Source organism: Prevotella pectinovora (genome assembly GCF_041323955.1).
Taxonomy (GTDB): domain Bacteria; phylum Bacteroidota; class Bacteroidia; order Bacteroidales; family Bacteroidaceae; genus Prevotella; species Prevotella pectinovora.
In genome coordinates, this window is sequence record NZ_JBGLIV010000001.1 from 2191511 (window position 1) to 2306853 (window position 115343).

Genomic DNA, 115343 nt, shown 5'->3' on the forward strand with positions numbered 1-115343 from the left:
CGGTCTGCTCCTCAACGAAGAGACGCTTGCCGGGAACGAACTGCAGAACGTTGATGAGAGACTCACCGCTGTTGTTGTCAGCCACCTCGTCGTCCTTGCCGTTTACCTGAAGGATACGCATCTTCACGTCGTGCACGCCAAGAGCCAGATTAGCCTCCGGGTCAGTGAATGTAACGACTGCGTCCTTACCTGTAAGGATGCTTATCTTGCCGCTCTCGGCTGTCTTCTCCTCGCCACCGTCGATAGAGTAAGCCACGCTGAGCTTCGTGATCTTGGTATAGCACTGGTTCTTTACTGTAGCAGAGAGTGTTGCTGGCTCGCCGACTGTAGAAACTGTGCTGTTTGCAGATATCAGACAAGCGTCCAGTGGCACCTTTTCACCGCTGATACGAGCGTCGAGACAAAGCACTGGAGACTTTGTTTCGCCCTCTGCAGCATAGTTCTTCCATCCGTCGCCGAGGTCAGCCCAGCAACCGTTCTCGTTGTACACGTTAGAAACGGCAACGATAGGAGCTGTACCTGTCACTTCATAACCTACGTAGAAGCCCTCTTCTCCGCTGATCTGAAACTTTTCTGTTGTCTGCACGTCGTTAGTTCCGCTATATGCTGCGTCTGATGTACCTGTAACGTCATAAGAGTTGAGGTCTTTGGTGATAAACACCTTCAGAGTGGTGGATCTTGATGCGAGACCCACTCTCACCTTATTGATGTAGCATCCCTTGTAGCGGCTTGCCACTTCTGCCGGAATGTAGATAGCACACTTAGCTGATGTGTTCTCCGTGAGCACACCAGTCTGTGTGGTTGTGCCGTAGCCGAAGAAGCAATACTGATCGGCAAGCGCTACGGTAACTGACATGAGCACTGCCATGAGGATCAATGATAGTCTTTTCATTTTTAAGTTCTTATAGATTAAATATAGGATTAATTATTTCACTAACACTTTCTTTGTCATTGTATTTCCGTCTTTCACCACTCTCACCACATAGAGTCCGCTCTTGAGGTTGGCATTCTCCACCTGCTCGCCGTTCGCGGTATAAACGCTCAGAGCGCCGTCGGCGATGATACTGCCGTTGGCAACGGCGATGTTTGGCGATGCGGTGTCCTGTACATCGGCTATCGACGAGGTGCCGCCGGTGATCTGTGCCTCGCAGGCATTGATAATCTCGCCGCTGATAGAGTTGAAGAGCAGGGCGATGATATTGAGCTTGGTATTATCGGCGATGTTACCCGGCAATTCGAGCACCTTTCTATACTCCACCGGTTCGAAGGCAGTAACGCTTGACGGGAAACTTCCGTACACGCCGTTGTAGTCGTAGATGGCACGTGCCACATGGGTCGGCGGAACAGCAGTGGTATAGCTACCGTAGTTCTCCCATCCGTCCATGGAGCCGTGGCCGCCTCCGGCATAGTAGTTCTTCTGTTCGTATCCCTTGTCGCAGACATCATTCTCTGTCACGACGAATGCCCAACGGTAGTTGGCAAGCGACTGTGAGTTGACGAACTCTGCAGTAGCGACAGCCTCCACCTGGTTCTGTGTTCCGGGCACGATGCTGCCCTTCACCGTAACGTCCACGTCGCTCTTCAATCCAAGATAATTGATATATGTAATTGTTCCTGATGTAGATGTTGGAGAGTCTACGTTATAGTTGCGGTTGAGCTTGCTGACTGGGGTATAGGCGAAAGCGAACTCACTGTAAGAAGGGGCATAGAGTGATGTGAAAAAGTCACCATACACCTCTATACCGATGAAGTTGTCCGGATATTTCTCATACAGGCGTTTCATGGCGACACCTGCTCCGGGGCACCATCCGCAGTCGAGGGACGTATATGTCTCAAGCACATGACGGCGCACAGGTATCTTCTGCTTCACGTTCACTGTAGTGGTAACGGTATTGTTGCCAGCATAGGCATCGTCGGCAGTGCCGAATTTGGTCAGCGTGATGCTCACGGTGTGTGTGCCTACGCTTGTGAACGGGTCGAGTTCCACCTTGAAAGAGTTCTCCACGTTAGGTCCAACGTTTATCTTTGATATCTCCTCCGTCTTCTGCTCCACTCCATCAATGCTGATGAGGAGAGAATATTTCTTTGTGAAGTTGGGACTGAAAGAGATGTAGCGTCCAGTCAGCGTCAGTGTCTTGCCGAGTTCCACCTCTGCTCCCTCCTGCAGAGTGAGCAGCGCTGCGTCGTTAGGCAGTTCCTTTGAGTCGCCTGCAATCATTGCGCGGATATTCAGCGTCTTGTTCTGCGAAGCATAGTTCTGCCATGATCCGCCGATGTTCACCCAGCAGCCATCCTGGCTCTTCAGGTTGCAGCATCCCAGGGCATTTGCAGATCCGCTGTATGTATAGCCCACATAGAAGGCGTCACCGTCTATCGTATATGGGGCGTCGAATTCAATTTCATTGTCACCCTTGCCTACGTTTGATTTCGTGGCAGAGGCGAGGTTGGTTCCTCCGAGTGTTTTCGTGGCGAATACGGTCACGCTGCTTGCGTCGGCAGCAAGTCCTGCCATAACGCCTTTCAGAGTGAAACCTTTGTAGAGCTGTGCCACTTCGGCAGGAATGTAGATGGCACCGCCGGTAGATGAACTCATGCCGAACTCACCGTCGATGTCTGTTGTGCTATATCCCCATTTGATCACTCTTTCCACTGCAAGTGCTGATGTGGAGAAGAGCAAGAGAAAAATGAATATAAGTAAGTTTTTTCTCATTGTGAAAGTATTGTTAGTTATTACAAATAAAGGTAATGTCTTCTTGTGTCAATAAGCATAACTTGAGACGAGCAAGTTGACTGTGTCTGTACGTGTGTTTGGGGAATAAGCCCCAGGGAATTTTCACCCTGGAGCTTAGACTTGTATCTGTAGCTGACGGAAAACTGATTATCCGTCGCTTTTCGTTCTTCTGATCATCCACTCCGCCGGATTCTGCAATCACTTGCGGCGCGGATCATTCATCACGTGGTCGTTCATATTACTTCACTACAACCTTGACAGCAGACTGCTGCTTGCCGTCAGAAACTGTAACGATGTACATACCCTTAGGCAGGTTCTTGCCAGTGAAGCTACGGCCGGAGAGGTCGTGAACGCCAACCAGTGTGTTGCCGTTGATAGCCTCAACGTTGCCGTCGGTCACTGTTACCATAGAGTCTGGGGTGAGGACTACAGAACTGATGCCTGAAGACACCTGTACCTTAGACTCGCGGCTGTTGTAGAGCTGGTAAACCTTGTTTGTAGGATCGTAGTTGCTCAGGAATGAAACGACGCGCATGTTTGCGAGGTTCCATTTGGGATCAACGGCGATGCTGTACTCCTTGCTTGCAGAGTAGCTGCTGATGTCCACCTTGTCACCCCAAACGTCCTCGCTGAGCACGGCACGGATAACACCGTCCTGGATATACTCACCGCTTACGCCCTTCTGCTCTGTGCTCACGATACCATCCTCAACGAGCCATGTAGTGAGGCGGAGGTCTGTCTGACCAGGCATCACATTAGCCTGAGTGTTCAAGTTCACCTTGACGGTGATAGTGTTGTCAGCCTCGTTGTGCTTTGGACGGACGTTAAGCTCTGCGAACGAAGGAATCAGGTTCACGTTGCCGAGCATAGCTTCAAATGCCACATTGCTCTCTACAAAGTAAGCAGGACCTGGATCTTGCATGCCGAGGAACTTCATACGGTCGAAACAAGCTGCCGGGAAGAATGTTGAAGCACCGCCATAGAGAGAAACATATTTCTTCTCGAAGTCGGTAACGAACTGGTCTATGAAGCCACCTTTAGTCTTGACATGGTGCTTAACCCAGATAACGTTGCTCTGGTCTGCCAGGAACTCCTTGTATGACTCGTCCACAAATTCTGCTTCACTGTAGCCCTCTGATGTGAACTGCTCGAGGAGCACGTTACGACGAAGGATCTGACCGCCCTCGCGATATGCGAAGCTGCTTGAAGTCATATCGTTGTCGGCAACATCCGAATCGTCAACACCGTTCACCTTCTTTACAGTGAGCTTCACGTCGAGGTTACCCTCATGGTTGATCTTCACGCCTGGCACGTCGATAGTGGTGATCTCGTGACTCGGCACGTTGAGGTCGTTCAACACTACGTTGTCAGACTCCTTGCCGTTTACTGATACAGAGAACTCCATGCTCTTCACAGTCTCAGGACTGTAGTTGCGGATCTTAGCCTGATATGTGGCTGGTGAATTGCACTCCACGTAGTAGTCGTTGCCAGAAGAGATGCTGATGAGACCTACGTCACCGTCAGGGAACTTGTCGCCGGAAGCGATACCGCGGATGGCAGCGTTCATATAATATAGCTGTCCGTTCACAGCCGTAGGAAAACTGCTGTTGCTCTGCCAGTAGAAGTCGAGGGCGATGAACGAGTTGCCCTTCTCACCGGAATAACCCATCACGATAGGATCGTCGAAAGCGACGGCGTCGAGGTTCTCGCCTGGTGTAAGGGTGATATAATAACCGAGATAGAGATCCTGGTCTTTCTCGATGGTCACAGAGTTGTTGAACTTGAACTTGTTGTAACCGGAAGCGTAATCCTGTGTAGATACCGAAGTGAGGACATCTCCCTCGATTACCTTGTCAAGATCCTTACATACGAAAGCAGTGAGACCATTGCCACGCTTCACACCCTCTACTGCCTCGTCATTACCGGTTCTTGCACCGAGCACAACCTCTATAGAGTCGATCTTGCAGCCGACATACTTGTTGAGCAGGCTTGCCGGGAGGCGGATAGCCTGACACATGGTGTGAGACACTGGAGTGTCTTCCTCAACCTGTGATACAGGGATACAGTATTTGCCAATGCTCTTATATGTCTCACTCGGACCTAGACGCATACCTGCATCTTTCTTTGTTACTGTTGCCTTGGTGATAACAGCCTGTGGGGCTGGCATCAATGGAGTTCCTGTCATGCCAAACAAGTCCCCCTCAAAGAGGGGAAGACTTGCGATGGATAACAGAAACAACTTATTTCTGTTGTTTCTCATAATGATTATTTATTGATATTAAGTTTTACACTCTGTACATTGCCGTCTGCCGTGCGCACCTTGATGATGTACATACCAACTGGCAGACAACAAAAAGTAAAGTAAATATTTTTCACATTTTTAATAGTTATATAAATAAAAAAAAAGTTTCGTTGTTTTATCTCACAATATTTAGAATACTTGAATGGTCGATACCGCAGGAACTATTTCCACGGGAAAACCATCGAAAGCCGATAACCCTATAATGTCAATACAATGACTGAATTGGAAGCGTCTAAGGTTACGACAATCACAAGTGTTTTTATTGTTTGTTCATAATATTTCCGAAATAGCGTTGCAAAAATAGGAATTAATTTCAATACCTCAAATAGTTTGTAATGTTTTTTAACATTATATTACGGCAAATCAGACGATTAGAAATCACGCTAAATACTTTTTTAACCCAAATCGGTCGTTAGGGCTTGCCTGGATTTTGTTTTTTTAGAAGAGTGGATTTTGTTTGGCTTTTAATGAGTAATAGCGAGCTATTGCGAATTAAAAACAGGCAAAAGACACCTTATAAAAAGCAAAAGACTGCAAGCAGTTGTAAAATATGACATTAAACGGCCTAATGACCGATTTGGGTTTAATAGATATTGCTCAATGGAGAAGGCAAAACTGAAGGTTTCCTTAACACTAATCAAGAAATATACTATAAGGTAGGATATTAACACGTTGGCGGATTTAAACCCAAATCGGTTATTAGGGCTTGCTTGGATTTTGTTATTTTAGAAGAGTGGATTTTGTTTGGCTTTTAATGAGTAATAGCGAGCTATTGCGAATTAAAAACAAGCAAAAGACACCTTATAAAAACAAAAGACTGCAAGCAGTTATTAAAATTACACTTTAAACGTCCTAATGACCTCTAAGTTTGCAGAAGATTGCGACGAAGTCGCATAAACTCCAAAATAATCAAGGTAAAACTATGATTGCTAAAGACAGTTTCGTACCTTTGTTGTAAAAAGGTAGAATCGGTCTGTCGAAGAGGTAAACCAGCTAATGACCCAGCCGTAAAGCTATAAATCGTTTAGGTCCTCATCGACATAGTTGCAAAGACCAGATAGAAAGTTATCGGCTCTGAGCCTTGTTAGAGTGTTAGTCCATACAACTATTGACCAATTCTACACAATATAACTCGTACAAAGTTATGAAGAATTTATTTATCGGAGTTGATTTTTCGAAAGAAAAAGTTGATGTGGCTATCCTTTTTGCAGACGGACTGGCAGAAACCGCTGCTAGAGTGTTCAACGAGTTCAAGACAACCGTGTCTGGCTATAGGCAGTTGGTCAAGTGGGTTGAGCAGAATTCCTGCGGTATCGACTCGTCCTTGTGGCTCTTCTGTGGCGAGAACACGGGCGACTACAGCAAGGGACTGTGCAACTTCCTCTACGGTAAAGGCTACGACATGTGGCTTGAGAACGCAAAGAGCATCAAAGACGCATCTGGTCTTAGACGATTGAAGTCTGACCGTGCTGACGCCTCGATGATTGCAGAATACGCCATGAGGAATTACGATAAAGCCGTTATGTACGAGCCTCTTAGCGAGTCGCTTACACAACTGCGTGAGCTGTTCCTATACCGTCAGATGATCGTAAGACACAGATGCAGTTTCCAGGTGCGTAGAGGCGAAAAGCGACTCACTATGGAGAAGTCGCCAGTCAAGACAATGATTTCGCAGAGCGGACGGCACATCGTCTCTGAACTCAATAAGGAGATAGAGAAGATAGATAAGCGCATTGCCGATCTCATCAAGTCGGACGAGGAACTCACCGAGGTGTTCACCATCGTGACCTCGGTGCCTGGCATAGGAACGCAGAACGCTGTGTGCCTGATGGTGTACACCGACAACTTCCGGCGTTTCAACTACGACTCACGCAAGATTGCCTGCTATTACGGCCTAGCTCCATTTGGCAAAGATTCGGGAACCAGTGTGCATTCCGATCCGCATGTACATTATATGGCTAACCGCCAGATAAAGGCCATGCTGACGCAAGCGGCACTAGCTGCCGTCAACTTCAATCCCATTATGGCGAGGTACTACATGCGCCTCGTAGAACGAGGAAAGAAGAAGCAGGTTGCACTGAACAATGTCAAGAACAAACTTGTACATTTGGTCACAGCCATGGTCAGAAATCGCCAAACATTCACCCCTGAATATAAAATCTCAGCATAAATTGAAAATAATGGTCAAAACATTTGGATATTAACATAGAAAGCGATTTGGGTTAAATCAGTGCACACTTAATTCGAATGACCATTATATGATCTAATGACGGTTTTGGGCTAAAATTGGGCACGGTGCTTGCCCAACGGGGGTAACGTGCTTGCCCAACATGGGCAACGTGCTTGCCCCACTTGGGCAGATTTGCTGTCAGACAAATGCCCAACTAATTCATATTGCATACTCATATCCCTGTTTTCAGGATTCTGCCAACACAGACAATCTCTGTTGTCTAAATTCCTAACATCTGACAATTACTTTCATCTGACGATTGCTCACACCTGACAATTCTTTTCACCAGCAAACCATCCAGACAATTGGCTGACAATCTGACTTACCCTAAAAAAACTTGACACTTTTGGATGCCTAAAACAAAAGTGTATGAGAACAAAAGTAAAACGTGAAAGAGATCGTGTCCTAAATGAAGCGACAGGTCAGTATGAATGGGTATGGGTAGAATCCACTCGCTACATTCATGATGAAGAAGATCGAGTACTTGCTGCACTTGATTTCCTTAAAGGCGAGAATACGCCTGAGGAATTAGTTGAGAAACATCATATTTCCAACATTCAGGTGCTGTTTTCTTGGGTAGGTCGTTATCTTTCTGAAAATCGTTTAGTATCTTTGCAGGAGAACAACGATGACACTATGGCAAACAAAAGTAAAGACGAGCAGATCAGAGAATTGAAAGCAGAGCTCAAGAAAGCAAGAAAAGAGGCAGAACTAGAGAAACTACGTGCCCATGCCTACGACACAATGATTAACCTTGCAGAAGAAAGATTCAATATTCCAATAAGAAAAAAATCTGGCACCAAACAGTAAGTCTGCTCCGCGAAGAGTCTTCACCAGCATCGATGAATACCCTTTGCAGGCTGTTTGGTTATAGCAGACAGTCGTTCTACAACCGTGAAGATCCAGACAATGACTTTGTCGATAATGCCTTAGAAACCATGATAGTGGAGAAGGCCAGAGAATACCGTAAGGATAACCCTGGACTTGGTTGTGCCAAACTATACCTCATCGTCAAACGCTTGTTTGAATCCACTGATCGTATGCCTGGACGAGATGCGTTCATAGAATTGCTCCGTGCCAATGGATTGATGGTGCAGTTGAAAAGACGTCGTCACTACAAGACAACTGACTCCAGTCATCATTACCACAAATATGACAACTTGATAAAGGATGTGGTTCCCATGCGACCTAACGAAATATGGGTCAGTGACATAACGTACATAGAAACAACTGAGGGTGTGTGTTACTTGTCGCTTATCACGGATGCCTATTCTCATAAGATTGTGGGATGGGCAGTAGGACCGACCTTGGAAACCATATACCCATTGGAGGCACTGCGTATGGCACTGGCAACAATTGACGATGAAACAGCATCCCGTCTCATCCATCATTCTGATAGAGGAAGCCAGTACTGTAGTGCTGCATACGTTAAGGAGCTAAAGGCACATAATATAATGATAAGCATGACCCAAAGCGGTGATCCTCTCGAAAATGCCATTGCAGAACGCGCCAATGGCATCATCAAAACAGAATGGCTCTACAAGATGAGCATACCGTCAATAGAGAATTGTAAGGAAGAACTGACTCGTATCATACGTTTCTATAATACAGAACGTCCGCATATGAGCATTGGATACAAGACTCCCGAAACGGTACATACAGAAGTTGGAGAACAAAAAAGGTGTTGGTGCAATCCATGGAACAGACCTGCTGCCACAGGCAGCTGATAGGTTTTTCTTAGCCATACAGCATCTCCTAAAATAATGGGCGCTGCCCCGAAAGACAACGCCCATACCACTATTTCAGTGTGATGCAGAAACCTATTGCTGGCGAGTTGCTCCTCAGCAGAGCTCGCTTCCTCTTCGGCTTCTGACAGCAAAATTACGAAATATTTTTATTTCTTGCACTAATCAAAGGAATAATCATTAACTTTGCAATTGGAATGCGAGAAGGTAGTAAAGCAAATCAGTTTACTGATGAAATCTTGTAAAACAAATCAGTTCAACTAACAGAACTTGTAAAGTAAAACAGAGAACTGAATAAAAGTAGTAAACCTAATTAGTTAATCGCATCCAATTCTGTCAACTAATTTTAGGAATAGTCAATCGCCAGGTAGTCAACTGTCTATTTGTCAGAGCATTACAACAAAAAACCAGATAATCTGACAGTTTTTACCGATTTTAGGTTTTATGTCATTTTAGGTGAATTGGGGTGAGATTTCCACTGGCTAAGAATCATCAGATGCTTTTCAGAAAAAGGGAGTGCCACAAGCATTCGCAAATCCACGAAAATCCACAAATAAATCCAAAGAATACAGGTTTAACCCAAAACGGTCATTAGGCCGTTTATTGTATTTTATATTTACTGCTTGCAGTCTTTTGTTTTTTATAAGGCGTCTTTTGCTTGTTTTTAATTCGTAATAGCTCGCTATTACTCATTAAAAGCCAAACAAAATCCACTCTTCTAAAAGAACAAAATCCAGGCAAGCCCTAATGACCGATTTGGGTTTAAGAAAAAAAATCAGTGAAAAAGTCAAATCCGTGTTCTCCGTTAAATCCGTGTTTAATTTTTTGTCCATCGCCGAAGGCTGATGGACAAATTTATTATCACTGATATATTAGTTCAGTGTTGAAGTTGTGTCCCTGGCCTTCGGCAGGGCCACAAATCAAAAAATTAAACACTGATAACACCGAGGAGCACGGATTGGTCTTTCACGGATAATTTTTTGATTTTATTGGTTAATGATGCTTGGATTTTGGGAGGGATTAAGCCGGATTTGCGAGCACTATGGTGCTCCCACTTCAGATACCTTTATTACACCTACTATTGACTTCAGCCCCCACCTAGCCTCCCCCGTAGGGGGAGGGACAGATACTCTCGGTTGTCTGATATTAAATGGCTTACCCACAAACAAAAGTAACCTGCATCTCCCCTTCGGGGGAGAACGAGAGGGGGCTGATGTCTGTGGCTGAGTAATATGCCTCTACTGAAGGAAGGATAGGACAGATGAAAGGGTGGATGAAGTCGTTGTGTCCCCAGCCTACGGAATGGACAGAAACGGAAAAGACCTATCCTCACCCGAAGGAAAGGACAGGTCCGTATAGATTGTTTATTGTGTATCAAAAAACTAAATGTATGTCTGGTTCCATCTGCATGGTTACACCTACTATTGACTTCAGCCCCCACCTAGCCTCCCCCGTAGGGGAGGGACAGATACTCTCGGTTGTCTGATATTAAATGGCTTACCCACAAACTAGAGTAACCTGCATCTCCCCTTCGGGGGAGAACGAGAGGGGGCTGATGTCTGTGGCTGAGTAATATGCCTCTACTGAAGGAAGGATAGGACAGATGAAAGGGTGGATGAAGTCGTTGTGTCCCCAGCCTACGGCATGGACAGAAACGGAAAAGACCTATCCTCACCCGAAGGAAAGGACAGGTCCGTATAGATTGTATTGTTTATCAAAAGATTACTTCACAGTCACCTTTACGCTCTGTGTGCCATTGGCAGTGCGAGCCTTTACAACATACATACCTGCTGGGAGACTTGGAGCCACCTGAGATACGCCGTTGTAAGAACGGACAAGCTTACCGCTGAGGTCGAACACATCAGCCTGAGCACCACCGAGAACGAGCTTGCCAGTCTCAGCATTGTAGTAAACATTGCCGGCTGCGCCGTTGTTCACATCCTGGATGCCAGTGAGATTCTGCTTGAAGCCTACGAAGAGAGCTGCTGCAGAAGCCTCGCAGAATGTGTTCTTTGACTTAGGAGCCCAGAAGCGGAGTGATCTGTTGCGAGCACCACCCCAGTTGAATACTCTCCACAGTGCAGGGAACTCTGGATTTACAGAACCCTCCTGCTGAGCGCAGATAACGAGGCTCTTGGTTGGGTCATACTCGAATGGAGTGTCGAGCTTCAGTGAAAGCATGTTGTCATTGCCAGGATAGAGAGTAACAGGACCGTTGAAGACCTGTGTCATAGTAGACTCATCAAGCCACTGAGAAGCATCAGTGAACTCTGTGAGGTCGCTGTTTGCCATCCATACGGTGAATGTACCGATAGGAAGAGCATCATTAAAGCCGGTGCTGTCATACTCATAACCGATACGCTCGATAATGTTAGAGTCGCTTGGCTTCTCGGCGAAGTCTGACTTCAGATAGATAGACTGTGAACCGCTGACGCCGCCTACACAGCAAGTCGGAGTGTAAGTAGCATCCCACTCATCTTCGCCAGTAACTACCATAGACCATGGAGTAGCGTCGCCGAATGGGATAACATTTACCTTCTTAGCCTCAGAAGTGTTGTTGCCGTTGAACTCGTCCTTAGAGTAAACGACGCGGAATGAGAAGTTATAGTCACCCTCGCCCTGCGGTATGAACTCTACATTAACATCAGCTGTAGACTCAGCGCGAACGACAGGAGTCTCCTCTGTAGAACCAACAACAGTCTCTACGCCGTCGATGTTCTGGAGTACCTCAACCTTGTAAGAACCAGCCTCGACAATCTCGCTACCGTTGTTCTTGACGTTAGCCTTGCACTTGTTGTAGTTGCCGCTCACAGCGTCGCCACCGAAGATCTCGAGGTCGAGAGCCTTGATGTCGTTAGCAAACATAGGCTCAATCTCTACGCCATAGAAGTTGAATGTATCGTAATCTGTATTGTCTGATATACAGAAACCGAAGTAGTAAGTACCGTCCTCAGGAGCAGTGAACTTGTCCTCGTATGTCACGATCGGATTGATGTAACCAGAAGCGCTATACTCAGTCTCCTCACCGATCTTCTCTGTCATACCTTCGAGAGTAGGAGTTGTACCAACGTAGCGGCCGATTGTGTGACCAACTTCAGGCCAACCGTTGTTGAACTTAGAAGTGAAGAGGTATGTCCTACCCTTCTCCATACGGAATGCAGGAGATGCAGTCCAGTCCCCACCTACTCCAGCGTAAACGGTGAGCTGATATGTGTGGTTCCAATCTGCATAATTCCATACATTGCCATCGCCAGCCATCGGGTTCTCAAATGCTGTCCACTGTCCAGCCTCATCCTCAGTCTCTGTACCGAACTTCACTGGTGGAAGTGGTGGAATACCAGCCTCAACATCGTTGGAAACCACAGCGCCGCTCACACCTGCCGGTGTCTTGGCAACGATAGTGTATGAGTACTTGCCTCTAACGAGAGAAGCAACCTCCTCATCGGTGAATGTAGTAGCCGCGAGGTCAGAAGCAACTGTCTTCTCGCCCGGGTTACGAACGATGTCATACTTCAGAGAAGCAGGGTCAACGTAACCGTTGTTCTTTCCGTCAACCGGAGCATCCCATGTGAGCTTGACGTTCTCACCATCGAGAGCGGCAGTGAAGTTTGTCACAACGCCAGGGATATCAGCACCGGCAACGGCACGGATGCTGTCTGGCACACCCTTCTCACCGTCCACACGGCATGGCACGATATAATATGTGTTGATGCCAGTCTCCGGCTCAGTGTCTTTCCATGTCATCTCCTTACCGATGTTCTCTGCTGTAGCAGCAACGGTAGCGATAAGCTTGGAATTGTCAAAGAGCTCTTCTGAAGAATTCACGCCCTTGGTATAAGAAGCGTTCTTGCGATATATCTGCACATTGGCAAGTTCCTTCAGCTCGTCGCCAGCCCATGTTGTGGTAGGGTTCTTCCAAGCGAGCGTAATGTCGGTAGCACCCTGTGGGTTAGGTGTAGCTGTGAGGTCGGTAACGCGACCTGCTGCATCACGGTTGTCAGCCTTGAAGTAAGGGATATACATACCAACGATCATGTTGCCAGGAAAGAAAGACTGTGGATAGTCAACATACTTGCCGGTCTCAGGATTGAGTTTCACGAAACGGTCGTAGTTGCTTAAACCATCTGTAGATGCGATGAGGGAAGCGAGGTAGAGGTCGCCTGTCGTATAGTCGAACGAGAGAGAGCCGTAACCGTTTACGAGTACGTCCTTCTTGTCCATATCCTTGATACGCATTGGCTTGCCGTCTACCTTCTCGAACTCTGCATCGTATTTGTTGAGAAGCGTACCAGACCACTGGAAGCCTCCGTCCTCAGCATTAGTCCAATAAATAGCTACGGCATACATGTTGCCTTCGTAGTCGAAGCAGAAATCAAGAATCTGGTCTTGGAATCTTTTAACTTCACTCAGTTCACCAGTCTCCTTGTCTATAGTATAAAGGATAGAAACAGCATCTGTATACTCATCCTTCTGATATTTTGCCATTGCATAGACCAGGTCTTCTGAAGGATTGTAAGACATGTCCTGGATGACAGGGAAAGCCTGATCACCAGGTCTGTTATACCAAACTACGGTATATTTTCCCTCAACATTACGCAAATTCTTGATTGAGGTAGTCTCACCGGTTTCGACATCGAGGGACACGAAATCCTCGAAGCCGCGCCACTCCAAGTCAGGCATGTTGGAATTCATGCCAGCCGCACCATAGAATCCATAATACTTGTCGCCACCCCAGCAACCAAGGAAGAGACCATTCAGCTGCTCACCGATAGCATTTTCAAACTCTCTGATGCGGTTCAGCTTACCTGGGTTAGAGGTATTGAAATAAAGCCAGCTACGCATCTTTGACTCGTCCTCGATCTGTGTTGCGTAGATCTTGGTTCCGAGTGCCTTGTCGTCGATTCCCGAAGGAGCGTAAGACGGGGCTTCCACCTTAGCAGGCGACTTAGCCTTGGTACGCTCAAGTGTCGGGAATGTCTTGACCTTCTGCTGTCCGAATGCGGAGAAGGCCATAACCCCAGCAAAGAGGAAAGTAAGAAATGTTTTTTTCATTGTCTTAAAAGTTAATTGATTAAACATGTGTCATATTAAACGAAAACTCATTCGTGTATTTTGTTGTGTGCAGGTTGTAGTGTCATCACTTGCCTTCTTTACTTGTTTTTTCATTTACCGGTCACAGTGTCACTACTGAAATCCTGCGGAACGCAAGCTGATATGTCGGTCAGACTTGCAGTGTTGTGTCGTGGAACGTTCCTTTAAACCAGAACCGACGTTATGCCAGGACCAAGGATATAGGGTTTACTAATGTCGATTGCCCTGAAAAAAATGCAGATTGAGATATTAAAAGGAACCCTTGACCGCCAGAGGTCATTCGCCCGGCAGCCAAGGTTGATATAGTTCTGTTTATTTAACAGTCATTGTGATTCCGCCCTTAACAAGAGTCTTTGGAGCTACAGCACCCTTGGAAACTGTTGTAGTGGCAGAATACTGGCGTGCAGAAACACCTGCAACTACTGCCTTAGGCTTAGCCTCACCCTGGAGCCACTCAGCCTTTGAAGCATCTGGAGTGGTGAACTCGAACTTGCAGATTTCGCCCCACTCGCCCTTATTGTTCTGACCTACAGAGATGGCATAGTATCTTGTGCTTGCCTTAACGTTCCACAAGAAGCTGTCAACACCGGTGTGATTGGTGTAAGCTGTGGTCTGCTCTGGGAAGAGAACAATGTTGTTGTAGTAATCAGGGTCTTGGTCATATACATCAGCCTCAACAAGACCGTCACGATAGATGTTTGTCTGATCGTTAGGAGTGAAGATCACACGCTGTACATACTGTATTGTTTGATCCTCAGCTGTGTACTTGTAGAACTCTTCAGCTGGAACCTCAGCAGAAACCAAAGCGGCTCCGTCACCACCGGCACCAACAGTCTTAACCTTGACAATTATATAGTCACCGAGGTTACCGTTCATGTCGACAGGAACGATGGCAACCTCATACTCAGAGCCAGGCTCCTGGTTCTTCCATTCGATAGTCTCAACACCGCTATACTCAATCTGGCTCCATCCTTTGATCATATCGCCAACGTTAGCGAAGCCGAAGAATGAGCCCATTGTATTGAATGTACCGAGGATACCACCGCTTGCAACATCGAATGCACAAGCATAGTAGCCGTAGCAGTCTTCGTTAGGAGTGACGGTGATCTTGAAAGAAGTTGTAGTAACTTCAGACACCTCTGCAGTAACAGTAGGTTTGCCGGCGAGGGCAGCCTTAGGAGTCTTGAAAGTAACCTCAGACACACCGCAACCGATTCCATACTCATCGAAACCGAGAGTCATAAGAGTATACTCTGAATCATCAACGAATTTCTGGTCTGCTGAAGGGATTGTCACCTTGGCACCGTTAGAGAAATCATCATACATGACAGGTGTGCCATACTTGTCGATATAATTGGCCTTCTGAGCCTCTGTAGTCATGTTCTTTGCAACGTTTGTAGCAACGCAAGCGAGCTTGAAGCCCTTGCAGGCTGGGCTGTTCTTTACCTTGCACTGGATTTCAGCACCCTCGTCTGTCTTGGTGAAGCTGTCGAAAGTGATCTCAGCCACTACCTTACCTTCTACCTTACCGAAGAAGATACTGTCGATGCGCTCTGCGAGGTAGCCGGTCATCGCACCATTAACGTCTCTTACAAGCACACGGTTAGGGTTTGTCTGTGCGTTGCCTACCAATGCGAGCAGCGCGAATACTATTGTGAAGTATAGTTTTTTCATTATCTTTAATTATTAATGTTTTCCTTAATGTTGAACTGGTTATTAACTTGGCTTACTTGGCGAACTTGATAGACTTGCCGCCAGCCTTGAACACGTAGACACCCTTCGGCAGGCTCTCCACGCTGATACGCGAACCGTCGAGACGGGCACCGATCATCTGCTGACCATTGATGCTATACACAGCACCCTGCTGGCCGTTGGCACCGTCTGCCCATACATACTGTCCATCGAAATGTAGCATCATCTCGGACGCATTGCCATTCGTAACGGACTGGATGCCGTTTACAAGATCCTTGAACTTGATTGATTTCACGTCGCCGTAGTTGAGCTGCAGCGTTGAGCCATCCTGACTCAGCACGTTGAAGCCGTTCTCACCGAACGTGATCTTTCTAAAATTGGTAAGCTCAACTGCATTGTCGGCCTTTCCCTGGACGCCATAGAAGACGAGAGACTCCGCATTGTCGGCAAATGCCGAAGCGGAGGCAAACATAGCCAATGCCACCAAACATGATTTCTGTTTTTTCATAATATAATTAAATTTTTCGCAAATGTATGAATTTCTTTTTAAAAGTCAAAGAGTTTGGCGAATTATTAACATTTAAGATGCATAAAAAAAGACAAGGCTGATATATATACATATATTATGCCTTGCCTTTATCATATACTTGGTTGTATCGACATTCTTTAATCAAAGAGTCAGCATGTCAACCAACCTGTCTGTCAACTTGCATATCCGTCAACCGGCTTACAATGTCACCTTCACTGTCTTCACAGCGCCGTCCACCTTGACCTTCAGCAGATAAACGCCCTTCGACAGACCAGCCACGTTGAGTAATGAAGCGTTGCTTGCACCAGCCACCTGGCTACCAGCGAGGTTGAAGAGCTGAGCCTCATCGCAGATTACAGCGAAGTTGAGCACATTGCCGTTGCGTGTGATGCCAAGCTCATTGCCTGAAACAGTGATTATACCAGTCTCACCGATTCCCTCGTAAGAGAGGCTGATTACCGGTGTGTGCTCTGTACCGTAAACTTCTGCCAATGCTGACTGCTCTGACTTGCCGTTGCAGAATGCCGTGCGAGGATACTCGATCTGGAACTCATAGTCAGTGAGCCACTCCGGATGTTCGCTATTGCTTGTTATGACATTGCTGCCCAATGGACTAACGAAATCCATGCAGATGTTGCCGCCCTTATATTCATAAGGTGTAGGGAAGTTGATTACCAGATACTTGCCCTGGCCAACGCCGGATACTGTCAAGTCGCCGTCGTATACAGTAGTGAAGCCGTCGGTCTCAAACAGTGCCTTTGTTCCTGCATCGTTGAGCACGTGTGAACGTGATGTCTCCTTGAAAGAGATCTTGGCAGGGAAGGTAAAGCTTGAAGCGCTGTTGCCGTTGTAAGGGATACGCATGCCTGTGAACTTCACGCCCTTCTTCTGCAACTGCTTCTCGAGGAAGATAGCCTGACACTCAGCGTATGGGTCGAAGAGATAGAACGGTGTATGCCATCCCTGGTTGTTGGCGTTATTCAGGTTGATCCATCTTGCGTCGTTCTCTGAATGAACGGTCACTGCGATTGGTGTCTCAATAGTGTTGTCAGCCGGATATGTGTCAGTAGCGAGTTCTACTCGTGCTGTAACGTTGATCTTGCCTTCAGCGCTTGGATACCACTCTACAGGCACCTCTACAGTCTGATCCGGAGCCACTGCCACTCCCTTGCTCTCACCGATAACAACGTGTGTGTCGGCATCAAGAAGAACTACCTTGTAGTCGTTTACAACAGCAGAACCCTCGTTTCTAACTTCAACGGTGAATCTCTGCGGAACGTTGCAGTTCACCTCGTTAGAACCTGTGAGCAGCTGGGCGCTGAGGTCAGAAGTGCTGTATTCACGAACTGAAACGTCCTTCAGATACATGAATCCGTGGTCAGCATCGCTGTAAGCCTGGAAGCCGATGCGGGCTGAACCGCTCTCCTCTGGCTGGAAGTTGTCCTTGCCGTGGAAATAGATTCCCGATGCGGTGTGGAATTCTTCGCAATCATAGATAAGCTGCTGCTTGCCTGTGTTGACAGGCTCCTGGCAGAGCATCACTCTCATCTTTTCCCAGATTGGTTCCATGTTGTCAAACACCCAGTTGATGGTCCAGTATGTGTAGCGCACCTGGTATTCCTTGTTCTTGTCGAATGTGAAGGCCGGTGTATAGAGCCAGTCGTCAGCATCGTTGTTTGTTCGTCCGTAGGTAGTGGTATTTGTCTGGTCATCGAAATACCATGTGCCACCGTCTTCGTTCTTGTCTACAACGAGCCATCTTTCAAACTCCTCCTTGGTCTGGAGCGATGATGTGAACGGGATGTTGCCCTCAGGACCGAAGCTCAAGCTGTTTGATGTGGCTGCTGTTCCCTTGCCCTTTCTGTTTTCCGGAGTCACAACGTATGTATAGCCCTTTGTCTCAGACACGGCGTCGGTAACGCTTGTCGATGTAGTTCCGGATACGATGGTCACGTTGTCAGGCATTCTCACAACGTCGTATTTCAGAGACGCAGCGTCGAAATATCCTCCCTGCTGTCCTGCTGCCGGAGCCTGCCAAGAGATTGTGGCGTTGGCGCCGATTGCCGAAACGGTGACGTTCTGTGGTTCGCCCGGAAGGTCCTCGCCCACGAAAGCAGCATACTCTTTGTATACTCCGTCGCCTGAAGCGTTGTACGGCACCACCTTATATATATAGTATCCGTCAGCAGATGGTGTGTCTGTCCATGTGACAGCCTTGTTCTGTGATGACTCTGATATGGTCTGCACCAGTTCGCCGTTGCGGTACACCTTCACGCCTGAGAGGTCAGCGAGGTTGCCGTTGCGGTAGTTCAGGTTTGGTGTAGTGAAAGAGAGCGAAGCGCTGAGAGCGCCATTGGCATCGGCGGCAACGGTGAAGTTGCGCGGATAAGACGGTGTTGCGTCTGGCACATACTGATAAGGTATTGCCATGGCGAGGAGCTGCAGGTCGTTGCTCAGAGAGGTCTTGCTCTTTGCCTCACCGGTCTCTGCATCAAGCTCCACGAAAGATGCACCGCCGTCTTCTGTCTGTGCCAGCCACCACAGGCGGTGTGTGGTCTTGTCAAACTCCATGGACTGGCTGTAGTCGCCCATTCTCACTCCCGTATCCACACCGGTGTTTGTCATGGTGCAGGTCTTGGCGGCAGCGTTGATGCTCGAGATTTCAATCTTGTTGAGCATACTTCCTCTGGCGGTCATGCTCATGGCGTAGAGACATCCGTTGTCGGCAGCGAGGGTGAAGATCAGCGACGGTATGGTGGCCACGTGCTTCAGCTCAAGGGATGTACGGTCGATTTCATAAATGTAAGACGTCTGTGCGTCGGTGTCGTAGTTCAGACCGAAGATTCTGTCTGTCTTGGGGTCGTAGGTCATCTCGTCGAGGATGAGAGGTCTCCTGTCTGTAGGATTCTGTATCATCTTCTTTGCCACATACTCACCGGTGTTGATGTTCACCACGCTGATTGCCTTCGGCATGTTGATATTGTTGTAGAATGTGGTCTCGAAAGCGTAATACTCGTCGCCCACGTATGTTCCGGCGGTGAGGATAGGTGTAGATCCGGCGATGTAGCCATAGTCGCGAATCCACTCGAACTTTCCGGGATTGTCTGAAGTGAGCTTGATGAGTCCCATTCCCTTCATGTTCTTCTGGTAGCGCATCTGTCCGAAGATGTCTGCCTCGCCATCCTTTACATTATATATATAAGGGCGGTCGGCGTTTGCCTTCATGATGCTCTTAGCCCACTGTGGACGCAAGCCTTTTTCTACTTGATTCGGTATAAAATCGCCAGAGATATTGCCTACCTGGCGTGCCGGCACTGCGTTCTGTGCCATGGGGGCAGCCAAAATTGTAAGCATACACCCAAATGTCAATGAAAATCTTTTTAATGCAGACATAGTTTAAATATTAAAGGTAATTTTGATGCAAAGTTATATTTTTTTTCCAAATAGTTGTAATTAATTGAAAAACTTTTGTATTTTTGCAGCAAATTCATGGTGTTGGAGACGGCTATGGTTTTGTATCATCCGTTTATTGCATGTCTTGGCAGCATTCCAGAGTATAATTAATTAGCATAAAAGACAATAAACATTTGCGCTTAGGCGCAGGGAGCAACACGACGGTAAACTCATTCTCGGTCTCCACAATTTAAGAAAAACTTAAAACTTACGTGATGAAAAACTTTACCCAAAAAATGTTTTTTGCAGGTGTATGTGCGTTGATGTTCACCCCTGCAAGTGCACAGTTCCTGGCAAGAGAGAAGGCTTCACAGAACAAGGTGACAGCCCCGGTTTCACTTCAGTCTGAGGCTCCTGTCGTAAAGAAGGCTGCCGAAGGCAAGAAGCAGGGATTCAAGATGCAGCTTCTCTCTGTAAAGAAGGCTGACGGCACCAACCCTTACGCCAAGTACGGTGAATTCGAGGAGTTGCTCTATGAGGATTTCTCTAAGCTGACGACAGGTAGCGTCGGCAACCCTGATTTCAACACAAACCTGTATAAGGCATTTACACAGGTTGACGACTACGATGGACATAAATACGAAATTCCATGGTACAGCTTCAACCCTGACTATCTGAACACACAGGGTGTTTATGACGAGAAGCACGGTTCTGTAAGCCGTTGGGGTGTAAACAACGGTTTCCCTGCCGGCGGTGCCCTCTACATGTATCTGCAGGACGACGATGAGGATTGCGAATACTCACAGAGTCATGTGAATACCTGTCTCATCGACTGCTCTAAGTATCAGGGCGACGTTCTCCTCCAGTTCGACGCATTTACAGACAACGCCAAGAGCACAAACTTCATCTCTCAGGTAGAGGCTGCAGAGACAAACGGCATGGGTCCACAATGGAATGTATTGGGAAGCCTCACTCTTCCTGAAATCAACAGCGAGAGAAAGACTTACACAATCCTTTTCCGCGGCGCTGACAAGTCTACTATCTTCAACATCATAGGACAGCGTGGCGCTCTGGAGCGTGGCGGCGATATCTACGGAAACTCTTTCTATATCGACAACATCAAGGTTTCTGTATTGAAGCCATTCGTGAACGCTCCTGAGAACCTGAAGATGAAATACTACAAGGGAGACAACTTCAAGCTCGCTTGGGACAAGGTGGACGGCGCTGACAAGTATCTCGTAGACGTTTACACAAAGCAGGTTATCCAGAACGACATGGGCGGCACCCAGGAGACTATCGGCGACTACCTGCTGCAGGACGAGGAGACAACTGACAACTTCCTCCAGGTGAACAACGCAAAGAACGGCGAGGTTTACTACTACAGGGTTCGCGCAATGAAGGGCAACCATGTTTCTATGGAGTCTAACGAGGAGAAGCAGATCCTCGGCGTAGTAGCTCCTGCACTGGAACTCGTTGACAGCTATGCTGACTCTAAGTACACAGCAATGTGGAAGCCGGTTCCTGGAGCTGAGCGCTACAGCTATCAGGCATTCGCTGCAAACAAGATCACTGAGGACACAAAGTTGGCAGTTGTGGACACCAACTTCGAGGGCATGCCTTACAACCACGGATTCGAGTGGAAGGCGACAAGCTGGGGCGAGATAATAGAGCAGTATGACACTCCTAAGTATTCTACTACCGAGCCAGACCCAAGCGCACTAACAGGTACTTACACTTGTCTTGACAAGATGTCTGGATGGACGGCATACTGTTGGGCTCTCTATAAGGACGCCCTCGTAATCGACGGTTACCAGTCATACTTCAACGGCGAAAACGCTTCCCTGCAGTGTGCTCCAATTGACCTCTCTAAGGACAACGGCAAGTTCGACGTTACCATCACTCTGAAGGGTGAGTGCGCTCAAGGCTATGTAGATCAGGACAACAATCCTGTATATGCTCACGCTGGTTTGGCAACATTCGTATACGACCAGGAGCTTGACGACTACGTACAGGGTGAGACAAAGTTCATCGCGGATACAAACGACAAGGAGTGGAAGACCACTACTTGTAGCTTCTCTAACGGTTCAGAGGACATGATATTCGGTGTATTCGCTACATACGCTCCTTCTAACCTGTATATCCATGACATCAAGATTGAGCAGAACTACAAGGCTGGCGACACATTCATGAAGTCATTCGACTACTACTACCGCACAGAGGGTGTGGAAGTAGAGAAGAACGGCGAGAAGTATCTCTCACTGGAGATTCCATTGGTTGGCGAGACAGCCGGCAAGGATGTTTACCACCGCATGCAGTCTGTACGTCTCGGACAGGCAGCTAACCAGTTCACAAGTGCTACATTCTGCGAAAGCAAGTGGAGCAAACCTACACTCGTAGCTGAGAATGTGGTTACTGGTATCGAGAAGACTACTGAGGTAGGCAAGAAGTCTGCTACTGTATTCATGCAGGGCGACAACCTCGTTATCAACAACCCTGCCGGTGAGGAGGTTCACATCTTCGGCATGAACGGTGCTGAGCTGAACGCTGACAAGAGCGGCAACGCTTCTATCAAGATGGCTATGCCTGCTGACAACTCATTCATCGTTAAGGTTGGCAAGCAGTCTATCAAGATTGCTGTCATCAAGTAAGACTCGGATAAACTATAATCTGAAATAATCTCGAATGAGGGTGTGTCTATATGACATACCCTCATTTTTATATATTCCATTTAGAGTGATATCGGTTTTCATTTCTGACCGGAGGGCATCGATGAAGGATAATGGACATATTGTAGAACCGACGAAATCACTCTTCTAAAAAAAAACAAAAAACATGCAAGCGTTGACGACCGATTTAGGACAAATCATGCAGCAAGAACTTGGCGAAAGGCCCCATTTTGTCCCTAAAAAGTAAAAAAAGACACAAAAGTTTAATCAAGTCAAAAAATATTTGTAACTTTGCAACCCAAATGTATAAATAGTACATTTACACATTACTGATAAAACAGATGGAAAGCTTAGAGTCTTTGAAGATAGACCTGAAGAGTCTGGACACAGGCGCATTGAGCACCAGCTGCCACTTGGGAGACGAATTCTTTGAGGCGGCAGAGAGTGACGAGATAAAGAGCGGCGATGTGATGCTCTCTATTTCGGCACGCAAAAGTGTGTCAGGACTATACGAGATAGACTTCCATGCCGAGGGCACTGTGAAAGTGCCTTGCGACCTTTGTCTCGACGACATGGACCAGCCGATATGCACAGACAACAGGCTGCTGGCTAAGCTCGGAGAAGAATACTCAGACGAAGACGACATCGTGACGGTGGAAAAGGACGACGCAGTGCTCGACACCGCATGGTTCGTATATGAATCCATAGCCCTCGACATTCCCATCAAGCATGTGCATGCACCTGGAAAATGCAATCCTGCAATGATAAAGGCTCTCGAGGAGCACTCCGCAGCCCGAAGCTCGGAGGAGGAAAACGAAACGGCAGTGGATCCACGATGGAGTGAATTAGAAAAATTAAAATCAATAATTAAAGATTAAAGAAAAATGGCACATCCTAAAAGAAGACAGTCAAAGACTCGTACACTCAAGAGAAGAACTCATGATAAGGCAGTAGCTCCTACACTGGCAGTATGCCCTAACTGCGGCGCTTACTATGTATATCACACAGTATGCTCTACTTGCGGTTACTACAGAGGCAAGGTTGCTATCGTAAAGGAGACTGCAGAATAATACCGTCATGGAAAAGATAAACGCAGTAATCACAGGCATCGGAGGGTACGTTCCTGACTATGTGCTGAACAACCAGGAGTTGTCGAGAATGGTCGACACCAACGATGAATGGATTATGACGCGTGTCGGAATAAAAGAGCGCCGAATTCTCACCGAAGAGGGTATCGGCACCTCTTATATGGCACGCAAAGCGGCAAAACAGCTCCTGAAGAAAACGGGAGTTGACCCGGACACCATCGACGCAATTATCGTAGCCACAAGTACGGCGGACTACAAGTTCCCGTCTACAGCATCCATCGTGTTGGGCAAGCTCGGACTGAAGAACGCTTTCGCGTTCGACATGTGGTCGGCTTGTTGTGGATTCATTTATACGCTCGATACTGCCGCTTCAATGATCCAGAGCGGAAGATACAAAAAGATTATCGTTATCGGAGCCGACAAGATGTCGTCTGTGGTTGACTATACCGACCGCAGCACTTGTGCTCTCTTCGGTGACGGAGCAGCTGCAGTTCTCGTGGAGGGAACGACAGAAGACGTGGGTCTTAAAGACTCTTATTTCCGCAGCGACGGACATGGACTGCCATTCCTGCACCTGAAGGCTGGCGGTTCTGTATGCCCGGCTTCCCACTTCACAGTAGACCACCGTCTGCACTACCTCTATCAGGAGGGACGCACCGTGTTCCGCTATGCAGTGACAAGCATGAGCAACGACTGTGCACTCATCGCCGAGCGCAACGGACTGAACAAGGACAACATCCGTTTCGTGGTGCCTCACCAGGCTAACATCCGCATCATTGAGGCTGTGGCAAAGCGTCTGGAGCTTCCTATGGAGCAGGTGATGGTGAACATCGAGCATTTCGGAAACACCTCTGCCGCCACTATTCCATTGGCTCTCTGGGAGAACGAGAGCAAGCTGAAGAAGGGCGACAACCTTATCTTCACTGCCTTCGGAGCAGGCTTCGTTCACGGAGCTTCATACTACAAATGGGGCTACGACGGCAGCACCGTGGAGCAGGGATAACACACTCCTTGACTGAAACAAAAAATCTTTATATCAGATAAAGCGCATCTGCAATGACGGAAGTCATACAGATGCGTTTTTTTGTCAGAACGCCATTTTAGTGACGTAAACATAATAACTTACCACAAAAACAACGGAAAGGATGTCCGACAAAAGGCAATGAAAGGTCAAAATGGCGCATATTGAAAGGTAAATGTTTGGCGTACAACAATTTTTCAGTATATTTGCAAATAAAAAAGACAGATAAAATGCACAAAGCAGGATTCGTGAACATCGTGGGAAACCCGAATGTGGGAAAATCCACGCTAATGAACCAGTTGGTGGGCGAGCGCATCAGCATCGCCACATTCAAGGCGCAGACCACAAGACACAGGATAATGGGCATCGTGAACAGCGACGACGCACAGATAGTATTCTCCGACACCCCAGGAGTACTGAAACCGAACTACAAGTTGCAGGAGTCGATGCTCGCCTTCTCTGAATCGGCATTGACGGATGCCGACGTGCTGCTCTATGTCACCGACGTGGTGGAGAATCCGGAGAAGAACATGGAGTTTCTGGAAAAGGTGCAGAAGATGAGCATCCCCGTGATACTGCTCATCAACAAGATTGACCAAAGCGACCAGAAGACGCTCGGAACGCTCGTAACGAAATGGCACTCTCTGTTGCCCGACGCAGAGATACTGCCGCTCTCGGCAAAGAACAAGTTCGGAGTGGACATGCTGCTCAAACGCATAAAAGAGCTGCTGCCCGACTCCCCACCCTACTTCGACAAGGACCAGCTGACCGACAAGCCGGCGAGATTCTTCGTGAGCGAGATAATCAGAGAGAAGATCCTGCTCTACTACGACAAAGAGATTCCATACTCGGTGGAAGTATCGGTGCAGTCGTTCAAGGAGGACGAGAAGCGCATCAACATCCACGCTGTAGTCTATGTGGAACGCGACTCACAGAAAGGCATCATCATCGGACATCAAGGTGTGGCACTGAAGAAGCTGGGATCGGAAGCGCGCAAGTCGCTCGAACGGTTCTTCGGCAAGAAGATTTATCTGGAACTGTTCGTTAAGGTGGACAAAGACTGGCGCAGCTCTAAGAGGGAGCTGGACAGCTTCGGATATAATCCGGACTAAGCCGGAGAGACGGGGACAAACCTGAGGAAACAGGAACTCTGAGGAAAACGGGAGGTGAAACAGGACACTGACGGAGCAACATTCTGAACCGACAATCCGAAAGCATCCAATAATCCCGGAAAGAAAACAACAAAAAAGAAAAACGGAAAACAGAATATGGCAAATTTAGTAGCAATAGTAGGACGCCCCAACGTGGGTAAGTCAACGTTGTTCAACCGCCTCACGAAGACCCGCCAAGCCATCGTGAGCGACGTGGCAGGAACGACACGCGACCGTCAATACGGCAAATGCGACTGGAACGGAAAGGAGTTTTCAGTGGTGGACACCGGCGGATGGGTAGTGAAATCCGACGATATCTTCGAGGAGGAAATCCGCAAGCAGGTGCTCATCGCCACTGAGGAGGCTGACCTCATCCTCTTCCTCGTGGACATCACCACGGGAGTGACAGACTGGGACATGGACGTGGCGCAGATTCTACGCCGCACGAAGCTGCCGGTGATTCTCGTGGCAAACAAGACAGACAACAACGACCTGATATACAATGCGGCTGAGTTCTACAAGCTCGGACTCGGCGACCCGATGTGTATCAGCTCGGCTACGGGAAGCGGCACGGGAGACCTGCTCGACGACGTGGTGGCGAAACTGAAAGACAACAGCGGCGAACTGCTCGAAGAAGGCATACCACGCTTTGCCGTGGTGGGAAGACCGAACGCCGGAAAGAGCAGCATCATCAACGCATTCATCGGCGAAGACCGCAACATCGTGACGGAGATTGCCGGAACGACCCGCGACAGCATCTACACGAGATACGACAAGTTCGGATTCGACTTCTATCTCGTAGACACCGCCGGCATCCGCCGCAAGAACAAGGTGACCGAAGACCTGGAGTTCTACTCCGTGATGCGTTCCATCCGCGCCATCGAGCATTCTGACGTCTGCATCCTTATGATCGACGCAACGAGAGGCATCGAGGCACAGGACATGAACATCTTCCAGATCATTCAGAGGAACAACAAATCGCTCGTGGTAGTGGTGAACAAGTGGGACCTCGTGGAGAACAAGGACCAGAAGGTGATGGACACCTTCGAGAACGCCATCCGCAACCGCATGGCTCCATTCACTGACTTCCCTATCATCTTCGCCTCGGCACTGACGAAGCAGCGCATCTTCCGTGTGCTGGAGACTGCCAAGGAGGTGTACCTGAGCCGTAAGATAAAGATAGGCACATCAAAGCTCAACGAGATGATGCTGCCGCTGATAGAGGCTTATCCGCCACCATCAATAAAGGGAAAATACATAAAGATAAAATACTGCACGCAGCTGCCTAACACACAGATACCATCATTCGTGTTCTACGCCAACCTGCCTCAGTATATCAAGGAGCCTTACAAGAGATTCCTGGAGAACAAGATACGTTCGAACTGGAAACTCACGGGGTCTCCAATAAACATCTTCATACGTCAGAAGTAACGGATACGATGACAAACAGAATAACAGCAAAACTGCAGGCGTGTCTTATGGCATGCCTTGCAGCCTTGATTTTTACTTTGCCCGCGCCAGTGATGTCGGCGTGCTCGTCGTCGGAAGGCGGCAAGACGAAGGATATGGCTGCCGCAGAAGCTGCAAAGGAAATATACGACAGTCTGAGAAACGGCGGATATGAATATTTCACCGATATGACATACCGCAACGGGCGCATACCGGAAAACTACCGCAAGCAGCTCGTCATGAACTCCAAGATGTTCCTGTTTCAGATGCAGAAAGACCATGGAGGTATCCACGACATACAGATTGTCGACTGCCGCACTGACAGCGCCAGATCATCCGTCGACGCAAACGCCTTCCTGCTGCTCTGCTTCAACGACAGTACAAAAGAGGAAGTGGTGGTGCCGATGGTGAAGATTGGGGAGAAGTGGATGATGAGATGACAAATCAACAAAAAGAAGAAAATGCTAATACACAAATATCTAACGAGCTTCGGCAAATACCTCATCCTCATGGGACGCTCGTTCGCACGCCCTGAAAGGATGCGTATGTTCATGAAACAATACGTGAAGGAGATGTCCGGACTGGGAGTTGACTCCATCGGCATCGTGCTCCTCATCTCATTCTTCATAGGAGCCGTGATCTGCATACAGATGAAACTCAACATCCAGAGTCCTTGGATGCCACGCTGGGTGTCAGGATATACCACGAGAGAGATTCTGCTCCTGGAGTTCTCATCTTCAATCATGTGTCTTATCCTTGCCGGAAAGGTGGGGTCGAACATCGCCTCTGAGATCGGCACGATGAGAGTGACGCAGCAGATTGACGCACTGGAGATAATGGGAGTGAACTCTGCCAGCTATCTCATTCTGCCAAAGATGATGGGACTGATAACGATAATGCCGTTCCTCGTGATATTCTCGTCGGCAACGGGAATATTAGGCGCCTACGCCACAGCATACGTGGGACAGGTGCTCAGTCCTGACGACCTGACTGCCGGACTGCAACACAGCTTCAATCCATGGTTCATGTGGATGAGCATCATCAAGAGCCTCTTCTTCGCATTCATAATATCGAGCGTGTCGTCATACCACGGATATACCGTGGAAGGCGGTTCAGTGGAGGTGGGAAAGGCGAGCACCAACGCTGTGGTGACGAGCAGCGTACTGATACTCTGCTCCGACGTGTTCCTCACTCAGCTGCTGAGCTGATGGAACGGAGAGACGAGAACATACAGAGAGAAAGAGAGAACACAACATAAGGAGGGCGAAAGGTACTGATTTATGATAGAGATAAAGAACTTATGCAAGTCGTTTGGCGACAAGGTGGTGCTGAAAGACATCAGCACCGTGTTCGACAGCGGCAAGACGAACCTTATCATCGGACAGAGCGGCAGCGGCAAGACGGTGCTGATGAAGAACTTGGTGGGACTGCTCACGCCGACAAGCGGCGAGGTGCTCTACGACGGTCGCGACTTCGTGACGATGTCCAAGAAGGAGAAGGTGATGATGCGACGCGAAATGGGAATGATATTCCAGAGCGCCGCCCTCTTCGACTCGCTACCGGTGCTGGAGAACGTGATGTTCCCACTCGACATGTTTTCAAACATGAACTACCGCGAGCGTGTTCGCCGCGCACAGGAATGCCTCGACAGAGTGAACCTCGTGGATGCGGAGAAGAAATTCCCCGACGAGATTTCTGGTGGTATGCAGAAGCGTGTGGCGATTGCCAGAGCGATAGCGCTGAACCCTAAATACCTGTTCTGCGACGAGCCGAACTCCGGTCTCGACCCTAAGACATCGCTCGTTATCGACGACCTTCTACACGGCATCACTGAGGAATTTGACATCACCACAATAATAAACACCCACGACATGAACTCCGTGATGGGTATCGGCGAGAACATCATCTTCATATACCAAGGCGAGAAGGAATGGCAAGGCCAGAGCGCCGACATCATGGGCTCGACAAACAAAAAACTGACTGACTTCATCTTTGCCAGCGACCTGCTCAAGAAGATGAAGGAGAGCGAGATGAAGGAAATGAAGGAAAAGAAAAAGGGATAAGGCGAAAGATGCGAGGATAACCATAGCCTATAGAGAAGGACCATCTACAGCGCCGACAGGAAACCTGACCATCATATCAGAACAACAGGAAGACAAAGGGCAGACAAGCTCTATACACATAGCGCCGGAACACGTTTCAATCAGTGATTGACGTGTTCCGGCGCTTTATTGTAACAAGACTGGAACATAGTCGGCAGAAATAAATGTCAGCATAGATTTGGACAATAAAGAAAATAAGCATATACTTTGCAAAGTATATCGCAAGCGGTTTGCCCTCACGGGTGATTAAAAGGGAATCGGGTGGAAATCCCGGACAGTCCCGCTGCTGTGAGCCGCCCCTTATGAAAGGGTCGAACAATATGCCACTGGAAATTCATATAGCTCCAATCTGTTATTATGAAATGTCTAACGATTGTTGGAGGTTAACGGGAAGGCGTTCGATACCGGGCGGCAAGTCAGAAGACCTGCCATTGCGACACATGGCGTATAGTATCCATTATATATATGGTGGGAGAAAATGCCATTGCTGTCTCTCATGGGCTTCGAGGAAGGCGCACGAGGGAATCATGATGTTTGGGAAACAACAACATTTTCATTCATTAACTTTATAAACAAAATGCAAAAGAAGTACAGTTATCTAATGCTGGCACTCCTGTTGTCTATGTTATGGCTGCCAATGCAGCTGATGGCACAAGACGGCAACACAGTGCTGCAGCCGCAGTTCGGCAAGCAGACAGTGACAGTGGCAACGGATCAGGAACTCACGTACTACGACTACAAAGGCACAGGGTCGATCATGAGTTCCAATTCAAGCAACTCGCACTCCCTTCTCGTGTTCAAACCGGCAGAACAAGGGTATTCCATCATGATTACCTTCGAGTCGTTTGACGTGAGGACCCAGATGGGGTCATATCAGGGATATGCGAAGGTTTACGACGGTGAAGTGGACGACACGGGATTCACCTGGGCCACTAAAACAAACGAAGTGACAAAAGACACCAAGCTGCCCGAGGGCAACGTGATTGAAACTCTCGACGGCATCTACGACAGGAAGTCGTTCTACTCTACGACAACCGACGGAGCATTGTCGGTAGGATTCATATATCGCTACTCATTCAAAGCTGACGGATGGGTGGCAAAGGTGAAATGTGTGAAACTCGAAAACATGAGTGTTACTGACGCCGGATCGCAGTATGACAACGTGAAGAAGCCAGAGATGACTACAGACGTGAATATCGCCGGACTGTATGTCAACGCCAGCGGAGTGCTGAACGCTGACCACCTGACAGCCATCAAATTCAGAATGGCTGAGAACGAGAATGTGGTAGACCCTCTCTCTCTGAAACTGTTCGCCGGAAGCGCCGACTCATACAAGGGTGCTACCCCTATCGCTACTACGATAACGGAGGACAACGGCATATACACAATGACGCTCGACCATAAGCTGAGCGAAGGTAAGAATGAGTTTACCATCGTTGGCGACCTGAATACAGAGGCTTCCATCGGTGCGAAACTGAAACTGGAGGTTACCGGCGTAACCACTACAAACCAGCCCGACGGCGTTGCTACATTCACGGCAGCAGAGGCAGTAGGACTGGTGAACCCGGCTATTGTGACATTCCCAGCGGAATACAAGACAATCACGGTGACCGACACACCTCTCAACTTCTATGATGATGGAGGACCTACAGAAGAGGTAACCATCGGATTCAACGGTATGGTGACCTTCAAACCGGCTTCTCCCGACAAGAAGGTGATGATAAACTTCTCAAAGATGAATATCTTCGAGAGTTCTCTGCACGACGACGCGAAATCACAATACATCCTTATATATAACGGTTCGACGGACGATGAAGCCAATCTTATCAGAACCGTCAGAGAAACTGAGACTCCATTCGTACGTTCCAACTCGGAAGACGGAGCATTGACAATAAAGTTTGTGTCCGGCAGCGAACTGTCAAATACCCGTGACGGTTTCGAAGCTGAGGTTTCCCTGTTTATCCCACAGCCAATGACGACACAGGCGGTTGAGACGACACAAGCATCTGCAAAGACTCTGGCTGCCGGCGATACAGATCAGGAAATACTGAAACTGAACGTGAAGACAGAGAACAACTATCCGGCACTGACGGCAAAGAAATTCTCTTTCACCACAAACGGCACGAATGACATCATCAGCAAGGCTACTGTATATTATACCAAGTCAGCGGCCAGCTTCTCAACTTCCGTAAAGGTAGGCGAAGCTGAGGTGACTGGCGACGCTATCGAAATAACAGCAACCGACGAGGTGTCACTTGTTGAGGGCGACAACTATTTCTGGCTTGCCTACGACATCAAGGAAACGGCCGTCAACGGACAGAAGATTGATGCCGCAGTGACTTCTGTTACACTCAGTGATGCCACCCACACCGTTGCGGATGGTAATCCAGAGGGCAACCGCGAGGTGCTGAACCAGGTGGTATCGCATTCCGACCAGGGCACGGTGACAAAGAAGGTGAACGGTTCGATGGGCTTCAAGACACAGAACAAGAATGAATATTCTTCTGACTATGAAAGTGGCACGGACGACCGCATCAATATCTTCCTGCCTTACAACGAGGGTATGATATGCCAGATTGAATTCTCCAAATTTGACCTATACTGGAATACCTACAGCAGCTCTGAACATGCCTCGCTGAAGATCTACAGCGGCAAGGGCACTACAGGTGAACTGCTATGGGAGACCACAAAGAACAACTACACCAAGGGACCGGAGGGTGTAATCCGTTCTACTGCTGCCGACGGAGCATTGACAGTGGTGTTCAACGCCGGCGTTACTTCATCCTGGAACACAAAGAACGGTTTTGTGGCTACCGTGAGCGAATATCTCTCCAAACCAATGGAAGTGGCAGCAACTACTGCTACACAGTCGGCAAAGGAGATTGCAAAGGTGGGCGAAAAGGATCTCGACATCCTCAACATCAACATCACTACCGAGGGCAACGAGAATCCCAAGAAACTTTCTGCCGTAACTGTGGACATGAAGGGAGCGGAGAAGAGCATCGCTGCCATCAAGCTCTACTCGCTGGCAAAGGCTGACGAGGAGATTGCCGCCGACAAGGCTCCTGTGGCTACGGCTACAATCGACGGAACTGCAACGGAGGCTATACTGACTCTCGACGAACCGTTGGCACTGGCAGAAGGCGACAACTACTTCCGTCTGCGCTATGATATCTCTGACGACGCTAAGGCGGGCGACATTATCGACGCCGCTATAAAGAGCATCACTGCCGACGGTGAGACTCTGACTACAGAGAACGGCGACCCTGAGGGTGCGGTAATGATAAAGAACATATACAACATGATGGCGGGCGACAATGGTGAGATTCTCATCAACGAGGGCGCTCCTCTCTTGTTCTACGACGATGGCGGTGTGGACGGCGATTATTCGAAGAACTTCGAAGGAACTGTGACATTCGCTCCTAAGACTCCTGGACAGAGCGTGAAGCTCACATTCAAGGAGTGGACTGTGACTGCACAGGACAAGTTCTATGTATATCATGGCGGAGAGGTGAAGGAAAAGGAGGATGCCAAATACAGCATGTATGACAAACCGACTTATTTCCTCTCTGATGCCGAGGACGGCAAGGTGACCGTAAAATTCGTGACGAAATACTCAAAGGCTGGTTTCGCAATCGAGGTGACGGCATACGAGAAACAGCCTATCAGCGTGGCTTCTGTAACGACTACTGCCGTGGCTCCTGAAACTACGATGAAGGGTGCCGAGACGCTGCTGCAGAAGATTGAGGTGGTTGCTGACGGCGACCTCAACGTTCTGGACATACAGAAATTCAACCTCGCTGCCATCGACCTGGCAGACAATGCCCTCACCAATGCAAAAATCTATGCTACAGGAACAAGCGCCGAGTTCGCACCTGTAGACCTCTTCGGCAAGCAGGAGGGCGGTCAGCTTTCCATCAATGGTTCTTACAAGATCACGCTGCCTGGCACTTACTACTTCTGGCTCGCCGGCGACATCAGCACTGAAGCTGCTCCTGAGGCAACGGCATGTGCCCAGCTGGAGAGCATCACGGCAAACGAGACGACAACAAACGTTGAAGAGGCGGCAGCGGCTTCCACCAAGGTGGTACAGGGCGTGAGCGGCACAATAACAGTGGGCGCGGGCGCTGACTACGGCACGATACAGGCTGCCGTGAACTCTCTGAAGGACGGTATCGACGGACCTGTGACCATCAACATCAAGCGTGGTATATACAACGAGAACGTGACGGTGCCTGAGATTCCGGGAGCTTCGGAGAACAATACCGTGACGCTGCAGAGCGAAAGCGGCGACTGGCACGACGTGAAGATATATTACGACTTGTATAACGAGCCGCAATATTCTGACGACAAGATGTTCAATGAATTTGGTACGTTCACCATTGCCGGCGCTGACTGGTTCACGCTGCGCGGTGTGGAGGTGACAACGACAGACACCAATTTCCCTGGTGTGATACACATCAAGAACCAGAGCCGCCACGTGACTATCGACAACTGCTATATCCATGCAGACATGACGGTGACTTATTCAGAGGACATCAACCTGATATATACCTATACAAAGAACCTGGCTTACCAGAACAACGACTATCTCACAGTGAAGAACTGTCAGCTCGAGGGCGGATACATTGGTGTGAGAATGGGCGGAACAAGCTATGTGGCTCTACCTAAGGAAGTAGGCGGAGTGATAGAGAACAATATCCTGCGCAACCAGGGTTCCAAGTCTCTGTATGTGTCTGACGAGTTGGGAACGAAGATTCGCAACAACCGCATAGAAAACAACGCCACAACGAAGGAGTTTGACGGTATCGACGCACAGGTGAGAGACCTGTATGACGAGAGCTTCGAAATCAGCGGAAACAAGTTCCATCTCAACACCAACAACTCTGCTCTGGCCATCACGCTGAGACAGATGACGGGTAGCGAAGAGGTTCCGGTGAATATCGTGAACAACGAGGTCATCGTGGTTAGCAACAGCGAAAAGAGCTACGGTATCAAGGTCGGCAACAATGCATCCAACGTGAACATCGCCAACAACAGCGTAAACATGTTGGGTGAAGCCAAGTCTTCGGCTATGGTAATCAGCAGCAGTACTGCCGAGAACTTGAAGGTTGTGAACAACGTACTGATGAACAACGCCGGCGGTTATGTATACAGCTACAACAATGCCGACTACATGACAAAGGCTTCTTATGCCAACAATGCCGGCTTCACTACCGGTGAGGTGTTTGCACGTCACAAAGAGGATGTTGCTTCTTACGAGGCATGGCAGGCTATATGCAACGAGGAGAACGGAGTGAACGAGGCTGCAAACTTCATCGACGGCGAGAACACTCTGGAACTCTCTAAGGCTGGCAATCTGATGAAGGCACTGCCTCTGGCTTATGTGGAGACTGACATCACTGGCAAGGAACGTAACGGCGAGACTCCTACAATCGGTGCTTATGAGTTTGATGCCAACACGGATGCTCCGGTGATGGTTGAGGGTTATCCGATAATCAACAACATCACTGACACATCGGCCGACATGAAGGTGAGATTCAGTCAGACTGGTACCGTTCAATATATGGTCAAGGATGGAGCTGAGGATGCTCCTACCGTTGACGAGATTACGACTTCTGAGAATGTAATCACCGCATACAAGAACGATGAGACAAAAATTACCGTTGAGGGTCTGGAGAAAGACAAGGAGTATGTCATCTACTCACTGATGACAAACATCAACGGCATGTCAAGCGAGGTGTATGCCTCAAGCAAGTTCATCGCTGGCGGTGAGGTCATAAAGGAGATTCCTAACGTGAAGGCAACTGCAGAGGCTACTGAGAGTGTGGAGTCCGGACAGAAGGCTTCTCTCAAGGTTAACGTGACAGAGGGAACGGCTCCTTTCAGCATTTCCTGGACAAACGGAAAGCTTCAGGAGATAGCAACGGCTTCTCTCGATGACTTCGGTATTTCTGTGGTGGAATATGCTCCTGTGGAGTGCGACATGTATTATGTAACCGTGACGGATGCCAACGGAAAGCAGGCTTCTGACACTTGCCGTGTGGCAGTGACCGGTGATGCCGTGGTGGCAACATTCGAGAACCTGTATCTCGACAGCGAGAGCTACTGGAACGGTCCTGACTCTAAGGGCACACCGATGGTGGGCATATATGGCGACAACCAGCTCGACGGTTCGTTCGTGAGCGGTTCTTATCAGTTCAGCAACAACTACAGCCTCGACTGGAACTCATGGCAGGGATTCGCTTATTCTAACCGTACGGCAACGACGTTCACAAGCGCTACTCCTGACCAGTATAACTCTGTTGTTGGCCATGGATATGATGAGTCGGAGAATTATGCGGTGGTATTCGACAAGGGCACAATAACTGTGCTCAACAAGCCTGAGGAGGGTGACGTGATAAACGGATTCTATATCACCAACAACGCGTGGGCTCTTGACTGCATAAAGAACGGCAACGGAGTGGCACACAAGTTTGAAGAGGGTGACTATCTCATAGCGACATTCACTGGCACCAAGGCTGACGGTTCTACATCTACAGTGGACTGCTATCTTGCTGACTATCGTGCTTCGAAGGAGGCTGACCGCTACTATCTCGACACATGGCAGTGGGTTGACCTTCGTCCGCTCGGCAAAGTGAAAACAATAGCTGTATCTCTCTCTGGCTCTGACACTGGTTCATTCGGATTGAATACATCGGCTTACTTCTGTATGGATGACTTCAACGGTGAGCGTGTCGTTGCGGAGGCTCCGGTTCAGGTGGCTGGTGATGAAATTGATCTCAGCAAGTTCTTCACGTTCGATGATGCTTCGGCTACGGTTTCTTACGCATTTGCCGACGCTCTGAGCGAGGAACTGGCACAGAACGTGACTCTCTCTGCCGACGGCAGACTGACTGTGAAGAAGGGCTACTACAACAGTTTCAACGTTGTGGTAAGCGCCACACAGAAGGGCAAGATACAGTTCTTGAACATACCGTTCGACATCGTTGACGGCATCAATGGCGTTGAGGATTCTGACAGCAACGTAGCAGGTCGCTACAACATCAGCGGACAGAAACTGAACGCTCGCCAGAAGGGTGTCAACATCATACGCACCACCAATGGCAAGACCGTTAAGGTAGGCGTGAGGTGAGAATCCACATTTTGAGGTTATAAATAATCGATAGAGAAAGCCCCGGAACCTTGTGAATAGGTTTCGGGGCTTTCTTCTGATAACGCATCGTCAGCTAATAATGTCTCGTCATATAGTGAAGCGGCGGTATACCGCTGGTATAGCTATGTGATACTGTCAGTATACCTATGCTGCACTATCGGTGCAAGGCTGCTGCACTTCTCTTGTACCGCTTTTTCAATCTATATTTATGATGAATTACCTAAATAGTTACATTAACTCCCTTTTGAACCACACCTCGAAAACATGGTCGGCAAGAAACACTCCCTCCTTGGTCTGGGTGATGATTTCCTTTTCGAAAAGAGCTTTCTTAATGCGCTCCACATTCGATTTCGTTCCAATTGGATAAATATCGTCAACTTTCTTTGATGAGAAGCCATTGTGGATGCCGCTGCAAAGCAGACGGATGAAGTTGAGCTGGTAGGTTGTGAGTGATTCCGTCTGCTGCACAAACAGGCTGTTGCATTGTTCCAGCAGAGCATCAACGCCCCGATGAAATGTTTCTTCTGTCACTTCCGTATCCGTCTCTGCCATCACATTCCACGCCAACTGCTGTACGTAGGATGAATAGTTTCCGACGCACTCACATATCCTGGATGCGTAAATGTCAGAGATTCGTTTTCCGTATTTCTCAAAGCGGGAGCAGATGAACGGCACCCAATACTCCGTGGGGATACAGTCTAGGTATATCATCTCGCCGAACATGTAGAATGGCATCCGCTTACTTTGAAAGATATTCATCATCAGGTGTTTCTTGCTGCCAAACAGACAATAGGACACATTCTGCTGATGCTGCCATACACCGCGCATACGCTTCTGCACTTCTATGCTGCCTGGAAATTCGCCTACCTGCTGGAACTCATCGATACATACAACTATCCGGAAGCCTTTTTCGCGTGCAATGAGTTCCGGAAGATTGAGTATCTCTTCGGGAGTATAGTCCTTCGGCGTTATTCCAAGCGATAATGAGAACTCCGAATTTGGCTCAGGACTGAAGGAGAACTTGGGCGAAAGGCGGACAAGGAATCGCTTTATGTTTTCCAATATCTGCTCCGCCCTGTTGCCCGTGGATTTCAGTATTGCCGAAGCAAAGCGGTTGTAGAAATCATACTCGCTACGACAGTCGTATATATCCATATACACTGTTTTCACCTGCGGAACGTCCATTTCCGACATTACCTTCTTTACCAGTGAGGTCTTTCCCATTCGCCTTGGCGAGATGAGGATGACGTTTATGCCGTTTTCAAAATCAAGCTTTATGCGCTTGGCTTCCTTTATGCGGTCGGTGAAGTTATTGCCCTCTACCGACATTCCGTAAACAAATGCTTTTTCCATATCCCAAATACTTATATTGACGATGTAAATACTTTGCAAACGAGCGCAAAGAGAGTTTACTCTCAATTTGCCGAGTGCAGCTAAGTATTATATAAATACTTTGCAAATATAAACAAAAATATCGGGGTTCACAAGTTAGTGGACCACTAACTTGTGAACCTTGTATAAGTATCTGACGGTAAACGATATTGAACTTTCGCAAGTTTACAACTGGCTCTGGCAGTGGACAAGTAGACAAGATACTAGTAAACAAGGAAATTAAAAGCCCAAGGCTTCATAATCAACGTCACCACCAGGGTAATCGCCGTACATTCCATCTGTCATTGCATCCCAAGTATCTTCTTCAGTCCATTCGTATGGCTCTTGCTCTGCGTATATTCTTCTTTGAAGTGCTTTTTCTTCTTCAACCTCTGCATCAGTCCTTATCAAATATGACATATCCTTTCCTTTTTGATAGTTTATGAGGTCAATTAGTGAAATAAAATTCCTCTTGAAACGGTCGTCTATCTTCCAAAAGTTTTCAAAACGTCCGTTTCTAAAATGTAAAGACTTGCATCTGATTGTATGAGGGAACACTTTCTCATTATTATGGTTGATTAGTATGCATTCTTCGCTATATTTGCCATCATCTAATCTTGCTGCAACGAAACCATGATGAAAAATGTTGGTCCACGAATCAGGCCAACATTCTACCCTATACTCAAATGGTATTACTATATTCTCTTCAATATCGATGAATCCTAATTTCTCACCATCTATTGATGCAGCAAGCAGTCCCTCACTAAATCTTCCTAAATAACGGTATTTGTCTTTTGGTATTACTATATCCCCGTTGTCATTTACGAGATAAGAGTATTCTTCATGATTGACGTATGACGTCTTCACTTCAAGTCCATGCCAGTATTTATCATCGTATAATTGTGGATTCTTAAAATGAACTATTTTCCCTTGGTGATTGATTAGCACTTCACCGTCATCTTCCATAAACGAGAACAAGACAGCATGGGCATAACCATGTGAGAAATCGGATACTTGTTCAAATTCAAATGGGACTTGGATGTTATTAAATAGATCAACAAAACCCCATTTCCCTTCTTTCTTCACTGCCCACAACCCCTCTCTTATGATACTAGCAGATTCATATTGGGGCTCTATTACGAATTCTTTTCCTCGGGAATAGTATAGTCCCCATTTTCCATTGTATTTGACAGGATATATGTCTTCTGTCGGAGCGTTTATGTCTTCAAAAATAAAAGGGAGTATTTCTGTCTCATTATTCCAAAACTCTTTATTTTTGAGGATTCCCCATTTGAAATTCTCATTCATTCCTATGAACACGAAACTGTTGTTGCCCCCTAAATGTATTGGTATTATTTGCAAAAACTCTATTGGTTGTATAACTGACACGCCATATCCGGAGAAAATCCCAAACCTTGTTCCCTTTTGGACTAAGTGAAAATTTGTTTGCCTTTCACCAATTTTAAGTGCATTCGATATTGAATCGAACTGTTCTAACTTCTCGTTCAATTCCTTTAGGAACTTTTCTTTCTGGCCAGCGAACCAGACTCTTACTCCACCATCTAAAACAGTCCCACCAGGATGTTCATTGTCAATTTCATCAATTACCTCTTGGCAATCTTTAATTGAATTCATCTTAACGTTTAATAGTTCTTTTGTCATAGCGATGTGATTTAGGGTAGCCATAAGACTACCCGAATAATTCATATTTCTTTTGCTGCTCTAAAAACGATTCCTCTAACAAATTGCCTTTGCTCCGAGTCTATAGAGAAATGTTCAAACGAAGGACTATAGTCAGGTACTAAGTCTGAATTAAGATGATGACAGATTCGATTCATCATTCTTTCTGAAGAATCAGAATATGAATTCCAATTCCTTGCCTGAGCAAAAATCTCAGACGAAACAATCTGCCCATTGGCGTCAAACTCAGGATTCTTTAGCTCGTACAAGAGCCCATCTACATAATTTTCTTTTCTCATAAATAACAAATTAAAAATTAAAAATTAGAAAACTATTATCTTCGGCTCTAAGGCTCCATTAGGAGATTCATTGGCAAAGATACGATAAATATTCGAAATAACATCAAAGATTACGTTAAATCTGAAATGTACGACCCCAATTTGTCGGGCACATGTCTATATTTCTGCAAAAACTATATTGGGGTAAATGGGGATAATGTGTATTCCTTAGATATATCCATGGACAGGGAGCAAACAAGGCATGCATCTCAAGATTCTGTTTTTAGATATTTAATTAGGCCTGTCAAAGACAAAGCATAGTACGAGAACAGTACCAAAATGTGGGAGAGAGGCACATCCTCTCCCACTATTTTACAATTCTGTTACAAGTTCAGGATCGGTTTATTTGTCTGCTTGTGATAAACAGTCTAAGTTTTATGTTCCATGTGGCAAAGGTAGCAAACTTAAATGACAATCCGTTAAATATCGTTGGTGTTTTGGTTAGACCCTGTCACGAGCTTTGTCGGGTGAGCCGAAATTTGCTTTTCTTGAAAATCGTTGTTTGCAAGGCTTAAACCAGTAAGGCTAATCTCCTTGTCAACTTGTCTACTCATTTACTGACAGCATGTCGAAGACATGCGAAACTTGAGATAACGCTGTTTGTCGCCACGCTTGTATTAGCTGTTCTTCGACAACCTTTTAGAGTGCCATCACTCCAACCGAACTTAAAAGTATGTTCGGGAAAAACGATTTATTTTTTTATCTCAATCCTAAACGTCGTGCCTACTCCCACTTCACTGCGTTTTACGAAGATGCGGCCATGATGATATTCCTCAACGATTCTCTTGGCAAGAGACAGACCTAAGCCCCATCCACGTTTCTTTGTCGTGAAACCAGGCTTGAACACGCTGCTTATGTCTTTCTTCCTTATACCCTTGCCATCGTCAGTAACTTCGATAACTGCCTTGCCTGGCAAATCCAAGACCTCGATAGTGATATGCCCCTCGCCTTCCATAGCGTCAACGGCATTCTTGCAGAGGTTCTCTATTACCCACTCAAAAAGAGAAGCATTGAGATTCACGATAATATCATTCTGAGGGAATTTCTTTGTCATAAGAACCTTGGATGATGTCCGTCGGTCCATATAGTCGATCACATGGTCTACCACATCACTGAGACTCGACGGCACTGGTTCTGGCAATGAGCCAATCTTGGAGAAGCGGTCTGCAATGAGCTGCAAGCGCTTCACATCCTTGTCCATCTCCGGGATAAGGTCATCATCAGGATAATTCTCCTTCAGTATCTCTATCCAGGCCATAAGACTGGATATCGGTGTACCCAGCTGATGTGCGGTCTCCTTTGACAAACCGACCCACACCTTGTTTTGTTCTGCTTTCTTTGATGTCAGCAAAGCGAATATAGCCACTACAACAAATATAAGCACTACTCCAAGCTGCACATAAGGATAATACGCCAAACGTTTCAGTATCGTGGAATCATCATAGCATACATCCACATAAGCCTTCTTATTAGCATCATCCATAGAGATTCTGATGAATCTGCCAGCGTCATAAAGACGCTTTCCCAAATGCGACACATACGCAACACTATCCTTCTCAGAACGGTTGCCTACATCAACGTTTCTGCATATCTGCACCAGTCCCTTATTATCAAGCACGATAACGGGAATGGTATTGTTGTCGTTCATCACTTTCAGTACAAGCCCCAAATCTGTGGTCTCGTCGGCCATATTGAACGAGCGCATTGCGTCCGCCCAAATTTCCATCTTGTTGCGTTCCTCCTTGGCGAGGTCCTTTACAAAGATATTTGAGATTATCAGGGATGTTACCGCTATTACAATAGCCGCCAACACGAGAATGATCTTAACTTGCCTTATTCTATCTGTCCATTGCATATCATAGTAACGGAAATAACTACTATTTATTGCAATACAAATGTTTGCAAAGACATTTTAAGGACACATTATAAAAATCAAAAGACTGCAAGCAGTTATAAAATACTACCATTGAACGGCCTAATGACCGTTTTGGGTTAAATACTACATTGAACGGCCTAATGACCGTTTCAGGTTAAATGGAGATATAAAAACAAGACAAGGAAGTGATCAGTCTTATGACACGTGTACAATTCTGGTATTTAACCCACATTTTCCCAAAAACCGTCAACCATCTGGTCACATATTCGGAAGTGTCTATAATTCAGTCACTTCCGCCTGTTTCTGCATGCAAAAACCATCGGGTAATTGTCTGGACAATTCAATTATCGCCTGATGAAAACAGACATAAAGCTGCATGAGGACCAAGGAAGCCTCTGATGCGTACAGACGCAAAAAAATCCTCCGGAGGATTGCCCTTCCGGAGGATTCAAGCTTTAAAGTGAAAAAAGGCGGTTACCTACTCTCCCACATTGCATTGCAGTACCATCGGCGCAAGCGGGCTTAACTTCTCTGTTCGGAATGGGAAGAGGTGGAACCCCGCCGCTGTCGCCACCTGATATGGGGGACATGCGAACGTTACAGACTTCTTGTTTTGTAGAATTGACAGTTGCAATACAACTGAAAGTGTGTGCCAAAAAGCGAAAGCTCTCGGGCAATTAGTAGCGCTCGGCTTTGACGTCGCCGTCTTTACACCTGCGCCCTATCAACGTCGTCGTCTGCGACGACCCTCAATGGAGTTCTAATCTCGTGGAAAGCTTCGCACTTAGATGCTTTCAGCGCTTATCCGATCCAGACGCGGATACCCGGCGGTGCGCCTGGCGGCACAACCGGTACACCGGAGGTCTGTCCGTCACGGTCCTCTCGTACTAGTGACAGCACCACTCAAAACTCCTGCGCCCACGATAGATAGAGACCGAACTGTCTCACGACGTTCTGAACCCAGCTCGCGTGCCACTTTAATGGGCGAACAGCCCAACCCTTGGGACCTTCTCCAGCCCCAGGATGTGACGAGCCGACATCGAGGTGCCAAACCACCCCGTCGATATGAGCTCTTGGGGGGGATCAGCCTGTTATCCCCGGAGTACCTTTTATCCTTTGAGCGACGGAGTTTCCATACACATCCGCCGGATCACTATGCCCCAGTTTCCTGCCTGCTCGGGATGTCTCCCTCCCAGTCAAGCGCCCTTTTGCCATTGCACTCTTGAAGGCCGCTTACCAAACGGCCCGAGGGCACCTTTGGAAGCCTCCGTTACGCTTTTGGAGGCGACCACCCCAGTCAAACTACCCACCAAGCAGTGTCCGCGACTATCCGCGTTAGACCTCAGACAGCCAAAGGGCCGTATTTCAAGGATGGCTCCACAACGCCTGGCGACGCCGCTTCGAAGCCTCCGGCCTATCCTACACATCGGATGACCAAGGTCAATGCTAAGCTGTAGTAAAGGTTCACGGGGTCTTTTCGTCCCATCGCGGGTAATCGGCATCTTCACCGATACTACAATTTCACTGAGCTCATGGCCGAGACAGCGTCCGGATCATTACACCATTCGTGCAGGTCGGAACTTACCCGACAAGGAATTTCGCTACCTTAGGACCGTTATAGTTACGGCCGCCGTTTACCGGGGCTTCAATTCAATGCTTCCCTTGCGGTGACATCTCCTCTTAACCTTCCGGCACCGGGCAGGTGTCAGGCTGTATACTTCATCTTTCGAGTTCGCACAGCCCTGTGTTTTTGTTAAACAGTTGCCTGGACCTATTCTCTGCGCCTCACCCGGAGGTGAGGACCCCTTATCCCGAAGTTACGGGGTCAGTTTGCCTAGTTCCTTAGCCATGAATCTCTCAACGCCTTAGTATGTTCTACCCAACTACCTGTGTCGGTTTGCGGTACGGGTACCGCCAACATGAGTTTAGCCCATTTTCTCGGGAGTATGATTACCCTCGCTGTCAGGTTCCCCCGAAGGGGACCCCGTACTTTCGGGTTTCAGCTCAAACGCCGGATTTGCCTGGCATTCTCATAGCCTACGCCCTTCAACGCCCTATTCCGTCAGGGCGCGGAGGTGTCACTGCTCCGTCTGGACATCACTGATGGCGGTAGTCACGGAATGTTGACCGTGTCTGCCATCGGCCTCGCCGCTCGGCTTAGCCTTAGGACCCGACTGACCCCAGGATGAATGGCATTGCCTGGGAAACCTTAGTCGTTCGGCGGGAGGGGTTCTCGCCCTCCTAATCGTTACTTATACCTACATTTGCTTTTCCATAGGCTCCAGCAGTAGTCACCTACTGCATTCTACGCCGATGGAATGCTCCCCTACCGATACTTTTATTATTTGCTATCCCGCGCCTTCGGTGCCTGTCTTATACCCGATTATTATCCATGCACGGACCCTCGACCAGTGAGCTGTTACGCACTCTTTGAATGAATGGCTGCTTCCAAGCCAACATCCTGGCTGTCTCAGGGACCACACTTCGTTAGACTAACTCAGACAGAACTTCGGGACCTTAGACGGCGGTCCGGATTCTTCTCCTCTCGGGGACGGACCTTAGCACCCGCCCCCTTACTGCAGGAATACTAAGCGTGAGCATTCGGAGTTCGTCAGGTCTCGATAGGCGGTGAAGCCCTCTTGACCTATCGGTCGCTCTACCTCTCACGCTGACCTTCCCACGCGGCACCTAAATGCCTTTCGGGGAGTACGAGCTATCTCCAAGTTTGATTGGCCTTTCACTCCTACACTCACCTCATCCAGAAGCTTTTCAACGCTTATTGGTGCGGTCCTCCATCCCGTGTTACCGGGACTTCAACCTGGACAAGTGTAGATCACTTGGTTTCGCGTCTGCCTCCGCCAACTTGACGCCCTCTTCAGGCTCGCTTCCACTACGGCTTCGTCCCTCATGGGACTTAACCTCGCTGGCGACGGCAACTCGTAGGTTCATTATGCAAAAGGCACGCCGTCACATCACATGGATGCTCCGACCGCTTGTAGGCGCATGGTTTCAGGATCTCTTTCACTCTTCTCGTCGAAGTGCTTTTCACCTTTCCCTCACGGTACTGGTACACTATCGGTCTCACGGGAGTATTTAGCCTTGCCGGATGGTCCCGGCGGATTCGGGCAGGATTCCTCGTGTCCCGCCTTACTCAGGATACCGCTAGGCCTTCGCTCGCTTCACGTACGGGGCTTTCACCCTCTACGGCCGGACTTTCCAGTCCATTCTGTTCACGATAAAAGTACCACAGCGCGGTCCTACAACCCCGGCGTTGCCTTGACAACACCGGTTTGGGCTCTTCCCCGGTCGCTCGCCACTACTGGGGGAATCATTGTTTATTTTCTCTTCCTGGAGGTACTAAGATGTTTCAGTTCCCTCCGTTCGCCTCCGGACTTTTGTCCGGATGACAGTCCTTCAGACTGCCGGGTTGTCCCATTCGGAAATCCCTGGATCAAAGGTCATTTGCACCTCCCCAGGGCTTGTCGCAGCTTATCACGTCCTTCATCGCCTCCGTGAGCCTAGGCATCCGCCATACGCCCTTTCTTACTTTCGCCTGTGTCCACAAGTGAACCGTAATTCACAAGGGACCTAGCCCATACTTTCAGCTGTATTGAAATTTTCTTTTCTACAGTTTTGTCTGTAACAACATGTCAAAGATCGTTTTCGTTGAGAATATTCAGAATTCTCACGAATCGTGGAGAATAACGGATTCGAACCGTTGACCCCCTGCTTGCAAAGCAGGTGCTCTAGCCAGCTGAGCTAATCCCCCAAATTACATTGAAGAACAATATAGGAGAGTGAGGCTCATTTCGTTTCGCCTCTTACGTAGTCCCAGGCAGACTTGAACTGCCGACCTCCACATTATCAGTGTGGCGCTCTAACCAACTGAGCTATAGGACTGTCAGGTTGGTCAGGTGTATGGACTTCTCCGCCCAGTTTCCTTTGTCTCTCTTTATTCTTGGAAAACAGGAGTTCGTGAGTACAAGAAGATTTTTGGAAAGACCTGATTCCGTATCTTCTGTCTTACAGGTGCACCTTTTCGAAAGGCATCTCCAGAAAGGAGGTGTTCCAGCCGCACCTTCCGGTACGGCTACCTTGTTACGACTTAGCCCCAATCACCGGTTTCGCCCTAGGCCGACCCTTGCGGTCACGGACTTCAGGCGCCCCCGGCTTTCATGGCTTGACGGGCGGTGTGTACAAGGCCCGGGAACGTATTCACCGCGCCATGGCTGATGCGCGATTACTAGCGAATCCAGCTTCGTGGGGTCGGGTTGCAGACCCCAGTCCGAACTGGGGGACACTTTAGCGATTGGACGGACGTTGCCGGCCGCCGGCGCTCTGTATGCCCCATTGTAACACGTGTGTAGCCCCGGACGTAAGGGCCGTGCTGATTTGACGTCATCCCCACCTTCCTCACACCTTACGGTGGCAGTGTCCGCAGAGTGCCCGGCATCACCCGATGGCAACTACGGAGAGGGGTTGCGCTCGTTATGGCACTTAAGCCGACACCTCACGACACGAGCTGACGACAACCATGCAGCACCTTCACAGAGACCCCGAAGGGCGTCATTATCTCTAAATCCTTCCTCTGCAATTCAAGCCCGGGTAAGGTTCCTCGCGTATCATCGAATTAAACCACATGTTCCTCCGCTTGTGCGGGCCCCCGTCAATTCCTTTGAGTTTCACCGTTGCCGGCGTACTCCCCAGGTGGGATGCTTAACGCTTTCGCTTGGCCACTCGCCCAGGTGGGCGAATAGCGGGCATCCATCGTTTACCGTGCGGACTACCAGGGTATCTAATCCTGTTCGATACCCGCACTTTCGAGCCTCAGCGTCAGTTGCGCTACCGTCAGCTGCCTTCGCAATCGGAGTTCTTCGTGATATCTAAGCATTTCACCGCTACACCACGAATTCCGCCAACGTCCCGCGTACTCAAGTGGACCAGTTCGCGCCGCACGTCCGCCGTTGAGCGACGGAATTTCACGACACGCTTAACCCACGGCCTGCGCTCCCTTTAAACCCAATAAATCCGGATAACGCCCGGACCTTCCGTATTACCGCGGCTGCTGGCACGGAATTAGCCGGTCCTTATTCAAATGGTACATGCAATGCGGGACGCGTCCCGCACTTTATTCCCAAACAAAAGAGGTTTACAACCCGTAGGGCAGTCTTCCCTCACGCTACTTGGCTGGTTCAGGCTTGCGCCCATTGACCAATATTCCTCACTGCTGCCTCCCGTAGGAGTTTGGACCGTGTCTCAGTTCCAATGTGGGGGACCTTCCTCTCAGAACCCCTACTGATCGTCGCCTTGGTGGGCCGTTACCCCGCCAACAAGCTAATCAGACGCATCCCCATCCCATACCGCCAGTCCTTTCGTCATCAAAAAATGCCTCTTAATGACAGCATACGGTATTAATCCGCCTTTCGACGGGCTATCCCGTGGTATGGGCCAGGTTGGATACGCGTTACTCACCCGTGCGCCGGTCGTCATCCTGGAAGAGCAAGCTCTACCAGATGTTACCCCGCGACTTGCATGTGTTAAGCCTGTAGCTAGCGTTCATCCTGAGCCAGGATCAAACTCTCCATTGTATAATATCTTTATAATGACCTTTCCCGAAGGAAAGTTCGTTTTGTCTCTGTTCAGAATGCCTCCGAAAATCATTCGGTATCACCTTCAGAAATTGATAGGTTTCGTTCTACCCAGAACTCCTTTATCCATGACCCCTATATAATATAAGGTGGAAAAGAAGCCTGCTTCTTGTACTACTACTTCTCTGTTTATTGTAATCTTTTCAAAGAACTCTTTCTTCTGTCGCTCTTTCTGACTTAATAACTGTTTTGTAACAGCGTTCGTTCTCAAAAGCGGATGCAAAGGTATGGGTTTTTCTCATACCATCCAAATGTTTTCAAAAGAAAATGAGAAAAAAGTGACGGTTTTCCTTTTATTTGACAGAATTAAAGGGAAAGGTGTAGGGTTCACATTATATTTATAAATGCGCGCGAAGGGAAATTATCGATGGTATTGTTTTCATGGGGAGCGGGATTTCCGTTGGTGATGCTTTATTGTGACTGATATATGGCATGGGGACTCTACGCAATAACAAGGAAGGATTATATATGTGAGCATTTGGTGTCCATCTGCCTGCGGCGATGGACAAAAATTAAACACGGATTTGACTTTTTTACTGATTTTTCAGGTGGTGAATGGGTTATTGGATTTATCTTTGGATTTACTGGGATTTGCGGGGGCTGGGGGCACTCCCCATTCCTTGCTGAGTTCTAAGCTGATGAAACAAGCCACTTGTTGATGATCTTTCCTGCTGACTTCAGCCCCCTCTCGGTCTCCCCCGAAGGGGAGATGCAGGTTACTCTGGTTCTGATTTCTGACAAAAGGATATGTAACACACGGTCATGGAAAATGGAAGATTTTGGGCACGAAAGGAAAAGGAAATGTGCCCAGGTGGGGCAACGTGCTTACCCATGTTGGGCAACGTGCTTGCCCCACTTGGGCAAGGTGCGTGCCCAAAAACGGGACAAAATAAGACTTAAAGCTACTGTAAACGGAGAGGAGTGGCAAGTGCCTGATGCGGGGACAAAGGACTGAATATCAAGGAAAAGCAAGAGGCATACGAGGAATTCGACACCGACCGCAACTCGTTTCTCAGTCTGTATATGGGATTCAACCTGCCGTTGAGCAAATACGACCTTGACGAAGGCAACGTGTTCCAGACCTCCACCGGAAAGACGACTACAACATCCAGACCCCGGCGAGCCATGGCAGCAGGGAGTATATGCACATCATGACACTGGGAGCTAAAGTGGGATTACGACTGTGATATCCTCTGACGACATAAGGTGTTAACAACTTTTACAATCTTCTCATCCAACTTATTCCCTGTAATTATTGTTCAGGAAGCGAAAAAAACATATATTTGCAGAGACATATATAATCCGATAACAATAAAATCTATAGCAAATGAGAAAATTCACGACAAAATCCATTATTGCACTGTTAGCAGGTACGGTGACTCTGAGTTCATGTATCGGTTCTTTCGGATTGACCAACAAGGTGTTAGACTGGAACAAGAGCCTTAGCAGCTGCAAGTTCCTCAACGAACTTGTGTTCCTTCTGATAAGCCCTGCCTATGCCGTGTGTGGCGTGGCAGACCTGTTCATCCTCAACACCATCGAGTTCTGGAGCGGCAGCAAAGTGATGGCCAAGGTGGGTGAGACCCAAAATGTGATGGGCAAAGACGGCCGCATGTATGCCGTGAAGACACTGAAGAACGGTTATGAGATAACCTCTCCCGACGGCGAGGTGTCACACCTTGTATATAACAAGAAGGAGAAGAGCTGGAGCTACGAGGACAAAGGCGCCATCAAGGAACTGTTCCGTTTCAACGACGACGGCACCATCATGGCAACTCTGCCCAACGGCAAGAAGATGAAAGTATCGCAAGACCAGGCCGGCATCTACCAGGTGAGAATGGCTGTCAACGATGGAATGTACTTCGCTTCAAGAAAATAAGAAGGAATAGACGACTAATTAATTACGATATGAATACAATAAAAAAATTAGCTACTTGCTGCATCGCTTTAGCTGCAGCACTAAATGCGAACGCGATCGGAACGGAAACGACCAGCACGGCATTATGCGTACAGAACATCAATGCGCAATGGACTGGTGACGCCACTGGATTCTGGAAGGCAAGAATCGGTGCCAACGTCAAAGACATCCCGAACTCCTGTCCTGGGCTATATTCAAAAGTCGACAAGACCGACTTCGGAGATGGCACATATCTGTATAGCTATCTGAAAAACGAAGAAGAAGTGTTTTCTGTAACCACCGACGATGCCGGAACCATCAATTCCGTCAGCATAGCCATGGGTTCAGGAATAGAACTCTCTCTGATGGGCATCAAAGTGACTGCAGACACAAAATACCACACACTGATGAAGGCCGTGCCTACCAAGATAAAGTGGGTGTTAAACTTAGGTGAACTCAGACTCAACCTCGGTTCGGAAAAGGTATATTGCGAACCGTTCATCAGAGACCTCACCCAACGCGGCCATAACAAGTTGGCAAAGATGAAAGACACGGAGAGATTGATTCCTGTCACCCTGTCAGACATCGAGCCCGACGCTATATTATGGAAAATCACCATAGAATAAGCGCATAAGCCCCATATCTACAACAAGCCCCGACCGGTAAGCACTACCCGTCGGGGCTTGTCAATATAAAGCCACGCCATACAAATAAAATCTTGAATATCAAAGCCACAACCTCCGTTCTCCTTTGCCATGAAACAATCATCTCTTTTCTGCCTGGAGAAAAACCAAACAAGCACCGATGACCGGTTGGGGATTATCAGAAAGCAGCGAATGCGAAAAGGTTAAATTAACACAAAACCGGAGAGGCGGAACGAGAGAAAGAGAAAATAGTGTTACTTTTGTAAGATATGAAGAAAGTGTCAGTACTCGTGCCGGTATATGGCGTGGAGAAATATATAGAAGAATGTGCGAGATCACTGTTCGAACAGACTTACGGTAACATAGAATATGTGTTCGTAGACGACTGTTCGAAGGACGGCAGTATCGCCATACTTGAAAGGGTGGCCGAAGAATATCCCCAGAGGAAAAGTCAGACAAGAATAATCCGCCATGACCACAACAGAGGACTTGGCGGAGCAAGACTCACCGCCCTGCAGAAGGCAACGGGAGAATACGTGACCCACGTGGACAGCGACGACATCCTGCCCCTCGACGCCATAGCCCTGCTGATGGCGAAGGCCGAGGAAAGCGGCGCCGACATCGTAACCGGCGGATATTCAGAATGGAGAGACGGCAAGGCCACAAGATATGCGGGACCGCCACAGATGGGAAAGGAGAAATACCTGAAGGCACTGCTATGCCAGAACATAGTGAAAAACAGGATATGGGGCAGGCTATACCGCAGGGAGACACTGACGGAGAACGGAATATACAGTGTGGAGGGCATCGACTTCAGCGAAGACTATGCCGTGGTGCCGAGGGCTGTGTATCACTCACGGATAGCGACCGTAGACAAGAACGTGTATTACTACCGCATGGACAACAACACTTCGTATACGCATACCATATCAGAGAAGCATCTACGCTCCCACCTGAGGGCATGCCAGCTCGTGGCGGATTTCTTCATGACCGTAGCCGACGGCAGCAAATACCGCAAGGCAGTGGACATCGGCATCGCCAACGCCTTCAGATGTCTTGCCGACAGCAATCTTGACGCTGCCATCGCCGACGAGACGCTGACATACGAACCCGGCGACAGGATTTGCCGACTGTGCATCTCGATGCTGAAGAAGAGACGATGGGTGAAAACCGCTGATTTCATATATCTCGCCTACAGGCGGCTCTATTTCAGCATAGTATGACAACAAGGCGCTTGGCAACGGATTCCGGCAGATTCCAAAACGGTCATGAAGCCGTTTGATACGACAAGTTCCAAAGCCCGATTTGGGTTGAAAAGGAATATAAATTGCTCCATAAGCGCCCTTTGTTTATCGAAAGTCAAAAAATAGCTACTATCCTCTATTTTTTCGCCGCAATAGAATGGGAAATATAACGATATTTTGTAACTTTGCAACCAAATTCATATTTTTACACGACATATAAAGAAACAGAAGATGGCTGGAACAAGACAAATCAAGACCGCATTGGTATCAGTGTTTCACAAAGACGGGCTGGATGAGCTTCTCGCAAAACTGAATGCTGAGGGTGTGAAATTCCTTTCTACAGGAGGTACACAGAAATTCATCGAGTCGCTTGGCTATGAATGCCAGGCAGTGGAGGACGTAACGACATATCCCTCTATCCTTGGCGGAAGAGTAAAGACCCTCCATCCGAAAATATTCGGAGGCATCCTGGCCCGCCGCGACAACGAAGGCGACCGCGACCAGATGCAGGAATTCGAGATACCAGAGATTGATTTGGTCATCGTAGACCTCTATCCATTCGAGGACACCGTGGCAAGCGGAGCTTCTGAGACCGACATCATCGAGAAGATCGACATCGGCGGCATCTCGCTAATCCGTGCCGGAGCAAAGAACTTCAAAGACGTTGTCATCGTGCCAAGCAAGGCTGAATATGGTGTGCTGCTCGACATACTGAACAAGAAGGGCGCCCAGACCGACATCGAAGACCGTCGCATGTTCGCCACAAGAGCTTTCGGAGTGAGCAGCCACTACGACACGGCTATCCACGCATGGTTTGAGAAATAAGCGAGGAGCAAAAGAAAGAAAAGTTGACGAGAAGACTAACGGAAACTGACGGGAAGGAGACATGAAGAGCCGGCAACAACAGGCGGCAACCTGTCAAGAGAGAGAAAAAAAAGAGTCTGCCAGTCAACAGACAGGACAAGCGGGAAAGCTTGCAAGAACTTAGTATATATATAATAAGGTAAAAGCAAAAGAACGAATATGGGATTCTTTTCATTTATACAAGAGATAGCAATGGACTTGGGTACCGCCAACACTATCATCATCAGTGATGACAAGATAGTAGTTGACGAGCCATCGGTAGTGGCTCTCGACCGCCGCACCGACAAGATGATTGCCGTTGGCGAAAAAGCCAAGATGATGTATGAGAAAACTCACGACAACATACGCACCATCCGTCCGCTACGCGACGGCGTGATTGCCGACTTCACTGCCTGTGAGCAGATGATGCGCGGACTGATAAAGATGGTACACACAGGAAGCCGCCTCTTCTCGCCGTCACTGCGAATGGTGATCGGCGTGCCTTCAGGCTCTACTGAGGTTGAGCTGAGAGCCGTGCGCGACTCTGCAGAACATGCCGACGGCCGCGACGTATATCTGATTTTCGAGCCTATGGCAGCTGCCATCGGTATCGGAATCGACGTGGAGGCTCCGGAGGGTAACATGATTGTTGACATCGGTGGCGGCAGCACCGAGATTGCCGTGATTTCATTGGGCGGCATCGTATCCAACAACTCCATCCGCACCGCCGGCGACGACCTGACAGCCGACATCCAGGACTACATGAGCCGTCAGCACAACGTGAAGGTGAGCGAGCGTATGGCCGAGCGAATCAAGATACACGTTGGTTCCGCACTCACCGACCTTGGTGAGGAAGGACCAGAAGACTATGTGGTACATGGTCCGAACCGCATCACCGCCCTGCCAATGGAGGTACCTGTATGCTATCAGGAAATTGCCCACTGCATCGACAAGACAATCGCAAAGATAGAGAACGCCGTGCTTTCAGCACTTGAGAACACACCGCCGGAGCTCTATGCCGACATCGTGAAGAACGGCATATACCTGACGGGAGGTGGCGCTCTGCTGCGCGGTCTGGACAAGCGTCTGACCGACAAGATCAACATCAAGTTCCACATCGCCGAGGATCCATTGCACAGTGTTGCCAAGGGAGCCGGCATCGCGTTGAAGAACGTTGACCGCTTCTCATTCCTCATGAGATAACAAAGAAATACAAAATACAATTTAACAGCGAAAAGGTATAGTGCCGTAGAAAAGTAAAAAGTCAGCGCTGACTAGCGAGAGTCCTTTTACTTTTTTACAGCCTTGCCTTTTTTCTTTTGATACACAATGCGCAATCTTCTTGCCTTCTTGGCGAAATACAACCACTGGTTCGTATTCATCCTTCTCGAAGTGATATGCTTCGTGCTGCTGTTCAGGTTCAACAATTTCCAGGGCAGCGTATACTTCTCCTCGGCAAACGCCGTGGCAGGAAAGGTATATGAATACAACTCCTCAGTAACGACATTCTTCAACATGTCGCAGAGCAACAAAAAGCTCAGCGAGCGCAACCTCATTCTCGAACAGCAAGTAAGAGCCCTCACTCAATACATCGCCACCCACCACGGCGACTCCCTCGCCATGGAACAGTGTCAGAAACAGGCGCTTGCCGGCTTCAAGCTCATTCCGGCGAAGGTGATACAGAGCACCATAAACCGTGAAGACAACCTCATCACCATAGACAAAGGTAAAGCTGACGGAATACACGAGGACATGGGAGTGGCATGCGGCACGGGAGTAGTGGGAGTGGTGTATATGGCATCTGATCACTACTCTATAGTATTGCCGGTGATAAATGTGAACTCGAACATCAGCGTCATGATACGCAAGAGGGGATACTTCGGTTTCCTGCACTGGAAGGGAACACCGAGCGACATTGCCTATGTTGACGATGTGCCGCGCCATGCCAGATTCGCCCTCGGCGACTACGTGGTGACAAACGGATACTCGTCGATATTCCCGCCAGGAATAATGGTGGGCAAGATTCTCCACGTGTTCAACTCCTCCGACGGACTCTCATACCGAGTGCAGTTAAGACTCTCAACCGACTTCGGCAAACTGCGCCACGTATGCGTGATAGACAACAGTGCGCTCAAAGACAAGGCTCTGTTGCTGAAAGCGGCTCAAGACTCGCTGAAACCGAGAGACACCAGCAAGAAATAACAAGGCGGTACCGCCACGACAACTTTATCACCAATAAAGGGAAAGGAACAAATAATGAGCATCGACATCATAAAAAGAATCCTCCTATTGACAATACTCGTACTGGCACAAGTGCTGGTACTCAACAACATACACCTGCTGGGATGCGCCACTCCGCTACTCTACGTATATCTCGTGCTGCGCATCAACCGCTTCTGTCCGCAATGGGCAAACCTACTTTGGGGATTTGTCATCGGACTGTGTGTAGACATCTTCTCTAACACCCCCGGACTGGCGGCAGCCTCAATGACTCTCATGTCGCTGCTACAGCCATACGTGCTCAACATCTTCGTGGCACACGACAACCAGGACGACCTGAAACCGTCGTTCCGCACGCTCGGTCCGGTGAAGTATATCAGCTACACATCGATACTCGTGTTCATATTCTGTATCACATTCTTTACACTCGAGACCTTCAACTTCTTCAACTGGCTGCAGTGGATATACAACATCGTGGGCAGCACCATAATAACAGTATTGCTCGTGCTCGTGGTGGAAAACGTGAGAAGAGACTGACAAGAGCAGGAAACAACAATTTCAAGAAATGAGCAAAGATTTCGGATTAGAAAACAGGAAATACGTGATTGGCGGCGTTGCCATGGTCATCATCATCATCTACATCATACGACTCTTCGTGTTGCAGATCATGAGTGAGGACTACAAGAAGAATGCCGACAGTAACGCATTCCTGAAAAAAATAGAATTCCCCGCCCGTGGCGCCATCACCGACCGCCACGGCAAACTCCTCGTATACAACCAGCATGCCTACGACATAATGGTGATAATGAACGAGGAGAGCGGACGCCTCGACACCATGGCTTTCTGCAACGCCTTGGGCATTACCAAGGAATTCTTCATAAAAAGGATGAACGATATAAAAGACCGTTCAAAGAACCCCGGCTACTCCAGATTCACCCAGCAGCTCTTCATGAGCCAGCTGACATCAGAGGAAAACTCCGTGTTCCAGGAAAAGATATACCGGTTTCCCGGTTTCTACATACAGAAGCGCAGCATCCGACAATATATGTATCCTTATGCCGCACACGTGCTTGGCGATGTGAGCGAGGTTTCACTCGCCGACATCGAAGACGACGACTACTACCAGGCAGGCGACTATATCGGAAAGCTCGGCATAGAGAAATACTACGAGAAAGAGCTGCGCGGCACCAAGGGAGTGCATATCCTGCTGCGCGACGCACACGGCAGAATACAGGGCAGCTACCAGAACGGCAAGTTCGACACCAAGCCCATTGCCGGCAAAGACCTCACGCTCGGCATCGACCTGCAGCTGCAGGCGCTCGGCGAGAGACTGATGCAGGGCAAGATAGGAAGTATCGTTGCCATCGAGCCTGCCACGGGAGAGGTGCTTTGCATGGTGTCGTCGCCAAGCTACGACCCGCGTCTGATGACGGGAAGGATGAGAGGCAAGATGCACCACTACCTGATGAAAGACCCCTACCGTCCGTTGCTCAACCGCTCAATCATGGGACAGTATCCTCCGGGCTCCACCTTCAAGACTTCACAGGGCCTGACGTTCCTGACCGAAGGCATCGTGTCGCCATCCACGGCTTTCCCATGCCATCACGGATTCTCGTTCCGCGGACTCCATGTGGGATGCCACGGACACGCCTCACCGTTATCCATAGTGCCGGCAATAGGCACTTCATGTAACGGATATTTCTGCTGGGGACTGTATTATATGCTGGGCAACAGAAAGAGATACAAAACCGTGCAGGATGCCATGAACACATGGCGCGACTACATGGTGAGCATGGGATTCGGATATAAACTGGGCATAGACCTGCCGGGAGAGAAACGCGGACTGATTCCAAACGCACAGTTCTACGACAAGGCATACAAGGGATCGTGGAACGGACTGACGGTAATCAGTATCAGCATCGGACAGGGCGAGGTGAACCTCACCCCGCTCCAGATTGCCAACCTGGGAGCGACTATCGCCAACAGAGGATTCTTCTATACGCCACACGTGGTGAAGAAGGTGAAGGGCGAGTATCTCAAACCGGAATTCAGAGAGCGCCATTACACCAAGGCAAACCACCGGTCGTACGAATATATCGTGGCGGGAATGAGGAAGTCGGCAATGGACGGCACCTGCAAAATGCTCTCCCGACTGCCGATAGAAGCCTGCGGAAAGACCGGTACAGCCCAGAACCGCGGCCACGACCACTCCGTATTCATGGGCTTCGCCCCGATGAACAAACCAAAGATAGCCATCGCCGTCTACGTGGAGAACGGAGGATGGGGAGCCGACTACGGTGTACCTATCGGCGGACTGATGATGGAACAGTATATTAACGGAAAGCTGTCGCCTTCTTCTGAGAAAGAGGCAGAGGCATTCCAACACAGACGTATAGCATATGGCTCAAGTGACAGATAAACAACCGAGCGTGCTTCGCTCTCTGGACTGGTGGACGATAATAATCTATGTGGCGCTGCTCTGCTTCGGATGGATCAGCGTATGCGGAGCGAGCTACACCTATGGCGACAACGACATATTCTCACTGGGTGCCCGCTCCGGCATGCAGATAGTATGGATAGGCACTTCGATAGCACTGGGCTTCGTGTTGCTGATGCTCGACAGCAAGTTCTACGACACCTTCGCCTACGTGATATATATGGTGTTGCTCCTGCTGCTCTTTGCCACGATATTCAACCCACACGAAATCAAAGGCTCGAGGTCGTGGCTCGTGCTCGGTCCGCTGCGACTGCAACCGGCAGAGTTCGCCAAGTTTGCCACTGCCCTTGCCGTGGCGAAATTCATGAGCGCCTATGGTTTCGACATACACCGCTGGCGCGACTTCGCCACTGCCTGCGGCATCGTATTGCTGCCGATGCTCTTCATCGTGGCACAGAAGGAAACGGGTTCTGCATTGGTATACCTGTCTTTCTTCCTGATGTTCTATCGTGAGGGAATGCCGGGCAGCGTATTGTTCACAGGAGTAGCGATGGTGGTGTATTTCGTTGTGGGAATCAGATACGGCGAGACTCTCATCGAACCCTCGCCCACTCCTATCGGACCGTTCGTCGTGTTGCTGCTGGTACAGATATTCACAGCCGGCATGGTGCGCACATACTGCAAAGACAAACACAAGTCGTGGCTCATCATAGCTTATTCAGTGGGTGCCACGGTGCTGTCGGTACTGTTCGCAGAATTCGTGTTGCCTTTCAATATCGTTTACGTACAGCTCGCAGTTACGCTGATTCTCATCGGCTATCTGCTATACCAGGCGTTGTATACGAGGATGCGCAACTATTTCCTTATCCTGTTGTTCACCGTCGGTTCAGTGGCATTCTTCTATTCTGCAAGCTACGTATTGAACAATGTGATGGAGCCTCATCAGCGAGTGCGCATCAACGTGCTGCTTGGTCTCGACGAAGACCTGAAGGGTGCCGGCTACAATGTTCACCAGAGCGAGATAGCCATCGGTTCTGGCGGACTGAAGGGCAAGGGATTTCTGAACGGAACACAGACGAAATTGAAATTCGTGCCGGAGCAGGACACCGACTTCATTTTCTGCACCGTTGGCGAAGAGGAGGGATTCGTAGGGTCAGCTGGAGTATTGCTATTGTTCCTCGCCCTCATCATCAGACTGATAAAGATGGCGGAGCGACAACCGTTCCGTTTCGGCAGGGTGTATGGCTATTGCGTATTGAGCGTTTTCCTCTTCCATGTTTTCATCAACGTGGGAATGGTGTTGGGACTGACGCCTGTAATCGGTATTCCGCTGCCGTTCTTCAGCTACGGAGGATCGTCGCTGTGGGGATTCACGATTCTTCTTTTCATCTTCCTGAGAATCGATGCGGCAAGGAATATGCCGAAATAATATTCAATGACATAAGAAAAAAAATGACCGATTGCAGCTTAGTGCACAATCGGTCATTATATTTTTTAACCCAAATCGGTCATTAGGGCTTGCTTGGATTTTGCTTTTTAGAAGGATGGATTTTGTTTGGCTTTTAATGAGTAATAGCGAGCTATTGCGAATTAAAAACAAGCAAAAGGCGCCTTATAAAAAACAAAAGACTGCAAGCAGTTATTATAATTATACATTAAACGGTCTAATGACCGATTTGGGTTTAACCAGAATCGGTCATTATGTTTTAACCCTAAACGTTCATTAGGGCTTAATTGGATTTTTTAGAAGAGAGGATTTTGTTTATCCTGAAATTCCATATCAGATTCTCCATCATCTCTTCACTATCTTCACGCCGATGTCTGACACACCGGGAAGTATCTCCCTCTTCATGTTGTGGCGCACACAGATATGCAGCGAGTCGCCTTTGTTGAGAGATATCTCACGGATGGGGAAAGAGTATTGGTATGCACTGACACCATCGCCGAGAAAATTTCCTCTGCTGTCGGTGATAGGACACTTGATGGTGTCGGTAACCACCTTGCCGGAAGGATATACCGTCTGCTGCACTATCAGACTGACGCTCGTGAACGGGAATATCTCCGTCATCCTGACGCCCAGAGACTGAGAGTATACACCAGCCTGCTTCATCTTGGGAACGTCGAAAGACAGGGTGTCGTTCTTCTCCCAGCCTGATAGCGGCGTATGGTCGTAGGTGTTATACACGGTGTCGGTAGTGCATGATGCAAAGACATTCGCCACTATTACTGCGGCGAATGTCATTATATATAATATGGTGTGTCTGAAGTGCATATCTGCGTTGTCGTTATTTTTACTGGTTGCCGCCGTCATTTGCTTTCTCCTGCTTCGGCTGTTGGGGAGTGTTAGGTTTTCCCTGACGACGACGCTGTCCGCCGTTTCCGTTTCCACCATTCCTCTGCTGCTTAGGTCCGCGCTGTCTCTGACGGTCGTCCTGTGGTTTCTGTTGGTCGCCATTGGCATCAGGGCGCTGAGGTTTGGCGTCACGCTGTGGCTTGTTATCAGGGCGCTGCTGTTGTTTACCCTCTTGGCGTTGTTGCGGCTTGCCCTCCTGACGTTGCTGCTGTGGCTTGTCCTCCTGACGTTGCTGCTTGCCTTCTGCCCGGCGCTGCTTCCTGTTCTCGGCTGAAGCCTGCTGGTTGCCTCCTTGCTGGTTGTTTGCAGGCTGTTGGTTGTTGGCGTTTGCAGCCTTAGCATCCTTGTTGTCCTGAGCTTTGTTGCCACGCGACTTCTGTTTCTTCTTTTTCTTTGCCTTGTCAAATCTCGTGAGACTCTCGCCTGCCAGAAGGTCCACCTGATGGTTCTCCGTCATAGGCTCATCGCTGTCGCTGAGCGAGTCAGGCTTTTCTCCCCGCCTGTTCATCTCCACAATCTCGAGTGCGCGCTGAGCGGTGATTGTCACGAGGTTTGCTGCGAGGCGCTTGTCGGTGGAATATGTCACAAGACCTGCCAGGATATCTGTCTTGAAGAGGAAGTGGTCGCCATCCATAGTCTGCAGCACCACTTCGCGGCTCGGCAATTTGCGGCCTGCCTCTATGTAGCTGTCCACCTCATAGTTGAGACAGCATTTCAGTTTGGCACACATTCCTGCGAGCTTCTGCGGATTGAGCGAGATGTCCTGATATCGGGCTGCTCCTGTGCTCACCGACACGAAGTTCTTCATCCATGTGGCGCAACACAGTTCTCTGCCGCAAGGTCCTGTTCCGCCGATGCGTCCTGCTTCCTGTCTGGCTCCGATCTGCTTCATCTCGATACGCACATGGAAAGTCTCGGCAAGCACCTTGATAAGCTGGCGGAAGTCCACTCGCTCATCGGCGATATAATAGAAAATCGCCTTGTTGCCATCGCCCTGATACTCCACATCACCGATTTTCATCTGCAGGTTGAGGTCTTTGGCTATCTGTCGGCTCTGAATCATGGTGCCGTGTTCGCGGCTCTTCGCCTCGCGCCATTTGTCGATATCCACTGGTTTCGCTATGCGATATATGCGCTTGATGTCGTCCATAGACTTGAGGTTCGCCTTCTTGACCTGCAGTTTCACGAGCTTTCCCGTGAGCGTCACCACTCCGATATCATGACCCGGACTTGCCTCCACAGCCACCACATCGCCCTTCTTCAGATCGAGGGCATTGACATTATGGTAATATCCCTTTCGGGTGTTCTTGAACTGCACCTCAACAAGGTCTGTGCTCTCGGCATTTCCCGGCACATCAGCGAGCCAGTCGTATGTATTCAGCTGGCGGTCCTGCCTTCCGCAGCCTCTTCGGCAGAGTCCGCGAGAACAACCGTCGCCAACGGTGAATTTCATATTCTTGAAGTCCATATCGTAATTCTCTTTTCTTTATTAATAAAATATTGTGTGTATATATATTGTCCGTGCTTCCCATCCGGAATGTCATTTCTGTATGAGCAGCACGATTGTCTTCAGCGCGATGTCGAAGAACACGATCTTGGCATTTGCGTTCTGTCCTATGTCGCGTATTCCACGCTCGTAGAGTTCCGACAGCTCCACCACATTCGCCTCGTTGATGAAACGGGCGAAATTCTTCGAGAAGTTCTCCTCTTCGGCAGTCATGTAGTTGAGTTCGGGTTTATGGAAGTTATACATGAAATTCTCTCTTATGAGTCTTCCGAAATATGCGAGCATACTCTTCTGTCGTTCTCTTCCGTATCCCGCCACCGCTTCGCTCCATTTCTTCAGGTCTTTTATCTTGCGCATATATGCCAGTCGCATGAGCATTATGAACATGTCGAGAAAGAGTCTGTTCTCGTTGCCTGCATCAAGTTCTGCCTCTGCGGCAAGCCAGTTGCCGTTTGCCACTCTCGCTATGCGGTGGCCCATATCGGGCGCCACATATCGTTTGTCTATGAGCGTCTGCTCCATCGACGGAGTGTCTATGCGCTTGAAGTCGAACCGCTGAGTACGGCTGCGGATAGTTTCAAGGAGTTTCTCCGGTTCCTCACAAACCATTATGAACACGGTCTGGTGTGGCGGCTCCTCTATCAGCTTCAGCATACTGTTGGCGCATTCACCGTTCATCCTCTCCGGCAACCATATTATGCACACCTTGTATCCGCCCTGACTCGACTTCATGCTGAGTTTACGTACGAGCGCATTGCTCTCTCCCACTCCGATAATCGGCTGTTGGTTGGCGGCACCCATGGCAGTGAGCCAGTTGGCCATTGAGAAATACGGCGACTTGCATATCATCTCGTTCCATTGCCGGGCAAAATCATCACTTTCCATCTTGTGTTCTGACGAAGTGCCGGCAGGTTTTATCACGGGATATGAGAAGAACAGGTCGGGATGTCCCCATTTGGCAAGCATCGCCTCTGCGCTGCGGCGCTTGTCGGCGGTTAGCGGCGGCATGGCTGCTGCGGCGGCATGCTGGTCGGCATCATCGTCGTCACGCTCTCCGAGCAGGAATGAGGCAAAAGCCATGGCAAGCGCCATCTTGCCGCATCCCAACGGGCCACAGAATAGCATGGCATGGGGCACACGGCCTTCGGCGACGAGCTGCAGCAGCTGCCGCTTGGCTTCTTCCTGTCCTATAACGTCTCTGAATTTCATCTTGCCTATATAACGGAAAGCCTGTCTGCGCTACCACACCACCGTGTATGGAAACGTCGGCTTTTCCGTGGATGCAAATTTACGCAAAATTATCGACTTATTTTTAAAACATCGGCAAAAAGGAACATGACAGTTTGTTTTATGGTGTAAAAAATGCCAAAACAAGTGGATTATCGATGCTACGGAAACGTTTTTCATAATTATTCTGCTCAATACATTATGTTTTTCGAACAATAAACATTACCTTTGCCTCATAATAACGAACTAACCTACGTAAAACAAAAAACAAAATGAAACAGACACAACAGAATGTGGCCTGGCAGGAAAACGGCAGCAGGTCATATCTAATCTCTATCGTCATGGTGGCGGTGTTGGGCGGACTGCTCTTCGGCTACGACACGGCTGTGATTTCGGGTGCAGAGAAGGGACTACAGGCGTTCTTCAAAGGGGCTGCCGACTTTCAGTACTCCGACTTCATGCACGGCTTCACCAGTTCGAGTGCTCTCATCGGCTGCATCTTCGGCAGCGCCGTATCAGGATTCTTCGCAAGCCGCTTCGGCCGCAAGCGTTCGCTGATATTCGCCGGCATCTGCTTTTTCATGTCGGCATGGGGTTCGATGGAACCCGAATCGTATATTATGCCACAGGGCAGGGCAAGCCTGGAGTTGCTATATGTGTTCAATGCCTACCGTGTGCTTGGCGGCTTCGGTGTAGGAATGGCGTCTGCCATCTGTCCGATGTATATCGGCGAGGTGGCACCGAGCAATATCCGCGGAATGCTCGTCAGCTGGAACCAGTTTGCGATCATCTTCGGACAGCTCGTGGTGTATTTCGTCAACTTCATCATCCTCGGATCTCACGCCAACCCTATATACGATGCTGTAGGCAAGATTGCTAACTGGGCTGACTGCCAATGGACGGTGGAAACGGGATGGAGGTATATGTTCGGCAGCGAATGCGTGCCGGCAGCACTCTTCACTCTGCTGATATGTTTCGTGCCCGAAACCCCTCGCTATCTCGTGATGATAGGACAGGACAAGAAAGCTGAGGGTATCCTCGCCCGCATCAACGGTTCGAACAAGGCGAAGGAGATAATCAGAGATATAAAGGAGACTATTACCGTGAGGACGGAACCTCTTATGACCTATGGTTTCCTCTGCATCTTCGTGGGAGTGATGCTCTCGGTATTCCAACAGGCAGTGGGTATCAACGCCGTGCTCTATTACGCTCCCCGCATCTATGAAGACATGGGAATGAAAGACCCTATGGTGCAGACCGTTATCATGGGTATCGTAAACATATCGTTCACGCTCGTTGCAGTGTTCACGGTAGAGAAACTCGGACGCAAGCCTCTGCTCATCTGGGGTTCTATCGGCATGGCAATAGGTGCGCTCGGCGTGGCACTCACCTTCGGCAACCCGAGTCTTGGCACGGTGACGATGCTGAGCATCATGGTATACAGTGCGAGCTTCATGTTCTCGTGGGGCCCTATCGCCTGGGTTCTCATCGCCGAGCTCTTCCCAAACACCATCCGTGGTGCAGCGGTTGCCATTGCAGTAGCCTTCCAGTGGATATTCAATTTCATCGTGAGTTCCACCTTCGTACCGCTATTCAACATGCATCTCACCGAAGGCGACGACTTCGGACATTGGTTCACCTATGTGATGTATGGCGTCATCTGTGTGCTTGCCGCACTATTCGTCTGGAAACTGGTTCCTGAAACTAAAGGCAAGACTCTCGAAGACATGACGAAGCTATGGAAGAAATAACGCTGATTTACTGTATGACAGAGAATTTCCAAAAAACTGTCAGACCATCTGGTTTTTCACCGTAACGTTCTGACAAACAGATAGTTGACTATCTTGCGATTGTCAGGCAATTGTCTGGACAGTTTGCTGATGAAAGGAATTGTCAGATGGAAGGAATTGTCAAATGAGAGGAATTCAGACGACAGGAATCGTTTGCGTTGGCAGAATCCTGTAATATGGAAATATGGGTGTTACAACAGTCACTTATTGGGCAGACGTCTGACAGCAAATCTGCCCAACAGGGGCAAGCACGTTACCCATGATGGGCAAGCACCGTGCCCCAGTTGGGCAAGCACCGTGCCCAAATTAACCCAAATCGGTTATTAGGATTAAGTGTGAGCTAAACTTATTCCGCCAACGGGTCATTTTCTCTATAAAGACAAATTATTGCCGGTCTCCTGTCTATGCGGAGACCGGCTTCTTTCAATGCCTTCTTCCGCACGTCATATACACTTTTCGCCACAACGCTTTGACATCTGACAAAAAAGAAGTAATTTTGCAGCAAAATAGGTAAAGAGACATTATAATGAAAGAGTTACAGTTAAAGTACGGATGCAATCCGAATCAGAAGCCCTCAAGAATTTACATGGAAGAGGGCGAACTCCCAATCGAAGTATTAAACGGCCGTCCGGGCTACATCAACTTCCTTGATGCCCTGAACAGCTGGCAGCTCGTGAAGGAGCTGAAAGAAGCTACAGGACTGCCTGCAGCAGCCAGCTTCAAGCATGTATCACCGGCAGGCGCCGCTGTGGGACTGCCACTGAGCGACACACTGAAGAAGATATACTTCGTTGACGACCTGAAGATGGAACTCTCACCCATCGCCTGTGCATACGCAAGGGCACGCGGCGCCGACCGCATGAGTTCATACGGTGACTTCGTGGCATTGAGCGACACTTGCGACGCCGCTACGGCAACGCTGCTCAAGAGGGAAGTGAGCGACGGAGTTATTGCCCCGGACTTTACGCCTGAGGCTCTGGAAATCCTCCACGACAAGCGCAAGGGTACATACAATGTGATTAAGATAGACCCTACTTACAAACCAGCACCGATTGAACACAAGCAGGTGTTCGGAATCACATTCGAGCAGGGACGCAACGAGGTGAAGCTCGACGACCCGAAGCTCTTCGAGAATATCCCTACCAAGAGCAAGGAATTCACAGAGGAGGCCAAGCGCGACCTCATCATCAGTCTCATCACACTGAAATACACACAGAGCAACTCTGTTTGCTACGTGAAGGACGGACAGGCTATCGGCATCGGCGCCGGACAGCAGAGCCGCATCCACTGCACGCGTCTGGCCGGCAACAAGGCTGACATCTGGTGGCTGCGCCAGCACCCGAAGGTGATGAACCTTCCTTTCGTGCCGGGTATCCGCCGCGCTGACCGCGACAACACCATCGACGTGTATATCAGCGAGGACCACGACGACGTGCTCGCCGACGGCACATGGCAGCAGTTCTTCACAGAGAAGCCGGAGGTGCTGACGATGGAAGAGAAAAAGGAGTGGATTGCCAAGAACACCAAGGTGGCACTGGGCAGCGATGCCTTCTTCCCATTCGGCGACAACATCGAACGCGCCCACAAGAGCGGTGTGGAATATATCGCACAGGCAGGTGGTTCGGTGCGTGACGACCATGTCATCGACACCTGCGACAAATATGGCATCACGATGGCATTCACCGGCGTGAGACTCTTCCACCATTAATATCACGAATATGGACATAGATCAGATCATCGAAGGCGGCATGACATTCAGACCGGCCAGAAAGAGCGACGACTCCAACGGCAAGGTGAAGACGAAAGCCAAGAAAAAGGCATACATAACTGGTGCCCACGGTAGTGGCTCAGCCATGCAGAAAGCGAAATACCGCCAGCAAAGAGCCAACAGAAAAAGGAAATAACGTCGGCACTTGAACGATCCGACCTGGAAAGCTACTCCCCTGAAACCATACAACGGATTTCAGGGGAGTTTTTTCGTATCTGACTGTATATCCCTCTAATCGACCATCAGACAGTCTGGGGATTATTGGCACAACGAAAAAAAACAAAACGCCAATGAAAACCGCTGACACCGGAAATGAAATCCGCTGATATATGACATATCCGCTGCTACATGACTTATCCACTGATTATAACACAAATAACGCATCGGGAAATGTTGAAATACTCAAAACTTGGTAAATAGAAGGAAATATTTTCTGACTTCCGATTTTTTGTAGTATTTTTGCACCGTTATTGGGCAATGACGCCCTATGATACCACAAGACAATGCTTAGAATAAAGAAATTAGACATCTTCATATCCAGACAATTCGGAATGCTCTTCATCGGAACATTCTTCATCTGCCAGTTCGTGCTGATGATGCAGTTTCTATGGAGATATGTCGATGAACTCATCGGCAAGGGATTGTCGGTGGAGGTAATGGCGCAGTTCTTCTGGTATATGAGTCTGATTCTCGTGCCGCAGGCTTTGCCGCTGGCCATCCTGCTGTCGTCGCTGATAACCTTCGGAAACCTCGGCGAGAGCAGTGAGCTTACTGCCATCAAGGCTGCTGGAATATCGCTGATGCAGGCTTTCAGGTCGCTGATAGCCATAACACTGATAATATCCGGAGTGTCGTTCTACTTCCAGGATGTGGTGGCACCAAGCGCCAACATGCAGTTCGCTCAGTTGCTGATGTCGATGAAGCAGAAGAGTCCGGAACTGGAAATACCGGAAGGCGTGTTCTACGACGGAATACCGAACTGCAACCTGTATGTGCAGAAGAAGGACCTTAACTCAGGAATGCTCTATGGCATAATGATTTACCGCATGACCGACAGTTTCGAGGATGCAGCGATAATACTCGCCGACTCGGGCATGCTGCAGTCTACGGCAGAGAAGAAGCACCTCGTGCTGACGCTGCATAGCGGAGAGTGGTTTGAAAACATGAAGTCGTCTGACGTCACGGGCAGCGCCAACGTGCCATACAGACGGGAGACGTTCATCTCCAAGAAAATCGTACTCGACTTCGACAACGGATTCAACCTTGCCGACGCAAGTTCGCTTTCCAACAACGCCAAGGCAAAGAGCATATCCCAGATAAGCCACGATATGGACTCGATAAGTCATGAATATGACAGCATCGGACGTGCATTCTACAAAGACGCCCGATTCATGCTCCTGGGCAGCCAGAAGATTTCGAGAAGCGACTCCTTAAGGATAAAGAAAGAAGTGGAGAGCGGAAAGTTCAACGTGAAGAAGAAATTCGAATCGCTAACGGCAGACAACAAGCTGAGGGCTGTGAACAACGCCATGTCGACGGTGCAGAACAACATGAACGAACTGCAGTTCAAGGCAATGGTGACGGGCGACGGCGACAAGCTGCTGCGCCAGCACAAGATAGAGGCGATAAACAAATTCACGCTCGCCCTTTCGTGCATCATATTCTTCTTCATCGGTGCCCCGTTGGGAGCAATCATCAGAAAGGGCGGACTCGGAGTGCCGGTAATCATCTCGGTGCTCGTATTCATCGTATATTATATCTTCGACAATACCGGATACAGAATGGCGCGCGGCGGCATGTGGGCGGTATGGTTCGGAAAGAGCATCGCGACATCCGTACTGACACCGCTCGCCATATTCTTCACCTATAAGGCGAACAATGACTCCGTGGTGTTCAACATCGATGCATACAAGAAGGTGGCGGCAAAGCTGCTCGGACTGAGAACGAAGAGGAGCATAACGAGAAAGACGGTGATAATAGAGACTCCCGACTATGAGAAAGACCGGCAGAACATCGAACAGATAACCAAGGAGATAAAGCAGTATGCCACGACACACAAGCTGAAATCTCCGCCAAACTTCATCAACGTGTTCTTCAAATATCAGCCGGACCACGAGATGGAGCGCATCGGCGAACTGCTCGAAAGCACCATTGCCGACCTTTCGAACTCAAAAGACAGAAAGGTGATAAACTGCCTGAACGAATATCCCGTGATAATGGTGAAATCACACACAAGACCGTTCGAGAGGAAATGGCTGAACATCACCGCCGCCATAATCGTGCCGGCAGGTCTGTTCTTCTTCTTCAGGATGTGGAGATTCAGACTGAGACTGATGAGAGACCTCAAGAAAATCAGCGAGACCAACAAATTGATGACAGACAGGCTCACTGAAATGAAAGAGGAGCCGACGGCAAGATGACAAACAGGAGAATTTATATACAAAGAAATTTATATATTATATAATAAGGTAACAATCACAATGGAGAATTTAAAGCTCAATACCGTAGAAGAGGCCATCGAAGACATCAAAGAAGGCAAATTCGTTATCGTAGTGGATGACGAGGACCGCGAAAACGAGGGCGACCTCATCATCGCAGCCGAGAAGATCGACGCCGAGAAAGTGAACTTCATGCTCAAGCATGCCAGAGGCGTGCTCTGCGTGCCCATCACTATGTCGAGATGCAAGGAACTCGACCTGCCACACCAGGTGTCTGACAACACCTCTATGCTCGGCACGCCGTTCACAGTGACGGTGGACAAGCTGGAAGGATGCTCCACAGGAGTATCCGCACACGACAGAGCAGAGACTATAAAGGCTCTCGCCGACCCAAGTTCCAAACCGACAACCTTCGGCAGACCAGGACACGTGAACCCGCTCTATGCACAGGACAACGGAGTGCTCAGAAGAAGCGGCCACACCGAAGCCGCCATCGACCTCTGCCGCATGGCAGGACTCTACCCTGCCGGTGCACTGATGGAGATTATGAACGAAGACGGCACGATGGCAAGACTGCCACAGCTGCTGGAGTTCGGCAAGGAATACGGTCTGAAGACGATTTCCATCAAAGACATGATAGCATACAGACTCAAGAATGAGGTGCTCGTGGAAAAAGGAGAAGAAGTGGACATGCCGACGGCATACGGACACTTCAGACTCGTGCCGTTCCGCCAGACAAGCAACGGAATGGAACACATGGCACTCATCAAGGGAAGCTGGGAGCCAAACGAACCGATCCTCGTCAGAGTTCACTCCTCATGCTCTACCGGCGACATCTTCGGAAGCAAGAGATGCGACTGCGGAGAACAGCTCCACAAGTCGATGGAGATGATAGAAAAAGAAGGAAAGGGCGTAGTGGTATACATGCAGCAGGAAGGTAGAGGCATCGGACTGATGAACAAGATTGCCGCATACAAACTGCAGGAGAAAGGTCTCGACACAGTAGAGGCAAACATACACCTGGGATTCAAGCCGGACGAGAGAGACTACGGATGCGGAGCACAGATTCTCAGACAGCTCGGAGTGAGCAAGATGAGACTCCTCACCAACAACCCTACAAAGAGAGTGGGACTTGAGGCTTACGGACTGGAAATCGTGGAGAACATACCAATCGAAATCGCACCTAACGAATACGACTACAAATATCTCCAGACCAAAAAGCTGCGCATGGGACACAACCTTCACCTATAATATATATATAGGGACCGGAGAATGAAATAACAAGACATTACATACACGGCAAAGGGCTGTTTCTTAGACATATTGTTCTATGAAACAGCCCTTGTTGCTATTACTTAACACATATTACAAAATAAAAGTGAGAATTATTCGTTAAAGAGAAGAAAATAATATACTTTTGCAACAAATATAAACACATAACACATCTTATATGACAAAATTATCAGACCGCCTGAACAGGCTCGCTCCTTCGGCTACATTAGCGATGTCGCAGAAAAGCGGAGAAATGAAAGCGCAAGGTATCGACGTTATCAACATGAGCGTGGGAGAACCGGACTTCAACACACCTGACCATATCAAGGAGGCGGCCAAGAAAGCTATCGACGAGAACTACTCGAGATACTCGCCAGTGCCGGGATATATCGAACTGAGAAAGGCTATCGTCGAAAAGCTGAAGAAGGAAAACGGACTGGAATACTCAACAAACGAGATTCTCGTGTCTAACGGTGCCAAGCAGAGTGTATGCAACACGGTGATGGCACTCGTAAATGATGGAGAAGAGGTGATAATCCCTGCTCCATACTGGGTGAGCTATCCGCAGATGGTGAAACTTGCCGGAGGAGAACCGGTTATCGTTGAAGCCGGATTCGAACAGAACTTCAAGATGACACCGGAGCAGCTCGAAGCTGCCATAACGCCAAAGACAAGGATGCTCATCCTGTGCTCGCCAAGCAACCCTACAGGCAGCGTGTACTCTGAAGAAGAACTCAGAGGGCTTGCTGAGGTGATAAAAAGACATGAAGGACTGTATGTGCTCGCCGACGAGATCTACGAACACATCAACTACGTGGGCAAGCACAGCAGCATCGCCCACATAGAGGGAATGAGAGAGCGAACGATAATCGTGAACGGAGTGTCTAAGGCATACGCCATGACAGGATGGAGAATAGGATTCATAGCAGCTCCGGAATGGATAGTGAAAGGATGCAACAAACTGCAGGGGCAGTATACGAGCGGCCCTTGCTCAGTGAGCCAGAAAGCGGCAGAGGCTGCCTATACCACATCGCAGGAATGCGTGGAGACAATGAGGAAAGCGTTTGAAAGACGCCGCGACCTTATCGTGGAACTCGCCAAGGACATACCGGGACTGGAAGTGAACAAACCGGAAGGCGCCTTCTACCTGTTCCCTAAATGCAGCAGCTTCTTCGGCAAGAGCTACAACGGGAAGAAGATAGAAAACTCAACGGATCTCGCCATGTTCCTGCTCGAAGTGGGCCACGTGGCAACAGTGGGCGGCGACGCATTCGGCGACCCATACTGCTTCCGCATGAGCTATGCCACAAGCGACGACAATATCCGCGAGGCGATGAAACGCATCAAGGACACATTGGCGCTGCTGGCATGACAGACGAACAGCGTGTCTTTATGATGCACTGATGGAAAATATTGCGGATAAAAACACTCGAAGCATATAGAAAAGCACTCTGAAAGGAAAAAAATCGCATCAAGGTAGTTAAAATGATTTAACTTTTTATCAAAGTCAATATTAAATTACTATCTTTGCACGGATAAGAAGTGCATAAATCACTATGTTGACCTTCGAGACAAACTTTAAATCAGCCTTCAAAAGGCGCTAATCGAGAATATAACTTAAATTTATTAATAACTTAAAAATCAAATTCAACAAAATTATGGCAAATTCACAGACAAAAGCCCCAGCCAAGGCTAAGAAGCAGGGCTTTCAGGGCGTTCGCGCAGCGTTTTGGATCATCGTACTCTGCTTCATCGCAGGTGTATGCTTCTACGAGTTCGTTCTCGGTAACCCAGGTAACTTCCAGGGTGGCGACAACGCAAACGCTCCACTTCCAGGCAACTTGCTCGGTACTATCTACAAGGGAGGTATCGTCGTTCCTGTCATCATCACACTTCTCTTCACTGTGATCGCACTTTCAGTAGAGCGTGGTCTGGCTCTCCGCACTGCAAACGGCAAGAGCAGCCTCGTTAAGTTCGTTGCTAACGTTAAGGCAGCAGTTTCAGCCGGCGATATGGCTAAGGCTCAGCAGCTTTGCGACAAGCAGCAGGGTGTTGTAGGTAACGTTGTTACAGCTTCTTTGAAGGCTTACTCAGAGATGGAGAATACTCCAGGTTTGAAGAAGGAGCAGAAGGTTTCTAAGATCCAGCAGGCTCACGAGGAGGCTGTTCAGCTTGAGATGCCTACTCTTCAGATGAACATGCCAATTCTGGCAACTCTCGTAACACTTGGTACTCTTACCGCTCTGTTCGGTACCGTTGTGGGTATGATCAAGTCGTTCGCCGCTCTTGCAGCCGGTGGTGGTGGTGACTCTCTCGAGCTCTCTACCGGTATTTCTGAGGCCCTCGTCAACACTGCTTCTGGTATTTTGACTTCATGGTGCGCCGTTGTTGCTTATAACTACTACTCAAACAAGATCGATAAGCTCACTTACGCTCTTGACGAGGTTGGTTACACTATCGCAAAGACATACGAAGCTAACCATACAGAAGAGGCTTAATCTTTATTACTAACCCTTTAAAACTTTATTCATTATGGGTAAGATAAAGATTAAGAAAGCCGACGTCTGGATAGATATGACCCCTATGTCTGACGTTATGGTCCTTCTGCTTACCTTCTTCATGTTGACGTCAACGTTCGTGAAGAATGAGGCAGTGAAGGTAAATGCGCCGGGCTCAGTGTCAGAGATCAAGGTTCCAGAAACAGAAGTTCTGCAGATTATCGTTGACAAGGATGGTAAGATCTTTATCGGACTTGACAAGCCAGGATATATGCAGGAGATGCTCGAAGGATTCAAGAGCAAGTTCTCAGGTCTCTCTCTCTCTGCTATGCAGGAGAAGAACTTCGTTGGACTCGCATCCTTCGGTATGCCTATGAATAAAATGTCTGATGTTCTCAAGCATGAAGCAGGAGACGTCAACAATCTTCAGAAGGAAATGGGTATTCCTACTGACTCCATCAACGGAGGCATGAGTGAATTCCAGTGCTGGGTAGACGCCGCACGCAACTCTTCTTTTGGCGACAAGATGAAGGTTGCTATCAAGGCTGACGCCGCAACTCCATACAAGGTTGTAAAGAAGATGATGTCTGAGCTTCAGGACATGAGTGAGAACCGTTATTATCTTATCACTACATTAAAGAAGGAGGAGGCTGAATAATATGGCAAAGAAAAAAGGTTCAAGACAGAAAAAAGCCGAGACCCGCGTCGACTTCACCCCAATGGTGGATATGATGATGCTTCTTATCACCTTCTTCATGCTCTGTACTTCTCTGAGCAAGCCTCAGTCAATGCAGCTCACCATGCCAAGTAATGATAAGAACGTGAACGAGCAGGACCGTTCTGCTACCAAGGCGTCACAGACTCTGACTCTGTACCTTGCAGGCAACGACCAGATCTATCACGTAGACGGTATTCCACAGTATGACAACCCTGCATGTCTGAAGAAGACTACATGGGGTGCTGACGGTATCCGCAGCGTCTTGATCAACCACAGGACTGAGGGGGGTTACACTCCTGTCAAGAACATCATGGCAGCAAAGAAACTTCTCGATTCAGAGCGTGCAAAGGACAAGAGCATGAGCGACTCTGTTTACAACGCCAAACTTGACAAGATCAAGAAGGGTGAACTGGAAACAGGTAAGGTTCCTGCACTGACAATCATCATCAAGGCTTTGGATACTGCATCCTATAAGAACCTTGTAGATGCTCTCGATGAAATGCAGATTTGTGCAATAGGTAAGTACGTTATCGACAAAGTAAACGACGACGACATGCGCCTTCTGAAGGCAGCCGGCGTTAAGTAAACGATGTTGATAGTTTTCTAAAATTAAACATTTTAAAGAAAATGGCAAAAATTGATCTTATATCAAATGAATGGGCTGACATAGTCTTCCAAGGTCGTAATAAGGTCTATGGTGCTTACCAACTGCGTAGAGGTACAAGCAAGCGTAATATCGTTTCAATGATATTCGTTGCTGCCGTCGCAGCGGTTGCATATTTAGGACTTGCAGCTTATAACTCATATCAGGAAGCTCAGAAGGCTAAGTTCGAGGCTGAAATGGAGGCATCTCTCCTTGAGGCAAAGAAGGAGGCCAAGGTTGAGAAGAAGACCGAGACTCCTAAGGTGGAGCAGGTGCAGAAGGTAGAGAAGGTTAAGTCTTCTATCGCCTTTACACCTCCTGTCATCAAGAAGGACTCTGAGGTTAAACCTGAGGAGGAAATGAAGACTCAGGATGAGTTGAAGGAAACCAAGACTGCTATCGGTGCTTTCGACGTTAAGGGTAACGACGAGGCAGGTGGTACAGTGCTCAAGGCCGTTGAGGAGATTGCAGCTCCAGAGCCTCCAAAGCATGAGGAGGAGCAGAACAAGATCTTCGAGGTGGTAGAGCAGCAGCCTCAATTCCCTGGCGGATCTGTAAACGGATGGCTCGCTGATCATATCAAGTATCCAGTAGTTGCTGCTGAGAATGGTATTTCGGGTCGTGTAGTTGTACAGTTCGTCGTAGAGAGAGACGGTTCTGTATCACAGGTTAGGGTCGTTCGTGGTGTTGACCCATCACTCGACAAGGAGGCACAGCGCGTAATCAGCAGCATGCCTAAGTGGATTCCTGGTAAGCAGAATGGCCAGGCGGTACGTTCAAGATTTACCGTACCTGTAACATTCCGCCTTCAGTAATCTCACATAGACGAGATATCTAACAAGAAGAGTAGAGGAATTGCCTTATAGAAGGTGGCTTCTGCTCTTCTTTTTTTTCTCTGACATACAGAGAAATATCCTAACAGAATAATTTATAAAACAAGTGGCTCCAAGAACAACGGGGCTGTCACAAAACAAGAATTATCATGAAGCGAACGACTTACACATTTCTTACAATGATGGTTGCATTATTGGTTTTCTGCGCATGTTCAGGGCAAAAGTCCAAGAATGCAAGAACTGACACCTACTCGTCAGGCAAAATGACATTGATGTGCGATGAGAGCTTCAGCCCTATCGTGGAGGAAGAGCTTGCCGTATTCCATGCCATGTATCCTGACGCTCATGTCACAGCGAAATACACAAATGAGATTGATGCCTTCAACGCACTGATGAAACAGGACGTGCATCTCATCATAACGGCAAGGAACCTGTCTAAGAAACAGCTCGAATATTTCAAGAGCATGAAGATACAGCCACGTTATTTCCCGCTTGGCTACGACGGACTGGCGTTCATCATAAACAAGAACAATGTTGACTCCTGCATAACGGTGAAGGACATCAAGAGAATCCTCTCCGGACAGGCAACAAAGTGGAACCAGATAAACAAGGGTTCGAAATTCGGAACCATCGACGTGGTGTTCGACAACAAGCAGTCGGCAGCCGTGAGATGGGCAGTAGATTCTATCCTTGGCGGCAAACCTATCAACAGTCCTAACATCTCGGCCGTGAACACAAGTGCTGAGGTCATCAAATATGTTGAGAAAACTCCTAACGCCATCGGCATCATCGGCAGCAACTGGCTCAACGACAAGCGAGACACTACAAACGTGACATTCAAGAAGAACATCACGGTTATGTCGGTATGTCAGATGGAGAAGGCTACGGAGATGAACAGCTGGAAACCATACCAGCTATACCTGCTCGATGGCAGATATCCGTTCGCAAGAACGATTTACGCACTGCTTGCCGACCCGTTCCATGGACTGCCCGTTGGCGTGGCAAACTTCATGCAGTCGCCACAGGGACAGAAGATTATCCTGAAATCTGCTCTCCTCCCCTATCGCGGAGACCTGGAATGGCGCAGCGTTCAAGTTAATGATGATTAAAAGAACAAGAATATTTTCTCTTACAATGCAATTTATCAAGCGGATAAGTGTTAGATAAATAAAAATAAGTATCTTTGCATACGCAAAAAAAAAAGAGACTAATAGAAAAGAACGATCATCAATCACTATCTTAAAAACAAGAGAATTATGAAAGCAATAAAATATCTATTCATGGGAGCGCTGATGACAGTATTCAGCGGCTCTGCTATGGCACAGACAAGCGTCAAGGACGCTGTTAACGCCATCAAGACAAACAAGGACAAGGCTGCTGTGGCATCTATCGTGAAGGCAGCGGTGAAAGAGAACAAGAAAGACGCCAAGGCTCTTGCAGCCATCGGTCGTGCTTATCTCGACGTAAAGGACACAGCCAACACCCGCAAATACGGCGAGATGGCTGTAGAGTTGACAAACAAGGCAAAGACCGGCAAGGTGGGCGACGGTTTCGTGCTCCTCGGCGACTTGGCTTACTTCAACGATGACCCAGGCGCTGCTGCTGCCATGTATCAGAACGCTTACTATGCTGAGCCAAACAACATCAGCGCTTACGTAAAATATGCCCGCGTTATGCGTGGTGTGTCTCCAGACATGGCTGTAGAGCAGCTGGAGAAGGTTCGCACACTCGATGCGAACTTCCCTGTTGACGCTGAAGCAGCCCACATCTACTATGAGGCTGCAAAGAAGAACGGCAAGTATATGCAGAAGGTGCTCGACTACTATAGCAAGGTGACACCTGCCAAGCTCTACGACCACGAGCCAAGCTACCTTACAGAGTATGCACTGGCTGCATTCGCAAACCAGAAAAATGATGTTTCAAAGGAACTCTCCGTTTATGGTCTTTCAAAGAACCCACGCAACTCCGGCTACAACCGTCTGGCTCTCTACAACTCTTTCGAGCTGAAGCAGTATGACGAGGCTGCAAAGTATGTTGACGCCCTGTTCAACAAGAGCGACTCTGTAGACCTCACAGCAAACGACTACAAATACGCCGGACTGACATACAGCGCTCTGAAGCAGTATGACACAGCCATCGAATACTACAACAAGCAGCTTGCTGAATGCAAAGAAAACGCTCAGAAGGCAGCAGTCATCAAGGACCTCTCTGACGCTTACAAAGCAAAGGGTGACTTCGCAAAGTCTTTGGAACTCTATGAGCAGTATCTCACTCTTAACCCAAATGTGGGCATCAACGACTACAACGGTCTTGCCAACATCTACCGCAACCAGGCTGCCAGCCAGACTGGAGCTGCCCAGGAGGCATCTGTGAAGAAGGCTGTTGAGATCTACAACCAGATGAGCGAGAAATATCCAAGCAATGCTGACTTCTGCAACTTCATGGCAGCACGTACTCTCGGTCTTATCGACGCTAATCAGACAAAGGGTCTGGCAAGACCTTACTACGACAAGCTCGCCAAGCTGATTGAGGAGAAGGGTGTGAAGGACGATTCTGACAAGGCTCGCATAACTGAGGCTTACACATACCTCGGCATCTACTTCTACAAGATCAAGAACGACAGCGCTGCTGCCAAGCCATTCTTCGAGAAGCTGATCCAGATCGACCCGGAGAACCCGACAGCAAAGCAGGTTCTCGCTACATACTAAGAAACGGATTTCTTATAAATAAAATCTAATGATTAAACCCCAGACGGTAATTATATCGTTTGGGGTTTAATTTTCTTTATCTATTCACAAAAAAATGAGAAGTACGCTTGCTCAAATGGGGCAAGGTGCTTGCCCATGTGGGGCACTGTGCTTGCCCAAGTGGGGCACGCTGCTTGCCCCTAATGGGCACAAACATTGCCTGAACAGTGCCCAAATGATTTATGGAATGAATACTTAAGTAAAGGAGTGAAACAATTAGCGTCATAACAGACTCCTTTCGGTTGAAAACGCATGATGTTTCGATGATAAATCAATGCTTTTGAACCGATAAGACTCTCCTCCTTTGCGTTGAAAAGGCATGATACTTAAATGATACTTAAATGACACTTTTCTGTAAAACATTCAGAAAAGTATCATTGATCCAAGTCGTTGGTCTACAGCATCTTAGGGTATTCATTAGAGCCCGGAATGATACTATGACACTATTTCTGAGGAAAAACCATATACACCAGCATAGCGATACGCTACAACAAAAGACTACACAAGCCGAAGTATAGGTGCAAAATGTATAGACAAGTGGTGTAAAGCTACGTATTACAACAATACGACAGGTGACCAGTTTATTTGCCTAAATGATATTGGTGGAAAAGGAATCGGATATATGTAAAGTATATATCATTCCAAAGAGGAATGAACAGTAAACGCAATAAAAAAAGAGCCTCCCCGAAGGAAAGCTCTGATTTTCTAAAACTTAATAATATATGAGATTGTCATCCCATAAGTTCTGAAGGAACTCCGTATTACTCACCAAGGCTGATAGCCTCAGATGGGCAAACAGAAGCACATGTACCGCACTCTGTGCATGCATCTGCGTCGATAGAATACTTGTCGCCCTCAGAGATAGCACCTACTGGGCACTCATCAATACATGTACCGCATGCGATACAATCGTCACCAATTACGTAAGCCATAATTATTTATATTTTAAAGTTAATAATGTTCTTGTACTGTTTTTCTCGTACGATGCAAAGTTAGATATTTTATTTTAAATACCTAATATTTGGTACGGTTTTTTTTGCTTTCGAGTAAAAAATATCAGTTTCGACGTTCCTCAACTCCTGTTTCACATATTATTAAGTATATAATGAACCAGGGCGATAATCATTTATGGGTATTGCAAAGAAGAAGGGAGAAATCAGGAAATGAAAAAATCAGTAAGGAACAGGATTATGGCATATAAAGTAATTTTAAGCCATAACCAAACATTGATGCCTCCCGAAATGCAATAAGACGCCAAATTCTACGTTATCAGTAAATAAAAACGATAACCGATGAAGACAATTACAAGACATATACTGATTCTGTTCGCCTTGCTGATGGGCTGCACGGCCATGAAAGCGCAAGACACACAGGTGCAGAATCGACCGTATACCGATTTGCGACCGTTCCACTTCGGTGTGATGGTGGGAACACACCTGCAGGATCTGGAGTTCGTGGGCATGGGACCGCAGACGATAACGACAGACGACGGCACGGTGGAGAAGATAATCACCACCGACCAGGACAAGTGGGACGCCGGATTCACAGTAGGTGTGCTCGGTGAGCTGCGCCTTGGCACACACTTCGCCTTCCGCCTCGCTCCGGCAATGTATTTCGGAACAAGGAACATCAAATTCATGAACCTGACGGACAAGACCGGCGAAGGAAAGAACGTGATGCAGAACCAGGAGCTGAAGACCATCTATATCTCTTCTGCCATGGACCTCATCTTCAGCGCACCACGCTTCAACAACCACCGCCCTTATCTCATGGCGGGAGTGAACCCTATGCTGAACCTCTCAGGCAGCGACAGCGACTATATCAAGCTGAAACGCTACGACGTGTTTCTGGAAGTGGGACTGGGCTGCGATCTCTACCTGCCCTTCTTCAAGCTGCGACCTGAACTGAAATTCTGTTACGGACTGACCAACTGTCTCGACACAGACCACCCGAAACGATTCAAAGACCCGAGCATGGCAGACCGCTTCATGTATGCAAATTCAGTGAAAGAATGCCGGAGCAAAATCATCGCACTGACATTCTACTTTGAATAAACGGAAACGAACAAATATCATGAACAGACTTCCCTTTGTGATTACCAGACATGACAAGGCAATCACAAAGGGAAGTTCAGTTATATGCAATCATCAATAAACTCCAAGCGGACTGACGTCATCACAATACCGTCTAAATGCAATCAAGATATTGCAAAAAGAGACAAAAGTGACATTAATCAAAGAGAAAACAGAAAAAAAGTAATTCAGAAGTTCAACTTATTTGATATTTTCATATATTTGCAACCATAAACCCAAATCAGTCTTCAGGGCTTGCTTGGGCTTTAATTTTTTAAGCAGTCAAACTTAAATATCAAATACTTATGAACAAAATTCCATTAGTTTTCTGGCTGATTCCCGTAGCAAGCATCGTGGCATTGGGAATGGCATGGTATTTCTTCCGCACCATGATGAAAGAGGAAGAGGGAACCGACCGTATGAAAGAGATTGCAGCACACGTGAGAAAGGGTGCGATGGCATATCTCAAACAGCAATACAAGGTGGTGGGCATAGTATTCATAGTGCTTGCCATAATATTCTCATTCATGGCATACGTGCTTGAAGTGCAGAACCCATGGGTGCCGTTCGCATTCCTTACCGGCGGACTGTTCTCCGGACTCTCCGGATTCTTCGGCATGAAGACCGCCACATACGCCTCTGCACGCACAGCCAACGGAGCACGCACAGGACTGGACAAGGGACTGAAGACTGCATTCCGCAGCGGCGCCGTGATGGGACTCGTAGTCGTGGGCCTCGGACTCCTCGACATCGCCATCTGGTTTCTGATTCTCAACGCTGTATATGCCGATGAGAAGACTGCCCTGATAACCATTACCACCACAATGCTCACATTCGGAATGGGAGCCTCAACACAGGCGCTCTTCGCACGTGTGGGCGGCGGAATTTACACCAAGGCAGCCGACGTGGGAGCCGACCTCGTGGGAAAAGTGGAAGCCAACATACCGGAGGATGACCCCCGCAACCCTGCCACCATCGCCGACAACGTGGGCGACAACGTGGGCGACGTGGCTGGAATGGGAGCCGACCTCTATGAGAGCTATTGCGGATCTATACTCTCCACTGCTGCTCTCGGCGCCACGGCATTCGCCATGAACGGCGACATGCAGCTGAAGGCTGTCATAGCTCCGATGATAATCGCGGCGATAGGCATCTTCCTCTCGCTGATCGGAATCTTCCTGGTGCGCACCAAAGAGGGCGCATCGATGAAAGACCTGCTTCATTCGCTCGGTCTCGGCACTAACGTCAGTGCCGTGCTCATCGCCATCGCCACATTCTTCATCCTCTATCTGCTGGGAATTGAAAACTGGCTCGGACTGTCGTTCTCGGTAATCAGCGGTCTGGCAGCGGGAGTAATCATCGGACAGGCTACAGAATATTACACATCACAGAGCTACAAGCCTACACAGAAAATTGCAGAGGCATCGCAGACAGGACCTGCCACGGTAATCATCAAGGGCATCGGCACGGGGATGATATCAACGATGGTGCCAGTGGTGACCATCTCCGTGGCTATCATGCTCAGCTACCTGTGTGCCAACGGTTTCGACATGTCGCTATCAGCCAAGAGTCTCAGCACCGGTCTCTATGGCATCGGCATCGCTGCCGTGGGAATGCTCTCCACACTCGGCATCACATTGGCTACCGATGCCTACGGCCCTATCGCCGACAATGCCGGCGGCAACGCCGAGATGAGCGGACTGGGCGAGGCTGTGCGTGAGCGCACCGACGCTCTCGACGCTCTCGGCAACACCACAGCGGCAACGGGAAAGGGATTCGCCATCGGTTCGGCGGCGCTAACGGCGCTTGCATTGCTTGCCTCCTATATAGAGGAGATAAAGATTGCCATGGTGAGAGCCTTCGAGGGCGGCAAGCAATATGTGGATGCGGCAGGAAACATCTTCGACCCTACAAACGCTTCTACGATAGACTTCATAAACTTCTTCCAGGTGAACCTCATCAACCCGAGAGTGCTCGTGGGAGCATTTCTCGGAGCCATGGCGGCATTCCTCTTCTGCGGACTCACGATGGGTGCCGTGGGACGTGCTGCAGAATCGATGGTACAGGAGGTGCGCCGACAGTTCCGCGAGATAAAGGGAATACTTGAAGGCAAGGCTACACCAGACTACGGACGCTGCGTGGAGATAAGCACGAGGAGCGCACAGCGGGAGATGATAATCCCGTCGCTGCTCGCCATAGTGATACCGATAGTGGTAGGCTTGGTATTGGGAGTTGCCGGCGTGCTCGGATTGCTGACCGGCGGACTGGCGGCAGGTTTCACCCTCGCCGTGTTCATGTCGAATTCGGGCGGAGCATGGGACAATGCCAAGAAGATGATTGAGGAAGGACACTTCGGCGGCAAAGGCAGCGAGAACCACAAGTCCACCATCGTTGGCGACACCGTGGGCGACCCATTCAAAGACACTTCCGGTCCGTCGCTCAACATCCTCATCAAACTGATGTCGATGGTCAGCATCGTGATGGCAGGACTGACGATTGCTTTCCTGTAAATACAAATCGGCAACACGGTCTGAATTATCCTCCTTAAAAAATACCAACATGCCCCGCCATGACAATCTCTATGTCGCGGCGGGGCATGTCGTAAATATATAATTTAAGACGTAGATTTATCCTTCATGTCGTAAATCTATCCTTCATGTCGTAAAAGACAATCCTTTAGAGCTTTATCACTTCAAGATCGTCGGGAACGAACACGTTGCCAGAGAAATTCTCTTTCACTTCTTCGGTATAGCGTTCCTTACGATGAGCGAGGTCGGAGTCTTCGGTATGATATACAATAAGATTCCTGACACCGGTCTTCTCTGCCATTGTTCCGGCATCGAGTGCGGTACTGTGGAATTTCTCGTATGGACGGAAGCGCTCCCTGTCGGCATACAGACAGAAAGCCTCACACATCATCCAGTCGGCACCGGCGGCATGTTGCAGCGTCTGCTCCGAACAAGGTTCGTCGCCCATACACACCAGTCTTTCGCCATTGCCGAAGCGCAGGGAGAATCCATATTGCGGTTCCTTCTTGGAGTGGATGTCGAAACATTTCACATCCATCGTGCCCACCTGGAATCCGTCTCCGTCGGCAAGGCGGTGGAACAATATCTCCGAACCTATGAGAGCGTTGTATTTCTTGTGCAGGGTCATTCCGCAGATGGCGGTTATCACATCCACCACCTTGCCGTTGCCATACACGTGGAGCACCCCGTCGTAGCGCCTTTCAAGCACATGCTGCATTATCACTCTCACCACCCATACCACTCCGAGCACGTGGTCGGTATGGGCATGTGTAACGAAGAGGTGATGGATATCATCGATGGCGACTCCAGCCTTGGACAACTGTCCCAGGATACCGTTTCCGCCACCGGCATCAACCATCAGCCTGTCGCTCCCCGACTCCACCACGAAACAGGTGTTGTAGCAGCGAGTCACCGTGGCGCTACCCGTGCCGAGCATGATTATTCTGTTTTCTTTTTCCATATACTCTTTCCCGTTTGCCAGCCTGTTGCTGTCGTTGCCTGCAACCGAAACATTAATATCTCTTGTTGTTTCCATGTGTCTTCCTTCTTTTATCAGCATCACAAGACATCATGATGCTACAAATAAAAAAACTATGATACTACAAATACTTCGATACCGCAGGGCACAAAAAAAGGAGGTTCCGAAGACCTCCCTTTGTGTGATCCGCTTGGGGTTCGAACCCAAGACCCCAACATTAAAAGTGTTGTGCTCTACCAACTGAGCTAGCGGATCTCCGTATTTGCTTTATTATCAAAAGCGAGTGCAAAGGTATGACTTTTCTGTCAAACAACCAAATATTTTAATGATTTTTTTATTCTGACGTATTTTCTTGCTATATCGTTTGGAATATTTTTCCTTTTATTATACATTTGCAACCTCATACGGGAGAAACACAATGTTCTTACGAGAAAGACACAATATTCTTAGAAGGAAAATACAATGTTCTTGTGACAGGAATACAATATTTTCTTGCGGGAAACACACCATGATAAAACTATAAATTAAAATATGAGACATTTTCCTTTATTGGCAATCGCTGCCCTATGCGCATTGCCGACACAGGCGCAGGAAACTGCACCGAAACTGAAAATCGGAGCCGAGACAAAGGTGGGCTTCTACAACGACAGGGTTGGCGGCGAACTGAGGCATGACCACTCTGGATTCAAAGGCGACCAGCTGAACGTCTTCGTTGACGGACAAATCAACGAAAAGGTTTCTTTCGCCTTCAGACAGCGACTGAACAAGAAAATCGAAAGAAACGACATTTTCCAGGCAACAGACTGGATGTATGTAACCTATCAGGCGAACAAGAACTGGGGAGTTTCTGCCGGTAAGGAGATAGTATGGATAGGTGGATACGAATATGAGAAAGCTCCTATCGACATCTATACGGCATCTGAATTCTGGAACAACGTGACTTGCTTCAAATTCGGTGTAAACGCTGCATATACCTCTAACAGTGGCAAAGACACCTTCTTCGCACAGTTCTGCGAGAGCTCTTTTGCCACCGCCGACAGACACGACATGTTTGCCTACAACCTCTATTGGACCGGCACTCACGGCATCTGGAGCACCACCTATTCTCTCAACATGATGGAATACGAACCGAGCAAATTCATTTCATACATAGCATTGGGCAACCGATTCAACATGGGACCGGTGACGCTGGAACTGGATTTGATGAACCGTGCTGCCAGCCATCAGACATATTTCTTCAAAGACTGCTCTGTGATGGCAAACCTGATATACGGCGTGATTCCCATGCTGAACATCTACGGCAAAGTGACCTACGACGTGAACAAGACTGACACCGATGCCGACAAATACGTGATGGCCGGCTCGGAGCTGACCACGGTGAGCGGCGGACTGGAGTTCTTCCCTGTAAAGAACAAGAAGAACTTCAGAGTGAACCTCGGTGTGGCACACACCAGCGGAAAGAACACAAACCCTGACGGCACGATGCTCAACGACAGACTGACTATTCAGGCTGGCGTATCGGCAAAGATCGACCTGTTCAAAATGGGTTATTGATAATGTCATGGCAACAGCGCATCTGCCAACAATGGCAGATGATGCAATGCCCGGACGACAAAAAACCAAGAAAACCTATTCAGAATAAATCCAATACCTAAGACATCAACAAAAAGGAATATGGAAAACAAAACCAAGAAAAGAAGTCTGCTGCCAAATGGCTGCTTGTGCGTCCTCATCGTAGTGGCGCTGTTCGGATATCTGGGCTATGTGATGGGAGTTCCCAACATGCTCAACACTATAATGAAGACCGCCCACGACCTGCTGATCAACACAGTGTTCTATCTCATGAGCATCTGCGTGATAACGGGAGCCTTGGGCAGGGTATTCGTGGAGTTCGGCGTGGTGAGCCTGCTTGAGAAGCTATTGCGCCCGCTGATGAAACCGGTGTTCAATCTCCCCGGTGTGTCATCGCTGGGAGCCGTGATGACGTTCCTCTCAGACAACCCCGCCATCATATCGCTTGCCAACGACAAGAGATTCGCCTCGTTCTTCAAGAAATACCAGTATATTTCCCTCACCAACTTTGGAACGGCATTCGGTATGGGTCTTCTGGTGATGGTGTTCATGGTGGGCAACGGATTCTATGCTGCACCATTCATCGGTCTCTTCGGAGCCTGCTGCGGATGTGTCTGCTCCACACGTCTCATGCAGTTTTTCATACTGAAGGCTTTCCCTCAGTATGCCCATGAGAATGCCGTTGAAATAGAAGAGGAGGAAATGACTGCCGAAGAGAGCGACAAACCGAAGAAGTCTGTCTTCATCCGTCTGCTCGACGGTCTGCTCGACGGTGGACGAAGCGGAGTGGATGTGGGTATAGCCATCATCCCCGGTGTGCTCATCATCTCTACGTTCGTGATGATGTTCACCTTCGGCGAAGGTGCCAACGGATACGACGGTTCGGCATATCAGGGTGTGGAACTGCTTCCAGCCCTTGCCTATAAGATAAACTTCGTGTTTGAATGGCTCTTCGGATTCAACGACCCACATCTCGTGGCATTCCCTATCACCGCTCTCGGAGCTGTAGGCGCTGCATTGAGCCTGGTGCCAGGTTTCATTGAGCACGGATGGGTAGATGGCAACGCCATTGCGGTATTCACGGCAATCGGTATGTGCTGGAGCGGATTCTTGAGCACCCACACTGCGATGCTCGACTCTCTGGGCTATCGCGACTTGACTCCAAAGGCTATCATCGCCCACACCATCGGCGGTTTGGTGGCAGCCGTCTGCGCCCACCTGGTGTATATGGGATATACCTTGATATTCGCTTGATAATCTCATACACCCTGATATTCGTCTGACAATCATCTGATATCATTGGTCCCCAGAAACGACAAAAGCCTGCAAGCAGAATTTCATCGACTGCATGCAGGCTTCTGTCGTTTCTTTAATACCGTTGTATTATGACAAAGGTATTTTAATTATCTTTGAGGGTTGCAGCAGCAGTGGCTGCGCCATCCGCGACTTCTGTGGATTCGGCATCGGCATGTTCTGCCGCCTTGTCTTTTGTGACATATCGCTGATAGTAGGCTATCAATATCGTTGTCAGCGGCAGGGCTATGATAAGTCCTATGAATCCGAGCAGCGTGCCCCACACAGAGAGGGCGAGGAGCAGGATGGCGGGATTCAGTCCCATCGCCTTTCCCATCACCTTCGGCGTCACCACCATGTCTATTATCACCTGCACGATGCAGAACACCGCCACGGCACTCGCCAGTATCACCCAGAAGTTCTGTCCTGTGTCGGCAGCCTTGAGCAATGCGAGGAATGCCGTTGGAATCAGGGCAAAGGTATGCAGATATGGCACGAGGTCCATGATGCCTATCAGTATTCCCAGACCGATAGCCATCGGGAAGTCGATTATCGTGAAACCTATGCAGAAGAGTATTCCCATTATCAGTGCCACGAGCGACTGTCCACGGATATAGCTGTTCAGCTCGCGCTCCACGTCTTTCATCAGCGACTGCCAGAACGGGCGCACCTTCTTGGGGAATATCTTTATCCAGCTCGATGAGAGGTACTCATAGTCGAGCAGGATGAAGAACATATAGAGCAGCGTTATCAGCGACGCCACGATGCTCAATATCACGTTTGCCGTCTGGCCGAGCACGCTGAAAAGTTTCGGCATCGCCGACTTGATGGCGTCTGACACGTCTTTGCGCTTGAACACCTGTTCTATCGCCTGTCTGTTGTCATGCAACCACTGCTGCACCACAGCCTGGAAACTCTCGCCGTTGGTACCCTGCTTGACATATTGCATCACGATGTCGCCGAGTTTCTCAAACTGGTCTATCATCGGCGGAATGATGAGATAGAACACTCCACCGATGACGGCAAGCACGAACACCAGCGCCACTATGATGGACAGGGCTCGGGTGGGCACATGCAGTTTATACTGCACGAACTTCACTATCGGATACATCAGATATGCCAGCAGCCAAGCCACGAAGAATGGCAGGAGCACGCTGCTCAGGAAATTCATCGTATATAACACGCCGCCCACAAGAAGCACGATACCGAGTATTCGCACAAAGCGGTCGAAAGTAATCTCTTTCTCCAACATAAACTTCTATACTTTTTTTATTATTACAAGTCACACCATTGTTTTATATCCGGCGAGCTACACCTTAATTTATGCAACTGGCCCGACACCACCATGCGTCCTGCCCAAAATCAGCGTCCCTGCAGCTCGTTGTCATTCACGATGCGCTGGTAACACTCCCTGCAAAGCGGTTCATATTCCATCTGCTCGCCCAGGAGCACACGCTTATCGTTTGCCACGAGCCGATGGCTGATATATGCCAACGCTCCGCATTTCACACAGATGGCATGCACCTTGGTCACCTCGTCGGCAATGGCACAAAGGGCGGGCATCGGACCGAAAGGTTTGCCCTGGAAGTCCATGTCGAGCCCTGCCACGATGACTCTCACGCCACGGTTGGCAAGGTCGTTGCACACGTCCACCACTCCATCGTCGAGAAACTGTGCCTCGTCGATACCCACCACATCGATGTCCGACGAGAGCAAGGCGATTGTAGACGATGAGTCTATCGGTGTGCTCGGTATCGAATGCTGGTCATGGCTCACCACATCCACATCGGAATAGCGGGTGTCGAGCGACGGCTTGAAAATCTCCACTTTCTGCTTGGCAAACTTGGCCCTTTTCATTCTCCTTATCAGCTCCTCTGTCTTTCCGGAAAACATAGAGCCGCACACCACTTCTATCCTTCCGGGGCGGTGTGTCTCCCCTGCTAAATTATTGTTCATTTGAGCACAAAAGTACAAAGACGTTTTAAAAATTGCAAAGAAACTATCAGTTTTTTTGCTCCTCCTGATTAATATCCTTATATTTGTGGCTCATATGGGAACATTGTATATCGTGCCGACGCCTGTCGGCAATATGGAGGACATGACGCTTCGCGCCATCCGCATCCTGAAGGAGGCCGACCTGGTGCTTGCCGAGGATACCCGCACATCGGGCATCCTGCTGAAGCATTTTGAGATAAAGAACCAGCTTATGGCACACCACAAGTTCAACGAACACGGCACATCTGCCGGCATCGTGGAGCGGTTGAAGGGTGGACAGACTGTGGCCCTCATCAGCGACGCCGGCACTCCCGGCATCAGCGACCCTGGCTTCTATCTCGCCAGAGAGGCTGTGGCTGCCGGCATCACGGTGCAGTGTCTGCCTGGCGCAACGGCATTCGTGCCGGCGATAGTGGCATCGGGACTTCCCTGCGACCGTTTTTGCTTCGAGGGTTTCCTGCCTCAGAAGAAGGGACGCGCCACTCGTCTGGAGAGCCTCACCGAGGAGTCGCGCACGATGATTTTCTATGAGTCGCCATACCGTGTGGTGAAGACGCTCAAGCAGTTTGCCGAATATTTCGGCGGTGACCGACAGGTGAGCGCCTGCCGCGAGATTTCAAAGATACACGAAGAGAGCGTCAGAGGCACCCTCGACGAGGTGATAGCACATTTCGAGGAGATTCCGCCGAAGGGCGAATTCGTAATCGTGCTCGCCGGAAGGCCGGAGGAGAAGAAGGACAAGAAGGAGAACAGGCAGAAGAAGGAAAGGAGAGGCAACCGACCTGCCCCTGCCGAAGACGAAGAACAAGGAGAATAAAAGGTAACCCCAATATAACTTTAGAAAAAGTTAAACAACAAGAAAAGTAAAAGAACGGAAAATAAGATACTCATGAAAAAGATTCTATTTATCGTGTTCTGCCTGGCGACGATAGTTGCCTGCAAGAACGAGAAGGCAACGGGCGAACTGTCTAACATAGTACAGAACGACTCACTTCAGAAAATCATCGCCCAGCGCGACCAGGAGATAAACGACATGGTGGGAATGCTCAACGACGTGGAAGAGGGATTCCGCGCCATCAACAAGGCTGAAGAGCGTGTCACCATAGCCAAAGAGGGCGAGGGACAGAACAAGCAGGAGCAGATAAAAGAAAACATCCAGTTCATACAGCAGCGCATGCAGCAGAACCGCGAGCTCATCGCCAAACTGCAGCAGCAGATGAGAGAGAGCTCTTTCAAGAGCAGCGAACTGAAACGCACCGTTGACAATCTCATAAAGCAGATGGAGGAAAAGGACGAACAGCTGAAGCAGCTGCGTGCCGAACTTGCCGCCAAAGACATACACATCGCCGAGCTTGACCAGACCATCAGCGACCTGAACACGAACATGAGCGATCTCAAGACGGAGAGCGAACAGAAGACCCAGACCATCAATTCGCAGGACAAGCAGCTCAACACGGCATGGTTTGCCTTCGGTACGAAGAAGGAACTCAAGGCGCAGAACATCCTCGTGAAGGGCAAGGTGCTGCAGGGCAACTTCAACAAGAGCTACTTCACCAAGATAGATATCCGCGTGGAGAAGGAAATCAAACTGTATTCCAAATCGGCAAAGATTCTCACCATGCACCCATCGAGCAGCTACTCGCTCACCACAGATGCCAAAGACCAGTATGTTTTGCGCATCACGAACCCTGACATCTTCTGGAGCACAAGCAAGTATCTCGTAATCCAGGTGAAATAATACTGACTGCCCACAACGGGACAACAGACTGAAAAAAATACCGGCAAGAGGTTGGACCTGCGGACTCCGCGGTTCTACCTCTTGTCTTTTTTTATATAATACTGGCAAAAGCGGAACTCGGAACGGCAAAAGTTCTCAAACGGCCTTTTACATAAACACTTCTGCCCGCCAATCATAAACTGAAAATACAATGTGTATAAGCGTTGATGCACTCTGATTTAACCACGAAAATCAAAGAAACCTTTACCGCCGCTGCAATATTTGTTAATCAATCGTTGTTAACGAATATTAAAAGAAAAACTTAAAGTAAAAACTGCACGACATAAAGCTAAATCGCTAAAAATCAGTGGCTAAGAAATTTTCACAACATTGCGACCCCTTTAAGACAATGGCTTGAAAAGATGTAAAAGACATTGTGAAGTCGTTTTTTTTTATTATCTTTGTACCGCAAACTAATTAAAATGGCTGCCGAAAGTCAACAGAGAGAAGGATAATGTCGTTTATTGTCATCCCGATTCCAAGCCCGGCAGGCCAGAACCTAATGCGCTTAATGAACCATCGTCACACCCAAGAGTGAACCCACATGAAACATGTATGGGTATGGTCTTCTTTTGTGTCTGCCTGGAAACAGGCAAGATGACGGCGCATAAAAAAAACGGAAACGGAATATGAACATTAAAAAAAGCATCAAGATTGCTCTCGCAGCATTGTTCGTGGCTGTCACACCGACATTCGCACAGCTGCCAGACAACGATAACGACCAGACAGACGAAATCGACAACTATGACTTCCTGTATTCGGAAGACGGCAATGTGGACAACTACGACGTTGCTTCAATGGAAAACCTCATGGACGAGGCATTCTCGCTCATCGGCACACGCTATCGCTCAGGAGCATCGGGTCCCGGCGGCTTCGACTGCTCGGGATTCACAAGCTATCTCTACAAGCAGATGGGAATAGAGCTCAACCGTTCTTCTCGCGGACAATACACCCAGGGCGAGGCTGTGGCAAGCAGCAATCTGCAGACCGGCGACCTCGTGTTCTTCACCAGTCCCCGTTCCGGCAAGGGTATCGGCCACGTGGGAATCGTGGTTGACTACGACCCGATGAACGGCAACTTCAGTTTCATCCACGCCAGCATAAAGGGCGTGAAGGTGAGCCAGAGCACAGAGCCTTACTACTCTCGCCGCTATGTGGGCGCAAGAAGGATTACTCAATAACACACGTATACTATAAAAATCTCTTATGAAAGCATTAGCTTCATTGATGATAATTGCAGGGATATCCATCGCCTGCACTTCAACGGGCACCGAGCGCAAAGGCTCTGTGCCCGTTGGCGTTTCCGACACTATAGCAGCCAAGGCTCCTGCCGACAAGGGAAAGCAGGCACCTGCGGCAAGTATGACATCTGACAGAAGAGCCAAGGGCGGCACACTGAACCTTGCCTTCGTGGGCGACATAATGCCGGGCACTACATTCCCCGACAGCCGTCTGCCGGAGAAAGACGGCGCCACGCTCTTCAAGGATGTGGACAGCATCCTGACAGTTGCCGACGTGGCGGCAGGAAATATGGAGGGCGCCCTCGCCGATGAGGGGGAGACGACGAAGAAGGGTGGCAAATTCAGCTACTCCTTCCGTGTGCCAACCCGCTACGGCAAACTGATTGCCGATGCCGGCTTCGACTTCATGAGCATGGCGAACAACCATGCCTTCGATTTCGGTCTCGACGGCGTGAAATCCACCGAGGCCACTCTCCATTCCAACGGCATAGCATATTCGGGCATCGGCGGAAGAAAGGAAAGTGCGATAGTGGAACGCAACGGCATCAGATACGGATTCTGCGCCTTCGGCCACAACTCTTACACACTGAAGCATGCCGACCAGGAGAACGTGAAGAGGATTATCGGCAATCTCAGAGAGAAAGCCGACATCGTGATAGTGTCGTTCCACGGCGGAGCGGAGGGTACGGCACACAAACACTTGCCACAGGGCAAGGAGATGTTCCTCGGAGAGAACCGCGGCGACCTGAGAAACTTCGCCCACTTCTGCATAGACAACGGTGCTGACGTGGTGTATGGCCACGGACCGCATGTGGTGAGGGCTGTGGAACTATACAAGAATCATTTCATAGCATACAGTCTTGGCAATTTCTGCACTCCATACGGCGTGAACATCAGCGGCATATCGGGTTATGCTCCGGTGCTGCAGCTCACCGTCAACGCAGCCGACGGCACTTTCGTCGGCGGAAAGATAAACTCTTTCATCCAGCAGCGCGGCAAGGGTCCGCGTCGCGACCCTCTGAACCTTGTGGCGAAAGAGATACGGAGTCTGACGAATGCTGACTTCAGCAATCCGAAACTCACTATTGCCAACGACGGCACGATAAGCAAAAGATAATACTAATTAATGGCATTTCGGTTGGAAATGCCATTTTATATTTTTATCTTTGCAAAGATAAGATATGCTGCACCTCAGCATAAGACAAAGAAGACACAAAAATACATAAGTATGAACAAACAGTTATCAATTACATTTGTCGCGGCGGCTACGATGCTTTCTGCCTCTTGCGTCTCCCATTATGAGATGCAGAACGTGGACAGGAGCCGAATCCTGATCGACAGCAGATACGACAAGGCTGATGCCAAGTCGGAAGCCTTCATAGCTCCATTCAGAGCTCAAGTGGACAGCGTGATGGGGCCGGTGGTAGGCAAGACGGCAAAGGCTCTTGAGAGCTACCAGCCGGAGAGTCCGTTGTCTAACCTCCTTTCCGACATACTGCTCTGGAGCGGAAAGGACTTCGGCGAGAAGCCAGACTTCGCAGTATACAACGTTGGCGGAATACGTGCGGCTTTCCCAAAAGGAAACATCACGTATGGCGATGTGCTCGATGTGGCACCGTTTGAAAACAAGCTCTGCTTCTGTTCGCTGACCGGCGAGAAGGTGACGGAACTCTTCCAGCAGATGGCTGGATGGGGCGGCCAGGGCGTGAGCCAAGGTGTGGCGGCAGTAATGGACAAGGACCTGCATCTGCTGAGCCTGAAGATAAACGGCGAGGAGGTGGACCCTAAACGTGTATACCGCATCGCCACTCTCGACTATGTGGCTGAGGGCAACGACAGGATGGTGGCTTTCAAGAGCAAGACCGACGTGAAGAATCCTGACGGCAAAAAGAACAACGTGCGCGACCTCATCATCAGATATTTCAAGGAAGCCTCGGCAAAGGGCATCGTAATCGACGCCAATGTAGAGGGAAGATTCGTAAGAAACAAATAACCACGACACTATGAACTACAAGAAGATATTCCTTATCGCCTTGATGTGCGCCACGATCAGTTGCGCATCGGCGAAGATAAAGAAGCTGGTGATTCTCCACACAAACGACACCCACAGTTGTGTAATGCCTCTGAAGACCACTCTCAAAGACACTCTCGTGGCAGGACGCGGCGGATTCCTGCGCCGTCTGGAGATGGTAAAGGAGCAAAGGGCTGCCAATCCGCAGCTGCTGCTGTTCGACAGCGGTGACTTTTCACAGGGTTCGCCATACTATTCCATGTTCCGCGGCGATGTGGAGATTGGTCTCATGAACATGATGGGCTATGATGCCGCTACCATCGGAAACCACGAATTCGACTTCGGCATCGAAAACATGGCACGCATCTTCAAGATGGCGGAATTCCCCATCGTATGTGCCAACTATGACTTCAGCGGCACTTGTCTGGAGGGCATCGTGAAGCCTTATACCATCATAAAGAGAGGCGGAATGAAAATCGGAGTGTTCGGTCTGGCGCCGGAACTCGACGGACTGGTGTCGGCAAAGAACTGTCCGGGAGTGAAATACCTCGACCCTGTGGAGAAGGCGCAGCAGACTGCCGACTATCTGAAGCTGAAGGAGAAATGCGACATCGTGATATGTCTCTCGCATCTGGGATGGAACGAAGACGCCATGAACGACAAGGTGATGATGGCAAAGACACGCAACATCGACCTCGTGCTCGGCGGTCACTCTCATTCCATGTTCAAAGAGCTGAGATATGCCAAGAACCTCGACGGCAAGAGCATCGGCAACGACCAGAACGGCAAGAGCGGCATCTACGTGGGCAAACTGGTCATCGACATGAAGAAGAAGTGACAAGTCTGTAAACTTGTGAAACGGCAATAATTTATTTACGCATGAAGAACACCATCACCACTATCGCCGTTGTCCTCATAACATGTATGACGGCAACGGCACAACGCACTCCAAAACACGAATTCGACTTTGAGAAGGTGACTGTGGGTGGAGAGAAGAAAGAGATAAACTGGAAGAACCTTTACAGATTCTTCGACTCCTGGCAGCCGGGCACCCCACCCTGCGGTCTGTCAAGAATCGACGACGAGTTCTTCATCTCGCGCCAGCGTCCGCTCAAGCGCATCACCGACGGCGACTATCAGGTGAGAAACGATGTGGAGGCTGAGCGCAGGATGTTCCTGTGGACACCGCTCGACGACCCTACGACGAAATGGAAGGCTCTGCCCCGCTACTGTTTTGAGGGCGACAACTTCTCTATGTGGCAGTATATCGACACCCACGGCAACTGGTCGGCACCATGGCTGAGAGTGTCGGCTGGCATCAGCGATGCGGCGGCTAAGAATGGTGTCACGGTGGGATGCGTGCTCTCGGTGCCTTGGGATGCCGAAGTAGGCGACACCGTGAAGGCGGACTATTCGCAGACGCTGATGAAACTGGCGGAGAGAAACACCGACGGTTCGTTCAGAAACTCGCTGAAACTTGCCCGTCTGATGAAATACTACGGCATCAACGCCCTGGGAGTGAACTCGGAATTCAATACCGACAAGGCAACGATGATGCGGCTGCAGGATTTCTTCATCGACGTCCACCGCAAGGCGAAGGACATTGGATGGACATTCGAACTGCAATGGTATGACGTGACCGACGACAACGGAGAACTGTCGCTCGACTGCGGACTCGGCGAACAGAACAAGAGGATGTTCGGCGCGAAAGACAGCATCGCCACAGACCGCCTTTTCGCCAACTACAACTGGACGGACGACATTCTGAAGGCGTCGGCAAAATACGCTCGGTCGCTGGGCAGAAGTCCTTACGACTATTATGCAGGATTCGACATTCAGGGACGTGCCTGGAACAACAAGCATTGGCAGGACCTCGTGAACAACGACATATCGGTGGGCGTATGGGGAGCACACTCGCAGAACCTGCTGCACCAGAGCGCCACCGACGACGGCACGGCTGACGTCATCATCCAGAAGGCGTATCTGCTGAAACAGGAACTGTCGTTCTCCGGCGGCTACCGCAACCCTGCCCTGCTGCCGGAGGTACGTACAGACTGCTCACTGTCTAACGCTGACCTCAGAACCTTCCACGGACTTGCCCGTCTGCTGACGGCAAAGTCAACGATACAGCAGGTGCCGTTTGTCACCCGTTTCAATCTGGGCAACGGACTGCACTACTACAAGGACGGAAAGGTGGCTTTCGACTCCAAATGGTATAATCTCAACACCCAGGACTACCTGCCGACATGGCGCTTCTGGATAACCGACGAGGATGACCGGACTACGGCAGAGAACATCGGCTCGTTTGTAAATGCCGAACTGTCGTGGGACGACAGCTACACCGGAGGCTCGTGTCTGCAGCTGCATGGAGCGACGAAGTTCTCACGCATAAAACTCTTCAAGACAAAGCTGCTGACGGAGCCTTCCTACGAACTGTCGCTGACATACAAGATGCCGAAAGGCAGGGACACACACGCCAGACTCTTCGTGGCGCTCAAAGGCAACACGTCGGAATACAAGGAGATAGCACTGCCTGCAGCAAAAAGGGAGAACACATGGACCACATTCAAGACGCCTCTGAAAAAGCTGGGACTGAAAGCCGGCGACGAGGTAGCCATGATGGGCATCGTGGTGGAAGGCACGGGCGACGACTATGTGATGAACATCGGCGAGATGGCTGTCCGCAACCCCAGACAGCGGTTCAACACCGTGAAGCCATGGATAAAGGAAATAGAGGTGATGCGGGGATGGAACCACACCGTGGACTTCAAGATGCGCTATGCCTCCAAGGAGGAAAAGGGCGACGAGAAGACATACAACGACGAGGTGGGCACCTGGTATTACGAGATATACTTCCAGCAGAAAGGCAGACCGCAGCAGCTGCTCACCGCCACGGAATCATGGGCGGCATACGTGATCGGCGCTCCGCTGGCTGAAGGCTGCAAGAGGGAATGCCGATTCGGCGTGCGTGCCGTGTCGCCGGACGGACAGCAGGGCTCTGACATAGCATGGAGCGACTACAGGGTGATCGAATACAACGCCCTGAACAGCACACCGGCCATCGACCGCGACAGGATAAAGCCGGGGGAGACTTTCACCGTATTTTATAAGGACAACATGATGCCGCCGGCAAAGGAATGGAGAATCATCGACGCTCTGACGGACAAGGTGGTGGCGAAGGCGGAGAACTCCACTTCCATCACCACGAGTATAGACAAGGATGGAATCTACGACCTGATGACTATCAACGGCGACGGATCGCAGACGATGACACGAGGACTGGTGAAGGTGTCGCCTCTCTCCTCCACATCGAAGGCGCTCAAGCTCAACGACCCGTATATGCTGACAATTCCTGCCGAGGCGTTGCCTGGACTGGAATATTCGGTGGCTCTATGGGTGAAGGCTGACGACTGGACGCATGACAAGCAGGGAACAAACATCGTGTCGAAGAATTCAATAGCCGACAAATGGCCGTTCAACAACTGGGGCGACCTGTGGGTGCAGGTTTGTCCGCCATGGACCGACGAGAAGAGCGGCAAGAACCATCCTGCCAACGAGATAATGTATCGCACGATGGGCTGCGGCGGCGACATCGAAGGTCACGGCGACATGACGACAGACGGATACAGCATCCCGGCAGGCGTGTGGACGCACATCATGGTGACGCAAGACAAGGAGAAGGTGCAGAGGGTGTATATAAACGGAAGGCTCGTGGCCGGTCCGCTGCAGATGCCGGAATCGACACGTCGCGAACTGATGCCTGCCGACAACAAGAGGATTGACCACAACGCAGTGGCTGACATCCGCATCGGCGGAAGCGGTGTATATAAGGCAGGCCTCAACGGTGCCATCGACGATGTGCAGATATGGAACAGGGCGCTGACCGCCGAGGAGGTGTTGCGATGCATGAGGGGGTTCACCGACAAAGAGGTGCCGGAGGGCCTTTCTGCCTACTTCACTTTCGAGGAGACCGACGCCGACGGTGTATTCCCTAACCACGGCAAGACTCCTGGCTGTCAGGCTCGCATCATGAGGATGGCCGACTCTGGAGGCGAATACACAGGAAAGGCGAAATATGTGGACCGCAACGGCGAAACGCACATAAAGAGTCAAGTCTCAACAAGCGACCGTCCGCTGTAAAAATCAACTTAACCCCAAACAGTCTAATGACCGTTTGGGGTTTAACCCAAATCGGTCGTTAGGGCTTGCTTGGATTTTGATTTTTAGAAGAGTGGATTTTGGTTGGCTTTTAATGAGTAATAGCAAGCTGTTGCGAATTAAAAACGGACAAAAGACGCCTTATAAAAAGCAAAAGACTGCAAGCAGTTATAAAATATCACATTTAACGGCCTAATGACCGTTTTGGGTTTAATATGTTTTATAACTGCTTGTATCCCCACCGGAAGCTGGGGACACACTCGCTAATATCACCGTAAAAAGTACTGAAAAGAGGAAAAACAAAAAAATCATCAGACCATCTGGTTTTCACACGTAACAACCTGAGTCTCTGACTGTTAAGCATCTGAAATTATAAGAAACCATCTGGATGGTTCAGTCAGCGGCATCTTCGACCGCCGAAAAATAAAAAAGGATGTACCAAACATCAAGTTCAGATACATCCTTAAGACTTGTAGCGGGACCCAGGATTGAACTGGGGACCTCATGATTATGAATCATGCGCTCTAACCAGCTGAGCTATCCCGCCATCATTTCTTTTTTGCGAGTGCAAAGGTAAGACTTTTTATTTAAACCACCAAAATATTTTCAAGAAAATCTTTCAATACAATGTTTTTTTGTATTTTTGCCCCAAAATAGAACATAAAACTGAAGATATGCCCCAATCGGACGCTACTAACTGTTGTCAAGGCATCAGAATCTACGACCGACGGGGTCAACACACTGGCACAGAATATCTATTTATCTATGGACGACATGAAAAGAATCTATCTGGAGTATGAACTCAACGCTACATCACCAAGTGCGGTATGGCCCATTATCAGCGAAGCTACCGGACTGGAACGATGGATGGCTGACGAGGTGGAGCGGGAAGGCGACAAGCTGACATTCACATGGGGGACATCGTATATGAACAAAGACACGAAGACGGCAACCATAGTGAAGGAAAAGGCAGAGAAGTTCATCCGCTTCAAATGGGACGACGACACCAATCCCGACGCCTACTGCGAACTGAGGATTGAGGTTGGCGAGATTACCAACGACTGTATCCTGGCGATTACCGACTATGCCGACGACGGCGACACGGAAAGTCTGAAGGACATCTGGGACGAAAACGTGCAGATGCTTCACCAGAACACGGGAATCTGACACCCCAAACCACCTCCTGCAGAATCTATACTCCGCAGATACACATCTTTTATATTTACCTTTGTATATAATATACGAAGGTATATAGAATACGCACCGATATACTCCCGGAGCCCAAGAGGACTCCACCTCCTAAAAAACAACATTGGCAAGGACAACAAAAGTTCAGGAATTGGGCACGCTGCTTGCCCAACTGGGGCAACGTGCTTACCCATCATGGGCAACGTGCTTGCCCCTGTTGGGCAGATTTGCTGTCAGAATGATGCCCCAAAAGTGAATGTTGTAATACCCATATTCCTGTTTTCTGGATCCTGCCAACGCATGCAATTCCTGTAGTCTGAATTCCTCTCATCTGACAAGTCCTTTCATCTGACAATTACTCACACCTGACAATTTTTTTCATCAGCAAACCATCCAGACAATTGGCTGACAATTGCAAGACAGTCAACCGTCTGTTTATCAGAAGACTACAACAAAAAACCAGACAATCTGACAGTTTTTGAGCAATTCTCGTTTTTACTAAGAATCAGCGACATTGGCAGCTTTTACTCATATCGATCACCTTCCGCCAACGGGTAAAAAAACGCAAACAGTAATAATTTAATTACCATTCGGGATTAAACATTCCACAAGTCTGTGCGTCCTATAAACAGAAAGCCGACAAACAATACGGCAGACAAGCATCATATAGTTTATAACAACAAAACATCACTACAGGCAACAAGGCAAAATGAATATCGACAACAACGAAATAACGAGGACCATAGTCCAAGACAAGGAAAAGGGGTTCCGACTGCTGATGGCGAAATTCAGTGAGCCGCTATACTGGCACATCCGCCGTCTGGTGGTGAGTCATGATGATGCACAGGACGTCGAACAGGAGACGTTTATCAAAGCATACCGTTCCATCGACAGACTCGACAACAAGGATGCCCTGACGGCATGGATATACCGCATCGCCACGCGTCAGGCACTGACATTGTTGGAACGGAACAAGAAGACAACACAGATGAGCGAAGCGCTCGGCGAACAGGATGCCATGGCAGATATGACTGCCGACAGCTACGTTGACTTCTCCGACCTCGAAGCCGTAAGGCTGCAAAAGGCGATACTCTCGCTGCCACGCAAGCAGCAGCTGGCATTCAACCTGAGATACTACGACGAGATGGACTACGACCAGATAGCCCAAGTGGCGGAGACTACTGCCACAACGGCGAGAGTGAACTACCATCTGGCTAAGGAAAAGATAATAAGATATATGCAACAAGAACTCTAAAAGGAATTTGAGATATGGAAAAGAACTTTGATTTCAAGACCGTAGGAAAGAGAATGCCCTACGTCATGCCGGAAGGATTCCTTACGGATATGGAAAACAGGGTGATGGAGAGCTTGGAGGCGAAGACCGCCTCAAGAGGCAAGTGCCGCATCTACAATCTGTTCCGCAGCATGGTGGCAGCGGCAGCAGTGGCAACACTCTTCATAGTATGCCACAGCGCACTACAGCCCAGAAACATGAATGTATATTCTGATCTGGACCAGGCGTTCGACAATCTGAGCTACGATGACCAACAGTTCATGATCGACGCCTACGACAACGACGTATATAATTCAAACCTATAGATAGCGCTATAACATAAAAAATAACAAACCGAAGTTCCGGATGTCTACGAATGTTGCCGGCAGACGAATCGACAAATGACAAGAAGGAACTTCAAAATCTAAAAGAAAGGAAAAAAATATGAAGACAACAAGAACGATAATCCTGACGCTGATGCTGGTGTTCACAGCCTTCGGCACACAGGCACAGAATGCAAAGCAGCGTATGTCGAGAGAGCAGATGGCGGAAACGCAGGCCAAGCACATCGCTGCCGACCTGAACCTCACGGGCAAGACCTACGACCGCTTTGTGGAGACATACGAGAACTACAAGAAGGAGTTATGGCAGACCGCACCCAAGTGCCGCAAGAAGAACTGCCGCAACAGCGAGACTGAAGAGCAGGCTGCCGAGAAAATGCGCAAGCGCTTCGAGAGAAGCCAGAAGGTGCTCGACATCAGGAACAAATACTATCAGGAGTTCAGCAAATTCCTCACTCAGAAGCAGATAGAGCAGATGTATGATAAGGAGCGCAAGATGATGAAGAGACTGAGCGAGCGCCGCAGGGCAAACCACGGCAAAAGGAGATGACAGCAAGTTTACAACATTAAAACGGCCTAATGACCGTTTGGGGGTGAACGGCCTAATGACCGTCTTCGGGTTAAAATAAAGCAATAAGAACAAGCGATTTTATATAGAATAAGTGTTGCCTAAAATCCGCAACTATCATCCAATACACGATTAAGGGTAGATTTATGAGTCGTTAGTAGCAGCTTTCAGTAAAAAGCAACAGCACAACATCAATATGTAGCCACCATCCCCTTACCCCACGATGCGACTTGAGGTAATACGCAGATTCAAACCGGAAAGAAAGGATTCTTATCCGAATTCTGTTTTGAAGGGTTTTGCATAAGCTCGGTTCTCTGTGTAGATATTCAGCACGTATTGCCTTGCAGTCATGATCCACTTGGCAGGTACGGAGATGAATCTGAAGACAAAAGCCTTTATGCGACTCGTTTTCTTGAGCCCAAAAGCCTTGGTGTCAAGCCTGCTCATGATGGTCTTGTAGAAATTGTGTATCAATGCAGTAAGCAGAAGAAAGACAGTATTCTCCGCCATGAATGACTTGGGGAGCCTGCTCCAACCGAATCCGTTGTTCATGTCGTCAAAGATACGTTCCTTGCCGCCACGCAGATTGTAGAATTCAACAATGTCCCTTGTCGATGACTTGTAATCGTTGGTCAGAATACAACGGTAAGTGTATTCGCCTTCCCACAGGTCAAGGTCGCCACTGTTGCGTCTTTGTCTCTGGATGACAAGACGATAGCACTTGCCTTCCCATTTCTCAACGAGAATGGAATTGAGTTCGAACTGGATGCCGTTAATCTCCTCCGTCTTCCATCCTCTCAGAGCAAAGATGTCATTGTAGAGCGAACTGCATCGGTTGGCACGGATGTAGAAATGTTTGCAATGCTTCTCTATCTCACTGACGATTTCCTTCGAGCAGGAACCGCAGTCTGCCCTGAAGCGATTTACACGGATGTTCTGGGATTCCAGAAGAGCGAAGAATCTCTTATGGGTGTCTGCCTGATGAAAACGCACATTCGTGTTACCATCGCTGTTCTCGATATAGACTATCTTGTCACCGATAACATATACGCCAGGCCTGTAGCCGAGGAACTTTTTGTAGGTCGGTTTTGCATCATACTTCTCCGTTTCAAGGAACTGATGGTCAAAGTCAACATCGTATTCCTCAATTTCCTTCAACTCGCCTGTAGAAACCAAAGCGTTTATAAGCAATGTGTTGAGTTTGTCTGCAGTATTGAAATCATAGGTCTTGCCTTGGTCGGAAGTATAGGAGATGTTTTCCTGTGTCAGTTCCTTGATGGCTCTGAGGATGGTATCAGAGCTGCATGTACGAAGGGTAGGATGATACGAGAGATGGCGCATCAGTTGTGACGTTACATCTTCCACGCATGAGCCGCCACAGAAATAAACGCTCATCAGCGAACGGACTATCTCGCTGAACTGATATCCGAAGATACTGCTGCATCTCTGACCCAGTGTTGAGTCGATAACGGGTGAAAGCATGGAGTCAAATTTCTCCATGATTGAAAAAATTCCTCCAAAAGGTGTGAGTTTCTCAGATTTAATTTGTATTTTTGCCATGTCATATTAGAGTTTTGCTTGTTTTCTTTTTGCAACACTAAGATAAGTGAAAATTCTGACATGGCAAAATCCTGGGCAACTTTTTGTTGCTCAGGAACTTATAAATAAAGTTAAATTATAGTGTTGCGGAATTAAGGTGTTGGTTTTTTTCTGGAGGTTGGCATCCGTGAGGATGTCAGCCTCTCGTTTTTTTTCATCGGTTATCAGAACTTGTGCGGACTTCGTCGGGGAGCTTATTTCTTCTTCCTTACAAACCGCAGACACTCGTTGAGAATCTCCACCTTTGCAATCTTCATTATGGCGAGATAGAGAAGCGAGGCGATGACGATGCGGGAGAGAAGGAGGAGGGCAAGGCTTGGAATGGCACGTGTGGCAAGATGCGTCACCACCATCACCGCCGCCGCCGAAAGCATGAACGGCATGGTGTCGGCAAGTACTTCAGCGATGCGGATGCCGATAAGGCGATGCGCCTGCCACTGCCACACGGCAAGCCACAACACGGTGAAGATGGTGTATGCCACCACCATGACATATATGCCATAGCTGCAAGTGAGCAGTATCAGCAATATCTGCATCAGAATCTGTGCGATGTTGCACCACATGTATATGTCTGACCGTCCGCCACTGATGGCGAGCTGCTGGTACATGGTGTTGAACGAGAAGAAGGCACCACCCACACACAGCACCTGGAGCAACGGAATGCAGTCGGTCCATTTCTCCCCTATCGTGAGCAATATGAACTCATTGGAAACGAGCGACAGTCCGAACATGGCAGGGAAAGACAGGAACGCCGTGAAGCGCATCAGCTTGCGGAACACCCGTTTCTCCCTCTCGCTGTCGTCGGCAATCTGCGCCAGCACGGGCTGTGCCACCTGGTCTATGGTTCCGGATATCGTGCTGTATGCCATGGTATTCCATTTGTTTGCCTGGGTGAAGTTTCCCACTGCCGCCATCGGGAACTTATGTCCGATGATGAAGGTGAGGACATTGCCGTTGATGGTGTTTACGATAGAGGTGATGAGAATCTTGACGCTGAACGAGAACATCCGCCTTATCGGACTGAAGTCGATATGGAATGTGGGGTGCCATTTGCGGAAGGTGTAGTAGTAGCGGCAGATGTTCTGTATGAAGACGAAGAGCACCGACTGCCATGCGAGGCTCCAGTATGCCATGCCATTGCATGCCATCACCACTCCGCAGATGCCTGAGAGGGAGAGGGCGATGAGTCCTGTCATGGTGCGCTCCTTTGCCATGATGTTCTTGAACATATAGGCGTGGTGGGCGATGCCGAACGACGACAGGAAGAAGGCGAGAAACACGAAGCGCGACAGCTTGGTGAGCACCGGCGAATGGAAATACCAGGCGATGAGGGGCGCCGAGAAGAAGAGGATAACGTAGAGGATGGAACTGGCAATGATATTGAACCAGAACACAGCATTGTAGTCGTTTGCCGTTGGATTTTTGATATTCGTTAGCCCCTGGGTGAAACCGCTGCTCTGCAGATTGCCGGCAATGAGAGTGAAGATGGTGAGCACGCCCACCACGCCATAATCGCCAGGCGAGAGCTGCTTGGCAAGCACGATGCCGAACACGAGGTTAAGCATCTGTATCGTACCACTGTTTACCGCTCCCCAAAAGAGCCCCTTGGCTGTCTTCTCCTTCAATGATTCCGTCATCGTTTCGCTGTTTCTTTTCGTTGTTTCATAATGCGACCGCCACTAAAGTCTGCACAGGGTTTCGCATGTGGCGGTCTTAAGATTATGCAAAAATACAACTAAATGTTTTCTTTCCTTGTCTCTTTCGCTTTTTTTTAACTACCTTTGTAAATGGTATGGACATAAAAGATATAAAAAAAGAGTGGAACGCCAAGATTCTGGATATTCTGAAGGCGTTGACACGCATCTGCGAGGATCACGGACTTACCTTCTACTGCTGTGCAGGAACGGCAATCGGTGCGGTGAGACATCATGGCATCATCCCTTGGGACGACGACATCGACGTGATAATGCCGCGCCCCGACTACGACCGTCTGCTGGAGATAGCCAAGAAGGAGGATTTCGGGAAGTATGAACTTGTGACGCCCTACGACAATGAGGCGTACCCTCTGTATTTCTCAAAGTTGTCTGACAAGACGACGACTCTCGTGGAGGAGCGCGAGCGCCCGTGTGTCATCGGTCTGTTCGTGGACATCTTCCCCCTCGACGCCACCGACGATGACATAGACAAGGCGCACAGGCTGAAAGACAGATACACGAAGATCATCAACCGTCTCAATGCCATATCCACACGTAACACCTTCGGCGAATACATGCAGCTGCTGACAAGCACTAAAACGTGGGGACGCTTCGCCATAAAGACTCTGGCATTCTTCTGCCGGTCGGCGATCCGCCGCAGACTGATACGACAGATGGACGGGATGAGCCATCTCTACGACTATGAGAAGGCGAAGAACGTGCAGGTGTATACCGGGTCTTACGGCTACCGCGAGGTGTTCCCCAAGGAATGGCTCGGCAAGGGAAAGACGTTCCCCTTTGAAGACACCACAGTGTTGCTGCCCGAGAGATACGACGAATATCTGCGGCATTTCTTCGGCGACTACATGCAGCTGCCGCCAGTGGAGCAGCGGATAGAGAAGCACAACAGGGCTTATCTGAACATGAACGCCAGAGAACCGATAGAGGAAGTGAAGAAAAAGCTGGGATAAACGATCTCATCGAGACAACAATCCTCTTCGAGACAAAAATTCCATAACAATAAAGACAAGAATAAATACAGATACTATGAACTATGCACTCATAATAGCCGGTGGTTCCGGCAACAGAATGGGACAAGACATCCCAAAGCAATTCATGCACGTGGACAACTGTCCGATAATCATCCACACGCTGCTCGCCTTCCAGCGTCATCCCGACATCGACGGCATCGCCGTGGTGTGTCTCGACGGATGGCAGACGGTATTGCAGTCGTATGCCAACCAGTTCTCGGTGACTAAGCTGAAATGGATTTTCATGGGCGGAGACAACGGACAGCATTCGATACGCAACGGTGTGTATGGACTGAAGGAGAACGGTGTGAATGATGATGACCTCGTGTTGGTCCACGATGCCGTGAGACCTCTGCTGTCGCAGGACATCATATCATCCAACATCGCCACATGCAAGAAATACGGATATGCCATAACGGGAATAAAATGCCGCGAGGCGATACTTGAGAGCGAGGACGGATTCAGTACACGCACCAGCATTCCGCGCGACAAGCTGATACGCACGCAGACGCCACAGACTTTCAGGCTGAAGAACCTCGTGGCTGCCCATGAGGAGGCTCTGGAGAAGGGCATCACCAACTCCGTGGCTTCTTGTACGCTGATGGCGGAACTGGGCGGCAGGGAGATGCATATCGTGCCGGGATCGGAGAAGAACATCAAGGTGACGACTGTGGAGGATCTGGAAATTCTGAAGGCTCTCATGCATGTGCACAAGGAGTCTTGGCTGAAATAACGACATCTATCATGACAGAATACAGAAAGGACATTATCAACGCCGCTGCCGCTGCGCTGCCCTGGGAGAAACTGGAAGACAGGAACATCCTCGTGACGGGGGCCACGGGCCTCATCGGGGGGTGTCTTGTTGACATACTGATGGCTCACCGGGAGCGCTCATACCATGTATTTGCCACCGGACGCGACGAGGAGAGGGCGCATGCACGCTTTGCCCGCTACTGGCACGACGAGCGGTTCCACTTCATAAAATTCGATGTCAGCGAACCGCTTGCCGGTGACGCTGTGTTCCACTATATCATCCACGCCGCGAGCAACGCCAGTCCGGTGTTCTTCGCCAAGAGTCCGGTGGAGATAATAAAGTCTAATGTCTATGGCACCGCCAATCTGATAGACTACGGCAGGAACCACGGCATGGAGAGATTCCTTTATGTCTCGTCGGGCGAAATCTACGGACAGGGCACCGGCGAAAAGGCGTTTACCGAGACAGACAGCGGATATGTGGACTGTGCCACGCCGAGGGCTTGTTACCCGTCGTCGAAGCGTGCGGCAGAGACTCTCTGTGTGGCGTATGCCGAGGAGTATGGTGTGGATGCGGTGATAGTGAGACCGTCGCACACCTACGGTCCGCATTTCACAGGCAGCGACAACCGTGTATTCTGTCAGTTCATCCGCAACGTGCTGCGCGGTGAGGACATAGTGATGAAGAGCGACGGCAGTCAGATGCGGTCGTGGTGTTATGTGGCTGACTGTGCCCTGGCGATGCTATACGTGCTACTAAATGGCGAACGGGGAAATGCCTACAACATCGCCGACACATCATCGGTGTTCTCCATCAGGGAGATGGCAGAGACGCTGGCTCATCAGGCTGGCAGGAAGGTGGTGTTCGCCATCCCTGAAGATGCCGAGAAGAAGGTTTTCACGAAGATTTCCTATGCCGTGTTTGCCACCGACAAGCTGGAGGCGCTGGGATGGAAGCCACTTGCCGGCAACTGGCAGCAGAAGCTGCAGACCACGATACGGGAGGAAATAGATAAGACCGATTTGGGTTAAACGACTACCCAAGATAAAGCTTCTCATATTTCCGCTGCATCTGTTCCACGCCGAAGCGGACTGCAACGAACTGGCGGGCTTGCTGCGACAACATCGTGCGGTCGGCATTGGGGATAACGCTGCGGAAGATATGGAAATACTGTTCGTGGCTGTTGTCGTGAGCAACAAGAGGCCAGTCTTTGGGGACGGTCTCATTGAGTCCCTTGCAGTCGCTGCATACCACCGGCAGACCGGCAAACGCCGCTTCTACCGACATCAGCGGAAGGCCTTCGAATTCGGAAGGCATAAACATATAATCAAAGGAGGCGAGATAGCCGGAGATGCCATACAGGGGCGGACGGACGGTGACGTTTGGCAGTCCGCCGAGCTCTCTGTCCACCATTTCCTGTAGTCTGCCGCCGCCGATGACATGGAAATGATACTGCGGCATATCCTGCAGACCTTTTATCACGGCAACGAGATGCACGATGCCCTTCTGGTCATCAAACCGTCCGGCAAAGAGGATGTTCGTCTTTCCGGCTTTCAACCCGTCATACGCTTTTTGTTCCACCTCCGGCACACCATTGTATATTATCGGCGGCTGACTGCCGTATTCCATCGTATAGCAATCGAGCACCGACTGCGAAATGGCGACATTGGCATCATGGCGCTGATAGAAGCGCTCCACCTTTCTGCCAAACCTTTTCAGTCCGGTCCAGAGACAGGTGTTATGGATGGTGCGCACGAGCTTTACGCGACGCAGCATCCATGGAAAGACGCGCGAGATTGCCCACACGCACATATCCGGCACTTCGGTATGGGCATGCACTACATCGGGTCTGTATCTGAGCCAGAGCAGCAGAAAGCGAAAGGGAAAGAGCATGGCGGCGATACGCTCGGCGATGAAATGAAAATGGAAAGCGGGCATGACAGACCGGTGACAGGTAACGCCGGCAGACTGCAGTTCATCGAGGAACCCTCGGGTGAATGAGGAATCGCCACGCAACACCTCCACCACATGATATTCAAAGTCGTCGTTTCCTGACTTGGCGATGTTGGCGGCAACCCGTTCCGCACCGCCAAGGTCAAATTTGGATATTATATGGAATACTCTTTTCATGATATTTCCCTTTTTCTTTAGTTATGCATATATGCCAGGGCATGCCTGATTACATACGCCATACTATAACATATTGCAAAAATACGGCATTTTTCCCACTAATCAATGAAGGCATGTGAAAATATTGGTAAGTTATTTTTTCACCGTCACTAAAGAAAAAAACTAAAGCGCTGCCCCGCAACAATATGCAAAGGCAGCGCTTCATGAAAAGGTATTACTATTGAGAAGTCATCAACACTCTTTTCCGCCCAGGAACACACGCTCTACGATAGGTGTGGTGTAGGCGTATGGCACGAAGCTGACCGACGGTATAGGACGGGTGATGAAGAAGTTCGCCACCTTGCCCTTGGCAATGGAACCATACTGCTGGCTTTCGCCCATGGCGCAAGCACCGTTGAGCGTTGCGGCATTGATAGCTTCCTCAGGCAGGAGCCTCAACTTGATGCATGCCAACGACACCACGAACTTCATGTCGCCCGACGGTGTGGAACCGGGGTTATAATCACTCGCCACGGCAACCGGGAGTCCGGCGTCTACCATCTGGCGCGCCTTGCCATAAGGCAGGTTGAGGAAGAACGATGTGCCTGGCAGCACGGTAGGCATGGTAACGGTGTCTCTGAGAATCTCTATCTCCTCCACCGTCATGCTTTCGAGATGGTCTACAGAGAGTGCGCCATGGGCCACACCCACCTCTACTCCACCCGACGATGCCAGTTCATCGGCATGAATCTTCGGTTTCATACCCCATTTGTCAGCAGCCTCCAGGATGCGTGCCGTCTCTGCAGGAGTGAAGAATCCTTCATCGCAGAACACGTCAACGAAATCGGCAAGTTTCTCCTTGCCCACCTCCGGTATCATCTCGTTGACCACCAGGTCAACATAGTCAGGCTGCGTCATTCCCCTGCCCACAGCATGGGCGCCGAGGAAGGTGGACTTCACGCGCAGCGGTGAATTCTCCTTTATTCTCTTTATCACGTGGAGCATCTTCAGCTCGTCGGCGGTGTTGAGTCCGTAGCCGCTCTTTATCTCCACACAGCCGGTTCCCTTGCGCATCACTTCTTCCATGCGCACCATGGCCTGCCGATAAAGCTCGTCTTCAGAAAGCGTATGCAGCAAGTCGGCGGAATTGAGGATACCGCCTCCGCGCTTGGCAATCTCGGCATAGCTGAGACCGCGGATCTTGTCAACGAATTCCGCCTCACGGCTTCCGGCAAAAACGATATGGGTATGCGAGTCGCACCATGATGGCAACACCGCACCTCCGTCAGCATCCACATGCTCGTCGGCTGCTATTCCCTCTACCGGTATCTCAGCTCTCGTGCCCCATGCCGCAAAGCGCCCGTCCTCAACGAGGAGCCATGCGTCATTCAATATGCCGAGGCTCTGCATCTCTTTGCCACAGAGCCTCTGCTTGCCATGAGAATCGATGCCAGCGAGAATCCCGATGTTTTCTATCAATACTCTCATCTGTCAGTCGGATATGTGGTATGGATTATTTTCTAAGAAACTCTATAGAATGCTGTATGTGGGGATACATCACCTCGTCGTTCACGATGAACGGAACCACCTTGCGATAGTCCTCGAACAGTTTCTCCACTGCAGGAGAAGACTTCAACGGACGACGGAACTCCAATGCCTGTGCCGCATTGAAAAGCTCGATGGCGAGCACGCGCTCCACATTGAGCACCACCTTATAGAGCTTGATGGCAGCGTTGGCTCCCATGCTCACATGGTCTTCCTGTCCCTGGCTTGAAGGTATGCTGTCTACAGACGCCGGTGTGCAGAGGCTCTTGTTCAAGCTTACTACTGAAGCGGCGGTATACTGGGTGATCATGAATCCGCTGTTCACGCCAGGTGTGGCAACGAGGAAGCTTGGCAGGTCTCTTGTGCCTGACACGAGTTTGTATGTTCTGCGCTCGGAGATATTGGCGAGCTCGCTCATTCCGATAGCGAGGAAGTCCATTGGCAATGCTATAGGCTCGCCATGGAAGTTGCCGGCAGAGATGATGAGGTCTTCATCTGGACAAACGGTAGGATTGTCGGTTGCTGAGTTTATCTCGGTGTCGATAACAGACTTCACGTATGCGAGTGTGTCCTTGGCAGCTCCATGCACCTGTGGGATGCATCTGAAAGAGTATGGGTCCTGGACATAAGGTTTCGGTCTGGCTGCTATCTCGCTGCCCTGAAGCAGTTCGAGCATTCTTGCTGCGGTGTCGAGCTGTCCCTTGTGAGGACGCACCACATGAACGGCCTTGGTGAATGGAGAGAGCAGTCCGTAGTAAGCGTCGAGAGACATTGCGGCAATCCTGTCTGCCCAGTCGCTCAACCGCTCGCTCTGAAGCAGAGACCAAACGGCGAAAGCACTCATGTTCTGAGTACCGTTGAGCAGAGCGAGACCCTCTTTAGAACCCAACTGTATAGGCTGCCAGTTCATCTCCTTCAGTACTTCAGCACCTGTCATCACCTTGCCTTTATATTCCACTTCGCCGAGTCCGACGAGAGGCAATGTGAGGTGTGCCAGCGGCACGAGGTCGCCGGAAGCTCCGAGCGAGCCCTGCATATATACTATAGGATAGATGTCGTTGTTGAAGAAGTCGACGAGGCGCTCCACGGTGTCGAGCTTCGAACCTGAATATCCGTAGCTCAGCGACTGTATCTTGAGCAGCAGCATAATCTTCACGATTTCGTTTGGCACACGGTCGCCGACACCGCAGGCATGCGACATCATGAGGTTGATCTGCAGCTGTGCCAGTTGGTCGGCGCCAACGGATACGTTACAAAGAGAACCGAATCCTGTGGTCACTCCATAAACGGGAGCTGTGGTCTCGGCAATCTTCCTGTCGAGGTATTCTCTACATTTGATTATGCGCCGACGTGCGTCGTCGCTAAGTTCGAGTTTGTAACCTTTCTCAATGATTTCGCCGATACGCTCAATCGTAAGATGTTCTGCTGAAATTTTGTGTATCATAGTAGTGTATGATTAATTTTAAAAATCGGAAAAGCCCTGAGGACCCAAAAGACCTATGAATATAATACGCCTCCGTTGAGGCTAACAGAGTTCACTCAGGACTTTCCGACTATATTGTGTATTATAAAATGTTATTGATTATCTCGTCGTCAACGATGCTCGGCATCGTAACCTGCAGACCTGGAGTGCGCAGCATCTCGCGCTCGATGCTCGTCATCGAACCAGAGTTGCGTGCCCAGCTTCGGCGGGCGATACCGTTGTTCACATCCCACAGGAGCATCTCGCGAATATGACGGTCTGAGTCGGCATCACCGTTGATCACCATACCGAAGCCACCGTTGATGACCTCTCCCCAGCCTACTCCGCCGCCGTTGTGGATAGACACCCATGTAGCACCGCGGAATGAGTCGCCGATGACATTCTGTACCGCCATGTCGGCACAGAACTGCGAACCGTCATAGATATTGCTTGTCTCACGGAATGGAGAGTCGGTACCCGACACGTCGTGATGGTCTCTGCCCAACACTACAGGCTTTGAAATCTCGCCCTTCTTTATCGCCTCGTTGAAGGCGAGGGCTATCTTGGTGCGTCCCTCGCAGTCGGCATAGAGAATACGTGCCTGGGAACCCACAACGAGGTGGTTCTTACCGGCCTCCTTGATCCAGTGGATATTGTCGTCCATCTGTCCCTGTATCTCCTCTGGCGCCTCTGCCTTGATCTGCTCCATCACTTCGGCAGCGATGCGGTCTGTTGTGGCGAGGTCTTTCGGATTGCCGGATGTACAAACCCAGCGGAAAGGTCCGAAACCATAATCGAAGAACATCGGTCCCATTATGTCCTGCACGTAAGACGGATAGCGGAACTTTCCGTCGGGCATCACGATATCGGCTCCGGCACGCTTGGCCTGCAGCAGGAAGGCATTGCCGTAGTCGAAGAAGTACATGCCCTTTGCGGTGAGCTTGTTGATGGCTGCCACCTGACGGCGCAGCGACTCCTGCACGAGGTCACGGAATTTTTCCGGTTCCTCTGCCATCAGCCGTTTCGACTCCTCAAGCGATACGCCTACCGGATAGTAGCCGCCTGCCCATGGGTTGTGGAGCGATGTCTGGTCGGAACCCAGATCCACATGCATATTCTCGTCAGCGAGGCGTTCCCACAGGTCAACGACGTTGCCCACATAAGCCATGCTCACCGTGCGTTTCTCTTCCATCGCCTTGCAAACGGCAGGAATCAGTTCGTCGAGACTGTAGTGCAGCTCGTCTACCCATCCCTGTGCATGACGTTTCTCGGCAGCCAGCGGATTGATTTCAGCAACGATGCTCACCACTCCGGCAATGTTGCCTGCCTTTGGCTGAGCTCCCGACATGCCTCCGAGACCAGAGGATACGAAGAGCATTCCGTGGATGTCAGTAGGACCGCCAGGTTTCTTCATCTGCTTGCGGGCAGCGTTGAGCACGGTGATGGTAGTGCCGTGTACGATTCCCTGCGGACCGATATACATATATGATCCGGCGGTCATCTGTCCATACTGGCTCACTCCGAGTGCGTTCATGCGCTCCCAGTCGTCTGGCTTGGAGTAGTTTGGAATCACCATACCGTTTGTCACCACTACACGTGGCGCATTCTTGTGAGACGGGAAGAGACCGAGCGGATGACCGGAATACATCACGAGCGTCTGCTCGTCTGTCATCTCGCTGAGGTATTTCATCACGAGTCGATACTGTGCCCAGTTCTGGAACACGGCACCATTGCCTCCGTATGTTATCAGTTCGTGAGGATGCTGTGCCACTGCCGGGTCAAGGTTGTTCTGAATCATCAGCATGATGGCGGCTGCCTGCTCAGAGCGGTGTGGATAGTCGCTTATCGAACGGGCATACATCTCGTAGTCAGGACGGTAGCGATACATGTATATTCTACCGTATTCGTGAAGTTCTTCGAGGAACTCAGGTGCGAGTTTCGCGTGAAGATGTTTCGGGAAATAGCGCAACGCATTGCGCAGGGCGAGTTTCTTCTCTTCGTCGGTGAGAATCTCCTTGCGCTTGGGCGCATGGTTTATCTCTTTATCGTATGCCTTCGGTTCCGGCAGAGTGTCGGGGATTCCGATGCGTATCTCCTCTTGGAATTGTTCTTTTGTCATAGTTGCTTCGATTTAGACATTTTTATATGATATATGACCGAAAAAGGTGAGGGAGAAAAACGTAATTTCTTCACCCTCACCTTTCGTCATTTTATTTTCTTATCATCTCTTCGACAGTCTGCGTGATTTCCTTCTCCTCAGCATTTGCCTTCTCCACGAGAGCGTCGGCCTCGGTGATGAGCGCTTCTGCCTTCTCACGGTCTTTCAGCGATGCTGCGTTGATCTTCACGTTCATGCCTGCTCCGATTACGGCAGCTCTTGCTGCGAGCGCACCCACTCCTGCATCCGACACGCTGTTAGGATTTCCTGTGGTCACCATCTGGCGGCATACCTCAAACACCTTGTATGATGTCTTCATGGTCTCCAGCGGCACCTCCGTGGCGAAGAGCGTTGCTGCCTGTATGGCATCAGTGCGCAGCTGTTTCTCCTCATCGGTGTTCTTAGGCATTCCGAAGGCAGCCATGATGCGGTTGAACGCCTCGGTGTCTTCGTCAACGAGATGCAGAAGCTCTTCCTGCAGCTCCATGCCGCGCTCCGCCCATTGGGCGAACTCGCTCCAACGCTCGTCCCATCCCGGTTTGTGGCTTGAGAGGTTTGCCACCATAGTGGCGAGCGAAGCTCCCAGTGCTCCCATATATGCAGACACGGAACCGCCTCCAGGAGCCGGGCTCTCGCGGCTTGTCTCCTCGGCAAATCCCTTCACCGTGAGGTCTACGAGCTTGTTGCCGCCCTTCTCGCCTGCTGCGAGCAGGTATTCTATAACCTTCTCCTCGGGGTTGAACGGACGCAGGTCTTCGAGTCCCATCGACTTGATGGCAATCTTCAGTATGTCTTCCTTAGGAATACCTGCCGAGCGCTGCTGCTTGGCGAGGAAATACTTGCCGGCGTCGAGGAGCGCACACTCTGGGATGAGTCCTACGATCTCCGTTCCGGTAACGCGCAGTCCGCGGTTCTGGGCACAGCGACACACCTCGTCGAAGGCTTTGTGCAGCGGTGTCTCGTTGATATTGGTGATGTTCATTGACACCTGGGCGATGCCGTATTCGTCGATGAACCATCCGATTGCCTTTGTTCCCTTGAGCGTACCCGGCTGCATCACGACCTTTCCGTTCTCGTCGAGCTTCTTCTTTCCGGTGATAGGATTGCCCTCACGAACCGGACGTCCCTTCTCTCTCACGTCGAACGCGATGGCGTTGGCGCGGCGTGTAGAAGTGGAGTTGAGGTTGAAGTTCACGGCGATGAGGAAGTCGCGGGCTCCCACTACCGTGCAACCGGTGCGTGCCACCTTCTCGTCGTATGGTCTTGCACCGAAGTCAGGCTTCTCGTTCTCATCCATAATGCGCTCAGCGATACCCTCATACTCACCTCTGCGCACAACGGCAAGGTTGCGGCGCTTTGGTGTACGGGCTGCTGCCTCATAGCAATATGTAGGAATCTGCAGTTCGCTGGCGATGCGCTCAGCGAGTTTCTGTGCCAGTTCGGCGCATTCTTCGAGTGTGATGCCGCTTACAGGTACGATTGGCAACACATCGGTAGCACCGATACGTGGGTGTGCTCCGTGATGCTTGCGCATATCGATGAGTTCGCCTGCCTTTGCCACAGCACGGAAAGCTGCGTCTACAACGGCCTCCGGCTCTCCTACGAAGGTTACAACCGTACGGTTGGTGGCTTCGCCCGGATCCACGTCGAGGAGCTTTACTCCCGATGTCTTCTCAATCTCACTGGTTATCTGCTTGATAACGTTCATGTCGCGACCCTCGCTGAAATTGGGCACGCACTCAACAATCTGCTTTTTCTTTGCCATTGCTATGTTTTTTATAGTATCGTTATTTTGTTAGTCAAATTACTTTCCTTGCGGATGTTTTTCAATAGATGTTGCAAATCTACATAAAAAAATTTAATGTTGTAAGGATAAATCAAAAAAAGTTGGATATATTTATCCTTCTTTCATAACTCTTCATTAGATTTGCAGAAAGAAAACGAAAATTAAGCATCTTGATGTAACAATAGGCGCATCATCTAAATAATACAGGTAATACATAAATTAATGTAGGAATATGAATCCCGTCACTCAAACCATAATATTGTCGGCATCCACATTGAGGATGCTGCCGCACATAGCCATTTATCTGCTCCACCGGAAGGATATCGATGCCGACCTGACCCAGGTGCAGGACCGCCGGGCTGGGGTATTGAACTTCATCAAGGCGTGTACCAGGGAGCGCACGTTCAGGAATCTATTCTACTATCGCATCGGGGAATACCTTTCGGCTCCCATCCGCTGGATGCTGCCTGGAGAGAGGACTCTGAACATCTGGTGTCCGAGCATCGGCAAGGGAGCGCATCTGGAGCATGCCTATGCCACGTATCTGAATGCCGAGGGGATAGGCGAACGGTTCTATTGCCTGCAGATGGTGACGCTGGGTAATGGCAAAGGCGGTCGCCCCACGCTTGGCGACGATGTGGAAATATATACCGGCGCCACGGTGTTCGGAGGCGTGAGGATTGGCAACAACGTGACGATAGGTGCCGGAGCGGTGGTGTTCACCGATGTGCCGGACAACTGCACGGCAGTGGGAAACCCGGCAAGGATCATCCCCAAACGGCGGGGTTAAACTCTAACCGCCAACAGTCAGTAGAAATCTCAACCCAATTCACCTCAAATGTCATACTGCCATACAGACAATCCTGCAATATGGCATTCCTGCAAATTACAGTTAAATATTCATAAAAATAAAATTCTAACGAGTCTTGTATTATAAATATAAAGGAAAAATTCATACCTTTGCAATCCGATTATTAAACGGGGAAAGACTTAGAACCCCACGAACGTAGTGTTAATAGTTGTACTTTTGGCCGAGTGCGACGGTTAGTGAATCGACGTTCAAACGGTTTTCATAAACCTCTAACCTTATATTATAAATAGGACAGGCGGAATATGAAAAGCGTGAAGAAAGTAATAAAAAAAAACGTTTTTTAGTAGTAAAATTAAAACATCAGAATGAACACTTTAAGTTACAAGACTATTTCCGCAAACAAGGAAACAGTCAACAAAGAGTGGGTTGTTATCGACGCCACAGACCAGGTAGTAGGTCGTCTTTGCTCTAAGGTAGCAAAATTGTTGCGCGGTAAGTACAAGCCAAACTTCACTCCTCACGTAGATTGCGGAGACAACGTAATCATCATCAACGCCAGCAAGGCATATTTCACTGGCAAGAAGGAGACCGACAAGGTCTACACACGTTATACTGGCTATCCAGGCGGACAGCGCTTCAACACTCCAGCCGAGCTTCGCACTCGCAAGGGCGGTGTTGACAAGATTATCCGTCATGCTGTGAAGGGTATGCTTCCAAAGGGTCCTCTCGGACGCCACATCATGGACAACCTTTATGTATATGAGGGAACAGAGCACAACCACGAGGCTCAGAAACCTAAAGCAATCGATATTAACCAGTATAAATAATTCACACGATAATGGAAGTAATTAACGCAATTGGTCGCCGCAAGAGTGCTGTTGCACGTGTTTACATGAGCGAGGGTACCGGCAAGATAACCATTAACAAGAAAGATATTACTGAGTATTTCCCATCAGCAATCGTACAGTATGTTGTAAAGCAGCCTCTGTTGGCTCTCGACGCTGTTGAGAAGTATGACATCAAGGCTAACCTCGACGGTGGTGGCTTCACAGGCCAGAGC

Annotated in this window: 80 protein-coding genes, 4 tRNA genes, 3 rRNA genes and 1 riboswitch (2 of these 88 running past the window's edge); of the genes, 56 read left to right on the forward strand and 31 right to left on the reverse strand. The window is 49.3% G+C overall.

Going from position 1 to position 115343, the window contains the following annotated elements; all coding sequences use genetic code 11:
- From ACDC99_RS08615 to ACDC99_RS08625, 3 genes are all read right to left on the reverse strand, one after another.
- Positions 1-892 carry the start of a hypothetical protein gene (locus ACDC99_RS08615; protein ID WP_370756582.1) on the reverse strand. 905 nt of this gene lie to the left of the window's left edge, so only the first 892 of its 1797 coding nucleotides appear in the window; it begins with the start codon at positions 890-892; the stop codon falls past the left edge of the window.
- Between the two features lie 33 nt (positions 893-925).
- On the reverse strand, positions 926-2710 hold the full coding sequence (locus ACDC99_RS08620; RefSeq protein WP_370756583.1) for a T9SS type A sorting domain-containing protein: 1785 nt from the start codon (positions 2708-2710) through the stop codon (positions 926-928).
- Between the two features lie 259 nt (positions 2711-2969).
- Positions 2970-4991: an Omp28-related outer membrane protein gene (locus tag ACDC99_RS08625; protein ID WP_370756584.1), complete on the reverse strand. Its 2022-nt coding sequence runs from the start codon at positions 4989-4991 to the stop codon at positions 2970-2972.
- Between the two features lie 1186 nt (positions 4992-6177).
- On the opposite strand from ACDC99_RS08625, the gene ACDC99_RS08630 reads away from it, so the two are divergent.
- The 3 genes from ACDC99_RS08630 to ACDC99_RS08640 all read left to right on the forward strand — a co-directional run bounded on the left by ACDC99_RS08630 (position 6178) and on the right by ACDC99_RS08640 (position 8990).
- The gene (locus ACDC99_RS08630; RefSeq protein WP_042517114.1) at positions 6178-7203 is read left to right on the forward strand and encodes an IS110 family RNA-guided transposase; all 1026 of its coding nucleotides are present in this window, start codon (positions 6178-6180) and stop codon (positions 7201-7203) included.
- Positions 7204-7632: 429 nt separating this feature from the next.
- Complete coding sequence (locus tag ACDC99_RS08635; protein WP_052484576.1) at positions 7633-8073, forward strand: hypothetical protein; 441 nt, start codon at positions 7633-7635, stop codon at positions 8071-8073.
- Between the two features lie 32 nt (positions 8074-8105).
- Positions 8106-8990, forward strand: a complete 885-nt coding sequence (locus tag ACDC99_RS08640; RefSeq protein WP_042517742.1) for an IS3 family transposase — start codon at positions 8106-8108, stop codon at positions 8988-8990.
- Between the two features lie 1740 nt (positions 8991-10730).
- Here ACDC99_RS08640 and ACDC99_RS08645 read toward each other — a convergent pair.
- The 4 genes from ACDC99_RS08645 to ACDC99_RS08660 all read right to left on the reverse strand — a co-directional run bounded on the left by ACDC99_RS08645 (position 10731) and on the right by ACDC99_RS08660 (position 19674).
- Positions 10731-14060 (reverse strand): T9SS type A sorting domain-containing protein, encoded by a 3330-nt coding sequence (locus ACDC99_RS08645; protein ID WP_370756585.1) that lies wholly within the window; start codon positions 14058-14060, stop codon positions 10731-10733.
- A gap of 351 nt (positions 14061-14411) precedes the next feature.
- Complete coding sequence (locus tag ACDC99_RS08650) at positions 14412-15773, reverse strand: hypothetical protein (protein ID WP_370756586.1); 1362 nt, start codon at positions 15771-15773, stop codon at positions 14412-14414.
- Between the two features lie 52 nt (positions 15774-15825).
- Positions 15826-16299 carry a hypothetical protein gene (locus tag ACDC99_RS08655; RefSeq protein ID WP_042517394.1) on the reverse strand — a complete coding sequence of 158 codons (474 nt, stop codon included), beginning with the start codon at positions 16297-16299 and terminating at the stop codon, positions 15826-15828.
- 219 nt (positions 16300-16518) lie between these two features.
- Positions 16519-19674, reverse strand: coding sequence for a hypothetical protein (locus ACDC99_RS08660; protein WP_370756587.1), 3156 nt, complete (start codon positions 19672-19674; stop codon positions 16519-16521).
- A 335-nt stretch (positions 19675-20009) separates the two neighbouring features.
- On the opposite strand from ACDC99_RS08660, the gene ACDC99_RS08665 reads away from it, so the two are divergent.
- The 10 genes from ACDC99_RS08665 to ACDC99_RS08710 all read left to right on the forward strand — a co-directional run bounded on the left by ACDC99_RS08665 (position 20010) and on the right by ACDC99_RS08710 (position 36325).
- On the forward strand, positions 20010-22361 hold the full coding sequence (locus tag ACDC99_RS08665; protein ID WP_370756588.1) for a fibronectin type III domain-containing protein: 2352 nt from the start codon (positions 20010-20012) through the stop codon (positions 22359-22361).
- Positions 22362-22720: 359 nt separating this feature from the next.
- Positions 22721-23257, forward strand: coding sequence for a YceD family protein (locus ACDC99_RS08670; RefSeq protein WP_022316051.1), 537 nt, complete (start codon positions 22721-22723; stop codon positions 23255-23257).
- Between the two features lie 6 nt (positions 23258-23263).
- Complete coding sequence (gene rpmF, locus ACDC99_RS08675) at positions 23264-23449, forward strand: 50S ribosomal protein L32 (RefSeq protein ID WP_022316052.1); 186 nt, start codon at positions 23264-23266, stop codon at positions 23447-23449.
- A 7-nt stretch (positions 23450-23456) separates the two neighbouring features.
- Positions 23457-24470: a beta-ketoacyl-ACP synthase III gene (locus tag ACDC99_RS08680; protein ID WP_022316053.1), complete on the forward strand. Its 1014-nt coding sequence runs from the start codon at positions 23457-23459 to the stop codon at positions 24468-24470.
- 248 nt (positions 24471-24718) lie between these two features.
- On the forward strand, positions 24719-25600 hold the full coding sequence (gene era / locus ACDC99_RS08685) for a GTPase Era (RefSeq protein ID WP_042517399.1): 882 nt from the start codon (positions 24719-24721) through the stop codon (positions 25598-25600).
- Positions 25601-25756: 156 nt separating this feature from the next.
- Positions 25757-27070, forward strand: coding sequence for a ribosome biogenesis GTPase Der (der, locus tag ACDC99_RS08690; RefSeq protein ID WP_022316055.1), 1314 nt, complete (start codon positions 25757-25759; stop codon positions 27068-27070).
- Between the two features lie 8 nt (positions 27071-27078).
- Positions 27079-27528: a hypothetical protein gene (locus tag ACDC99_RS08695; protein WP_320874973.1), complete on the forward strand. Its 450-nt coding sequence runs from the start codon at positions 27079-27081 to the stop codon at positions 27526-27528.
- Positions 27529-27549: 21 nt separating this feature from the next.
- Entirely contained in the window at positions 27550-28296 is a 747-nt protein-coding gene (locus tag ACDC99_RS08700; protein ID WP_022316057.1) for an MlaE family ABC transporter permease, read from the forward strand.
- A 72-nt stretch (positions 28297-28368) separates the two neighbouring features.
- Positions 28369-29151 carry an ABC transporter ATP-binding protein gene (locus tag ACDC99_RS08705; protein ID WP_022316058.1) on the forward strand — a complete coding sequence of 261 codons (783 nt, stop codon included), beginning with the start codon at positions 28369-28371 and terminating at the stop codon, positions 29149-29151.
- A gap of 247 nt (positions 29152-29398) precedes the next feature.
- Positions 29399-29637: riboswitch (cobalamin riboswitch) on the forward strand.
- A 130-nt stretch (positions 29638-29767) separates the two neighbouring features.
- Positions 29768-36325 carry a DUF4465 domain-containing protein gene (locus tag ACDC99_RS08710; protein WP_370756589.1) on the forward strand — a complete coding sequence of 2186 codons (6558 nt, stop codon included), beginning with the start codon at positions 29768-29770 and terminating at the stop codon, positions 36323-36325.
- Positions 36326-36574: 249 nt separating this feature from the next.
- On the opposite strand, the gene ACDC99_RS08715 is transcribed toward ACDC99_RS08710, so the two are convergent.
- From ACDC99_RS08715 to ACDC99_RS08750, 8 genes are all read right to left on the reverse strand, one after another.
- Positions 36575-37699, reverse strand: coding sequence for an AAA family ATPase (locus tag ACDC99_RS08715; RefSeq protein ID WP_022316060.1), 1125 nt, complete (start codon positions 37697-37699; stop codon positions 36575-36577).
- Between the two features lie 258 nt (positions 37700-37957).
- Entirely contained in the window at positions 37958-39379 is a 1422-nt protein-coding gene (locus tag ACDC99_RS08720) for a WG repeat-containing protein (RefSeq protein WP_370756590.1), read from the reverse strand.
- A gap of 1047 nt (positions 39380-40426) precedes the next feature.
- Entirely contained in the window at positions 40427-41590 is a 1164-nt protein-coding gene (locus ACDC99_RS08725; protein ID WP_022316061.1) for a sensor histidine kinase, read from the reverse strand.
- Positions 41591-42076: 486 nt separating this feature from the next.
- Positions 42077-42189, reverse strand: a 5S ribosomal RNA gene (gene rrf / locus ACDC99_RS08730).
- Between the two features lie 79 nt (positions 42190-42268).
- A 23S ribosomal RNA gene (locus ACDC99_RS08735) occupies positions 42269-45164 on the reverse strand.
- Positions 45165-45306: 142 nt separating this feature from the next.
- Positions 45307-45380, reverse strand: a tRNA-Ala gene (locus ACDC99_RS08740).
- A gap of 57 nt (positions 45381-45437) precedes the next feature.
- A tRNA-Ile gene (locus tag ACDC99_RS08745) sits at positions 45438-45511 on the reverse strand.
- A 156-nt stretch (positions 45512-45667) separates the two neighbouring features.
- Positions 45668-47199: ribosomal RNA gene (locus tag ACDC99_RS08750) — 16S ribosomal RNA — on the reverse strand.
- The 16S, 23S and 5S rRNA genes sit together here with 2 tRNA genes alongside, the layout of an rRNA operon.
- 1083 nt (positions 47200-48282) lie before the next feature.
- Between ACDC99_RS08750 and ACDC99_RS08755 the strand changes: the two genes are divergently transcribed.
- The 10 genes from ACDC99_RS08755 to rodA all read left to right on the forward strand — a co-directional run bounded on the left by ACDC99_RS08755 (position 48283) and on the right by rodA (position 57973).
- Positions 48283-48414 carry a hypothetical protein gene (locus tag ACDC99_RS08755; RefSeq protein WP_288965599.1) on the forward strand — a complete coding sequence of 44 codons (132 nt, stop codon included), beginning with the start codon at positions 48283-48285 and terminating at the stop codon, positions 48412-48414.
- 172 nt (positions 48415-48586) lie between these two features.
- The gene (locus ACDC99_RS08760) at positions 48587-49138 is read left to right on the forward strand and encodes a DUF3332 domain-containing protein (protein WP_288762706.1); all 552 of its coding nucleotides are present in this window, start codon (positions 48587-48589) and stop codon (positions 49136-49138) included.
- Positions 49139-49167: 29 nt separating this feature from the next.
- A complete protein-coding gene (locus ACDC99_RS08765) occupies positions 49168-49782 on the forward strand; it encodes a hypothetical protein (RefSeq protein ID WP_370756591.1) in 615 nt (204 codons plus the stop codon).
- 287 nt (positions 49783-50069) lie between these two features.
- A complete protein-coding gene (locus ACDC99_RS08770) occupies positions 50070-51023 on the forward strand; it encodes a glycosyltransferase family 2 protein (protein WP_044065756.1) in 954 nt (317 codons plus the stop codon).
- Positions 51024-51275: 252 nt separating this feature from the next.
- Complete coding sequence (locus ACDC99_RS08775) at positions 51276-51869, forward strand: IMP cyclohydrolase (protein WP_022316228.1); 594 nt, start codon at positions 51276-51278, stop codon at positions 51867-51869.
- Positions 51870-52067: 198 nt separating this feature from the next.
- On the forward strand, positions 52068-53090 hold the full coding sequence (locus tag ACDC99_RS08780; protein WP_022316229.1) for a rod shape-determining protein: 1023 nt from the start codon (positions 52068-52070) through the stop codon (positions 53088-53090).
- Positions 53091-53216: 126 nt separating this feature from the next.
- On the forward strand, positions 53217-54089 hold the full coding sequence (gene mreC / locus ACDC99_RS08785; protein ID WP_022316230.1) for a rod shape-determining protein MreC: 873 nt from the start codon (positions 53217-53219) through the stop codon (positions 54087-54089).
- A gap of 54 nt (positions 54090-54143) precedes the next feature.
- Complete coding sequence (mreD, locus tag ACDC99_RS08790) at positions 54144-54644, forward strand: rod shape-determining protein MreD (protein WP_022316231.1); 501 nt, start codon at positions 54144-54146, stop codon at positions 54642-54644.
- Between the two features lie 28 nt (positions 54645-54672).
- Positions 54673-56526 carry a penicillin-binding transpeptidase domain-containing protein gene (locus tag ACDC99_RS08795; protein ID WP_022316232.1) on the forward strand — a complete coding sequence of 618 codons (1854 nt, stop codon included), beginning with the start codon at positions 54673-54675 and terminating at the stop codon, positions 56524-56526.
- Positions 56507-57973 (forward strand): rod shape-determining protein RodA, encoded by a 1467-nt coding sequence (rodA, locus tag ACDC99_RS08800; protein ID WP_042520132.1) that lies wholly within the window; start codon positions 56507-56509, stop codon positions 57971-57973. The genes ACDC99_RS08795 and rodA overlap by 20 nt, the downstream gene beginning before the upstream one ends.
- 363 nt (positions 57974-58336) lie before the next feature.
- Here the strand turns inward: rodA and ACDC99_RS08805 are convergent, their stop codons facing one another.
- From ACDC99_RS08805 to ACDC99_RS08815, 3 genes are all read right to left on the reverse strand, one after another.
- Positions 58337-58816, reverse strand: coding sequence for a gliding motility lipoprotein GldH (locus ACDC99_RS08805; RefSeq protein WP_278841905.1), 480 nt, complete (start codon positions 58814-58816; stop codon positions 58337-58339).
- A gap of 19 nt (positions 58817-58835) precedes the next feature.
- The gene (gene ricT, locus ACDC99_RS08810) at positions 58836-60365 is read right to left on the reverse strand and encodes a regulatory iron-sulfur-containing complex subunit RicT (RefSeq protein WP_278841907.1); all 1530 of its coding nucleotides are present in this window, start codon (positions 60363-60365) and stop codon (positions 58836-58838) included.
- Positions 60366-60437: 72 nt separating this feature from the next.
- Positions 60438-61613, reverse strand: a complete 1176-nt coding sequence (locus tag ACDC99_RS08815; protein ID WP_370756592.1) for a DNA polymerase III subunit — start codon at positions 61611-61613, stop codon at positions 60438-60440.
- 290 nt (positions 61614-61903) lie between these two features.
- Here ACDC99_RS08815 and xylE point away from each other — a divergent pair, with 290 nt between their 5' ends.
- The 12 genes from xylE to ACDC99_RS08875 all read left to right on the forward strand — a co-directional run bounded on the left by xylE (position 61904) and on the right by ACDC99_RS08875 (position 76299).
- Positions 61904-63382 carry a D-xylose transporter XylE gene (gene xylE, locus ACDC99_RS08820; protein ID WP_370756593.1) on the forward strand — a complete coding sequence of 493 codons (1479 nt, stop codon included), beginning with the start codon at positions 61904-61906 and terminating at the stop codon, positions 63380-63382.
- Between the two features lie 565 nt (positions 63383-63947).
- Positions 63948-65129: a phosphoribosylaminoimidazolecarboxamide formyltransferase gene (locus ACDC99_RS08825; RefSeq protein ID WP_022316316.1), complete on the forward strand. Its 1182-nt coding sequence runs from the start codon at positions 63948-63950 to the stop codon at positions 65127-65129.
- Positions 65130-65139: 10 nt separating this feature from the next.
- Complete coding sequence (locus tag ACDC99_RS08830; RefSeq protein WP_022316315.1) at positions 65140-65325, forward strand: hypothetical protein; 186 nt, start codon at positions 65140-65142, stop codon at positions 65323-65325.
- A 367-nt stretch (positions 65326-65692) separates the two neighbouring features.
- A complete protein-coding gene (locus ACDC99_RS08835; RefSeq protein WP_370756594.1) occupies positions 65693-67609 on the forward strand; it encodes an LptF/LptG family permease in 1917 nt (638 codons plus the stop codon).
- Positions 67610-67669: 60 nt separating this feature from the next.
- Positions 67670-68878 carry a bifunctional 3,4-dihydroxy-2-butanone-4-phosphate synthase/GTP cyclohydrolase II gene (locus ACDC99_RS08840; RefSeq protein ID WP_022316313.1) on the forward strand — a complete coding sequence of 403 codons (1209 nt, stop codon included), beginning with the start codon at positions 67670-67672 and terminating at the stop codon, positions 68876-68878.
- Positions 68879-69077: 199 nt separating this feature from the next.
- A complete protein-coding gene (locus ACDC99_RS08845) occupies positions 69078-70271 on the forward strand; it encodes a pyridoxal phosphate-dependent aminotransferase (RefSeq protein ID WP_278841917.1) in 1194 nt (397 codons plus the stop codon).
- Positions 70272-70557: 286 nt separating this feature from the next.
- Positions 70558-71397, forward strand: a complete 840-nt coding sequence (locus ACDC99_RS08850) for a MotA/TolQ/ExbB proton channel family protein (protein ID WP_022316311.1) — start codon at positions 70558-70560, stop codon at positions 71395-71397.
- A 34-nt stretch (positions 71398-71431) separates the two neighbouring features.
- A complete protein-coding gene (locus ACDC99_RS08855; protein ID WP_022316310.1) occupies positions 71432-72055 on the forward strand; it encodes an ExbD/TolR family protein in 624 nt (207 codons plus the stop codon).
- A 1-nt stretch (position 72056) separates the two neighbouring features.
- Positions 72057-72701, forward strand: coding sequence for an ExbD/TolR family protein (locus tag ACDC99_RS08860; RefSeq protein WP_042520135.1), 645 nt, complete (start codon positions 72057-72059; stop codon positions 72699-72701).
- 41 nt (positions 72702-72742) lie between these two features.
- Positions 72743-73573, forward strand: a complete 831-nt coding sequence (locus ACDC99_RS08865) for an energy transducer TonB (protein ID WP_022316308.1) — start codon at positions 72743-72745, stop codon at positions 73571-73573.
- Positions 73574-73740: 167 nt separating this feature from the next.
- Entirely contained in the window at positions 73741-74700 is a 960-nt protein-coding gene (locus ACDC99_RS08870) for a PstS family phosphate ABC transporter substrate-binding protein (RefSeq protein ID WP_044065745.1), read from the forward strand.
- Positions 74701-74847: 147 nt separating this feature from the next.
- Positions 74848-76299 (forward strand): tetratricopeptide repeat protein, encoded by a 1452-nt coding sequence (locus tag ACDC99_RS08875; RefSeq protein ID WP_288768124.1) that lies wholly within the window; start codon positions 74848-74850, stop codon positions 76297-76299.
- A gap of 800 nt (positions 76300-77099) precedes the next feature.
- Here ACDC99_RS08875 and ACDC99_RS08880 read toward each other — a convergent pair.
- Entirely contained in the window at positions 77100-77270 is a 171-nt protein-coding gene (locus ACDC99_RS08880; protein ID WP_022316305.1) for a DUF362 domain-containing protein, read from the reverse strand.
- A 360-nt stretch (positions 77271-77630) separates the two neighbouring features.
- Between ACDC99_RS08880 and porT the strand changes: the two genes are divergently transcribed.
- Positions 77631-78392: a type IX secretion/gliding motility protein PorT/SprT gene (gene porT / locus ACDC99_RS08885; protein WP_082026279.1), complete on the forward strand. Its 762-nt coding sequence runs from the start codon at positions 77631-77633 to the stop codon at positions 78390-78392.
- Positions 78393-78715: 323 nt separating this feature from the next.
- A complete protein-coding gene (locus tag ACDC99_RS08890; RefSeq protein ID WP_278841926.1) occupies positions 78716-80920 on the forward strand; it encodes a sodium-translocating pyrophosphatase in 2205 nt (734 codons plus the stop codon).
- A 166-nt stretch (positions 80921-81086) separates the two neighbouring features.
- On the opposite strand, the gene ACDC99_RS08895 is transcribed toward ACDC99_RS08890, so the two are convergent.
- Together ACDC99_RS08895 and ACDC99_RS08900 are read right to left on the reverse strand one after the other, a co-directional pair.
- On the reverse strand, positions 81087-81899 hold the full coding sequence (locus ACDC99_RS08895; protein ID WP_370756922.1) for an MBL fold metallo-hydrolase: 813 nt from the start codon (positions 81897-81899) through the stop codon (positions 81087-81089).
- A 200-nt stretch (positions 81900-82099) separates the two neighbouring features.
- Positions 82100-82172, reverse strand: a tRNA-Lys gene (locus ACDC99_RS08900).
- Positions 82173-82448: 276 nt separating this feature from the next.
- On the opposite strand from ACDC99_RS08900, the gene ACDC99_RS08905 reads away from it, so the two are divergent.
- Complete coding sequence (locus ACDC99_RS08905) at positions 82449-83471, forward strand: porin (protein ID WP_042520144.1); 1023 nt, start codon at positions 82449-82451, stop codon at positions 83469-83471.
- A 120-nt stretch (positions 83472-83591) separates the two neighbouring features.
- On the forward strand, positions 83592-84743 hold the full coding sequence (locus tag ACDC99_RS08910; protein WP_022316300.1) for a CD0519/CD1768 family membrane protein: 1152 nt from the start codon (positions 83592-83594) through the stop codon (positions 84741-84743).
- Positions 84744-84888: 145 nt separating this feature from the next.
- Here the strand turns inward: ACDC99_RS08910 and ACDC99_RS08915 are convergent, their stop codons facing one another.
- Positions 84889-86034 (reverse strand): AI-2E family transporter, encoded by a 1146-nt coding sequence (locus ACDC99_RS08915; protein WP_370756595.1) that lies wholly within the window; start codon positions 86032-86034, stop codon positions 84889-84891.
- Between the two features lie 110 nt (positions 86035-86144).
- Positions 86145-86738, reverse strand: coding sequence for a thymidine kinase (locus ACDC99_RS08920; protein ID WP_042520147.1), 594 nt, complete (start codon positions 86736-86738; stop codon positions 86145-86147).
- Positions 86739-86832: 94 nt separating this feature from the next.
- On the opposite strand from ACDC99_RS08920, the gene rsmI reads away from it, so the two are divergent.
- The 7 genes from rsmI (at position 86833) to ACDC99_RS08955 (ending at position 95946) form a co-directional block, all read left to right on the forward strand.
- Positions 86833-87594: a 16S rRNA (cytidine(1402)-2'-O)-methyltransferase gene (gene rsmI, locus ACDC99_RS08925; protein ID WP_044065766.1), complete on the forward strand. Its 762-nt coding sequence runs from the start codon at positions 86833-86835 to the stop codon at positions 87592-87594.
- A 72-nt stretch (positions 87595-87666) separates the two neighbouring features.
- On the forward strand, positions 87667-88515 hold the full coding sequence (locus ACDC99_RS08930; protein ID WP_022316296.1) for a Cbp1 family collagen-binding glycoprotein adhesin: 849 nt from the start codon (positions 87667-87669) through the stop codon (positions 88513-88515).
- Positions 88516-89183: 668 nt separating this feature from the next.
- On the forward strand, positions 89184-89735 hold the full coding sequence (locus tag ACDC99_RS08935; RefSeq protein ID WP_022316295.1) for a C40 family peptidase: 552 nt from the start codon (positions 89184-89186) through the stop codon (positions 89733-89735).
- Positions 89736-89760: 25 nt separating this feature from the next.
- A complete protein-coding gene (locus ACDC99_RS08940) occupies positions 89761-90912 on the forward strand; it encodes a CapA family protein (RefSeq protein ID WP_370756596.1) in 1152 nt (383 codons plus the stop codon).
- Positions 90913-91023: 111 nt separating this feature from the next.
- Positions 91024-91788, forward strand: coding sequence for a 5'-nucleotidase C-terminal domain-containing protein (locus ACDC99_RS08945; RefSeq protein WP_042520225.1), 765 nt, complete (start codon positions 91024-91026; stop codon positions 91786-91788).
- A 43-nt stretch (positions 91789-91831) separates the two neighbouring features.
- Positions 91832-92644, forward strand: coding sequence for a bifunctional metallophosphatase/5'-nucleotidase (locus ACDC99_RS08950; protein WP_042520226.1), 813 nt, complete (start codon positions 91832-91834; stop codon positions 92642-92644).
- A gap of 41 nt (positions 92645-92685) precedes the next feature.
- On the forward strand, positions 92686-95946 hold the full coding sequence (locus ACDC99_RS08955; protein ID WP_370756597.1) for an endo-beta-N-acetylglucosaminidase: 3261 nt from the start codon (positions 92686-92688) through the stop codon (positions 95944-95946).
- Positions 95947-96437: 491 nt separating this feature from the next.
- Here ACDC99_RS08955 and ACDC99_RS08960 read toward each other — a convergent pair.
- A tRNA-Met gene (locus ACDC99_RS08960) sits at positions 96438-96511 on the reverse strand.
- Between the two features lie 227 nt (positions 96512-96738).
- Here ACDC99_RS08960 and ACDC99_RS08965 point away from each other — a divergent pair.
- From ACDC99_RS08965 to ACDC99_RS08980, 4 genes are all read left to right on the forward strand, one after another.
- Entirely contained in the window at positions 96739-97131 is a 393-nt protein-coding gene (locus ACDC99_RS08965; RefSeq protein WP_156145440.1) for an START-like domain-containing protein, read from the forward strand.
- Positions 97132-97861: 730 nt separating this feature from the next.
- Entirely contained in the window at positions 97862-98407 is a 546-nt protein-coding gene (locus ACDC99_RS08970; protein WP_370756598.1) for an RNA polymerase sigma factor, read from the forward strand.
- 14 nt (positions 98408-98421) lie between these two features.
- Positions 98422-98751 (forward strand): hypothetical protein, encoded by a 330-nt coding sequence (locus ACDC99_RS08975; protein ID WP_370756599.1) that lies wholly within the window; start codon positions 98422-98424, stop codon positions 98749-98751.
- Between the two features lie 118 nt (positions 98752-98869).
- Complete coding sequence (locus ACDC99_RS08980; protein ID WP_288772088.1) at positions 98870-99316, forward strand: hypothetical protein; 447 nt, start codon at positions 98870-98872, stop codon at positions 99314-99316.
- 288 nt (positions 99317-99604) lie between these two features.
- On the opposite strand, the gene ACDC99_RS08985 is transcribed toward ACDC99_RS08980, so the two are convergent.
- Positions 99605-100894, reverse strand: coding sequence for an IS1380-like element IS612 family transposase (locus ACDC99_RS08985; protein ID WP_005814044.1), 1290 nt, complete (start codon positions 100892-100894; stop codon positions 99605-99607).
- Between the two features lie 233 nt (positions 100895-101127).
- Entirely contained in the window at positions 101128-102570 is a 1443-nt protein-coding gene (locus ACDC99_RS08990; protein WP_370756600.1) for a lipopolysaccharide biosynthesis protein, read from the reverse strand.
- Positions 102571-102725: 155 nt separating this feature from the next.
- On the opposite strand from ACDC99_RS08990, the gene ACDC99_RS08995 reads away from it, so the two are divergent.
- The 3 genes from ACDC99_RS08995 (at position 102726) to ACDC99_RS09005 (ending at position 105443) form a co-directional block, all read left to right on the forward strand.
- On the forward strand, positions 102726-103598 hold the full coding sequence (locus ACDC99_RS08995) for a LicD family protein (protein ID WP_022316615.1): 873 nt from the start codon (positions 102726-102728) through the stop codon (positions 103596-103598).
- Between the two features lie 76 nt (positions 103599-103674).
- Complete coding sequence (locus ACDC99_RS09000) at positions 103675-104391, forward strand: IspD/TarI family cytidylyltransferase (RefSeq protein WP_288309922.1); 717 nt, start codon at positions 103675-103677, stop codon at positions 104389-104391.
- A gap of 11 nt (positions 104392-104402) precedes the next feature.
- Positions 104403-105443, forward strand: coding sequence for an NAD-dependent epimerase/dehydratase family protein (locus ACDC99_RS09005; RefSeq protein WP_370756601.1), 1041 nt, complete (start codon positions 104403-104405; stop codon positions 105441-105443).
- Positions 105444-105447: 4 nt separating this feature from the next.
- Here ACDC99_RS09005 and ACDC99_RS09010 read toward each other — a convergent pair whose 3' ends face one another.
- The 5 genes from ACDC99_RS09010 to ftcD form a co-directional block, all read right to left on the reverse strand.
- Complete coding sequence (locus ACDC99_RS09010) at positions 105448-106542, reverse strand: glycosyltransferase (protein ID WP_370756602.1); 1095 nt, start codon at positions 106540-106542, stop codon at positions 105448-105450.
- Positions 106543-106773: 231 nt separating this feature from the next.
- Positions 106774-108009: an imidazolonepropionase gene (hutI, locus tag ACDC99_RS09015; protein ID WP_370756603.1), complete on the reverse strand. Its 1236-nt coding sequence runs from the start codon at positions 108007-108009 to the stop codon at positions 106774-106776.
- A gap of 25 nt (positions 108010-108034) precedes the next feature.
- The gene (gene hutH / locus ACDC99_RS09020) at positions 108035-109510 is read right to left on the reverse strand and encodes a histidine ammonia-lyase (RefSeq protein ID WP_022316620.1); all 1476 of its coding nucleotides are present in this window, start codon (positions 109508-109510) and stop codon (positions 108035-108037) included.
- A 121-nt stretch (positions 109511-109631) separates the two neighbouring features.
- Positions 109632-111647, reverse strand: a complete 2016-nt coding sequence (locus ACDC99_RS09025) for a urocanate hydratase (RefSeq protein WP_370756604.1) — start codon at positions 111645-111647, stop codon at positions 109632-109634.
- Between the two features lie 91 nt (positions 111648-111738).
- A complete protein-coding gene (gene ftcD / locus ACDC99_RS09030; protein ID WP_278842043.1) occupies positions 111739-113451 on the reverse strand; it encodes a glutamate formimidoyltransferase in 1713 nt (570 codons plus the stop codon).
- 253 nt (positions 113452-113704) lie between these two features.
- Here ftcD and ACDC99_RS09035 point away from each other — a divergent pair, with 253 nt between their 5' ends.
- The 3 genes from ACDC99_RS09035 to rpsI all read left to right on the forward strand — a co-directional run.
- Positions 113705-114262, forward strand: a complete 558-nt coding sequence (locus tag ACDC99_RS09035; protein ID WP_022316623.1) for an LbetaH domain-containing protein — start codon at positions 113705-113707, stop codon at positions 114260-114262.
- A gap of 386 nt (positions 114263-114648) precedes the next feature.
- Entirely contained in the window at positions 114649-115110 is a 462-nt protein-coding gene (gene rplM / locus ACDC99_RS09040; RefSeq protein ID WP_022316625.1) for a 50S ribosomal protein L13, read from the forward strand.
- 11 nt (positions 115111-115121) lie between these two features.
- Positions 115122-115343, forward strand: the 5' portion of a protein-coding gene (gene rpsI / locus ACDC99_RS09045; RefSeq protein ID WP_042520160.1) for a 30S ribosomal protein S9. The gene runs 165 nt beyond the window's last position; only the first 222 of its 387 coding nucleotides appear in the window; the start codon lies at positions 115122-115124; the stop codon falls past the right edge of the window.

What these genes read in the sequence shown, in the direction of transcription:
- ACDC99_RS08660 (WP_370756587.1), bottom strand. Translation starts at nt 19,674, where the DNA reads ATGCTTACAATTTTGGCTGCCCCCATGGCACAGAACGCAGTGCCGGCA.
- ACDC99_RS08965 (WP_156145440.1), top strand. Translation starts at nt 96,739, where the DNA reads ATGAAAAGAATCTATCTGGAGTATGAACTCAACGCTACATCACCAAGT.
- ACDC99_RS08945 (WP_042520225.1), top strand. Translation starts at nt 91,024, where the DNA reads ATGAACAAACAGTTATCAATTACATTTGTCGCGGCGGCTACGATGCTT.
- ricT (WP_278841907.1), bottom strand. Translation starts at nt 60,365, where the DNA reads ATGGACTTCAAGAATATGAAATTCACCGTTGGCGACGGTTGTTCTCGC.
- ACDC99_RS08855 (WP_022316310.1), top strand. Translation starts at nt 71,432, where the DNA reads ATGGGTAAGATAAAGATTAAGAAAGCCGACGTCTGGATAGATATGACC.
- hutH (WP_022316620.1), bottom strand. Translation starts at nt 109,510, where the DNA reads ATGATACACAAAATTTCAGCAGAACATCTTACGATTGAGCGTATCGGC.
- ACDC99_RS08830 (WP_022316315.1), top strand. Translation starts at nt 65,140, where the DNA reads ATGGACATAGATCAGATCATCGAAGGCGGCATGACATTCAGACCGGCC.
- ACDC99_RS08940 (WP_370756596.1), top strand. Translation starts at nt 89,761, where the DNA reads ATGAAAGCATTAGCTTCATTGATGATAATTGCAGGGATATCCATCGCC.
- ftcD (WP_278842043.1), bottom strand. Translation starts at nt 113,451, where the DNA reads ATGGCAAAGAAAAAGCAGATTGTTGAGTGCGTGCCCAATTTCAGCGAG.
- ACDC99_RS08715 (WP_022316060.1), bottom strand. Translation starts at nt 37,699, where the DNA reads ATGGAAAAAGCATTTGTTTACGGAATGTCGGTAGAGGGCAATAACTTC.
- ACDC99_RS08655 (WP_042517394.1), bottom strand. Translation starts at nt 16,299, where the DNA reads ATGAAAAAACAGAAATCATGTTTGGTGGCATTGGCTATGTTTGCCTCC.
- hutI (WP_370756603.1), bottom strand. Translation starts at nt 108,009, where the DNA reads ATGAGAGTATTGATAGAAAACATCGGGATTCTCGCTGGCATCGATTCT.
- ACDC99_RS08860 (WP_042520135.1), top strand. Translation starts at nt 72,057, where the DNA reads ATGGCAAAGAAAAAAGGTTCAAGACAGAAAAAAGCCGAGACCCGCGTC.
- ACDC99_RS08880 (WP_022316305.1), bottom strand. Translation starts at nt 77,270, where the DNA reads ATGGCTTACGTAATTGGTGACGATTGTATCGCATGCGGTACATGTATT.
- ACDC99_RS08680 (WP_022316053.1), top strand. Translation starts at nt 23,457, where the DNA reads ATGGAAAAGATAAACGCAGTAATCACAGGCATCGGAGGGTACGTTCCT.
- ACDC99_RS08780 (WP_022316229.1), top strand. Translation starts at nt 52,068, where the DNA reads ATGGGATTCTTTTCATTTATACAAGAGATAGCAATGGACTTGGGTACC.
- ACDC99_RS08870 (WP_044065745.1), top strand. Translation starts at nt 73,741, where the DNA reads ATGAAGCGAACGACTTACACATTTCTTACAATGATGGTTGCATTATTG.
- ACDC99_RS08805 (WP_278841905.1), bottom strand. Translation starts at nt 58,816, where the DNA reads ATGCACTTCAGACACACCATATTATATATAATGACATTCGCCGCAGTA.
- ACDC99_RS08640 (WP_042517742.1), top strand. Translation starts at nt 8,106, where the DNA reads ATGAATACCCTTTGCAGGCTGTTTGGTTATAGCAGACAGTCGTTCTAC.
- porT (WP_082026279.1), top strand. Translation starts at nt 77,631, where the DNA reads ATGAAGACAATTACAAGACATATACTGATTCTGTTCGCCTTGCTGATG.
- ACDC99_RS08955 (WP_370756597.1), top strand. Translation starts at nt 92,686, where the DNA reads ATGAAGAACACCATCACCACTATCGCCGTTGTCCTCATAACATGTATG.
- ACDC99_RS08915 (WP_370756595.1), bottom strand. Translation starts at nt 86,034, where the DNA reads ATGTTGGAGAAAGAGATTACTTTCGACCGCTTTGTGCGAATACTCGGT.
- ACDC99_RS08620 (WP_370756583.1), bottom strand. Translation starts at nt 2,710, where the DNA reads ATGAGAAAAAACTTACTTATATTCATTTTTCTCTTGCTCTTCTCCACA.
- mreC (WP_022316230.1), top strand. Translation starts at nt 53,217, where the DNA reads ATGCGCAATCTTCTTGCCTTCTTGGCGAAATACAACCACTGGTTCGTA.
- ACDC99_RS08760 (WP_288762706.1), top strand. Translation starts at nt 48,587, where the DNA reads ATGAGAAAATTCACGACAAAATCCATTATTGCACTGTTAGCAGGTACG.
- ACDC99_RS08755 (WP_288965599.1), top strand. Translation starts at nt 48,283, where the DNA reads ATGGGATTCAACCTGCCGTTGAGCAAATACGACCTTGACGAAGGCAAC.
- ACDC99_RS08770 (WP_044065756.1), top strand. Translation starts at nt 50,070, where the DNA reads ATGAAGAAAGTGTCAGTACTCGTGCCGGTATATGGCGTGGAGAAATAT.
- ACDC99_RS08825 (WP_022316316.1), top strand. Translation starts at nt 63,948, where the DNA reads ATGAAAGAGTTACAGTTAAAGTACGGATGCAATCCGAATCAGAAGCCC.
- ACDC99_RS08650 (WP_370756586.1), bottom strand. Translation starts at nt 15,773, where the DNA reads ATGAAAAAACTATACTTCACAATAGTATTCGCGCTGCTCGCATTGGTA.
- xylE (WP_370756593.1), top strand. Translation starts at nt 61,904, where the DNA reads ATGAAACAGACACAACAGAATGTGGCCTGGCAGGAAAACGGCAGCAGG.
- ACDC99_RS08950 (WP_042520226.1), top strand. Translation starts at nt 91,832, where the DNA reads ATGTGCGCCACGATCAGTTGCGCATCGGCGAAGATAAAGAAGCTGGTG.
- ACDC99_RS08865 (WP_022316308.1), top strand. Translation starts at nt 72,743, where the DNA reads ATGGCAAAAATTGATCTTATATCAAATGAATGGGCTGACATAGTCTTC.
- rplM (WP_022316625.1), top strand. Translation starts at nt 114,649, where the DNA reads ATGAACACTTTAAGTTACAAGACTATTTCCGCAAACAAGGAAACAGTC.
- ACDC99_RS08895 (WP_370756922.1), bottom strand. Translation starts at nt 81,899, where the DNA reads ATGGAAAAAGAAAACAGAATAATCATGCTCGGCACGGGTAGCGCCACG.
- era (WP_042517399.1), top strand. Translation starts at nt 24,719, where the DNA reads ATGCACAAAGCAGGATTCGTGAACATCGTGGGAAACCCGAATGTGGGA.
- ACDC99_RS08720 (WP_370756590.1), bottom strand. Translation starts at nt 39,379, where the DNA reads ATGACAAAAGAACTATTAAACGTTAAGATGAATTCAATTAAAGATTGC.
- ACDC99_RS08815 (WP_370756592.1), bottom strand. Translation starts at nt 61,613, where the DNA reads ATGAAATTCAGAGACGTTATAGGACAGGAAGAAGCCAAGCGGCAGCTG.
- ACDC99_RS08985 (WP_005814044.1), bottom strand. Translation starts at nt 100,894, where the DNA reads ATGGCAAAAATACAAATTAAATCTGAGAAACTCACACCTTTTGGAGGA.
- ACDC99_RS08850 (WP_022316311.1), top strand. Translation starts at nt 70,558, where the DNA reads ATGGCAAATTCACAGACAAAAGCCCCAGCCAAGGCTAAGAAGCAGGGC.
- ACDC99_RS08995 (WP_022316615.1), top strand. Translation starts at nt 102,726, where the DNA reads ATGGACATAAAAGATATAAAAAAAGAGTGGAACGCCAAGATTCTGGAT.
- ACDC99_RS08890 (WP_278841926.1), top strand. Translation starts at nt 78,716, where the DNA reads ATGAACAAAATTCCATTAGTTTTCTGGCTGATTCCCGTAGCAAGCATC.
- rsmI (WP_044065766.1), top strand. Translation starts at nt 86,833, where the DNA reads ATGGGAACATTGTATATCGTGCCGACGCCTGTCGGCAATATGGAGGAC.
- ACDC99_RS08935 (WP_022316295.1), top strand. Translation starts at nt 89,184, where the DNA reads ATGAACATTAAAAAAAGCATCAAGATTGCTCTCGCAGCATTGTTCGTG.
- ACDC99_RS08765 (WP_370756591.1), top strand. Translation starts at nt 49,168, where the DNA reads ATGAATACAATAAAAAAATTAGCTACTTGCTGCATCGCTTTAGCTGCA.
- ACDC99_RS08630 (WP_042517114.1), top strand. Translation starts at nt 6,178, where the DNA reads ATGAAGAATTTATTTATCGGAGTTGATTTTTCGAAAGAAAAAGTTGAT.
- ACDC99_RS08725 (WP_022316061.1), bottom strand. Translation starts at nt 41,590, where the DNA reads ATGCAATGGACAGATAGAATAAGGCAAGTTAAGATCATTCTCGTGTTG.
- ACDC99_RS08635 (WP_052484576.1), top strand. Translation starts at nt 7,633, where the DNA reads ATGAGAACAAAAGTAAAACGTGAAAGAGATCGTGTCCTAAATGAAGCG.
- ACDC99_RS08665 (WP_370756588.1), top strand. Translation starts at nt 20,010, where the DNA reads ATGTTTTTTGCAGGTGTATGTGCGTTGATGTTCACCCCTGCAAGTGCA.
- ACDC99_RS08795 (WP_022316232.1), top strand. Translation starts at nt 54,673, where the DNA reads ATGAGCAAAGATTTCGGATTAGAAAACAGGAAATACGTGATTGGCGGC.
- ACDC99_RS08645 (WP_370756585.1), bottom strand. Translation starts at nt 14,060, where the DNA reads ATGAAAAAAACATTTCTTACTTTCCTCTTTGCTGGGGTTATGGCCTTC.
- ACDC99_RS09005 (WP_370756601.1), top strand. Translation starts at nt 104,403, where the DNA reads ATGACAGAATACAGAAAGGACATTATCAACGCCGCTGCCGCTGCGCTG.
- ACDC99_RS08670 (WP_022316051.1), top strand. Translation starts at nt 22,721, where the DNA reads ATGGAAAGCTTAGAGTCTTTGAAGATAGACCTGAAGAGTCTGGACACA.
- ACDC99_RS08710 (WP_370756589.1), top strand. Translation starts at nt 29,768, where the DNA reads ATGCAAAAGAAGTACAGTTATCTAATGCTGGCACTCCTGTTGTCTATG.
- ACDC99_RS08930 (WP_022316296.1), top strand. Translation starts at nt 87,667, where the DNA reads ATGAAAAAGATTCTATTTATCGTGTTCTGCCTGGCGACGATAGTTGCC.
- ACDC99_RS08840 (WP_022316313.1), top strand. Translation starts at nt 67,670, where the DNA reads ATGGAGAATTTAAAGCTCAATACCGTAGAAGAGGCCATCGAAGACATC.
- ACDC99_RS08700 (WP_022316057.1), top strand. Translation starts at nt 27,550, where the DNA reads ATGCTAATACACAAATATCTAACGAGCTTCGGCAAATACCTCATCCTC.
- ACDC99_RS08990 (WP_370756600.1), bottom strand. Translation starts at nt 102,570, where the DNA reads ATGACGGAATCATTGAAGGAGAAGACAGCCAAGGGGCTCTTTTGGGGA.
- ACDC99_RS09025 (WP_370756604.1), bottom strand. Translation starts at nt 111,647, where the DNA reads ATGACAAAAGAACAATTCCAAGAGGAGATACGCATCGGAATCCCCGAC.
- ACDC99_RS08975 (WP_370756599.1), top strand. Translation starts at nt 98,422, where the DNA reads ATGGAAAAGAACTTTGATTTCAAGACCGTAGGAAAGAGAATGCCCTAC.
- ACDC99_RS08970 (WP_370756598.1), top strand. Translation starts at nt 97,862, where the DNA reads ATGAATATCGACAACAACGAAATAACGAGGACCATAGTCCAAGACAAG.
- ACDC99_RS08980 (WP_288772088.1), top strand. Translation starts at nt 98,870, where the DNA reads ATGAAGACAACAAGAACGATAATCCTGACGCTGATGCTGGTGTTCACA.
- ACDC99_RS08875 (WP_288768124.1), top strand. Translation starts at nt 74,848, where the DNA reads ATGAAAGCAATAAAATATCTATTCATGGGAGCGCTGATGACAGTATTC.
- ACDC99_RS08845 (WP_278841917.1), top strand. Translation starts at nt 69,078, where the DNA reads ATGACAAAATTATCAGACCGCCTGAACAGGCTCGCTCCTTCGGCTACA.
- rpmF (WP_022316052.1), top strand. Translation starts at nt 23,264, where the DNA reads ATGGCACATCCTAAAAGAAGACAGTCAAAGACTCGTACACTCAAGAGA.
- ACDC99_RS08835 (WP_370756594.1), top strand. Translation starts at nt 65,693, where the DNA reads ATGCTTAGAATAAAGAAATTAGACATCTTCATATCCAGACAATTCGGA.
- der (WP_022316055.1), top strand. Translation starts at nt 25,757, where the DNA reads ATGGCAAATTTAGTAGCAATAGTAGGACGCCCCAACGTGGGTAAGTCA.
- mreD (WP_022316231.1), top strand. Translation starts at nt 54,144, where the DNA reads ATGAGCATCGACATCATAAAAAGAATCCTCCTATTGACAATACTCGTA.
- ACDC99_RS09000 (WP_288309922.1), top strand. Translation starts at nt 103,675, where the DNA reads ATGAACTATGCACTCATAATAGCCGGTGGTTCCGGCAACAGAATGGGA.
- ACDC99_RS08775 (WP_022316228.1), top strand. Translation starts at nt 51,276, where the DNA reads ATGGCTGGAACAAGACAAATCAAGACCGCATTGGTATCAGTGTTTCAC.
- ACDC99_RS08705 (WP_022316058.1), top strand. Translation starts at nt 28,369, where the DNA reads ATGATAGAGATAAAGAACTTATGCAAGTCGTTTGGCGACAAGGTGGTG.
- ACDC99_RS08920 (WP_042520147.1), bottom strand. Translation starts at nt 86,738, where the DNA reads ATGAACAATAATTTAGCAGGGGAGACACACCGCCCCGGAAGGATAGAA.
- ACDC99_RS09035 (WP_022316623.1), top strand. Translation starts at nt 113,705, where the DNA reads ATGAATCCCGTCACTCAAACCATAATATTGTCGGCATCCACATTGAGG.
- ACDC99_RS08625 (WP_370756584.1), bottom strand. Translation starts at nt 4,991, where the DNA reads ATGAGAAACAACAGAAATAAGTTGTTTCTGTTATCCATCGCAAGTCTT.
- rodA (WP_042520132.1), top strand. Translation starts at nt 56,507, where the DNA reads ATGGCTCAAGTGACAGATAAACAACCGAGCGTGCTTCGCTCTCTGGAC.
- ACDC99_RS08695 (WP_320874973.1), top strand. Translation starts at nt 27,079, where the DNA reads ATGACAAACAGAATAACAGCAAAACTGCAGGCGTGTCTTATGGCATGC.
- ACDC99_RS08905 (WP_042520144.1), top strand. Translation starts at nt 82,449, where the DNA reads ATGAGACATTTTCCTTTATTGGCAATCGCTGCCCTATGCGCATTGCCG.
- ACDC99_RS09010 (WP_370756602.1), bottom strand. Translation starts at nt 106,542, where the DNA reads ATGAAAAGAGTATTCCATATAATATCCAAATTTGACCTTGGCGGTGCG.
- ACDC99_RS08910 (WP_022316300.1), top strand. Translation starts at nt 83,592, where the DNA reads ATGGAAAACAAAACCAAGAAAAGAAGTCTGCTGCCAAATGGCTGCTTG.